Below are 115,343 nucleotides of genomic sequence, written 5' to 3' on the forward strand. Positions count from 1 at the left end.
GCTTTTAGATCAAGGTCAAGCGGGTGATAATATAGGAGCTCTTCTACGTGGTGTTGATCGTGAAGGGATTGAGCGTGGTCAGGTATTGGCGAAGCCAGGATCCGTTACGCCTCATACACGTTTTAAAGCAGAAGCTTACATTTTGACAAAAGATGAAGGTGGACGTCATACGCCATTTTTTACAAATTATCGTCCTCAGTTTTACTTCCGTACGACGGATGTTACAGGTATTGTTACACTTCCAGAAGGAACGGAAATGGTTATGCCAGGTGACAATGTTGCGATGGATGTTTCGTTGATCGTTCCGATAGCGATGGAAGAGAAACTTCGTTTTGCTATTCGTGAAGGTGGTCGTACTGTTGGTGCCGGTATCGTCTCTAAGATCATTGAATAAATAATGCTTGTTGAGTGCTTTAATTATTAATGCACTTTGTATAACAGGGAAATAAAGAGCATGAACAGTCAGAATATTCGCATTCGCTTGAAAGCGTTTGATCATAGAATTCTTGATACGTCGACGCGTGAGATTGTATCGACTGCTAAACGTACCGGTGCAAATGTCCGTGGTCCCATTCCGCTTCCGACGCGGATTGAGAAGTTTACGGTCAATCGTGGACCGCATATCGATAAGAAAAGTCGTGAGCAGTTTGAGATGCGAACACATAAGCGTCTTCTTGACATTGTTGATCCAACGCCGCAAACAGTGGATGCGCTTATGAAGCTCGATCTTTCTGCTGGTGTGGATGTAGAAATTAAGCTCTGAGGTTTGAGGACAGAAGGAACAGACCCGATGCGTTCAGGTGTAATAGCACAGAAGCTGGGCATGACCCGTATTTATAATGATGCTGGTGAGCATGTGCCGGTGACGGTACTTCGTTTGGAGAATTGTCAAGTCGTTGCTCAGCGTACAGTTGAAAAGAATGGTTATACTGCTGTTCAATTAGGTGTAGGCTTTGCTAAGGTTAAGAATACTTCACAAGCTCTTCGTGGACATTTTGCTAAGGCTTCTGTTGAGCCTAAAGCCAAAATAGCAGAGTTTCGTGTGAGTCCCGACAATCTTCTTGATGTTGGTACTGAGATTACAGTGGAACATTTTGTTCCAGGACAAAGAGTTGATGTGACTGGTACCAGTATTGGTAAGGGGTTTGCTGGTGTTATGAAACGACATAACTTTGGTGGGCATCGTGCTTCCCATGGTAATTCGATCACACATCGTGCTCATGGTTCTACGGGGCAGTGCCAAGATCCTGGTAAAGTTTTTAAAGGCAAAAAAATGGCCGGCCATATGGGGCAAGTGCGTGTAACAACACAGAATATTGAAGTTATTTCCACTGATAGTGAGCGTGGTTTAATTTTAGTGCGTGGTGCTGTTTCTGGTTCTAAAGGTTCTTGGATTTTGATACGGGATGCTGTGAAGAAGCGTCTTCCTGATAATGCTCCAAAGCCTGCCGGTATTCGCCGTCTTGTGAAGGAGAAAGCGGAAATGGTTACTCCGGTGACGGAAACCTCTGAAGTTGAGGGAGCCTAATAATGGATCTTGTAATTAAAACTCTTGATGGTAATGAAGCTGGCAAATTAAAGGTTTCTGAAGCTATTTTTGATCTTGTTCCGCGTGAGGATATTTTGCAACGTGTTGTTCGTTGGCAGCTTGCACGTCGTCAGCAGGGAAGTCATCAATCCCAAGGTCGTTCTGATGTGTCACGAACAGGGGCAAAAATGTTTAAACAGAAAGGAACTGGGCGTGCTCGACATTCATCTGCACGTGCACCGCAGTTTAGAGGTGGAGGTAAGGCACATGGACCGGTGGTTCGCAGTCATGCGCATGATCTTCCTAAAAAGATTCGTGCTCTTGGGTTGCGTCTTGCTTTATCTGCAAAATTAAAAGCAAAAGATTTGATTATTGTGGATGAGTTGACTGTTAAGGATGCTAAAACGAAGATGCTTGTTTCTCATTTTTCTAAGCTTGGATTTAATAACGCTCTCTTGATTGGTGGTAAAGAGATTGATATTAACTTTTTTCGTGCAGCCTCTAATATCCCTAATATTGACATTTTGCCTATTCAGGGAATTAATGTTTATGATATTTTGCGTCGCAGCAAACTTGTTTTATCAAAAGCAGCTGTTGAGGCTCTTGAGGAGCGTTTTAAATGACAGATCTTCGCCATTATGATATAATTATTAGTCCAGTTATTACTGAAAAGGCGACTATGATTTCTGAATATAATCAAGTTGCTTTTAATGTCGCGCCGAAAGCGACGAAGCCTGAGATTAAGGCTGCTATTGAAGCGCTTTTTAGCGTAAAGGTTAAAGCAGTTAACACGATAGTCCGTAAGGGTAAAGTGAAGCGTTTCAAAGGTATAGTTGGTCGGCAGAGTGATGTCAAAAAAGCGATCGTAACTCTGGCCAGTGGTCAGACTATCGACGTTTCGACAGGTCTTTAAGAGGCTCGGAGATAGGAATAATGGCACTTAAGCAATTTAATCCAACTACACCTGGGCAGCGTCAGCTTGTTATTGTGGAACGTTCTTGTCTTTATAAGGGAAAACCTATAAAGATGTTAACTGAAGGTTTGTCTTCAAAGGGTGGACGTAATAATCGCGGTCGTGTTACTGCTCGTTTTCAGGGTGGTGGACATAAACGTAGTTATCGGTTTGTCGACTTTAAGCGTCTTAAACGTGATGTTTCAGCAAAGGTTGAGCGTTTAGAATACGATCCTAATCGTACCGCTTTTATTGCTTTAATCCGCTATGAGGATGGGCAATTGAGTTATATTCTTGCGCCACAGCGTCTTGGTGTTGGTGATTCTGTTATGGCTGGTTTAAATGTGGATGTTAAACCAGGTAATGCTATGCCTCTTGGTAATATGCCTGTAGGCACAATTATTCATAATGTTGAGATGAAGCCAGGAAAAGGAGGGCAGATTGCGCGTTCAGCAGGTGCTTATGCGCAGTTGGTTGGACGAGATCATGGTATGGCTATTCTTCGTTTAAATTCTGGTGAACAGCGTTTGGTTCCGAGTAGCTGTTTTGCAACTGTTGGCGCTGTTTCAAATCCTGATCATGGGAATATTAATGATGGTAAGGCGGGTCGGTCACGTTGGCGTGGTAAACGTCCACATGTTCGTGGTGTTGCTATGAACCCCGTTGATCATCCGCACGGTGGTGGTGAAGGTCGTACATCGGGGGGGCGCCATCCAGTATCTCCTTGGGGTAAACCTACGAAAGGTAAGCGTACGCGCTCCAATAAAGCCACTGATAAATTTATTATGCGTACGCGTCATCAACGCAAGAAATGAGAAAGGTAGTCTGAAGTGGTTCGTTCAGTGTGGAAAGGTCCGTTTGTTGACGGCTATCTTCTTGGTAAAGCAGAGAAGGTACGTGCAAGTGGGCGCAATGAAGTTATAAAAATATGGAGTCGTCGCTCTACTATTTTACCGCAATTTGTTGGTTTAACTTTTGGTGTTTACAACGGTAATAAGCATATTCCTGTTTCTGTTTCTGAAGAGATGGTTGGGCATAAGTTTGGTGAGTTCGCTCCTACCCGGACTTATTATGGTCATGGTGCCGATAAAAAAGCGAAGAGGAAGTAGGAATGGGAAAAGCTAAAGTTTCGCGCCAGCTTAAAGATAATGAAGCAAGAGCTGTCACGCGGACAATTCGTGTTAGTCCGCAGAAGCTTAATTTAGTTGCTGCAATGATTCGTGGTAAAAGAGTTAATGTAGCGCTCGCTGATTTGATGTTTTCACGCAAGCGTATTGCTGCTACTGTGAAAAAAACGCTTGAATCAGCAATTGCAAATGCAGAAAATAACCACGATCTTGATATTGATTCGCTTGTTGTGGCGGAAGCTTATGTTGGTAAGTCGATAGTGATGAAGCGCTTTCATGTTCGTGGTCGAGGGCGTGCTAGTAGAATTGAACGTCCATTTTCGCATCTTACTGTTATTGTTCGTGAAGTTACCGAAAAAGTGGAGGCCGCGTAATGGGGCAGAAGATCAATCCAATAGGACTTCGTCTTGGTGTTAATCGGACTTGGGACTCTCGTTGGTATGCTGATAGTGGTGAATATGGGCGCCTTCTTCATGAAGATTTGAAAATTCGTTCATATGTGCTTGAGGAGCTTAAACAGGCGGCTATTTCTAAGGTTGTTATTGAGCGTCCTCATAAGAAGTGTCGTATTACGATTCATTCTGCACGTCCTGGTTTGATTATTGGTAAAAAGGGTGCTGATATCGAAAAGCTTCGTCGTAAGCTTTCAGAAATGACGGATGCTGAAACTTCATTGAATATTGTGGAGATTCGTAAACCGGAGATTGATGCGACAATTATTGCGCAATCAATTGCTCAACAGTTAGAGCGTCGTGTTGCTTTTCGTCGTGCAATGAAGCGTGCTGTTCAGTCTGCTATGCGTCTTGGTGCGGAAGGTATTCGTATCAATTGTTCTGGCCGTCTTGGTGGTGCTGAAATTGCTCGTATGGAATGGTATCGTGAAGGTCGTGTTCCACTTCATACCTTGCGTTCTGATGTTGATTACGGTACAGCAGAAGCTAAGACCGCTTATGGTATTTGTGGTATTAAAGTTTGGGTCTTTAAGGGTGAGATTCTTGAGCATGATCCGATGGCTTCAGAACGTCGTGCTACGGAAGCTGATCAATCTGGTTCTTCATCGAATCGTCGCCGCGAAAATGCTTAGTTTTTGAGATTGAACTAAAATTTGGAGTAGAGAACAATGTTGCAGCCAAAGCGCACAAAGTTCCGTAAACAGTTCAAAGGCCGTATTCACGGTTCTGCGAAGGGTGGTACGGATTTGAATTTCGGTGCCTACGGTTTGAAGGCTGTTGAGCCGGAGCGGGTTACTGCTCGTCAAATTGAAGCGGCGCGTCGTGCGATTACACGTTATATGAAGCGTTCTGGTCGTGTGTGGATTCGCATTTTTCCAGATCTTCCGGTTACATCTAAACCGACTGAAGTTCGTATGGGTAAAGGTAAGGGAAGTGTTGATTATTGGGCTGCACGTGTTGCTCCTGGGCGCGTCATGTTTGAGCTTGATGGAGTTCCGGAAGATGTTGCACGTGAAGCGCTAAGGTTGGGTGCTGCAAAGTTGCCTATAAAAACGCGTTTCATCCAGCGTATTGCTGAATAATGAGGTTAAGCGATGAGAGCCACAGAATTACGGGCGCAAACGCTCGACCAAATGAAAGATGAATTGGCTAAGTTAAAGAAAGAGCAATTTAATTTGCGTTTTCAAAAAGCAACAGGTCAATTAGAAAAGACTGCGCGTGTTAGACAAGTTCGTCGTGATATTGCGCGTATTAAAACTTTTCTTCGTCAAAAGATAAGTGAAACTAAGGTTTAAGGAAATAAGAGATGCCTAAACGCGTTTTGCAGGGTGTTGTTATTAGCGACAAAAGTGATAAGACTGTTGTTGTCAAAGTTGAACGCCGTTATTCTCATCCGCTTCTTAAGAAGACTGTTCGGCAGTCTAAAAATTATAAAGCGCATGACGAAAACAACCAATTCAAGATTGGGGATCAAGTTTCTATTCAAGAATCTAGACCAATTTCGAAAGATAAATGTTGGATTGTTGTAAAAGACAATGTAGCGTAATGGGTTAAGTTTATTGTTTTAGAATTTAACAGTGTTTTTATCATTGATAAATTTGAAGGCGATGAATTTATCGTTATTTGGCAGGCAAATCCGAGTGTATAAAAGGTACAATCGGATATATGTGTTAAGAGAAGGTGGCCAGTCATGATTCAGATGCAAACAAATCTCGACGTTGCTGATAATTCTGGAGCGCGTCGTGTCATGTGCATCAAGGTGTTAGGCGGTTCAAAGCGGAAATATGCTTCGGTCGGTGACATTATTGTTGTTTCGGTTAAGGATGCAATTCCTCGTGGCCGTGTTAAAAAAGGTGATGTTATGAAAGCTGTTGTGGTTCGTACTGCTAAGGATATTCGTCGCGCAGATGGTAGTGTCATTCGTTTTGATAGTAATGCTGCGGTTTTAGTGGATAATAAAAAAGAGCCGATTGGTACTCGTATCTTTGGACCTGTTCCCCGCGAATTGCGTGGTAGGAATCATATGAAGATCATCTCGCTTGCTCCTGAAGTTCTATAAGGAGTAAATGTTATGCAGAAGATTCGAAAAGGTGATAAAGTTGTTGTTTTGTCCGGTAAGGATAAAGGATGTAGTGGTGAAGTAATTAAGGTTAGTCCAAAAGAGAATAAGGCTTTTGTTCGTGGGATTAATATGATTAAACGTCATCAACGTCAAACGCAGAAGCAAGAGGCTGGAATTATTTCTAAAGAAGCTCCGATTCATCTGTCTAATTTGGCGATTGCTGATCCTAAAGATGGTAAGCCTACACGTGTAGGCTTTCGTATGAATGCAGATGGTAATAAGGTGCGTTTTGCCAAGCGTTCGGGAGAGTTGATTAATGGCTGAGGAAAGACAAGTACCGCGTATGAAAGCGCATTATTTTGAAGTGATTCGTAAAGCGCTTCAAGAGAAGTTTAATTACAGAAATGCGATGCAAATTCCGCGGATTGATAAAGTTGTAATAAATATGGGCATAGGTGAAGCAACTGCTGATTCGAAGAAGCCTTCCCTTGCTGCTGAGGATTTAGGGCTAATAACGGGTCAGAAGGCTGTTGTTACGCGTGCGCGTAATTCTATCGCGACCTTTAAGGTTCGTGAAGGAATGCCTCTTGGGGCTAAAGTTACATTGCGTAAAGATCGTATGTTTGAGTTTTTAGATCGTCTTGTTACGATTGCTCTTCCGCGGGTTCGTGACTTTCGTGGTTTAAATCCAAAGAGTTTTGATGGTCGTGGCAATTTTGCTATGGGTATTAAAGAACACATTGTGTTTCCAGAAATCAACTATGATAAAGTTGATCAAATTTGGGGCATGGATATTATCGTTTGTACGACAGCAAAAACGGATGATGAGGCTCGTGAATTATTGCGTGCTTTTAATTTTCCTTTTCGTTCGTAACGGCAAACATAGTGAGGTGAGATTATGGCCAAAGTAAGTGCCGTTGAAAAAAATAAGCGTCGTGAGGTGATGGTAAAGCGTTATGCTGCCCGTCGTGCACGTTTGAAAGCAATAGTTATGGATCAGAAGGTTTCTCTTGAAGAACGTTTTAAAGCTTCTGTTCAGTTGGCAGAGTTACCGCGTAATTCTTCGAAAGTTCGTATTCGTAATCGCTGTGAGGTTTCAGGTCGTCCGCGGGCTTATTATCGTAAATTAAAAATGTCGCGAATTGCGTTGCGTGAGCTTGGCTCTATTGGCTATATTCCTGGTATTGTAAAATCTAGTTGGTAAGAGGAGATTATTTAATGTCTATGTCAGATCCTCTTGGTGATATGTTAACACGTATTCGTAATGCACTTGGTCGTAAAAAAGGTAAAGTAGTTACTCCAGCTTCGAAGCTTCGTGCGCACGTTCTTGATGTTCTTCAGTCGGAAGGTTATATTCGCGGATATAGTCAAATTGATTTAGGTGATGGGAAAGCTGAGATTGAAATCGAATTGAAGTATTTTGAAGGGCTGGCTGCTATTCGTGAGATTGCACGTGTATCAAAGCCAGGGCGTCGTGTGTATGTTTCTGCTAAGTCACTTCCACAGGTGGCTAATGGCCTTGGTATTTCGATTTTATCGACTCCTAAAGGCGTCATGGCAGATCATGAGGCGCGTGAACAGAATGTTGGTGGAGAACTCCTTTGTCGTGTTTTCTAAGTTATGTCAAGAAAACGGAAGAAAAAGTAGGTTAGAACAATGTCTCGTATTGGAAAGAAACCCATTTCAATTCCTTCTGGAGTTACTGCTACTGTTGAAGGTCAGCTGGTTAAGGCAAAAGGTCCAAAAGGTGAGTTGAGTTACGTCGTCAATGATGAAGTCTTAGTCAAACTTGAGGAAAATATCATATCAGTTATGCCGCGGGATCAGTCAAAAGATGCGCGTTCTAAATGGGGAATGTCGCGCTCAATGATTGAGAACATTTTTTGTGGTGTGAAAGATGGTTTTGAAAAGAGGTTGGAGATTAATGGGGTTGGTTATCGTGCTGCTTTGCAGGGTAAGGATGTTCAACTATCTCTGGGCTTTTCGCATGATGTGGTTTATAAAGTTCCGTCGGGTGTTACTGTGACTGTTCCTAAGCCAACAGAAATTGTTGTTTCTGGAATTGATAAACAGCAAGTTGGACAAGTTGCAGCGGAGATTCGGGAGTATCGTAGGCCTGAACCTTATAAAGGTAAGGGTGTTAAGCATGCAGATGAACGTATCTTCCGTAAAGAAGGTAAAAAGAAATAAGGATTTTGTATTATGGTTTCATCTAAGGACATTATCCAACGTCGTGCAAGGCGTGTTCGTCGTAGAATTAAAATGGTTTCTCATGATCGTCCTCGGCTTAGTGTTTATCGTTCAAATCAGAACATTTATGCTCAAGTTATCGATGATTTGCGGGGATGTACACTTGTTTCAGCCTCTACTCTTGAAAGTGATTTAAAAAAGTCGTTAAAGAGTGGTGCTGATAAAAAGGCAGCTTTTGCTGTTGGTAAGTTAATTGCTGAGCGTGCGAAGAAAGCGGGTGTTAATGAGGTGGTTTTTGATCGTGGAGCGTATGTGTACCATGGTCGCGTCAAAGCTTTAGCTGAGGCTGCTCGTGAAGGTGGTTTGAATTTCTAAAATTTCTTATTTATGAATGAGTAAGGAGAGTTTAGAGTTTTTCGTTTAAGTTCTTCCAGTTTGGTGAGGGACTTTGTTATCGTGCTTCCGGAAAAGAAAAAGGAATGAGGAATGGCACAAAAAGAACGTGGTGATAGAGAAGAACGCGATAATGAATTTGTCGATAGGCTCGTTCATATCAATCGTGTTGCTAAAGTTGTAAAGGGTGGTCGGCGTTTTGGTTTTGCTGCTCTTGTTGTCGTTGGAGATCAAAAAGGACGTGTGGGTTTTGGACATGGTAAAGCCCGTGAAGTTCCCGAAGCCGTTCGTAAAGCAACGGAATCTGCAAAGCGTGGGATGATTTATGTTCCGCTTCGGTCTGGGCGTACATTGCATCATGATCTTGAAGGTCGTCACGGAGCTGGGCGTGTTTTGCTACGTTCGGCTTCTGCTGGTACTGGTATTATTGCTGGGGGACCGATGCGTGCTATTTTTGAAGCTCTTGGTATGCAGGATGTCGTTGCAAAATCGCTAGGATCGTCGAATCCTTATAACATGGTTCGTGCAACATTTGATGCATTGAAACATCAAATGCATCCTAGAGATATTGCTGCTCAACGTGGTATAAAATATTCGACTTTGCAGGCGCGTCGTCGCCATTTAGTTGACCTAGAAGGGTAGTTTCTGAGATTATCAGAAAAGGAATTAGGAAATGGTTCAGAAAAAATCTCAGAGTAATAAAACTGTGACGGTGGAGCAAATTGGAAGCCCTATTCGAAACTCACAGATTCAGCGTGCAACCTTAAAGGGGCTTGGACTAAATAAAATGCGTCGTCGGCGCGTTTTAGATGATACACTTTGTGTGCGGGGTATGATTGCTCGGGTTCGGCATCTTGTTCGCGTTATAGATGAAGGTTAAGGGTTGCGGGAGTATTATATATGAAACTCAATGAACTGCGTGATTGCGAAGGCGCAATAAAAAATCGTAAGCGTGTTGGGCGTGGCATTGGTTCCGGTATGGGTAAGACTGGTGGTCGTGGTGTAAAAGGGCAAAAGTCACGTTCTGGTGTTTCCCTTAATGGTTTTGAAGGTGGGCAAATGCCTATCTATCGTCGTTTGCCAAAACGTGGATTTAGAAATTTCTTTGCCAAAACCTACAATGAAGTTTCACTAGGACGTATTCAGTTGGCAGTTGATGCGGGTAAGTTGAATATTGAAAAGCCTGTTGATATGATTGCTTTGAAAGAGTCTGGTATTATTCGTCGTGAAAAAGATGGGGTTCGTCTTCTTTCTGATGGTGATTTGAAGGCTAAGATTACCTTTCATGTTTCTGGTGCTTCACAAGCTGCTCGTGTTAAGATTGAAAAAGTGGGTGGTCAGGTCATTTTTCCTGATATTGCTCGATAATTTTTTTAATATGAATAGAGACCTAAAGAAGAATTATATTTGTTTTGTGGGATCTTTTGTGGAGACTTGTTTAAGTTCTGCATTTATTTGTGTATGCGTATGTGAATTTTAGGATTATACTTCTGTGATTTAAAGAACTGGAGTGTAAAGTGGAGACGTTTTATGGCATCAGCAGCAGAGCAATTTGCTTCCAATATAAACTTCGGTACCTTTTCGCGTGCAACTGAATTAAAGAAACGCATCTGGTTTACTCTGTTGGCGCTTCTTGTATATCGTTTTGGCACTTACATCTCTCTTCCAGGTATCAATATCGATGCTTTGCGGCAAACATTTGAACATCACGCGTCTGGTGTATTAGGACTCTTTAATATGTTTGCTGGAGGTGCCGTTGGGCGTATGGCTATTTTTGCGCTGGGTATCATGCCTTATATATCGGCATCTATTATTGTGCAATTGTTAACATCTATTATTCCTTCTTTGGAGACTCTTAAAAAGGAAGGGGATTTAGGTCGTAAGATTATCAATCAATATACGCGTTATGTAACAGTCGTATTGGCAATTCTACAAGCTTTTGGTATTGCGGTTGCGCTTGAAAGCGGTATAGGGTCGGGGCTTCAAATTGTTTTAGAACCAGGTCTTATGTTTCGTTTTTCTTCTGTTATTACACTTGTTGGCGGAACGATGTTTCTTATGTGGCTTGGCGAGCAAATTACGTCACGTGGTGTTGGTAATGGGGTTTCTCTTATCATTTTTACAGGGATTGTAGCCAACTTTCCTTCTACTTTTGCTCAGCTTTTGACAGCTCATAGTCAGGCTGATTTATCAACTTTTCTTTTAATAGGAATCGTTCTTATTGCTGTTTTGGTTATTGGGCTTATTGTTTTTATAGAGCGTGCACAACGGCGAATTCTTATCCAATATCCGAAACGTCAGGTCGGTAATCAAATGTTTCAAGGAGATATGTCGCATCTTCCTTTAAAGTTGAATACTGCTGGTGTTATTCCACCTATTTTTGCTTCATCTTTATTATTATTGCCTGCCACTATTAATAATTTTTCTGATAAAATGCCACAATGGGTTCAGGAGATTTCTTATGCTCTTGGTCATGGACAGCCACTTTATATGATTGTTTATGCATTTTTAATGGCGTTTTTTTGCTTTTTTTATACAGCTATTGTGTTTAATCCAAGTGATACTGCAGATCAATTGAAAAAGCATTCTGGTTTTATTCCAGGGATTCGTCCAGGTGAGCGTACAGCCGAATATATTGATTACGTTTTGACGCGTATTACTGTTGTGGGCGCTGTTTATATTATCTTGGTTTGTTTGTTACCTGAATTTATGATATCTGCATTACAGGTTCCTTTTTATCTTGGGGGAACATCCTTGTTGATTGTTGTTACTGTTACACTTGATACGGTTGCTCAAATTCAGGGGCATCTTGTTGCCCACCAATATGAAGGGTTGATAAAAAAATCAAAACTTCGTGGAGGTAGAAGGAATCGATGAGAGTTATTCTTTTAGGTCCTCCTGGAGCGGGAAAAGGTACGCAAGCAAAAATGTTGACTGAGGAATATAACATTCCTCATTTATCAACAGGGGATATGTTGCGTGAGGTGATTGCCAAAGAAACGGAGATTGGTAAAAAAGCTAAAGCTATTATAAGTTCTGGTGCTTTGGTTCCTGATAGTATTGTTAACCAAATCGTATCAGATCGGATTGATGAAGCTGATTGTGTAAACGGTTTTGTTTTGGATGGATATCCGCGAACTGTGGGGCAGGCGGAAGCGTTGCAACAGATACTGGATTCAAAAAATACGCGGCTTAATGCTGTTATTGAGTTGTGTGTTGATGAAGACGTGTTGATTGAACGTATGAAGAAGCGTGTTGAGGAAACAATAGCGGCTGGTGGACAGGTTCGTTTAGATGACAATCCTGTTGCTTTTGCAAAAAGATTAGTGGAATATCGTGAAAAAACAGCTCCCTTATCAAAGTTTTATTCAGAGAGGGGAATGTTGAAAGTTGTTGATGGAATGATTGGTGTTGCTGAAGTGACACGTATGATTAGAAGTTTTCTTTCATGAGATTTTTTTTAGAAATAAATGAAAAGAGTTGACTTTTGAGATGAAATCTATCAGAAGTAAATTTAATTTATTTTAGTGAAATAAGAGGATTCGGAAGAATTTTTTTCTGAGTCTATTTTTTTCTGTAAGGTATATCAGGTATTTTATAACAATTTGTCAAAATAACTAAGGAGAGTAGGCGTGGCTCGTATTGCTGGCGTCAATATCCCGACAAATAAGCGTGTAATTATTGCGCTTCAATATATCCACGGGATTGGACCAAAATTTGCTCAAGAAATTATTGAAAGAGTTGGCATTCCTTTGGGGCGTCGTGTGCATGAGCTTTCAGATGCTGAGGTGCTGCAGATTCGTGAGGCTATAGATCAGGGCTATCAAGTTGAAGGTGATCTTCGTCGTGAGGTTGCTATGAATGTTAAGCGTTTGATGGACCTTGGTTGTTATCGAGGATTGCGTCATCGCCGGTCTTTGCCTGTCCGAGGACAGCGTACACATACGAATGCCCGTACGCGTAAAGGTCCGGCTAAGGCAATTGCTGGTAAGAAGAAATAAGGGCCTTTGTGGAAGGTTTTTATATATTATTTTTTCTTGTTTGATTTGTTTGACAAGGAAAAAAAGGTGGAGCTGCTGATGTTACGGCAGTGATGAGATCGTTGAAAGGGAAATTATGGCCAAGGAAGCCACACGTGTTCGTCGTCGCGAACGTAAGAATATTTCATCGGGTGTTGTGCATATTAATTCAACATTTAATAACACAATGATTACTATTACTGATGCTCAGGGTAATGCAATTGCTTGGTCATCTGCTGGGGCTCAGGGGTTTAAAGGTGCGCGTAAATCGACACCTTTTGCTGCTCAAGTTGCTGCGGAGGATTGTGCAAGAAAAGCGCAAGAGCATGGTATGCGTTCTTTGGAAGTCGAAGTTTGTGGGCCTGGATCAGGGCGTGAATCTGCTCTACGTGCATTGCAATCTGTTGGTTTTGTCATTACTTCTATTCGCGATGTAACACCAATTCCTCATAATGGATGTCGTCCACGGAAAAGGCGGCGTGTTTAATTGGGTGTTGTTTTTTGTTGTCGGAGATTTCTCTGATGTTCACATTGGTCGTTACGATTGAATGGTAACGGAACTAAAGAACGGGAATAAAAATATGATCCAGAAAAACTGGCAGGAACTTATTAAACCCAATAAGGTTGAATCATGTGCACATGATAATCCAAATATTATAAGTGTGATTGCTGAGCCTCTTGAGCGTGGTTTTGGTTTAACCTTAGGAAATGCGCTTCGTCGCGTGTTGTTATCTTCGCTTCGTGGTGCTGCTATTACTGCTGTGCAGATTGACGGTGTCTTGCATGAATTTTCATCGATTCCAGGTGTGCGTGAGGATGTTACGGATATTATTCTGAATATAAAAGAAATTGCGCTTCGTATGGAAGAAGAAGGGCCTAAACGTGTCGTCGTTTATAAAGAGGGGCCTGGTGTTGTGAAAGCGGGAGATATCAGTACAGTCGGGGATATGGAAATTCTAAATCCAGATCATGTTATTTGTACTCTTGATGAAGATGCTGAGATTCGTATGGAATTTATTGTCAACACAGGAAAGGGTTATGTTCCATCTGATCGTAATTGTGTTGATGATGCACGTATAGGGCTTATTCCAATTGATAGTCTTTATTCACCAATTCGTAAAGTTTCTTATAAAGTGGAAAATACGCGTGAAGGTCAAGTTTTGGATTATGATAAATTGACCTTAACGATTGAAACGAATGGTGCTGTTAATGGAGAGGATGCTGTTGCTTTTGCAGCACGCATTCTTCAGGATCAATTATCGTTATTTATTAACTTTGAAGAGCCACAGAAGGAGCCTATTGAAGAGGTTGATTCTGAGCTTTCTTTTAATCCTGCACTTCTCAAAAAAGTGGATGAATTAGAACTTTCAGTTCGTTCGGCAAATTGTCTTAAGAATGATAATATTGTCTATATTGGTGATCTGATTCAAAAAACAGAATCTGAAATGCTTCGGACACCGAATTTTGGTCGCAAATCGTTGAATGAGATTAAAGAAGTTTTGGCGTGTATGGGTTTACATCTTGGAATGGAAATTCCTGCGTGGCCGCCTGAGAACATTGATGATCTTGCAAAACGTTATGAAGATCAATATTAAAATTAGAATTTAAGGAGAGGGCTTATGCGCCATAGTAAGTCAGGACGCAAGTTGAATCGTACTGCCAGTCACCGTAAAGCGATGTTTGCAAATATGGCAACTTCGTTGATCGAGCATGAGCAGATTGTGACAACGCTTCCAAAAGCTAAAGAAATTCGTCCTATTGTTGAAAAACTCGTTACTCTTGGTAAGCGTGGTGGTTTGCATGCGCGTCGGCAAGCAATTGCAGCACTTCGTGATGCGGGAAAGGTTGCAAAATTATTTGATACGCTTGCGCCACGTTATGCATCACGCAACGGTGGGTATTTGCGTATTATGAAAGCGGGGTTTCGTACCGGTGATAATGCACCCATGGCTGTTATAGAGTTTGTTGATCGTGATGTTGAAGCGAAGGGTGCTGGGGATCGTGCTCGCATGGAGGCTTCTGAGAATGAAAAGGGAACATCTTCGTAGAGTTTTTTTATTCTGTTGGATTTTTAAAGGCCGCCTTGTTTTGGGCGGTTTTTTTGTGAGTATTTTTAAGTTTATTTTAGTTGAGAAATAGGTGCAGAGAGAAAATTATAGAGTATTGAATTATCTTATTTTTATAATATTTATTGTTCAAATAGGTTGTTTTTATTCTCTATTATGAAATATTAATAGAGATCCTTAATTTGCGGGGATGCGTTTTTTTATTCTATTAATCTTCAACAGAATGTGCTGATTTTATAAGGAGTGGATTATGAGGTATTCTTTTTGGGTGCGGATTTTTTTTGCAATTATGATGCAGATATCATTTGATCATGTATATGCTCATGTTCCTCAAACACAAACAGAAATCACTCTTTCATTTTCTCCTTTAGTTAAAAAGACAGTTCCATCTGTTGTAAATATTTATGCAGCTCGACAAATTAGAGCACGATCACCTTTTGAAGGCGATCCATTTTTTGAGCAATTTTTTGGTCGTTTTCAAAATAAATTTCCTGTTCGTAAGCAATCGTCATTAGGATCAGGGGTGATTGTTGATGCACGTGGTTTGATTGTTACAAATTACCACGTCATTAAAGATGCAAGCGAAATTAAAGTGGCTTTTTCTGATGGGCGGGAGTTTGAGAGTAAGGTTGTGCTCAAAGATGAAGCGACTGATATTGCAATTCTTGAAGTTGAGGAAAAAGATGCTCAATTTCCTGTTCTTTCTTTGGGAAATTCTGATGCTGTTGAAGTTGGTGATCTTGTTCTGGCTATTGGTAATCCTTTTGGTGTTGGTCAAACAGTTACAAGTGGTATTGTTTCAGCGCAAGCGCGTACACGTGTTGGGATTTCTGATTTTGACTTTTTTATTCAAACAGACGCAGCCATTAATCCAGGGAATTCTGGTGGCGCTTTAATTGATATGAAAGGTCAGTTAATCGGAATTAATACGGCTATTTATTCGCGTTCCGGTGGTTCGGTAGGGATTGGTTTTGCTATTCCAGTTAATCTTGTAAAAGTAATGCTTAATACTGTTAAACGCGGTGGAAAATATTTTGTGCCGCCTTATATTGGGGCTTCTTTTCAAAATGTTACACCTGATATTGCTGGTGGTTTAGGTTTAGAACGTCCCTATGGTGCTCTGATTATTGAAGTTATCAAAGATAGTCCTGCTGAAAAAGCTGGATTGAAAGTAGGTGATGTTATTTTGAGTGTGCAGGGGGTACGCGTTGACAGTCCAGATAGTCTTGGTTATCGTTTTATGACAGCTGACGTTGAGCATAGTCTTGCCTTGGAATATTTACGAAGTGGAAAAACTTTAAAAACACAAATAACAGTTTCATCAATATCAGAAACTGCATTTTTAAAATCTGAAAAAATTACGGGTGACAGTCCTCTTGCTGGTGCTGAGGTGTTAGATTTAACACCGCAAAATAGTCGACGTTTTCATCTTCCTATATCTGCAAAAGGGGTTGTGATTACCAATCTTGAGGAAATGAGCAATGCAGCTGGAATTTTTCAGTCAGGAGATATTCTACGTGTTGTAAATGGCCATAAAATTCAAACAGTTCATCAGTTGAAAAAGGTTCTTATGCAAGGTCGCTCAAATATGTGGCAATTGGAATATGAACGTGATGGTATGTATATTCGCCAATTTATTCGTTGAGGTTTTTTTTGAAGAAAGATTTTTTTACTTCGTCGTTTGATTTTCAAGTTAATAAAAATCAGCCACTTGCAGAAAGAATGCGCCCTTGTTCTCTCAATGATGTTGTGGGACAAAAGCATTTGATTGGAGAGGATGGTTTGCTTTCACGTATGGCGGCAACTGGCTCAATTGGATCGATGATTTTTTGGGGACCTCCAGGGACGGGAAAAACGACCGTTGCACGTTTGTTAGCCCTTGAAACAAATTTCGCGTTTGAACAGGTTTCTGCTATTTTTACAGGAGTTTCTGAACTTAAAAAGATTTTTGAAGTTGCGCAGAGGCGTTTTATATCTGGGGATAAAACACTTCTCTTTGTTGATGAAATTCATCGGTTTAATCGTGCTCAGCAGGATAGTTTTCTTTCTGTGATGGAAGAGGGTACTGTGGTACTTATAGGTGCAACAACCGAAAATCCTTCTTTTGAACTGAATGCTGCCCTTCTTTCGCGTGCACGTGTTTTAACATTTCTTTCTCATGATCATGAAAGTTTGGACATGCTTTTGAAGCGTGCTGAAGAAGTGGAGGGAAAAATTCTTCCCTTGGATAATGATGCCAGAGACGTTTTGATAGAGATGTCTGATGGTGATGCGCGGGTAGCGTTAACATTGGCAGAGGAAGTTTGGTCTATTGCTCCATTGGGAGAGATTCTTGATGTTGTTGCTTTGCAAAAAGTTATTCAGCGTCGTGCGCCCATTTATGATAAAGGACGAGATGGGCATTATAATCTCATTTCAGCGTTGCATAAATCCGTTCGTGGATCTGATCCTGATGCTGCGCTTTATTATTTGGCACGTATGTTGGATGCTGGTGAAGATCCTCTCTATATTGGGCGAAGATTGGTTCGTATGGCTGTTGAAGATATTGGTTTGGCGGATCCTCAAGCTCTTGTCATTTGTAATGCAGCAAAAGATGCCTATGATTATTTAGGATCACCAGAAGGAGAGTTGGCTTTGGCGCAAGCATGTCTTTATGTTGCAACTGCGCCAAAGTCAAATGCAGCATATCTCGCGTATAAAGCAGCACTGCGTTGTGCGCGCAAAAATGGCTCTTTATCACCTCCTAAGCATATTCTTAATGCTCCTACGAAATTTATGAAGGAAGAAGGGTATGGAAGTGGTTATTGTTATGACCATGATGAACCAGACGCTTTTTCAGGACAAGAATATTTTCCCGAAAAACTTGGGCGTCAGAGTTATTATAAACCAGTTGAGCGTGGTTTTGAGCGTGAAATTGTGAAACGTCTTGAGTGGTGGCAACAGTTGCGCAAAAAACGTAAAGATCAAAATAAAATTTGAGTTGAAATACGTTTTTTATTGATCTCTTATGTTATTGTATGAGAAATTTAGCTTATATTTTAAACATTTATTGCATTGCTTGTAGAGATTTTTTTTGATATCTTCGAAAGTACATAGTTTTTCAAATTTAAATATATCATTCAACTTTTAAGCTGCTTTATTTTTTTTGGTTTTATTAAATAATATATTGACTTATAATAATAGACTGTTTCGTAAGTTGAATGAAAGTTTCAAATACCGTAAATTTCTCTCATCCCAAGTCTGTTATTTGTTGAATCAATCAAATCATTTACTTGCATGTTACAAGCAGGATTACCGTGTGATAAAAACTGTACAAGAAAGGACTAAAAATCCTTCTTATGAATTGTCTCAAGTGCCGAGAACTGTTGCAACATTGGGGGATGATAAATAGTGTGATGGGTGCCGGCTTTCTCCTTCCATAGAGTAAAGATGGTGGCGCCTAAAGGGTTTTGTAGTATACCACATTCATAGGTGTTGTCACAAAACGAGCTTAGAAGTTTTGAGAGATGTTTCTTAAATCAAGTGTATGAATATGCAACACAATGGCGTTTTGTTCTTCGATGCAATAGGGTATGAGGTTGATTGATGATGCGTTTTTTTGTGATCAATAGCAGGAGAATTCTTAGTCTCTCAAGTATTTAATCAAAGGGATAAGCAGAAGGGCTGTAGAACATTGTGTTTAAAATTAAATTGTTCCTTTTCTAGAGAGATATAAATATGTTAACTATGCTCCCATAGAGATATTACTTTATTAGAGTTTATTATGTGTCATAAGATAAGCAATGCCAATTCTTTATTGTGATGGTCATGAATGTTTATGGGCATAATGTGGAGATAGGAATGGAAATAGTCTGTGAAAATCTAAACTCAAGCCTTTAGTTAAATTAAAAGTACAGTGTACACTAAATTTTTAGGTTATTATGAATTCGGTCAAGGATATAATCGTGGATAAAACAAAAGCTCTCGATGCTGCTCTCTCACAAATTGAACGTTCTTTTGGTAAAGGCTCGATTATGCGTCTTGGGCAAAAAGAGCAGGTTGTTGAAATTGAAACAATTCCAACAGGGTCGTTATCCTTGGATATTGCTTTAGGGATTGGTGGATTACCGAAGGGGCGTATTGTTGAGATTTATGGACCAGAAAGTTCTGGGAAAACAACATTGGCTCTCCATGCTATTGCTGAGGCACAGAAAGGTGGTGGGATTTGTGCTTTTATTGATGCAGAGCATGCGCTTGATCCTATTTATGCGCGTAAGCTTGGTGTTGATTTAGAAAACTTGTTCATTTCTCAGCCAGATACCGGTGAACAGGCATTGGAAATTACAGAAACGTTGGTTCGTTCTGGTGCAGTTGATGTGCTTGTTGTGGATTCTGTCGCAGCTTTAACTCCGCGAGCAGAAATTGACGGTGAAATGGGTGATGCTTTGCCCGGATTGCAAGCTCGGTTAATGAGTAAAGCGTTACGAAAATTAACCGCAGCAATTTTTCGCTCTAACTGTATGGTTGTTTTTATTAATCAAATTCGCATGAAAATTGGTGTGATGTTTGGTTCTCCTGAAACGACAACGGGTGGAAACGCTTTAAAGTTTTATGCTTCTGTTCGTTTAGATATTCGTCGCATTGGATCCATTAAAGATAGGGATTCAATCGTTGGTAATCAGACGCGCGTTAAAGTGGTGAAAAATAAATTGGCACCTCCATTTAAGCAGGTTGAGTTTGATATTATTTATGGTGAAGGTATTTCCAAAGTAGGTGAATTGATTGATTTGGGTGTCAAGGTTGGTGTTGTGGAAAAATCTGGTGCATGGTTTTCTTATAATTCTCAGCGTTTAGGACAGGGGCGTGAGAATGCAAAGCAGTTTTTACGTGAACATGTGGAAATAGCTACAGAGATTGAAGCAGCTTTGCGCCAAAATGCTGGTTTGATTGCGATTGAACTGTTAGAAAATGCAGGGTCAGAAAATATAGAAAGTGATGAAGCCATTTGATGGAGTGTTTTTTTCGTCTATAATTTTTTCCCTTTCAGATTTTTCTGTTTTTTTGTTTGAGTTTTTAAATACGCAGTCATTTTTTTCTCAATTTTTTAAAACAAATATTCCATTTTTGATTAAATTGACTCCATGCGTGGCGAAGAGAATTTAATGAGGGGGATTTTTCTTTTATGGTTTTGTGCTGTATTGAGCAGGTGTCAACATGAATAGTGTTAATAATATTCGGTCAATATTTTTGGATTATTTTCATCGTAATGGGCATAAAGTTCTTTCTTCTAGTCCGCTTGTTCCGCGGAATGATCCTACACTTATGTTTACAAATGCAGGAATGGTGCAGTTTAAAAATGTTTTTACTGGACTTGAACAACCTTCTTATACGCAGGCAACAACGGCACAAAAATGTGTTCGTGCGGGTGGAAAGCATAATGATCTTGATAATGTTGGATATACGGCGCGCCATCATACATTTTTTGAAATGCTGGGTAATTTTTCTTTCGGTGATTATTTCAAAGAAGAAGCCATTTTTTTATCATGGAATCTTTTAACAAAGGAATTTTGCCTGCCAAAAGATAAATTGTTGGTGACAGTTTATCAGAGTGATGATGTTGCTGCTGAACTGTGGCGTAAAATTTCAGGTCTTCCAGATGAAAAAATTGTCCGTATTGCGACAGCTGATAATTTTTGGTCGATGGGAGAAACAGGCCCTTGTGGGCCTTGTTCGGAGATTTTTTATGATCATGGTGATGAAATCTGGGGCGGTCCTCCTGGAAGTATGGAAGAAGATGGTGATCGCTTTATTGAGATTTGGAATCTTGTTTTTATGCAGTATGAGCAAGTTTCCAAGGAAAAACGTGTTAACTTACCTCACCCTTCTATTGATACAGGCATGGGATTAGAGCGTATTGCTGCTGTTTTACAGGGCGTTCATGATAATTATGACATTGATCTTTTTCGTGCATTAATTGCTGCATCAGAAGAAATTACAGGGATTGAGGCAAAGGGTGATTTTATTGCCAGCCATCGTGTCATTGCTGATCATCTTCGCTCATCGGCATTTTTGATTGCTGATGGTGTGCTTCCTTCTAATGAAGGAAGAGGATATGTTTTACGTCGTATTATGCGTCGTGCTATGCGTCATGCGCATCTTCTTGGTGCTAAAGAGCCCTTAATGTGGCGACTTTTGCCTGCTTTAAATCGCGAAATGGGACAAGCTTATCCTGAGTTGGTGCGTGCTGAATCTTTGATTTCAGAAACTTTAAGGTTAGAAGAAATACGTTTTCGTAAAACGCTTGAACGAGGACTTGGTTTGTTGAACGAAGCAAGTACCGATCTTAAAGAAGGAGACTATTTGAATGGTGAAGTTGCTTTCAAACTTTATGATACCTATGGTTTTCCGCTTGATTTGACGCAAGATGTTCTTCGTCGTCGCGGAATATCTGTTGACGTTGGTGCTTTTGATAAAGCGATGGAACGCCAAAAAGAGGAAGCACGTGCCAATTGGTCTGGTTCTGGAGAAGCTGTAACAGAGAAAATCTGGTTTTCTGTTCGTGATCAAGTGGGGGCCACAGAGTTTTTAGGTTATGAAACTGAGACAGCGAAAGGTATTCTTACAGCTCTTGTATGTGATGGTAAAATTGTTGATCATATTTCTTCAGATCAGAAAGCTATGCTTGTTGTTAATCAGACACCTTTTTATGGTGAATCTGGTGGGCAAATTGGTGATACCGGTATCATTTCTGGTGAAAATTTTATTTTTAAGGTGCATGATACCCAAAGAAAGGGTGATGGTGTTTTTATCCATATTGGGGAGATGAAATCTGGTCAGGCATCGAGGTCTGATTGTGTAGAATTAACGGTTGATATTGTTCGTCGTAAGAAAATTCGCGCGAATCACTCTGCTACTCATTTGTTACACGAAGCTTTACGCCAAACATTGGGGGACCATGTTACACAAAAGGGCTCTCTTGTATCGCCAGATCGGTTGCGTTTTGATTTTTCACATCCAAAATCCGTTTCACCAGAAGAGTTGAAAAAAATAGAAGATTTAGCCAATGAGATTATTTTGCAAAATAGTAAAGTAATAACGCGCCTCATGGCTGTAGATGATGCAATTTCTGAAGGTGCCATGGCATTGTTTGGTGAAAAATATGGTGATGAAGTTCGCGTTGTTTCTATGGGGGAGCCATTTGAAAAGGGAGGATTTAAAAAGCGTTGGTCAATTGAGCTTTGTGGTGGCACACATGTGGAGCGAACAGGTGATATCGGTTTGATTCATATTGTTTCTGAAAGTTCTGTTTCAGCTGGAGTGCGGCGTATTGAAGCTTTAACAGGCAAAGAAGCACGTCTTTATCTTAGCCGCCAAGATGAACGTATTCATGAAATTGCTGATCTTTTAAAAACTTCTTCTGCTGGTGTGGAAGAACGGGCGCGAATTTTGCTTGATGATCGTCGTAAACTTGAAAAAGAATTGAATGATGTACGCAAGAAAATGATGTTGAGTGGTGGAATAACAGAAAGGAGCCAAGGTGATATTATCATCATCAATGGGTTTTCTTTTACCGGACGCGTTGTTAAAAATATTTTACCACGGGATCTTAAGGCGCTCGTCGATTCTGAGAAAAAACAAATCGGATCTGGAGTGGTTGCGTTTATTAGTGTCTCGGAGGATGGAAAAGGGAGTGCTGTTGTCGGCGTTACGGATGATTTAACGGATAAGTTAAATGCTGTAGATCTCGTTCGTATTCTTTCAGAGATGCTTGGTGGTAAAGGTGGAGGTGGCCGTCCTGATATGGCGCAGGCTGGTGGTCCTGAGGGGAACAAAGCTGATGAGGCATTTGCGGCACTAAAAGATTTTCTTGAAAAAAATTAAAGAATGAAATCATTCTGCATAGGTATTTTTTACATTGTTATATTGGGTTGGCATCTATGTATCATGAATATCTGTCTGGTGTATTTCTCAAATGCAGATACAGCGTAATTGGGGAAAAATACAATTGTAAAGATAAAAACAGTGTTTGTTTTTATAATGTCCAAGCGTTTCAGGAGTCACCTTTTTAAGATAAGATAGATTATTCAGCACTTCATGCTTTGCTGTGTATTCTTTTACTAGGAAGACTAGTTATTATGTTGCTCTTATAGATTTTTTAAAGAAACATCTCTTTTTATGAAAGGGAAAATCAAGATTTATTGCATACGATTCTCCTTATAAAGTTATAAGCTGTCATTATTCGATTAGTTATTCAAATGAATAAAATCTCTTTCCTTGAAAAGGCTTATAAAAGAGTTGTTATATCTTAGAGCTATTGTTTTCATTTTGCTTGTTATGTACACAGTTTTTTGGTTTATTATTAAAAGGTTTTGAAAAGAATATTCTCCTATCTTTATAAATCTTTATTTAAAGTTATAAAGTAATGAATTATCAATATAAATCAAAGGAATATCACATAAATCTAAAGATTTAGATTAATATTTAATTTATTTATGATAAAATTGCTTTAATACATTGAGTTATAATGATAATTTATCGTTTTATCTTTTGAATAAGAGCTACGAATATTCGTAGGATTTTATTATTTCAAATTCTGGGTATGTTAAATTAATCAAAACCACTCACGAATGTCGTTGTGAAATGGGCTTAAGAGCATTGAGAAATGTTTCTTAAAAAAAGTCATATGAATGTGCAAAACAATGATGTTCTGTTCTTTATGAGAGGACTATAAAGAACGTGATAAACAAAAGTGCAAAGCAATACATAATATTCATTATTTAAAAGATATTTCTTTAGTTCGTTTTGAAATTCGTAAAGCTGAGTAAAAAGAAGACGGTAAAACTGGAAATTGTTTTTACCTTTACATTTTCCCTAAATGAGAATGTATACTCGTCAATATGCACAGATATAGGAAAATATTTTTGTTCTAATCTAGTAAAATTGCAATAGCAGAGAAAATACTAAACTGTTTTAATATTTTTCTTAAATACCTAAAATGAATTGTGGCATTTTTAGAAATCTTTTTACTTGTATCATATATAAGAACTCTTGTTATCTTGAGGAGGATTTTTTTGCTTGAAAAAGAGTATCAATTTTATGATGCTATGGCTTCATGTAAGGGGATAACATTTTCTCCTTCTCTTTCTGGTGGTTTGATTGTTAAACCACTTGCCTTTAAAAAATTAGAGAAACGTCCCCCTTTATCGATCAATTCTTGAAAGTTTCCTTTTTCCATTAAGTGACCATGATCCAGAAAGAGTATCACATCAGCATTGCGTACTGTTGAGAGGCGATGTGCTATAATAAAAGTAGTGCGGTTATGGCTTATGCAATCGAGAGCATCTTTGACACGTGCTTCTGTTTCAACATCAAGAGCGCTTGTTGCTTCATCTAGAATGAGAATAGGGGAATTTTTTAAAACAGCGCGTGCAATTGCTAGTCGCTGTTTTTCTCCACCGGATAATTGAGATCCTCGTTCGCCCACCATTGTGTTATAACAATCAGCTTTTTTTAGAATAAAATCGTGAGCTTCTGCTATTTTTGCTGCTTCATAAAGTTCTTCATTTGTTGCGCTCGCTTTTCCTATTGAAATATTGTCATGAATAGTACGGTTGAAAAGACCCGAGTCTTGAAATACTGTTGCTAGAGATTTGCGTAAAGATTCGCGATTGATTGAGCATATATTTATTCCATCAATGGAGATATGCCCAAGGGTAGGGTCGTATACGCGCTGCAACAGATTGATCAATGTTGTTTTTCCAGCCCCTGTTGGCCCTACAATTGCAACAGTTTGTCCTGCTTTAACCTCAAAGGAAATATCAAAAACACCTTGAGAAGAATTGGGGAATTTATAGGTCACGTGATGAAATTGTATGGCGCCTTTAACATTTTTGAGGGAAGGAAGATTTTGCGGTTCGTTGATATGAAAGGTTGAGTCTTCCATTTCAAAAAATTCTTGCAGTTTTGCTTGTGAGGATATTGCACAATTAATAAAATTGCTCATTTGGTCTAGGCGGCTAATCATGAGTTGTGCAAATCCAACAAAAGCAACGACTTCACCTACTCGTAATTGATCTTTTGCAACAAAAAAAGCTCCAAGGAGGAGAACACAAACGATTGAAATTGTTGAAGCCATTCGATTTAAGCCACTGGCGAGCGCCCACCAATTGAGAACAGGATTTTGTGCTTTAAGCAGAGCATTTGTATGTTGATGCAGTATAGAAGCTTCTTCTTTTATTCGGTTATAACTTTGTACAATGGAAACATTAGAGATTGAATCACTGACATGTTTAAAAAGGTTGTGGTGGTAGCATTCCACAGCGGCTTGTCCGTCTTTTGTTTTTTGCATCACTAAACGTGCAATTAATACGTAGGTGATGGCAAGCACAACCAAGACTATTGAAAGACGCCAATTCATATTAAACGCTATGGGGATGAGAACCAATAAGGCGACAAGCGTTGAGAGGTGTTGGCGCATAAAATCAAGCCATATGGTTGACATGGAATCTATTGCGCGCAAAAGTGTATGGAGTGCGTTGGAAGTTCCACGTTGTTGATGCCAAATTAAAGGCATGGCAATGATACGTTCGAAAGATTCCGTTAAAACCGTTAAGCGGCGTCTATGGGCTAAGCGGTCAGCACCGCGAGCAACAAGGACATAAGCAATAATATGTGAAAGTCCAAAACAAACCCAAATGGTAAGAGTAGGAATGATAGCTGATTTTTCTGAAATAGAATCAATAACACGTCCGAATAAAATAGGTTCTGCAATAGTGATAATAGCTAACATAACATTAGCGGTACAGATTAAAAGGGATGCTTTTTTTTCTCTATTTAGGTAAGTGAGAACACGTGCATAGGTTTTGAATAAGGACACGGTTAATTATCTCCATTCGCTATTAAGCGTAAAGGCTGTTGATTTTTACAACGCTTAGTTTTTAGCTAATAAAATTTGGATGTTAAGAAAAGGCAATTTTGGATACTAACTGTAATATGGTGTGATAAAACCAACTAAAATATGAATTTTTGTGTTTATAAAGGCGCAAAAATAGATCAATAAAATTATCAGGTAAGGGAATTTTCATGGCAGGCATAGAAATAAAAAAAGTTGAGGCAGATGAAAATGGAATGCGCTTAGATCGCTGGTTTAAAGTGCATTATCCAGGACTTGGTTTTGGAGCTTTGCAAAAATTGTTGCGTTCTGGTCAGATACGGGTTGATGGTGGACGTGTTAAAGCCGATACGCGTCTTTGTATAGGACAGGCTGTTCGTATTCCACCTCTCCCTATTAATGACAAGGAAAATCTTTCAATAACGGATAAAACACTTCGTGGGCAGGATGATGGGACCGTTTTGAAAAAAATGCTGCTTTATGAAGATCCAAAGGTATTTGTTTTTAATAAACCAGCTGGATTGGCTGTACAAGGAGGCTCTGGTTTAACACGTCATATGGATAGTATGCTTGAGGTATGGCGCAATAAAAAAGGTGAAAAGCCGCGTTTGGTTCATCGTCTTGATCGTGAGACGTCGGGTGTGCTTATTGTTGCGCGATCAAGGGGAGCTGCTCAGTCCTTAACTGCTGCTTTTAGAGCGCGAGAAACAAAAAAGACTTATTGGGCGTTGGTTCGGGGCGTGCCTAAAAAAAAGCAGGACAAAATTTCAACGTGGATGGTTAAGGAAATGACTGCACAAGGTGACAAAATGCGTGTTTGTGAACATGGGGAGCCAGATTCACATCATGCGGTTTCCTACTATCGCGTTTTAGATACACGAGGGCGGGCTCTTTCGTGGCTTGAAATGGAACCCTATACAGGGAGAACACATCAGCTTCGTGTGCATGCTGCCCATATGGATCATCCTATCATTGGCGATACAAAGTATTTTTTTTCTGATAGTAATTGGACATTACCAGGAGGAATTCAAAATCGTCTTCATCTTCATGCACGTCGTATTCGTATTCCTCATCCTTCAGGAGGAATATTGGACATTGTTGCACCTTTACCACCTCATATGGTTCAAAGTTTTAATCTTTTGTCTTTTAATGAGAGTGATGCTGAAACAGAGTAAAGAAACTTCATTTGTTTTTTTTGATTGATATAAAATTTTGTCTATAAATTTGATAAGATGAATAGGGCATCATTTGAAGGAAGTTTTTGATAAGTCAATCGCTATGAGAAAATTATGTTTTTGAGTGATGAAATTTTCGAATATCATGGCTTTCTTTCTACAGCTCTTTATCCATATTGATTGTATTGTTATTTTTTGGATATGGTGTATCATTTAATAATCTGAGTTTATGAAGCTGCTTCTTTGAATTATCTATAGAGGTCATATATTGGGAAGGCGTGTCTATTGAGCGAGATGAGTTAGATAAAATCTGAAAGATATTTACTAAAATAGAGAAAGCGATTTTAGTTTTTTTATGGGGAATAATGGAGGCATTTTATAGTAATGCTGAGGAAAAGTAGACTCTCAAAAAAATCCTGTTGTCAAGGAAGTTTGTTCTGTTATAAATGTGGTTTGATATGCTTATAGTATAGATTTATGCTTTGTATCTTTACTTACACAATGAAGCCTTCTTAGCAAAGTTCTCCTTTCAATGAGCAATTATTTTTCTACTTACTTAGTTTATCCAAAAGACTATCTTTCATAAAAGAAGAAATAATTTTTCAGTATCTTAATGCTTCATTGAAGTGAACTCATCACATTGAAAAAATATCTAGACAAAAAATTGGAGATAAAACGTCAGACGCGTTTTATTGCTCTAGGGAGGGCTTGAACACTTTTGTTTTTTCTAGTGAACAAAACAGATATTTATTATGGGAACATTCAAAAGGGGGATAAATTGAAATTAGGAGTGACTGATGGGATCATTATTGATTGACGTTAATAACGTCTCAAAAATATATCGCAACATTGACAGAGGAATTGGTTTTAAAAACAAGGTGTTTTCTCTCTTCAAGCCGGTTTATACAAATCATCATGTGTTAAAAGATATGAGTTTCACCCTCTTTTCAGGGCAATCGTTAGCAATTCTTGGCCCTAACGGAGCGGGTAAATCGACACTGATTAAAATACTTTCTGGTATACAATACGCTGATGAGGGATGTGTTAAAGTCCTTGGTGTTGATCCTTATAAAGCGAAGAAAAATCTGTTCAAGTCTTTGGGTGTGGTCTTTGGTCACAAGAATTGTTTATGGTGGGATTTGCCCTTACGCTACAGTCTGGATATGGTTCAACCATTATATGGTCTTGAATGCGCCTCTTTTACCCGTGATCTTAAAGAGATCGCTGAGTTGCTGGGTCTTGAGCATATTATGGATAAGCCAGTGCGGATGCTTAGTCTGGGTGAGAGAGTGAAAAGTGAATTGGCATTTAATCTCTCCTTTAGACCTAAACTGTTGTTTCTCGATGAGCCAAGTATTGGTCTTGATATTACATCTAAGCATGAAATCAGGGAGCTTCTTAAAAAACTGAAAAAGGAGCGTGGCACTGGGTATATCATTACAAGTCATGATATGGGAGATATTGATGGATACGTCGATGATATTATTCTTTTGCATAAAGGAAAGAAACAGTTTCATGGTAATCTTCATGCGCTTAAAAATGTCATTCCTTCTTTGGTGAGAATGACACTTTTTTGTGAACACATGGCTGCACCTTCAGCTGTTGTAGAAAAAATTGATGAGATTGCGTTGAAATTATCTACTCCTTTAAAAGATAAGCACTTTAACGCTGAAGAATGCTCGCTGGAGGTTTCGCTGCCCCGTGAGGATTTTGCGCGTTTTGTACGCGAAATTACAACCGAATTGAACTGTACGTTCTCTGTATCCACTCCCTCGCTTGAAGAGATGCTCCGTGTTAAATTTAAAGAATTTATCTAACCACTGCTTTGGTATGTTTCTTTTTGCCAAGAATGGATTACTCACTGTTCTAAGTGATAGAGCAATGTTTTTTACCGATATTATCATTGGGACACTTTCGCCATTTGTTATTCAACTTCTATTATGGAATGCACTTTTCTCTGATACGGGCAACACCATCAATGGCTTTAGCTTTTATGATATGATGTATTATTATGCTTTTGCTTTAGTCCTAGGTCGCTTAAATAATGGTTATAATGTGATTAAGTTTTTCTCTCATCATGTTAAAGAAGGTCAATTAGAAGTATATCTTACAAAGCCCTTTAGTTATATGACACAAATGCTTTTTACTTTTTTAGGGGAGAGTGTATTATATAGCATCCCGTTATTGGCTCTTTTTGTTGTTAAGCTTGTTTTATCCTATGAAAATATTCTGGGATTGGTCATCGCTTTTCTGTTCTTTTTTCTGGTTGTTATTCTATCACAATTGCTTTGTTTTTTACTCTCTTTTGGAATTGCCTTATTAAGCTTTTGGGTGATTGAGTACAATATATTACTCTCTTTCAGTATTCTCAGTTCAACGCTTCTTGGGGGTGTTCTTTTACCACCATCTTTTTGGCCGGTGTGGCTTATTCCGCTTATGCAATTTAATCCTTATCGTTTCATGATATCAGCTCCTGCCGAGTTTTTCGCGACGCAAAATTTAGCGTTGTTTCAGCAGTTTATTTTCGGAAGTTTTACTTATATTTTGTGTTTTTTATTCTTAATTTATATTGCTTGGAATAAAGGGATGAAAGCATATAATGGAGCGGGTGGTTGAGATGAAAATAATCCTTCATTTTATCAGTTTGAATATCCGCCGACAGATTGTTTATGGTAAGAATTTGGCTGGGGAGTTTATTCTTTCTCTATGCTATTATTTTATTCAATTCATATTTATTAATAGAATATCTTCTTTTTCAGGAAAGATCGGTAACTATAGCAGAGATGAAATCCATTTTATCTTTGTTGTCTTTGTTTTACTTGGAATATTTTTGAATATTTTTACTAATTCTATTGAAACGTTTTTTGAAAAAGTAGCGGATGGTAAAATTGAACCATACTTGATAAAGCCCGTTTCAATCTGGTTGTTGATGTTGTTTGGTTGGTGTAAACCTCTTAATCTGATCAAGCTCTTTGTTCTTTATGTTAGTGCCTATTTATTTGTATCATTACCGAATATATCCGATCTTAAGCTAAGATGGATCTCTTTTATTGTTGCAATATTTTGTGTTTTTATTGTCAATATTTGTTTTTTCATGATGTTTAATTTTGTAACATTTATTATTAGCCGTAAGATGCCTGTCGAATATTTTCATGAAATGATTTACGAGCTTTCATTTGTGCCAATAGGAATTTATCCTTTAAGCATCGTAAAATGGCTTTTGTTTATGCTTCCCATGGCTTTTTCTGCTTCCTTGCCTGTGTCATTGTTGCTTGGTAAAGGCGAATGGAATATTGGATATCTTCTGTTGAGCGCTTTTCTTTCCATGGTCATGACTTTCATAAGTTATAAGAAAACAATGCGTAAATTTAATGGATTAGGGGGATGAGATGAAAGTCAGCATGATTATAAAAATAAAAAAAATTGAGTGAATAATTCTATTGTACCATAAATTATCGTTATTTATTCTGGCGATATAAGGCATGTAGAATTTTCACATGAGGATTTTTTTATTGTTAGATAAGATTGAACAATAATATAGGCCGCATTCCCACAGTTACTGGCAAGGAGCGTGAAATAGAAATCAGAGGTTTAAACTGTTCGATTTTAGATGGCAGCTTGATGACAAAAGCCAATGGTAAGATGGCATACAATTTAGTATCATTCATAATACGAGCCAGATGTGTTCTTTTTCGGTTATAGTGCTAAAAAATTGTCAAAGTGGGTAATTTTTATATGCGTAGAATGTGGTTATTCGTGCGGATTTTGTTGGTGCATTCAATATATTATTACGTGGATGAGTTTTTTGCTTAAACAATAAGAAAATTGATAGAATAAAGCTTTTAAGTTGCCCGATAGAAAGCTAAGAGTTGTGCTAAACAACATGATAGCAATTATCAAGATAACGATCACATAGAGATTTTCAGCATGCTGAGTAGGAAAAATTCCATCAATAATTGCTTGAAAAATAAAAGGATTCACCAAGTCAAGTAGCTGTAAAACGATAGCAATAAGATTAATTTCAATAACGTAATAAATATATTTCTTTGTTGTGCGAGTAAATCAAGAGAAGGTTCTTAATTTTTCTTATGCAAACTCATTTTAAGTTATGATTTTGTTAAGAGAAAGAAAAATATAATGTGTTATATTTTAATAGTATTTGCGAATATTATTGTTTGTACGGTGTTTTTATTTTATTTTAATTTAAAATTAGGTTTGACAATTGTCTAAAACGCGTAATAATCTAATCTAATTGTATCGATATGATGCGTTTTTCTATAAAAGAAAAAGGAGAGTTCAAGCTCATCAAGTGCTTCAGGTAATTCATGCCGTCCTTCGGGTTATTATTGGGATACAATAAAATCTACAGGACAAACAGGAGTAATGATAGTGGCGCCTGTTGGGACAGTTGGAGGTGCTGTGCTTGGAGGAATCGTAAGTATAGCGGGTGCAGTTGCAATAGAAAATAGATGGTATAGTTCCTGTTAATCGTAGCTGCTGCTGTGCGGAGGGGGCTACACTAAGAGAAGGCAGTAGGCAGCACTATAAATGGTGCTCTAGTAGGGAGTTTTTAGAGTTGTGCATCATTTTTATAATTGTGTACGGTAATTTATAGAATATCTGCAATATATCTCTAAAATCATAATAATTTTGTAGATATGTTAATGAAAAATATGTCTAAGAAATATTGTTAGAATATCTTTTAATGGTATATTATTTATAATTCTATATATTTTATTTCATAAATTTTAAGTGTTATAGATACTTTAAGTACTATTAATATTATTAATAAATTTATTTAAATTATATTATGCTTCTAAAGCGCATATTAAAACTGATATTATAAAAAATCATCAATAATATTCATTTTATTTTTTATAGTATTCTTTATTTAAGTATCTTTCTATAGAGATTATGAGATATGTTATTAATAAAGTTATGTTTTTAAATTTGTCCAAAAAAATAAAGAGAAATCCAGACAGCTTCTTTTTCAATAAACAAAAATAATGCTTTAATTTGATGTTGTAAAATAACTGATAACGATCATATGTTTTTGATTATCAGTGATGAAAATAATGTGATTTTTGATATAGAGATTGAAAAGATTGAGAACTTTTTCGCGTATCACTCATATTTTCTTACCAAATTTTTTGAAAAATTATATAAAGCAAAAAAATAAATTCTGTTAAGTTATTAGCATTTATAATGAGTTTTTTATTTTCACAGTTTTGTGATTGTTTTTGCATTTAACAATGCATTAACAACATGTGTGGTCCATTTTAAAGTTTTGTTTAAAATTACATAAGTAAGTTCTATTTTGATTTGTTATTGCATCGCTCGTATTGATGTATAACAAAAGCGTTTGAGACAATATAAGATCACAAGAATAAATTTTTAATTGGGTATATAAACTACCGATTGCTTACAGATAAAAAAAATCTATGCATATCAAAGTTACGTAAGTTTTTTCTCTTCAAAATGTATATTTGAATTAATTTTTGTGATTGATAGCTTTGCTACGATGAAAATACTTGTGAGTTTATTGGTATTCATTAGATAACTATGAATTTTACATATCGATTCAAAAATATAGAATAATATAATTTTACGATTATTGTGGAGTTCATTTTGATAAACTGAAAAACATAATGCTGAGCATTACAAATATTTGCAAAAATGCTTTTATTAGGTGTTGTTTTGTTTCTTTATAGTTTACATTTTTTATCTTTTTAACCTTGATTAGAGAGAGAATTTGTATTCATTATCTATTTCTCTATTTTATTTTGAATGGGTGGAGCACTATTAATATCAAAAAGTAATGATCGTGGAAGATAATGAGCTTAAACTGAAGTTATTCTGCGATTCTGTAGAAACGAATTGTCGTAAAATCGTTGAAATGTTTAATGGCTTTATGGATTAAAGTTGGCGGTTTCATCAATATTATCTCTTATCTTATCTCGTTTAGCTTTTCTAATCAAAGAGCGAAATTTTTGTTTACGCTAAATTTTTACTCGGTTAGCTATTGCCTCTCAACATACAATAAGAAAAAAATTAGCTTACTGTATGCTACCAATATAAAAAAATCCATTATGTGTAATAAAAAAGACAATTTAGTAATATTTTTTTTTATGTTGTGATTTAAAAATGTTGTGATTAAAAAAATCAATCGTTTTGAAGAAAAAAATACAATTTAAACAATAATATAATCATATTATTGTAATAAAATTTTATCATCTAATCAGTCAGCTTAAAAACAAAAATAGAATAATTGACAAAACAAATTAAATATGGGAAGAATAAAAATATAATACAAAATGATAATTATTTTTGTGTTATATTATCATTCTCTTCTCAGTAGGAAAATATGAATCATCGGTAGATGATGTGATGTTTTCTGTTTAGAGAGTAAGGTTTTATTAAATATTGTAATAGGTTATTATAATGAGAATATTTAAGCATTGTATATCATGTGTTGTTGCAGTCGCTATTTTCTTTTCACAAGTTTTAGGAGCCAATGCCGATTCTTTAAATGGTAGATCTCAAAACGCTGATTTTATTTCTGTAATGAAACAAGAGAATAGAGTTATTAAATCTGTTAAGGAGATTATTAGTCAATTTTCAGAACAAAGCAGAGAAAAAGATGTCCAAAAGGTGGCTGGTTTGATAGGAATGGAGCCAGCGATTTTTGGTTTAATCGCATTTCTTGTATATTTCTTTACTAGAAAGCCACCGGATCCTAGAAAAAGCGCAGGTGAAAAAGCATTCACTGCTTTTACTCGAAGTGCATGGGCTCTTAATTAAAAATGTTGATTTGATGAATTTTAAATTATTCTGTTTTTGAATCTTTTATAATTAATAAACCGTGATTTCTAATCACGGTTTAGCTATTTTTATATTTATTAATATGCCCATTAAGCTTTAAGTTTTTAGGCTGTACTCTTTTTTTAATATTATTACAGAAATACTTTATTGTACATAATATAGTCTTTTTGAGGTTTAAAATTTTTAATCATTTTATCTTGGTTAGAAAGAATGTGTATTTATTTCTATTTCTCTAAGTCGTAGAATTATATTAATGTTAGAAAGTTAGAATCTTGAAAGACAATGAACTTTATTAAAATTATTCCACGTTCTTGTAGAAACGAATGGCTGTGAAATCTTTGAAATGTGTAATGGCCTTATGGCATTAGATTTGGCGCGTTCACCAAAGTTATCCCTTATCTTACTTAATTTAGCTTTTTCAATCAAAGAGCTAAGTTGATACTTACGCTAATTTTTGCTGGGAAAACTATTTCTTCTCAATCTATACTAAGAAAAAATTATTTTAACAGAATATTTCAATAAAATATTTTTTTGTTTTTTGTAAATTTTAAAAATATTTATCTTACTATATTATACAAAAAATAAAAAACATTACGTGTAACTAAAAAACAATATATTGATATTTTTATGTTATAATATCATAATAATATTTATGATAATAAAGATAAAATTATAATAAAAACAATAAAATAATTTTATTTTAATACATTTTTTCCATTAAATTATACATTATTAAAACACGAATAAAATAATTGACAATATTAAAATAAACATGTAACGGATATATTGTAAATGTAATATAATATAAAATTAACAATTAAAATAAAACTGTTAATTAAATTTTGTATTATATTTTTTGTTATTAGAAGATAAATATACTTTATCGATAGATGATGTAATGTTTTCTATTTAGAGGGGGCGGTAAAGAAAATTTATTTTATTAAATATTGTAATAGGTGTTTATGATGAAAATATTCAAGCATTGTATAGTATGTTTTGTTGCAGTAGCTATTTTCTTTTCACAGGTTTTAGGAGCCAATGCTGATTCTTTAAATGATAGATTTCAAAATGCTGGTTTCATTTCTGTAATGACACAGGAAAATAGAGTTATTAAAGCTGTTGATATGATTATTAGCCAGTTTGGAGGACAAGGGGCTGAGAAAAATGTCCAAAAAGTCGCGGGTTTAATGGGGATGGAGGCAGCGATTTTTGGTTTAATCGCATATCTTGTATATTTCTTTACTAGAAAACCGCCGAGTCCTAACAGAGAGACAGGTGGAAGAGCATTCGATGCTTTTGCTTATAGTGCATGGGCTTTGAATTAAAAGATAATTCCTTGATGAACTTTGAATTATTCTGTTGTTGAATATTTTATATTAAATAAACCGTGATGTTTAATCACGGTTTATTTATTTTTTACTTTTAATAATATGGTAAATTTATCCTTTAATATCATTAAGATATTGTTGGGGGATGGCAGTATAGGGGACATTAAATTTAAATAATCAGCTGCTTTTTAAAGTTAATTAAATTTTTTCTCTTCAAAATACGCATTTGAGCTAAGTTTGTATTTGATATTTTTTCTATGATGAAAATGCATATGCTGGAATTGAGATATTCATAAACGGTGCGTATTCACTCAAAAATATAGGGTAATACAATACTTATGGTTATTGTGGATTTTATACTGATGAACTGAATAAGTATAGCGATGCGTCTTACAAATATTTGTAAAAAATGCTTTTATTGGAATCTTTTAATCTCTTTGTGGTTTACAATTCATTTTATCATTTTATCTTAAGCAAAGAGAATGTGGATTCATTTCTATTTCTCTATTTTATTTGAGAAGGGTGGAGTTATACGAATGTCAAAAAAAGTCATGATCGTGGAAGATAATGAGCTTAATATGAAGTTATTCCGTGATCTTGTAGAAGCGAGTGGTTATGAAACTGTTGAAACGCGTAATGGTCTTATGGCATTAGATTTGGCGCGTTCATCAATGCCATCTCTTATCCTTGTGGATATCCAGTTGCCAGAGGTCTCTGGAATAGATGTTATTAAACAATTAAAAGAAGATGAAGAACTTCGATCAATCCCTGTTGTTGCTGTAACAGCTTTTGCTATGAAAGGCGATGAGGAGCGAATTCGTGCCAGTGGATGTGAAGAATATATGTCAAAGCCTATTTCTGTTCCTCATTTTATCACAATGGTAAAACATTTTGTGGACTAAAACTTGTTAAGTGATGATAGAAAAAAATATTGAAAAGCTTATAAAATTGCTAAAGTTTTCGTGCAAATATTTTTCTGCTTTAGCACGTGGATATATTCAAGTTAGTAAAACAGATTTTAAAAATTGAAACTGAAGTTTCGAGATTTTTCGGTTTATTTTCTTGCCTTTTATCTTAAGAGAGGAGGTTGTTTTGCATTTTTGTTTTTTCTAATCGGTATAGATTTGTTTCTACATTCATCTAAAAGTCTGTTTTAGTAGGGGAAAAAGCCTCGGTTTTGTCCGAGGCTTTATGCATTGTACAAAAATTGAAATTAACGCTTTGAGAATTGGAAAGAACGACGTGCTTTTGCTTTACCGTATTTTTTACGTTCAACAACGCGGCTATCACGGGTAAGAAAACCACCTTTTTTCAAGATTGAGCGAAGTTCTGGTTCATAATAGGTTAAAGCTTTGGAAATGCCATGGCGCACTGCACCGGCTTGTCCGGAAAGACCACCGCCTGCAACGGTTGCAATAATATCAAACTGGGTATCCCTATTTGTTGCAACAATTGGTTGACGAAGAATCATTCTAAGAACAGGACGAGCGAAATATTTGTCAAATTCCTTATTGTTGATTGTGATTTTTCCAGAACCTGGTTTAATCCATACGCGTGCAACAGCGTCTTTACGCTTTCCTGTTGCATAAGCACGTCCTTGTGAATCAAGCTTTTGCACGTGGACAGGAACAACATTTTCATGTGTTTCTGTAATACTTGTTACTATGCTAAGCTCAGAAAGAGAATTAATTTCAGCCATAATCAAGCAATCCTTTTGTTTTTGCGGTTTAAAGCACCAACGTCAAGAGATTCAGGCTGTTGTGCTTCATGTGGATGTTGGCTTCCAGCGTAAACACGTAGATTCTTCAATTGACGGCGACCAAGAGGCCCTCGAGGAATCATGCGCTCTACTGCTTTTTCAATAACGCGTTCGGGAAAACGTCCCTCAAGAAGTTGACGTGCTGTACGTTGTTTGATTCCACCAATATAGCCGGTATGCCAATAATATTTTTTATCCGTATATTTTTTGCCAGTGAGAGCTATTTTATCTGCATTAATGACAATAACGTTGTCACCATCATCAACATGTGGAGTAAATGTAGCTTTATGTTTGCCACGTAAGCGGTTAGCAACAAATGTGGCAAGACGACCCAAAACAAGGTTTTCTGCGTCAATAATAACCCATTTTTTCACCACTTCAGTTGGCTTTTGTGAAAAAGTTGCCATAGAAGTATCCTTTATTAGAACCCTTTTAATATAAGGGAATTTTTACTGTTTTGCGTTGAAAATTGTTACCATAGCGAAATATTTAACGCATACTACTTGCTCTGATATAATGTCTTTTGATTGACGTCAAGAGAAAATAAAAACTTTATAAAACAACATGTTACGAGAAAGGTATTATAATACCCCATTAAAAGAAGTTTGTAGACCATTTAAACTTAAAATGAATGTTGCAAAAAACTATTTTATCTTTAACGCATGATTGTATTTTATTGTTCTTCATTATAAAATAAGAAATAATGCAGTGGTCTCGTTATTTTCTCAATGTTGAATCTTCTGCTTGTGGTCAAGCTTGGTTAGATGCCCTTGATGTTCAAGGGATAAATAATGCGCGCGCTATTTCTCAAAAATTTGGCTTTCCAGATCAGTTAGCTCGAGTACTTTCAGCAAGAGATGTGGATGAAGCTGAGGCTGTTGCTTTTATTAATCCAACATTACGTACGCTTATGCCTGATCCAGAAAGTTTTAGGGATATGCAATGCGCTGCAGAGCGTATTGTTAAGGCTCTTCTCAATCAAGAACAGGTTGCTGTTTTTGGTGATTATGATGTTGATGGTGCTTGTTCATCGGCACTCATAGCGCGTTTTTTTCGTTATTTTGGTATTGAAGTCAAAATTTATATTCCTGATCGTATTGTTGAAGGCTATGGTCCGAATGAACAAGCAATGAGGATGCTTGTGCAAGAAGGCGCTCGGTTAATTATCACTGTTGATTGTGGCGCAAACAGTCCTGATGCCGTAAAAGCAGCGAGGCTTGCTGGTGCTGATGTTGTGATTTTAGATCATCATCAAATGTCAGAGATTCATCAAGAAGCCGTTGCTCTTGTCAATCCTAATCGCCCTGATGATTTTTCTAAACAGGGGCATTTATGTGCAGCTGGCGTTGTTTTTGTTACGTTAGCTTGGGTTCATCATTTGCTGCGGAAAAAACAATTCCAAGGGCAGCTGCCTGATCTTTTAAGTATGCTTGATCTTGTTGCATTGGCAACCATATGTGATGTCGTTCCATTACAGGGGGTTAACCGTGCTTTTGTGATAAAAGGGCTTCAAGTTGCTCGTTCTATGCATAATCTAGGAATAACAGCTTTAACAAAGGTTGCACGAATAGGGGAGCCGCTTAATAGTTTTCACTTAGGTTTTTTGTTAGGTCCTAGAATTAATGCAGGAGGGCGCATTGGTGATCAAGCTTTGGGAGCACGTTTACTTAGCTGTGAGAATAAAGATGAAGCGGACAGAATAGCAGAACAATTAGATCGGCTTAATCAAGAACGCCAAGAAATGGAGAACATTCAATTAGCACAAGCGGAATCTTACATTACTTCTCTTTATCAAGATCAAGAAATACCATTATCGCTTGTAATTTCACATAAAGAATGGCATCCGGGAATTATTGGTATTCTTGCTTCCCGTCTCAAAGAGCGTTTTTTTTGTCCTGTTTTTGCTATTGCTTTGAAAGAAGATGGAAATGGCGTAGGGTCGGGACGCTCAATTAATGGTATAGATTTAGGAGCACTCGTTCGTGAAGCTGTTACATTAAATTTATTAGAAAAAGGAGGGGGACATAGTATGGCAGCAGGAATTACAATTCAATCAACAAAAATTGAAATTTTTCGAAAATGGCTAGAAGAAAAAGTTTCTTTAATGGTTTCACAGTTGCGTGCAAAAAAATCTCTTAGTATAGATGGTTCTCTTTCTGCTTCTGGTGTTAATGAAGCGCTGTTTGAATTGCTTGAAAAAGCAGGGCCATTTGGGGCAGGGAATGCAACACCTGTTTTTGTTCTTCCCTCTCATCGACTGGTGAATCTATCTGAAGTTGGTAAAGGACATCTTCGCCTCATTGTATCTAATGTTGAAGGAAAAAAACTGCAAGGAATTGCTTTTCGTGCTGTAGGGACATCGCTTGGTGATTTTCTTTTTGAAAATATTGGTGAAATGATTCATTTAGCTGGTCATCTTAGTTTGAATTATTGGAATGGAACGATCAATCCGCAGCTGCGCGTGATTGACGCAGCTGCAGTGGTTTGAAAGGGATATTTTTTACATTAGATGTCTAGATTAGAAGCAAAAGTAGAATTTTCTTGTATGAAACGAAATCGTGCTTCTGGTTTTGTTCCCATGAGACTTTCTACAGTCTTTTTCGTTTCTTGCATTTCCACGGCATCAATAGAAACACGAAGCAATGTACGTTTTTGAGGATGCATAGTCGTTTCTTTAAGTTGTTCTGCGCGCATTTCACCCAGCCCTTTAAAACGCCCGATTTCTATTTTAGCTTTTCCAGTAAATTCAGTTTTGAGCAATTCATCCTTATGAATGTCGTCACGAGCATAAGCAACTTTTCCTCCTTGCGATATTCTATAAAGGGGAGGGACGGCGAGATATAAATGTCCCTGATGAATAAGGTCAGGCATTTCTTGAAAGAAGAAGGTAATGAGCAGTGACGCAATATGAGCACCATCAACATCAGCATCTGTCATGATGATAATACGTTCATATCTGAGATCTTTTTCACGATACTTGGAGCGTGTTCCACATCCAAGAGCAAGGATAAGATCGCTAATTGTTTGGCTTGAGTTCATTTTTTCATGTGCAGCACTGGCGACATTTAAGATTTTACCACGAAGAGGTAAAATTGCTTGGTTTGCTCTATTTCTTGCTTGTTTAGCAGATCCTCCTGCAGAATCCCCTTCAACAATGAATAGTTCAGCACCCACAGCATGGTTCTGGCTACAATCTGCAAGTTTACCGGGCAGACGTAATTTGCGGACAGCAGTTTTTCGACTTATTTCTCTATCTTGGCGTCGTCTAACACGTTCTTCAGCACGTTCAATAACCCAATCGAGAAGTTTTGTTGCTTCTTGCGGGGAATTTGCTAACCAATGATCAAAAGGATCGCGGATTGCATTCTCAACGATACGCTGTGCTTCAATGGTTGCTAATCGATCTTTTGTTTGTCCAACAAATTCAGGGTTACTGATAAAGACTGAAAGTATTGCGGCTGTTGAAATCATAATATCGTCAGACGTAATAATCGCTGCGCGCTTGTTTCCTATTAACTCAGCGTAGGATTTTAATCCACGCAAAAGAGCTTGACGTAATCCTATTTCGTGCGTTCCGCCTTCTCCTGTAGGAATCGTATTGCAGTAAGATTGCACACAAGAATCACCACCATGCCAAGCGATAGCCCATTCAACGGAGCCATGGCCATTATTGTGTTGTGTTTTGCCAGAAAAAATTTCTGACGTTACTCGATATTCATCTTTTAGTGACGCAAGTAAATAGTCTTTAAGCCCATTGGGAAAATGAAAAACAGCTTTTTCAGGAATATTTTTTGCGCCTTCAAGTATGACGGGATCACAAGTCCAGCGAATTTTTACGCCACCAAAAAGATAGGCTTTGGAGCATGTCATCTTATAGATTTTTTCTGGATCAAAAGCTACTTTTTCACCAAAAATTTCATGATCAGGATGAAAACGAACGCGCGTACCACGACGATTATAAACATCTCCCAGATCTTCCAATCCAGATTGAGGAATACCGCGTGAGAAACGTTGGCGGTACAGTTTTCGTTCTCGTGCAACTTCAACTTCCATATCATCAGAAAGAGCATTGACGACAGAAATTCCTACTCCATGAAGTCCACCTGCAGTTTGATAAGCCTTTCCATCAAATTTTCCCCCGGAGTGGAGTTGTGTCATAATAACTTCAAGAGTAGATTTCTCAGGCATTTGAGGATGATTTTCGACAGGAATACCGCGTCCATTATCTGTAACGGTTATATAACCGTTCCTATCTAATGAGACCTCAATAGAATCTGCATAACCCGCAACAGCTTCATCCATCGCGTTATCAATAATTTCGGCAAATAAATGATGAAGCGCTTTACTGTCTGTTCCACCAATATACATGCCAGGGCGTAAACGCACGGGCTCTAAACCCTCAAGAACTCGAATAGAGAGGGCATTATAGTCATCTTCTTGCGTATCTTTTGCACTTTTTCTTGAAATCATCGCTTTTGATTTCATTGGAGGCTGCAGAGTGTTTTCTTTTGTATTTACCCGAGATTGGGCTTTATTTAAAACACTAAAAAGATCCTTTTTGTTATCGCTCATAGCGTTTAACTATCTACCTCATAAAATAAAATGTTTATTAAAATAATTTTATGCCTGTTTTTTATTTAAAAATCAATGCACTTAGAAAACATCAATTGTTGGACCAAAAATTTGTTCAAAAGCGTGTTTGAGAGCAATATCAATATCATGCATTGCTACAGGGCAACCTAGATCAAGAAAGCTTGTTACACCGTGGTTTGTAATTCCACAAGGAACAATTCCTGAATAATGGGCTAAATTAGGATTAACATTGATAGAAACTCCATGAAAACTTATCCATTTTCGCACTCGAATGCCAATAGCTGCAATTTTATCTTCGGAATAAATATCATTTTGTTTTGATGGGAAATGAGATTGTTTAACCCAGACACCAACGCGATCTTCTCTGCGTTCGCCTTTAATATTAAAGTTTGCAAGCATCTGTATGATCCATTCTTCTAATGCACTAATGAAAGCACGAATGTCTTGTTTTCGGCGTTTAAGATCAAGCATGATATAAGCAATACGCTGTCCTGGACCGTGATATGTAAATTCACCTCCACGTCCTGCTTCATAAACAGGGAATAAATTAGGCGCCAAAAGATCTTTTTTATTTGCACTCGTCCCCGCTGTATAAAGGGAAGGGTGTTCAAGAAGCCAAACTTGTTCATGCGCGGTTTTTGCAAGAATTTTTTCTACACGTTCTTGCATATAACGCAGAGCTTCAGGATACTCAACTAGATGATCACTTATCTTCCATTCAACGGGTGGATTTCCTAGAATTGCATTAAAATGATGTGATAAGTGATTACGATCCGTATGTTTCAATTCAAATGTCATTGGTAATACTTATCTTGATGTTTGAGTTTTATATTGTAATCAATAAAAGTGATTACAGAGTAAGGTATAGAATTGTTGAATAAAAGAGAATACGTTCATAAATTTTATCTTAAGAAGATTTACTACGCTTAAAAATCCACGCTCCTTTTACCATCTTCCTGTTGCACCGCCTCCACCTGATGATCCACCACCACCCCTAAAGCCCCCTCCACCTCGAGGACCACCGAACCTTCCACCAGGATATCTGCCACCGGCACTTAAGTTAAGAAACCAAGGTGTGAAGATGATCCCCAGCCAGAGATACTTTTGTGGACCCACTTTTTTACCAAAAATCATTGCAAGAATAGGGAGACCAAACATTATAAAAAAGGCTAAAAACATAATTGCATTGATTACCATTTCTTCTTTTTCAGCTTGTTTACGTTGTTCTTCAACGATTTTAGCTTTTTCTTTGATACGAAAAGTAAAATCAGAATTACTTTCTGTAATAACTTTGATAATTGCATCAACTGCTTCAGCAATTCCTTTTTGATAATTTCCTTCGCGAAAATTAGGAATCATGAAGCTATTAATAATGACAGAGGAAAGAGCGTCTGTTAGCTCTCCTTCCAAACCATATCCTACTTCGATACGTGCTGTGCGTTCATTCGGTGCAATGACCAGTAATACACCATTATTGATCTTCTTTTGGCCTAATCCCCATGTACGAAAAAGAGAATTGCTGTATGTTTCTATATCATTGCCCGAAAGAGTAGGGAGTGTCACAAGAACAATTTGATCTCCCGTTTTCTCTTCGAGTGCTGCCAGTTTTTTTGTCAAGTTTTCCTTGGTTGCATTATCGAGCAAATGAGCCACATCATTAACATAACCTGTTAAATGAGGAAATTTTATTTGCGAACAAGCGATACTTCCCAATGCAGCAACTAAATACAGAGAGCAGATAAAAGCCCATAATTGTGGAAATACAATACGTTGCAAAGAGTATCGAAATGATTTCATTAATTAAAATTAACCTTTGGTGTTTGTTGGCTATCAGTATCGATGGTAAAAGTTGGCATAGGTTTAGCATCACGAAACCATAATTTTGCCCAAATCATCGTCGGCATTGTTTTGAGTGCAGTATTGTAGGCACGTACTGTTTCAATATAATCGCGGCGCGCAACGGAAATACGGTTTTCTGTTCCTTCTAATTGTGATTGAAGAGCAAGAAAGTTCTGGTTTGCTTTAAGATCCGGATAGTTTTCAACAACAGCCATAAGTCGCGAAAGTGCACTTGATAAATTTGCTTGATTTTTGAGATATTGCTGCATAACTTCTGGATTATTCAACATATCTGCATTAATGTTGACTTGCGTTGCTTTAGCACGTGCTTCAATTACATTTGTGAAAACGCTTTGTTCATGAGCTGCGTAAGCTTTAACTGTTTCTACAAGATTGGGGATGAGATCTGTACGACGTTGATATTGATTGAGCACTTCACTCCATGCTGCATGTGCTTTTTCTTCATTTGTTGGTATCGTATTAAATCCGCACCCACTTAAAAATGGCACTAACCATGCCAAAAAAATCACGATTGAAAATTGTTTTAATATTTTAAACATTGAAATTGAAGAAGTTTGTACATTTAACATAAAGATGTCTCCACAGATATTTTATGTATTATATAGGGTTTATCTTCTTGGTGGAAAGTATTTTGAATTTTATAAACAGGCATATTTATCAATAAATCGACATCTCTATGCGTTTTAGGCACGCTTAAGTGACTCGTTGATATTAAAATAATAAGGGTAATATAGATGTCATATTATAAAAGTTCAATAATATTTATATCAATTATTATTACAGAAAAAGATATTATTTTCGTATTTCACAACCTGCAGATCACAATTGGAAAAGGGAAAAATGTAAGTATCAATCTTATGGAAAGATAGAAGGTAAGGGCAGTTCTTATTTTCACTCCTTTAGAAGTTATGTTTAATAGATTGGACAAAAAAGGCTTTTTAACTATGTATGGTAGTAATTGTGAAGGAGGCGGAAAATCCTGTGATAGAAGGTGTTCAACGGCAAAGTGAAAAGTTTGATGGATTGGCTAATGATTATGATCGTTATCGTCCTCGCTACCCCCTCACTTTATTTAAAACCATGCTCCATTCTTTTAAGAACAAAAAGCATTTGTCCATTGTGGATGTGGGTGCTGGGACAGGCATCGCATTAGAGGGAATTGTTAAATTTTTAGGAAATGAGCACCAATATCATGCTATCGATGTATCGGCAGATATGATTAAGCAGGGGCAAAAAAAATTTCCTACGGTGCAGTGGTATCAGGGCCGTGCCGAAGACCTATTGCCTCAAATTGGCGAGGTTGATCTTGTCATTGCAGCGCAAGCGTTTCAGTGGATATGGATCGTCCCAAGTTGCTTTGTTCTGTTTCAGATCAACTTCGAGTCAATGGTGTCATGGCGGTTATTCAAAATAATTGCGATTTCAAGCATAGCGAATTTCTAGAGGCTTATGAGACATTGTTAGAAAAAATGAGTCCGAACTATTCCCGTTATTATCGTAATTTTGATTTTTTACAGGAAATGAGTGATGGCTTTGGGGTAGATCCAGAAAAGATTTTTTTTCATACGCATAATTGGACGATGATGATCCCATCTGAAGCTTTTATTGGAATGAGCCGCTCTTCAACGCAAGCGCAACGCGCTATTGCTTGCTATGGGAAAGAATATTTGCGGCAATTGGTCGCATTGATAAAGAAATATGAAGTGCAAGGCAATTTGGAGCTTTTGTATCGAAGTGAGCTCTATATGTATGCGGGATAATCTGATATCGATGATTATTTTTGCTCTTTTAGCACATCAGAGTAGGCGGTATTCAGGAAATTAACGCCTTATTAAGGCAGATTTTGAGGGGGACGGTTTTTTTCTTCAGCATTCACGTTGACATCTTATTACGTCTGATTTTCATTGTTCACTTGATATGAGAGAGTTTAAATAGAAAATTTATGCACTGCATTATAGTATTGAAGCGCTTTCTTTACTGCAGTTTAACAACAGATTATTTTATAAAATAAGAAGAGGTAGATTGAATAGAAATATTTGATAATTCTTTGTTTTTATGATTGTTTTTTATTATTAAATGAGAGTGTTTTTAATAAATTTTGACAAAAACAACTGAAAAAGTATAAAAATTATCATAATCAGAAATTTGTAGTAAAAAAGGTAATGGCTTGGAAGCACCTTTAAAAAACAACTCATTTTGAAATTATCTCTAAATTCAGATTCAATATAACAAAAAAGTAAAATATAAATATGTTATATGGAGCATTTCTCTTTTTTAAAGATATAATATAAAAACAATATGTTAATTAAATTTTTTGATATAAGAAAACTTCTTTTATTTTTATTTTAAATAACGGGTTAGGGCGAGTCTTGTGTGGTTTTATTGAAGATGTGCTTTTTAGGTTTAAATCTGGCGCTTTAAATACAATTTTAGAAGTAGCAAAAAAGCTCAATTTCTTCTCTGTTGTGATGTGTTGAATAAGTTTTTTAATTTTCTATAGAGTTTAATTTTTGCAATCATGATAGATTGTGACAGCTGTCTGTCTAAGATTTTTATAAGTTTAGTAGGAATAGCTTAATGATAAATCCATTGAGTTCTTCATCTTTACGCGTCATAAAAGAATAAGCCTGCACTATCACACACTTTGTCATCTCCCAATGTTGCGACAGCTCTTGACACGGCTCATAAGAGGAGTAGTCCTTTTTTTTACAGTTTTATCTATACGCCAATTTCGCTTATGACGTGCAAGCGAATGGTGTTGATTGATTCAACATACACAGATTTGGAATGAGAGAGTCTTAAGATATTCCGCTCTCTCATTTAATATGAATCATGCTAGATTATAATTATAAATTAATGCGTTATCTATTTTTGAAATCCATGACCTTAGTTGTGTTTGTCAATATTTCATTTTCATTTATCGTCAACTATTCTACTTTTGAATAATAACTCCATTATAAGGAATACCTTTAAAAAAGTATTCTCGCTTTAAAGAGTCGTTATAGTTTTTTTGTTTTATAGAAGCATCAATAATGCTAAACATTATACTTTGATAAAAAAGAAAGTAAATTATGACTATTATACTGAAACCGAGCGAGGTGACGCTTAGTGAACTTGCGGCTATTTATTTTAATGGTGAAGTGAGTAAACTTCATAATGACACGCATTTAGCTATCGAGAAAGGGGCACTGCGCATTGCTGAAATTGCTGCTGGAAGTGAGCCTGTGTACGGTATTAATACTGGTTTTGGGAAGTTGGCTTCCATTAAAATTGATGCGGACGATGTTACTGTTTTACAGAGAAATCTTATTTTGTCCCATTGTTGTGGGGTAGGAGAACCTTTAGCTGAAAATATTGTGCGTTTGATAATGAGCTTAAAGCTTATCTCTTTAGGAAGAGGAGCTTCAGGAGTTCGTCTAGAATTGGTAAATTTGCTGGAAAATATGCTTGCAAAGGGCGTCATTCCTGTCATCCCTGAAAAAGGGTCTGTTGGTGCTTCAGGTGATCTAGCTCCACTTGCTCACATGGCGGCTGTTATGATGGGAGAAGGGGAAGCATTTTTTCAAAATATTCGTATGAGTGGAGCTGTTGCATTAGAGAAAGCGGGATTGTCCCCTATTATTTTAGAGGCAAAGGAAGGTCTAGCTCTTATTAATGGGACTCAAACATCAACAGCCCTTGCACTTGCCGGTCTTTTTCGAGGTTATCGGGCATTGTGTGGTGGATTGTTGGCAGGGGCCTTGACGACAGATGCCATCATGGGATCAACGGCGCCATTTCATCCTGATATTCATATTTTACGAGGACATTATGGGCAGATTGCCGTATCGAAAACATTAGAAAAGCTTGTAGAGGATTCAGAAATTCGTGCAGCACATTTACGGGGTGATGAGCGTGTACAAGATCCTTATTGTATACGTTGCCAGCCACAGGTCATGGGGGCATGTTTTGATATTTTGCTGGCAGCAGCAAAAACACTGATTATTGAAGCAAATGCTGTTACAGATAATCCATTGATTTTAAGGAATGGTGAAGTTGTATCAGGTGGGAATTTTCATGCTGAACCTGTAGCGTTTGCTGCTGATCAGATTGCTCTTGCTTTATGTGAAATAGGATCTATTTCTCAACGGCGTATTGCTCTTATGGTTGATCCAGCAGTTTCTTATGGACTTCCAGCTTTTTTAGCGCATAATGCGGGTCTTAATTCAGGTTTTATGATTGCTGAAGTAACAGCGGCAGCTTTAATGTCTGAAAATAAGCAAATGGCCCATCCTGCTTCCGTTGATTCAACCCCAACTTCAGCCAATCAAGAAGATCATGTTTCAATGGCTTGTCATGGAGCTCGTCGGTTATTGGTAATGAGCGAAAATCTTTTTACACTTATTGGCATTGAAACGCTTGTTGCAGCACAAGGAATTGAATATCGTGCACCTTTAAAAACAAGTACTTTTTTGCAATCTGTTATGGAATGTTTACGCAAAAATGTTGCTTCTCTTAAGGAAGATCGCTATCTGGCTCCAGATCTTCATCAAGCACATATACTTGTGCGTGAAGGGCACTTATTATCTGTTTTACCAGAAACAATTTTTCCTTCATTAAGTTTTCAATAATATTTGTTTTAAGGACAATGATGAAGGGCGGATATTGAATTTTGAAACTTCCTCATATGAAAATATAGAAGATCAATACTATATTTGAATTATTTAATGAATTATGTATATATATGTTATTTATAGTCAACTAGATATTTTATTATTTTATAGGGATCTGATTTAGCATCATAATTTTATAGAAACTATAAATTTAAAGTACCTATACTTTCTTATTTCTATCAGAAATTTTAATCTAAGTTAAATAATATTCACAAATTATATGTTGTAATATTATATTTTTATAAGTACAAATTATAATATATGTATTATATTAAGTAAAAATAAAAAATTTATTGTAGATTCTTCTTATTTGTTAATACTTTATGAATTTTATATTTCATTTTTGATATTTTAAATAAAAAAGGAGAAAGAAATGTTTAAAAGTGCTAGATTATGTGTATCAATAACAGTTATTTTTTTCTCTCAAATTCTTGAGATTCATGCAAATTGTAGGAGAGGTGGCTTTCCAGAGGAAGTTTTCATTACAATAGTGGCCCAAGAGAAGGAGCCTCTGATTTTAGCGAAAAACAAAGATTTTATTGCTATCTCAGGGCAAAATCCCGAAGATAAGGAGAATGCTATCATTAGGCCAACAGTCAAAGATTCTATTTTTAGCGCATATTTTTTTTCTATTGGAAAGTTTATCTTTAAGACAGTTGGAGTCCTTAAAAGATGGGTTGTAAATACAATTTCTCATACTTTTGAAGGCTTGCGAGATTCGTATTATCATTGATTGAGCTATTCAATTGGCGTAAAAAGTTTGCTTTGTGGGCTCAAAGAGAGTTTTCTTAAAGTAACAAAAAATTAATTGTACGCATAGTTAATGCGTTTGTTATGAAGTTTTAGGCTTCTATTTTCGTGCACGGAAATAGAAGCCTAAAAGTTTAGATTACATTAAGATTCATTTTCTCTGTAAAAAACTAGAGAATACGAAATGAATTAAATGACAATTATAAAAAAATTCATTATCACTTTATTTGAATAAAATAATACGAAATTGCAGGCTATAAAAGCTGAGTAATTCGCAATAAAAGTATTTTTTCATTGTTTAGAGCAAAGTGTTTGACGGGCTGGTCTTCAATGTTTTTTGAAATATATTTGTGAAAGAAACATGAGGCTTTATTTATCATAAAGCTGTTATCGTGGTGTGGAGTGTCAGCATTTCAAAAAGTAAGGAAAGAAATGGCAATAAATAAACTGAAAAGAGGGATGAGTAAGCGCCAAGTTATTTTTTTAGCTCTTGGCTCTGCTATTGGAACAGGTCTTTTTTATGGGTCTGCACAGGCAATTAAGCTTGCGGGTCCCAGTGTTTTGATTGCCTATTGTATTGCTGGTTTAGCTATTTTTATGGTTATGCGGGCTCTAGGAGAGATGATACTTCATAATCCCTTACCTGGTTCTTTTGCTCGTTATGCGGCAAATTACATATCACCATTAGCAGGTTTTTTAACGGGATGGACATACGTATTTGAGATGATTCTTGTTGGTTTGGCTGATATTACAGCTTTTGCGACTTATATGGGGTTTTGGTATCCTGATGTTGCTCCTTGGGTATGGGCACTGAGTATTACATTAATCATCACAGGTATTAATTTAGCTGCTGTAGAAGTCTATGGTGAACTAGAGTTTTGGCTATCTTCTATTAAAGTTATCGCTATCATTGCGATGATTATTTTAGGAATAGCAATTATTTTTTGGGGGTGGGGTGAAGGTGCAAATTTTTCTACCGTTACTGTTCATAATTTATGGAAAAATGGTGGACTTTTTCCCAATGGTTGGTTTGGTTTTTTAGCTTGCTTTAGTGTTGTTGTTTTTGCTTTTGGTGGCATAGAAATTATTGGCATGGCAGTCATGGAAGTTCAAAACCCTCATCAAACGATTTCAAAGGCAATTAATTCTACTCCAGTTCGTATTTTGCTTTTTTACGTCATGACGTTAGCTATTTTAATGTCTCTTTATCCTTGGAATGAGATTGGTCTTATGGATAGCCCTTTTGTATCTATTTTTGAAAATCTTGGGATTTCGTATGCAGCAAATATTTTAAATATTGTTGTTGTTACAGCGGCTATTTCAGCAATGAATAGTGGAATGTATGGTGCTTGTCGTATGATCCATGGTTTATCGCAGGAAGGTTATGCTTTAAAAAAGTTTCAATATTTATCAAAAAATGGTATACCAGTTTTTGTTATTTTGATGATCTTCGGTATCTTTCTTCTTGGTGCTGTCCTTAATTATTTTTACCATGAAAAGCTTTTTTTTCTTATTGCCGCAATGGCAACATTTGCGACAGTTTTTGTTTGGATGATGATTCTACTTTCACAATTTTTTATGCGAATTAAGATGCCTAAAGAAGCACAGAATGGTTTAAAATTTCCCATTCCATTTTGGCCAATAGGATCGATTTTTTCTATTTTATTTATGGTTTTTATTTTTATTCTGTTATGGTATTTTGATGAGACACGACCGGTTTTAATTATAGGTTTTAGTTGGATTGCTTGGCTTATTATTTGTTTCTATGCACTTAAACTTTATAATTTTAAGCAAAAGAAACAGCAATAAAATGTGAATAGAGATAAAGCTCAAAACAAATAGCTGATGTCATCAGGAAAACAGGTGTTTGATTGTTATTCTCTAAAGGTTAGAACAATCTAGATTGAAAAAATCTGCTCGTTATTATTTTGCTTTGGAAGTTTTGTGAGCCATTGCTTACGGTAACGACCAAATCATATAAATATTAGGCATTTTTTGATGGTGAGCCCTGCAATCAATATAAGTCTTTCAGGTAAAAATGCCTAATAGTGCAAATAGATTTTACCAGATACAAGATTATAGGCAGATATCTTTTTCTAAACGTATTAATGAAGTTCTGTTCCACAAGAGAAGTTATTGTAAGAATTGTTCTTTAAGCTCTTTAAAAAATTGGTTGTTTAAATTTTATTGTTTAGAAAACTACTATTGCTTTTAGAATCGAAGATAAAGTTCTTTATGTATTTTTTTCTCAAAGAGGATTGGCGTTAGTAGAAAATAGTGGATAACAAAGTCATTAGAGGCATTGTATGATTGTATTTGCAAAAACTTTAATAAAGAGCAGCAAGGTATCACAATAAAATCTCATAGAAGAGTAAATTAAAGAGAACAATGAACGTGTGACAGTGTTACGACTCTTATTGTTATTGCGCTCACAATAGCAAGGATCAAACTTATTTTTTATAATATTGATACGAGAGTAATTTTTATCACAAGTGGAGGCGGACAAAATGCACTCCGCAACTGTATTGCGGTGCAAAATTATTCAATACTACCATAAAAGGTGCTCAAGAACACTACGATCAGCAAAAACAGTCGTCATCAAGTGGCTTTTTGCATGAGAAATCGTCCGATAGTTCTTAATCGCATACCACAACGGTCTCCTCTATCCTTGGGGCGACGGGCAACATCGTGTTAGACGCACAAGGAGAAGCCAAGATTTCTGCTTCTCATCTGATTTCCGGTCAAGATATCAATGTAATGGGAGAAAGTATGACGATTGTTGGCATGACAGACCATCATAGCAGCCATTCACAGACGCATGAAACAGGTTTTTTGATGGGCATAGATATGACTTTGTAAGCCGATGGATTGGCGGTAATGGCTATACCTACGGGACACTCCCTGCTGGCAGTAACGTTTTGATAGAATGGTTGAGAGTGGCTACAAATCCCATAAGCTCCCATACCTGTCTTGGAGATGTGGGTTATAAATGCCAAAAGTTTTTATGGCACATCTCATCTAGAACAAAAGCCTTGAATTAAATCATGGAGTAAAAAATGAAACAAACTCTAAAATTATTAAGTGCGATAACTCTATTGAGTATAGCCGGATGTCAGTTTAATAAAACTCCTGGAGGGTATTTGAGTGCGTGGGAAAAGCCAAGAGCAGATTTTACTGAGATAGGAAAAGCCCTGTTAGAATGTGGCATGCCAACACCTTATGATGTCGATCCAGAAAATAGAAAGCAGAGCATCAATGCAAAAGCAACAATTTATGCTTGCATGCTTCAATTAGGTTTTCGCTATAAAGATGAAGAAGTAGCAAGAGCGGGTGGGCCATGTTATACTTTTAGAGCCGAAAACCTTCCCATTTGTCGTCCAGGCGCTGTGATCCCTAAGCCCAGTGTCAAGAAGCGCTTGAACAGCCCTTATTGTAAACAGTATAAAAATGCACCTGAATGCAAACCTTAAGTTTTGCTGTTTGTGATGATCAACAATCCCTACCTTCATGCTTCTCATGCCCGTACGGGGATGGCTTAATTCAGCATGTCAATGCTAATTATTTATGAGGACAACAACTGTTGGCGCAATGATATAAAATATCTATTTTGGTTGTAATCAAAATATTGATAATAATTATAAGCATATCGTTGATAGAATATGGTTTTAGTAATAATTTTACCGTATTTTTGCTATAATAATTATGGCATAATCTTCGGAAAGATAAAAATAATATAGGCTGATAATGTTCATCATTGTTTTGGAAATAAAAAACAGCATGTATAATAATTTATAGATTGTTTCGTAATATCAAAATTACTCAAGGATAGGAAAATGAAGCAGATTTTAAAATTATTAAGCGGGATAACCTTATTTGTTATGGCAGGATGTTACCCAGAGCAGCCTTCTCGAACAGCTGTAGATGCATGGGAAAAATCCGGTGCAGATCAGCTTGAGATAAAAAAAGCCCTGTTAGAATGTGGAATACAGCATCTTGATGGTCGTCTTGATACAGAAATAAGTATGGATGAAAAATTCAATGCAGAGGAGTCTGTGAATGCATGTATGATCCAAGCAGGTTTTCAAGATAAATTGGGAAGAATGAAGTGGTGTGAGAAATATGAAAATCTTCCAATTTGTCAGCCTGATGCAGTTATTCCTCAGCGAAGTGTAGAGAGGCGTTTGAATAGTCCTCATTGTAAAGAGCATAAAGAACAACCTGAATGTCAACCTTAAGTATTGAGGCTGCTGTAATCAAAAATCCTTACATTCTTGTTTTTGCATGGGGTGGGTGGGATTGTTTCTTCAATATCTATATGCTAACAAGGGTCATCTTGCGTGTGAGCAAATATTAGAAGACTTATCAGTCTTTCTATCGTAAATATTGAAGGAGGGGGAATGAAAAAAACATTGAAATTATTGAGTGCTATAATTTTATTAAGCACTGCTGGGTGTATTAGCAAACCTCCCCCATCGACATTAGAATTATGGGAAAAGCCCGGTGTCAATAAGTCTATGGTCCAACAAGCACTGTCAAAATGTGGTTGGAAACCAATCTACGCTTCTTCTGAAAATATGGATTCGCGTGCAAGTGATTTTGCAGCAGTTTATGAGTGCATGACTAAAGCAGGTTATCGGTACAAATTACAAGATTCAAAGGGAATCTATTTTTCATCAGCGCCGCGAAGTGATTCATTTTTAGTCAATTTAATGGTAGCAGGGTATCAGCAGGTTATGGACAATGATACTTTTGGTGTAACCAATTCGACAAAACAAGAGCGAGATTTGATGTTACGTTTTGAAAATGATAAAAAGCGCCAGAAAATAAAAAAAGCTTTGCACAAGTGATCGCCAACAGTAGAACGTTGATTTTTAAAGCAATAATTGAATAAAAATATTAAACGGGAGAAGAGAGAAATATCGGTCTTTTGTCTCCAATGTAGTTATATTCATCAGCTACGAGATTAGCAATAATGTCGTTGTCAGATGATGCTAGCGGGGGATAGTGAGTTGTTGTTTAGAGAAATTTATTCAATATAAAGAATGGAAAATAATAGCTTTGCTAAAATATTTGCTTTAACGATAATAAACAGATAGCTTTCATAGAGCTGATTTTGATGAAATTTCATTTTGGTGTTTTTAAATTTCAAAATGGTGAGTATTTTACTGTATTTTAGATTTTATAAAAAGATCTAAAATATTACATTTATTAATTCAAATTTTTTTGTTAGATGTCTAGCATTTCTAATATAGAAATTATGTAGATTAGCTTATACATTAGTGTGCAATTTCTTGTTTTTTGTTCTGGTTGAAGAGATAATGCGGTTATAGTTTTCGTATACTGTATCTTATTTGTGCTGTGTTTTATTAAAACGTTTTAATCGTTTAATCTTAAAAGTTATTCTCATTTTGTTGTATTTTAATTTTTCGGTGGTGAGATAAATTGAATATTGTATCTCTTCAAAGTTCGCATTTTTTCACGTTTTTTAAAAGATTGGTTTTTCGGCACTTTGTAATTGCAGTTTTCAGCGGTTTTTGAGATGCCTTCTTTAAAGGGATTGTCATCCTAAATGGTATTTTTAAATTTTTTGTTCTTTCTTTACATAAGACACAAAACATATTATTTAGTGCTGTAATTTATCATAAAAAATAAAATAATTTTGTTTGTTTCATTCTTGTTGTGTTTAATTTGTGGTTTATTTTTTTTGCCAGCATTTTTTGTTTTTGTTGAAAAAAGAAAGTTTTGAAAAACAATGATAGTCAAGGTATCTAACAATCACTTGTATTCGTGCGTTTTTACAGCAGCTATTTTTTCTTTTTTGTTAAATATAAATGAGGCACATTCTCATTCATATACATCACTGTCATGTGACAAAAACAAATTACCTTATGAATGCAGTGATGGTTCAAAGCATACAATTAGTGATAAAGTATATAAATTCACGGCACCTGTTAAAGAAAAGAATGGGGAGGGGCGGTCTCTCATGTTACCTGCTGCTATAGTAGTGCAGGAGCCAAATACAGTTATTCAGGCAATGCGTGTAGAGGTTGAAGCTACTGCAGGTATAGAAGATATTTATGGTGTTTTTGTATCACGAGGAGGAAGAATTGTTTTGAGCGATTCAGCTTTTAAAAATGTATCAATAGGTCTTAAAGCTGATAGTGGAATGATTGAGGTTAATCGTGGAACAATTGAGGCTTCTCAGATTGCTGCTTATGCAGAGAATCTAGGAGCATCTGTTACGTTAACGGATACAGAAATTAAAGTGGAAGGTTTGGGTATCGGTCAAGAGAGTGCTCTTTTCGTTAGGGCTGATGCGAGTATTCAGATGAAAAGTGGATTTATTGATGTGAATGATGCTGCTGCGCTTTATGTGGGGAGAGGGGGTAGTGCGACTTTAGATGGTGTTACCATTGCTTCAAAATATCAAAAAACAGAAGACAAAGAAAATACAAATGAAAAAATTACACATACAGTTTTCAATGTAAAACATCATGGTTCTGTTTATGTAAAAAATACGAATATTATTTCTACGGATGTTCATGTTTTAACAGTTGGACAAGATTCTAACACACCATCCAATAATGGCAGGGAAGGAAATATTTTAATTTCACGGGTTAATATTGAAGATTCAACAATTAAAGCAATCGGTAACAAACATGGTATGTATTTTGAGAGGGATGGGGAAAATGATGCGTATGAACAGGGACTTGTCTTTTTGAAAAGGACAATTTTTGAGGTTCCAGACGGAACAGCTATTCATAGTAATAAAAGTCGTAGTTATATTGGAGTAACAGAAGGTACAAAAATTTTTGGTGATTTATTATTAACAGCTGAAAAGGGGGGGACTGTAGCGATTTTGGCTGATTCCTCTTCATTGATAGGAGGGACTCGTGTTGCCGATGATTCTATTGCTGAACTTTATTTAACAGGGGGATCAAAATGGTTTTTGACAAAAAGAAAAGGGATAGATTTGCAAGTTGCAAACCGTACAAGTTCGTCTATTTCATTTGTGAAAGTTTCTGATAGTTTTATTGCTTTTGAGATTCCAATGTTTCAGGAGTATCAGACACTTTATATTGGGAAGGGAGAAAAAGAAGTTTATAGTGCGCAAGATAGGGCAGATATTTATCTCAATACACATCTCAGTAGTGATGGTTTGCTCGATAATAAAAAAACTGATCGGCTTTTGATACATGGTGATGTTTCTGGAAAAACGACAGTTTATGTGCAATTTGTTTCAGGAAATCAGGGTGAGATAGCAACCGGTGAAAATGCTCATAGTATTTCACTTATTCAGGTTTCTGGAAAAGCGGCAGAGGATTCTTTTCAGTTAAATCGTGCTTATATCGCATTAGAGGGTTTGCCTTACCAATATTATCTTTATGCTTATGGTCCAGCTTCTGCTCTTGGAAATGCACAAACTTCTCAAAGATTGGTTGAAGGAGATGGAGATTTTTGGGATTTCCGCCTTGAAAGTAAATATATTCAGCCTGCTTTAGAGGTGTCTGCTATTCCCCCTTCTGAGTTAAAGATCAGGGAGGTTGTTCCACAGGTTCCCACTTACCTTCTGGTACCAAATGCTTTGTTTCATGTTGGGCTCATGGATATTAGTCATCAACAAAAGCAGTTGCACGTTAGGCGGTCTATTCCTCGTAAATTATTAAAAGTTGAAGGGAATTTTGCTTTATCTGTTCAGAGTTATGGTGGACGTTATCGTTATGTCTCAGATCTTTCTACACTTAAATATGGGTACGATGGACATGTTGATTATAACGCTATAGAAACAGATCTTTTGCTTAAAACGGTAGAGAGTGCACATAATACGACATCTTTTGGGATTATGGGAACCTATGGAAAACTTTCCTTACAACCTCATAATGTGGAACAAAGTCAAAAGAGTACATTTAATAAATGGTCATTTACGGCATATGCTAGTGTGAAACATTACACTGATTTTTACGTAGACGGTCTTTTATCTTATGGCTTGTTTAAAGGGGATGTGCTTACCCATGCTTGGGGTAAGACGGCGACATTAAAAGCAAAACCTTTGAACGTTTCGTTTTCTGCTGGTAAAGCGTTTATGACAGGAGGTGAAGGTCTTATTTTTGATCCGCAATTTCAGCTTATTTATCAACATCTTCAATTTGATAAGTTTCGTGATATTGACGGATTTGATGTTGAGATGAAAAAAATAGATCAATGGTTTATGCGTGTTGGTGGGCGTTTAAGTAAAACATTTACAGCCTCTGAAAAGGATCGTATCATTTCTTTTTATGGCACTATTCATCTTGCTCATTGTTTTGATAAAGAACAATTTGTTCATTTTAAAGATGTTTTCCAGTTGGGTTCTTTCGGGTCTTCTTTAGAAACAGGTTTGGGTATCAATGCGCAGTTTTCTTCTAAAGTTACACTTCACAGTGATCTTAGCTATCAGCATAGGTTAACCAAGGCTGGTTTTTCTGGAGTTCATTTTTCTGGTGGTTTGCGCTATCATTTTTAATAAATCTTTTTAAAAATAATAAATGTAATTTTTAAAGTTTTATTTTATTGCCGGGATTTAAACCATTGATGGTGCAGAATTTTAATTGCTTCTTTTAATAATGCTATTATGTGTTTTAATAAGTATGGAAGGATCACGTTGATTTATTTTTTTATCTGGTTGATAGGGGAGCTTAAATGCTTCAAAAAAAATGATAATGAGACTGTGAATCTATTTGTGTTATTTTGGCTATAAATATTGGGGATGTGTTTGTCATCAGCTTTTTAAAATAGTAGCCTTATTATCCTGTTATGCTGTAAAGACTGGCGTTTGAGGTCGCTGATATCAATCATGAAAGGCAGGGAGATATTGACTGTTGATTAAAAGCTTTTGCTGTTAAGCAAAGGAGGAGATATGTACAATATACAGCTCGATCGTTTCGTGGATGATGCGTATTTTTATGCTTTAAAATTTTGCAAAAAGCGTTTTTGAAGCTGTTCGTATCGATCGCATTATTGTAGGTGGATAATGAGAAAAGTGGTAAAGCTTGAACACTTTTAACATCAAATTCAATATTTTCAGTTCTTAATAAAGATAAATCCTTTAAAAAAATTGTTCTAATGGCTGTATTGAATATATGAACAAGATCATGTCTTCTTTGTTAAATAGATATGAAATATAAGTTTTAAATCAAAGTGGGGGAGGTAAGATCTTTTTTTCTTCTTTTAAGACGTGGGGAGAAGAGGTTGATCGTATCAAAAAAGTCGTTTAGAAGTTTTTATTATTGTTTCAAATATAGAAACATTGAAGAGCTTTTATTAAAATGGGGTGTAAAAGTAGATTATATCTTCCTCAATTCCTGTTTTTTGAAATATGTACCTTTAATGGAAGATGTTTGCAAAGTTTTAGGCAATCGCATTCGCATTGTGAGTTCGTTTGTATCGATAAGATTTATATTAAAGTTCAGGGGCAGTAAAAATATCTTTATCGGACTATTGATAAACATGGTGTTTCCATATGATGCTTAAGGTGTCATCGAGCCATTTGTGGTAATTGCGTGCTTCTTCGTTTGAGTTATGAACAGAGAAAATAAAACCAGGATATCCACCAAATGCTGGTGGAGGTGGTGAAAGATGATTGGTTTCAAAGAAAATGATAGTTCTGGCGGTTTGAGGATGCTGTGCAACCTTATCTAGACCTAAAAATCCAGAAAACCGTCCATGACCACGAAGAGGAATAATATAATTTGCCGCCACTTTTTCAGCTGGGAGTATATCGGGAAGGTCTGGGGTTTGTTCAGCTAAAGCGGCATTCATACATAGTTTTGCAAATGAAATCCCTGTACCTTGCTCAACAATAAAATGGGAGACACCCGATCCACCTATACGAGCGCCAATCTCAATGATATAAGGTAAATTATGAGCATCTAGGCGTAGCTCTACATGGGCAGCACCTATATTTATACCAAGAGCTTTAACTCCAGAGCATGCAGCCTCACATAAAGCAATAATTAAAGGATCATCTATATCACAGCGTTGACGATAAATTGTTTCTTCAAACCATGGTCCCTCAGGCTGTCCCTTGTCTCCAACGGCCAGAACGTGTACACCTGCTGTATCAACAAAGCATTCTACGACAAACTCTTTTCCTGGCAAATACTGTTCTACGACTAAACCTACAGGTTTACTTTTATCATTAAAACGTGCCATGTCTTTATGCTGAACATTCCATACGGCTTTAATGAGATCAGGAATTTCGGCGGGATTTTTAGCTAACATTACGCCTGTACTTGCCCATCCAGAGACGGGTTTAATAACGAGCGGATAATCCAAGGCTTGTGTTTTTGATAGGTCTTCTGGATGATCTATATAAAAGAATCCTGGTGTTCTTAAGCCTGCTTTAGCGAAAGCTTGACGCATGAGATATTTATTTCTGGTTAATGCTGCTATTTCTGGTTCAATACTTGGAGTATTGATTTTTTTTGCAGCCAAAGCTGTCCATAGGATGGCTTCTTCGCGAAGGGTTATAACCCCAGAAATATTGCGTTCTTTTGCTCCTGTTGCAAAAGTGTCTAAAGCTGCCTCTGGGTTATCAAAAACAGGAAGTTGCCAAGTTGAAGTTACTGCTGCGGGGTGTTGAGAGGGAGCGCTTTCAGCGGTATCATAGATCATTATTAATTCGATATTAGCTGCTTGTGCTGCTTCAAATATAAATGGTAATTTTGCATTGCGCTGGCAAATTAACGCGAGTTTTTTCATTTTGTTTCCTCATTAAATTTGGAGTTTTGAGAATGGCGTTTATGTTGCCATGTAGATACCTTTGATGCATCTATAAATAAGAGTGTCATCCCTATAACAACTACAATCATAGCAATTATTTTGATCATATTGAGAGAAGGGCTCGAGCCGATTATCCATTCACATGCAATCACTGCAAAAGGGGATAATACGCCGATAGTGTTGGCGTATAATACGCCTCCTTCGGCTAAAACTTTTTGATATAATACGTAAACTGGTGCCGAACAAACAGTTCCTAAAATCAATATTTTCAATATATCTTCTAACTTAAGATAGAAGAGTGGAGTGGGATCAAAAATAAATAATGGCATAAATGATGCTGCAGAAATTGTCGTGATCCAAGCCAATGAGGTGAGCAAAGGTAGATTTTTAAGATAACGTTTAGACAATAAGCCATAAGCAGAATAAGAAAGTGCTGCTGTTAAGGCAAGCACTACTCCTATCAGGTTATAATATCCACCTTCTCCACTATTTATATTGAATACTACAGCTGCTACACTGACAATTATCACTCCACTAAGCTTCAGCCATGAGAATTTAAGGACATTTGTCAATGCACCTAATATATAAGTAATTCCTGGAATAGTAGCGAGCACCATGGTTAAATCACTGGCTTTGAGTGATTTTAATGCGCCAAAACTGCATACAAAATACAGCGAAAATCCTAACACTGAGAGAATTAAAAAAGAAGGTATCATGGAAAGCAATGGTAGGGATCTGAAAACAGCTTTCTCACGAAATATTGCAATCAGCCATAAGGTGGCAGCGGTGGCAAACAACCTAAGTCCAACCGCATGCATGACGGGTATATTGCTAACCAAATTCTTAGATAATAACCAACTTATGGAAAACAATGCTAGAATGGCAAAAGTAAATAATAATAATCGTCCTTTTATAAAACTCAATGATTTAATCCTCTAATCACTCGCTGTGCATAAGATGATGTTGAAAAATTAAATCGTGACTTTGAGGTCTGTGGTTTTCCAAGATTATTTTGGATATAATCTTTAGCTCCTGCCAAATAAGCGTCATCATCTAATGCTTCAAGTGCTTCTATATCTGCTATCATCAATATTATTACTTTTTCAAGACGCTCCAAATCAAATTGAAGATAACCTTGATTTGTTTCAATCAATGCTTTGTTCCGCATCAATATTTCAAAAAGCAAGATCCCTGTACCAGCATCGAATGTCATATGCTGATCAGAATCTTTTGGATAACGAAATATGCGTTCTAATAGGATAAATTTAGTTATTTCTTTCCAAAATTTTGGATGATTTTGTAGCATAATACGCACTGTAATTAAATCAACTTTAGTTTCTTCTAGAAGACCTGTAAACCAATTTAATTTTATATACAGATTTTTATCCAATGGCCGCGGTCCGGTATGATGTGCATAGTCATGATAATAGCCCCACAAACAGCAAGCATCGAAAATGTCTTCTTTAGATAAGTTACGACTATGCAATTGACCGAACAGGAATTTACTATCTCGACCGAGTAAACGTTCAGCTTCCACAATTGTTTGCTTGTTGTAAATATCAAAGAATTTACTGAAAAAAAACAAAGCAAATGCTTGCTTTGTTTTTTTTTGAGCAGCCGCTACAGATTCTGGGAATAGAACAATGCAATTGCCTTCTAAAAAACCTCTTGATGCTATTCCCATTTTTATACATTGAAAAGGTGATACATAATTATTTGTATATTTTGAGGCGTCAGCAAGATAGGCCGTTTCATGACGATATCCTGTAACTAATTCCAGCCGGAATCCTTCTGGATCAGGTCCATTTGTTGCACGCATTGGAGCCAAGAAAAACAAGGGAGCATCTGGTAATGGGGCTTTGAAAGCAGCCAAAGTGTTATCAAATTTAGGAGGGGTCGTTAAACCGCTGATTATCCACTGATGAAGATCATCAGAAATGGTCGCTAAAAGTTTTGGAGATAATCCGTCAAGAATATTGGCATGGTGGTTCAGCAGAGTGATCAATTCATTGATCATATTATTATCTGCTGAAGTTGGTTCTTTAATGCTCCCATCTCGTTCTTGGCGCATACGGAATTTGTCAACCAAGTTAACAATGGAAAGAAGCGCTTCAGATTTTTTCATGATTAGTTGACTTTAGTGAGTGGGGCAAAAAGGCCATTGGCACTTGTCCAAAATTGTCGACAATATTCAGCCTATAGCGATTTGCCGCAACCGATGTTGTGATACAAGAATCTTGCTTTTTCAGCCTTACAAAGAACGGCTGCATCAGCATTGCTGTTGGCAAATACTTTGTCATATTGATGAGCTACCAGAGATTGTGGGGCAGGATGAGTCGCTACGGTTTTAATTTCATCAGCGTTATTGCGTTTAGCTAAAACCATAGAGTGAGTAGGCATGATAAAGCTGTCAAATAATTGCATATCACCTAAACGGGTAAATATGAGTGTATGCAAATCAGGGTAAGTAGCACGGCTTAGGAGATACCTATCTTTTTTTTGAGCAAGTTCATTAAATGCTTCTTCAAGAGTTGCGTATAAGATAATACGGGATCTCGAGTCAGTGGACAAAATATTTTTATTGTGATTGTTAAGCCACCATTATTCTGCAGTTGCACAGTTAGTATCTGCAGGGACAAGTGTAAAAGCATTATTTTCAGATTACATGATCTCTATTCTTTTAATTATGCGACTAAATTTAAATTAGTGTAATATGATAGAGTATATAAAGAACAATGCGTTAAGTAATTTAGTGCTTTATAAAATCATGTATATGTGAAAGAAAATTTACGATAAATTTTGTCTTGTCATTATTCTATCATGCCGTAAAACATCGTCGTTTAGGGGAGTGATTGAGCAGGAAAAATTCTATGCAGGGTATTTATTGGATATGTTAGAGAATTATTGGAATGGTTAAGCGAAGGTGAATGACACGTAAACCGTACTGCTCTATCATTTTTTGGATGAGCAGCGTTTTTGAATCTATTCATATTGATAATACTATTGTAGATGAATAATAAGCAAATTGGTAAGGCGTGAACATCTTTGCCATAAAACTCAATATATTTAATTTCTTAATTAAGATCATACTTTTAAAAATTGTTTTACTATTATGATTGTATTGAATATATAAAAGGCAATCATCATTGTCTTGTTTGTAAAAGAAACATGAAATATAACTCTTAAATTAGAGTGGGATTGGCTAGATTTTTTCTTCTTTGGAATCGTTAAGAAGGTCAGATTAAACCTTATTGAAGCTACAGAACCTAAAAAAACAGTCGTTTTTTTTGTGAAAAGATCAGAGGTAAACAATATGCGTGAGATTTTGGATCGTTTTGATATACCATTGAATAAGAAGAGTTCTGTTCAAAAGATTCAAAATCTTTCATGCCAATCACACCCAAAACGGTTTTATAAGCAAGTGAAGATCGCTTGTGAGGAGGTCGGCTTTACGATTTTGTTGGATGAACGTCCCGTAAAAACGCCCGCAAGGCGTCATTTTCATGTGCCAACAGAAGTGTTTGCTGAATATGTTGCTCAGGAATTTGAGAACCAAAAGCACGTTGTTGATCCTGCAAAAATGCCGATGACGCGTTTGGTTAATACTGTTATTGATGGTATCGCTGATGATATGCAGGTGGTTTTTGAAGATTTATTGCGTTTCGTTGCATGTGATATGATCTTTTATCGTGCACAGACACCTAAAGAGTTGGTGCAAAAACAATCTGAGCAATGGGATCCTTTATTAGATTGGGCAGAAAAAAAACTGGGTGCAAGGTTTTATTTGACAGAAGGGCTGATGCATGTGGAACAATCACCAGAAGCACTTCAAGCTGTGAGTCATTATTTACGTAGCGTTGAGTCTCCTTATATGCTTGCTGCACTTCATATGATGACAACCTTAACGGGATCTGCTCTCATTGCTCTTGCTGTTGCTGCGGGAAACATTGATGCTGATCATGCTTGGTCTATTGCCCATTTAGATGAAGATTGGATGATGGAACAATGGGGAATAGATAAAGAAACAATGGTACGTCGTGCTCATAAAAAAGTTGAATTTAAGGCTGCTGCTACAATTGTTACAACTTGTTTATAGGGGAAAATCTTTTATTTACGTGCATTCTTTTCGCTCAGAGTATTTTTGTGACTTTTTGAGGATTGGTTTTTACTTTATCAAGTCCAGGAAATAGTTCATTGGTTATGGTTAAGAGCGCTTCGTCATTGCCACGGATAAAATACCATTGGTTATCGTGAAGTAGGGCAATAATTTCAGTTTGAATAGAGCATTTTTTTCCAGCATTTGTTGTGGTTACAAGCTCCACGGGTATAACAAAATAAGGGGTACCATTATCAAGGGTACCTTCACGTTTTTGTTTTTGATCAATGTTGATCGTTTCAATCTTGTAACTTTCTGCCAACCGTTCTATTTGGCTTTTCATGATTTGTAGAAATTGTGATTGATTAAGATTTTTTTTGGCGGTTAAGCGGTTGATGACTTGGGGAGGAAGAGCATTTAAGATGGCATTTGCATCGGCATTTTTAAGTGCTTTACTATAAGCAGATGTTGCTTTCTCAAGAGTTGTAAGTTTTTGGTTGGTTATTGTATGTGCTTTAGTTGTTGATGTGATAAAGACAATGCATAAAAGAACGGGAACGAGAAAACAAATTCGCGGCATTAGAAACCTTTGTTAATTCATTTGAAGAGATTCAACACATTATAAAGGAAAAGCGGACGAGCAAAAAGCCTCTTGCGCTTTTGCATGAGAAGAATATCCACAAAAATGGAGGCTTTTGCCTCCATTTTAAAAATCAAAAGAATGCGTATTGATTGTTTAAACAGAATAGTACATATCAAATTCAACAGGATGGGGTGTTGTTTCGTAACGCAAGACTTCTTGCATCTTTACTTGAATGAAGGAATTAATCTGATCATCATCAAAAACGTCGCCAGCTTTAAGAAAGCCACGATCTTTGTCAAGTGCTTCAAGCGCTTCACGCAGGCTTCCTGAAACAGTAGGGATTTCTTTAAGTTCCTTTAAGGGAAGATCATAAAGATCTTTATCCATAGCATGTCCGGGATGAATTTTGTTTTTGATGCCATCAAGACCAGCCATTAAAAGGGCTGCAAATGCCAAATAGGGATTTGCTGTTGGGTCTGGAAAACGCACTTCTACGCGTTTTGAATTTGGTGAGGAGCTCATAGGAATACGGCAAGATGCAGAACGATTACGTGCTGAATAGGCAAGAAGAACAGGAGCTTCATAACCAGGAACCAAACGTTTATAGGAGTTTGTGGATGGGTTTGTAAAAGCATTGATTGCTTTTGCGTGCTTAATAACACCACCGATAAAAAACAGACAGGTTTCTGATAGTCCGGCATATTCATTTCCTGCAAAAATGGGTTTGCCATCTTTCCAAATGGAAATGTGGACATGCATTCCAGAGCCGTTATCACCAAAAACTGGTTTTGGCATGAAGGTTGCTGTTTTCCCATAACTATTTGCTATTTGATGTACAACATATTTAAAAATTTGCATCTTGTCAGCCTCGCGAACAAGTGTATCAAAACGAATACCCAATTCATGTTGGCCTGCTGCTACTTCGTGATGGTGTTTTTCGACCTGTACGCCCATATCCTTGAGTGCTGTGAGCATTTCAGAACGCATATCTTGGCAGGAATCAATTGGCGGAACAGGAAGGTAGCCTCCCTTTATTCGTGGGCGATGCCCTAGATTTCCTGTTTCATATTCCGTATCATCATTGGAGGGAAGTTCACTTGAATCGAGTTTAAACCCTGTGTTGTAAGGGTCCGTTTTATAGCGCACATCATCAAAGATAAAAAACTCTGCTTCTGGACCTACATTGATTGTATCTCCAATGCCTAAAGATTTCATATAAACCTCAGCCCTTTTGGCGATAGAACGAGGATCTCTACGATAAAATTCACCAGAGACAGGATCAAGTACATCACAAAATATGACCAAAGTAGATTGAGCAAAAAAAGGATCAATGTGTGCTGTTTCTGGATCTGGCATTAAAACCATGTCAGATTCATTAATTGTTTTCCAACCAGCAATTGAAGAACCATCAAACATGACACCATCACTAAAAGTATCTTCGCTGATCTCTGCGATATCCATTGTAATGTGATGCAATTTTCCTCGTGGATCAGTAAAACGTAAATCAACAAAACGGATTTCGTTGTCTGTAATCTGTTTGATAATATCTGATGCGGTTGTCATATTCAATTTCCTTAATGTGGCGTTGAGGTGGATAAAAAAGTGAATTTTCTCGTTATTTATTAAAGGGCATCGATACCGGTTTCGTCCGTGCCTATACGAATTGCATCATCAATGGAAAAGACAAATATTTTTCCATCTCCTATATGTTTGGTTTGAGCTGCTTTACGTATTGCATCAACAGTTTGTTCCAGTTTTTCATCGGACACAACAATTTCAATCTTTACTTTAGGTAGAAAGTCAACAACATATTTCGTACCACGATAAAGTTCTGTATGTTCCCTTTGACGACCAAAACCTTTCGCTTCTGTTACTGTAATACCATGTAACCCAATTTTTTGAAGCGCTTCTTTCACTTCATCAAGTTTGAAAGGTTTTATAATGGCTTCAATTTTTTTCATGCTGAAATTATCTCCAACGTTATTTTGTCTTTTTAGACTGCATCACATTATATTGACAACTGTAAGATGTCCAACAGATACTTTGTGCACAAAAAGTCGCAAATAATGATACTCTAAGCTCTTTTAGGAGAGTTTCTTTTGTAGAATACAGTCAAACACTGTTTTTTGGGAAAAAACCTTACAATTCTTTTACAAGAATTCAAATTATACAATAAAAGAGTTTTGTTTCTTTTTTTTAGATAACACATTTACTTATAAGGATAATTAGACATTTTCCACATTAAATGAGAAACTCTAATAGCGTAGGATTTTCTCATTTTAGATCTTTTTGTCGTCAATCAATCAAAACAATACCTTTATATATCATAAATAGTACGAGTGTGTGGGTAACAACATTTGAAAAAAAATAAAATGTTTTTTATGAAAGCTTTCTATCACTAAAGGCTTTACAATATTAGGGAGTAGGGGAGATAAATATTGGAAAAGAGTGTGATGTTGCTGATTATGCTTCTTCATAAACGTAAAAATGGTGGTGTACAATAAATGAGTTTATCATTATAGCATTCATAGCTGCTGTTGTGAAATGGGCTTGGGAGCATTGAGAAATGTTTCTTTAAAACAGATGTGTGAATTGGCAATGCAAATATATTCCGTTTGGGGCGTTTTGTCCCTTCGTGAGGAATATGATCCCATTAAGGAACGCGATGAATAAAAGCGTGAAGCAATGGCAATCTTCATTATAAGATATTGCCGCGGATTCCTTTGAAATCATAAAGATAAATTAAGAAGTGATGTAAAGATAGGAACTTATTTATACCCTTAAAACTTCGTATTTTTCCCAGTTTAGGCTGTCTGGTCGTTTCAGGTATAAACAAAACAGAGAATAAATATGCAATTATGCGCGCATTCTTATTTGGCAATACGACAACTGAAACAGCTTATAAAGCGCTAAATTGTTTTTAGTCTTTGCTTCAAACGTGTTGCACTACTGGAATTAGGTGTTGGTTTACAGGTAATAATAAAAGTACAGGCTTTGTTAGTATGCTGTATTTTACAATAAAAAGCGTTTCTAAGAATTGGAATTATAGAGAGATGGGCGTAGTAAAACATCTTTTAGAAATTTTCCCGTATAGGAAGCGGGAACCTTAATGATGTCTTCAGGGCGTCCAATTGCAACAATTTCACCACCGCGATCTCCACCTTCTGGTCCTAAATCAATAATCCAGTCGGCTGTCTTTATAACATCAAGGTTATGTTCAATGACTATAACTGTGTTGCCCTGCTCGACTAGTTCGTGAAGCACTTCAAGAAGTTTGGAAATATCATGAAAATGTAAACCTGTTGTCGGTTCATCCAAAATATAGAGTGTACGTCCCGTTGTTTTACGAGAAAGTTCTTTCGCAAGTTTTACACGTTGTGCTTCCCCACCAGAAAGTGTGGTTGCTTGCTGTCCTACTTTTATGTAACCCAATCCTACTTTAATGAGAGTTTCCATTTTATTATGAATAGCGGGAATAGCTTGGAAAAATTCTTCTGCCTTTTCAATTGTCATATCCAAAATATCGGCTATAGACTGTCCTTTGAATTTTATTTCTAGTGTTTCTCGGTTATAGCGTTTTCCTTTACAGACATCGCAAGTAACATAGACATCAGGTAAAAAGTGCATTTCAATTTTGATGACTCCGTCGCCTTGACATGCTTCGCACCGTCCTCCTTTAACATTAAATGAAAAACGCCCAGCTTTGTAACCGCGGGCTTTTGATTCTGGAAGATCAGCAAACCACTCACGAATCGGTGTAAAAGCACCTGTATAGGTTGCGGGATTAGAGCGTGGGGTGCGTCCAATAGGGGACTGGTTGATATCAATGACTTTATCAAGAAATTCTAATCCTTCAATTTTGTCATAGCTGGCAGGGCTGTGATGAGAGCCCATGATATGATGTGATGCTGCTTTGAAAAGCGTTTCAATAAGAAATGTTGATTTTCCTCCTCCAGAAACACCAGTTATGCATGTGAAGGTTCCAAGAGGAATATTCGCATTGATATTTTTGAGGTTATTGCCTTTGGCGCCAATGACTTTAAGTGTTTTCGTTTTTGATATTTTGCGTCGCTTTGTCGGCATTTTAACAGCCATTTTTCCTGAAAGGTATTGGCCTGTGAGAGAGGCTGAATTTTCTATAATTTCCTGCGGTGTCCCTTGCGCTATGATTTCTCCACCATGAACGCCCGCGGCAGGCCCCATATCGACAACATAGTCTGCTGTGAGAATAGCATCTTCATCATGTTCAACAACAATAACTGTATTGCCAAGATTGCGCAAATGACGCAGCATTTCCAAAAGGCGTTCATTATCGCGTTGGTGTAAACCGATAGATGGTTCATCTAAAATATAAAGAACGCCTGTAAGACCAGAACCAATTTGGGATGCCAACCGAATGCGTTGGCTTTCTCCCCCTGAAAGCGTTCCTGAATTTCGAGACAAGGTAAGATATTCCAATCCTACATGATTTAAAAAAGCCAAGCGTTCACGAATTTCTTTTAAAATACGTACGGAGATATTACGTTGTTTTTCTGTGAGATATTGATGAACATTGGCAAACCAATCATCTGCCTTTAGAATAGAAAGATCTGATATTTGCCCAATATGCATTCCGTTTATTTTTACAGCAAGTGCCTCTGGTTTTAAACGATAACCGTGACAAGCTGGGCAGGGCGAAGAAGACATATAACGTTCGATTTCTTCTCGAGACCAAGCAGAATCGGTTTCTTTCCAGCGTCTCTCCATATTAGGGATGATTCCTTCAAAGGGTTGGGTCATTTTATGCGAACCAGAATTATTTTTATAGATAAAAGAAATTTCATCTCTTTTTGTACCGTAGAGAATAGCCTGTTGTGCTTCACTAGAGAGTTCACACCATTGATCTGTGAGTTTGAAACCGTAAGCTTTTCCTAATGCTTCTAAGGTTTGACTATAATAAAGTGAATCCGATTTAGCCCAAGGAGCAATGGCTCCATTCTTTAGGGTAAGGTTTTTATTTGGCACAATTTTTAGTGGATCCATTGCCTTTTTGATACCCAATCCATCGCAGAGAGGACAGGCCCCAAAAGGATTATTGAACGAAAAAAGGCGTGGTTCAATTTCAGGAATAGAGAAACCCGATACTGGGCAGGAAAACTTTTCTGAAAAAATGAGCCGTTTGTGTGTATCATTTTTTGATTTATGAGCAGATTCCTTTGTCGTTTCTTTTTGTGCTAAGGGTTGGTCTGCCATTTCAGCTATGGCAAGTCCATTTGCTAGCTGTAAACAGGCTTCTATACTATCAGCCAAGCGAGAGGTGATATCCTTCTGTACAACAATGCGGTCTACCACGACATCGATGTCGTGTTTATATTTTTTATCAAGAGGTGGAATATCAGCGATTTCATAGAATTTTCCATCAACTTTAGCGCGTTGAAATCCTCTTTTTAAAAGTTCTGTTAGCTCTTTTTTATATTCTCCCTTTCGTCCTCGCACTAAGGGTGCCATAATAAAAATTCGTGTTCCTTCTGGTAAGGACATAATTTGATCCACCATTTGACTTACTGTCTGGCTTTCAATAGGAAGTCCTGTTGCAGGAGAATGAGGAATACCAATACGTGCAAAGAGAAGACGCATGTAATCGTGGATTTCAGTAACGGTACCTACCGTTGAACGAGGGTTGCGACTGGTTGTTTTTTGTTCAATGGAGATAGCTGGAGAGAGACCGTCTATGCGGTCGACATCGGGTTTTTGCATGACTTCCAAAAATTGGCGTGCATAGGCTGAAAGGCTTTCGACATAGCGACGTTGTCCTTCAGCGTAAATTGTATCAAACGCTAAAGATGATTTCCCTGATCCAGAAAGTCCTGTTATAACAATGAGTTTGTCACGAGGCAGATCAAGATCAATATTTTTAAGGTTATGCTCACGTGCACCGCGAATGGAGATATATTTTTGATGAGTCATACTTTATCCTTGGCATATGTGGCAAAAATTGAGCACCTAAAATGGAATAAAACTGTTTTTTTAGAATTACAATGTGTTTAACTGCTTTAATGCAAAAGGAAGGTATAAGTTTTGTGAAAAAAATACAAATGAGCAGCTTTTTATTCTCTCGTGGTGGAATAAACTATGTGTTTTTATCATCTTTTGGTATAATTACACTCAATACAGTATTGAGAAAGGATAGCATACCCATATTGATGGTCAATTGCGACATGTAAATTGAAGGTCAAGATGGTTATAACTGTTATAGAACAGAGTACTTTACGAATTAAAATTTTGGAGTTTATACGATGGCTGGTAGCCTTAATAAAGTTATTTTGATTGGTAATCTTGGTGCCGATCCTGAAATCCGCCGTTTGAATTCTGGTGATCAAGTGGCAAATCTGCGTATTGCTACTTCAGAAAGTTGGCGCGATCGGAATACAAATGAGCGAAAAGAACGCACTGAGTGGCATAGTATTGTTATTTTTAATGAAAACCTTGTCAAAGTTGCAGAGCAATATTTAAAAAAAGGCAGCAAAATTTATATTGAGGGGCAGTTACAGACACGAAAATGGCAAGATCAAAATGGAAATGACCGTTATACAACAGAGATTGTTTTGCAAAAGTACCGTGGCGAATTACAAATGCTTGATGGGCGGGGAGCTGCGAGCGGGGAGCAAGGAGCAAGTCAAGGGGGGAGTTATAGTGGTGGCTTTGCCGATAGTCACTCAAATCAGAGAAATACTTTTGGTCAAAATAATAATCAATTGGGAGAAAGTTTTTCACACAAATTAGATGATGATGTCCCTTTTTAAGAGTCTTTAAATTGCAGTGTTATGATCATTTTATGGTTTGCTTGTTTCAGATTTTTGAAGTTTAGCGAAGTGAAAATTGTTAATTATTATTGGTAATTTAAAATATAAATTAATAACATCTTGAAAAATATTGTTAAATTTCTTTTTTATCATGGGAGAGAAATTAGCATTTTGGTGTATTTTTCGCTATAAATAAAGTGAAATGATTCTTTTTTGAAAGTTTTGAAATTGTGACCGATCTTACTCCACACCCAGAACGTGATGTGCTAACCGGTATTGAACCAATCAGTATTATTGATGAAATGCAACGCTCCTATCTCGATTATGCGATGAGCGTGATTGTTTCACGTGCACTCCCCGATGTCCGTGATGGTCTTAAGCCTGTTCATCGACGTATCCTTCATGCTATGAATGAGATGGGGCTTTCTTTCAATAAGTCGTATCGTAAATCTGCTGGTGTTGTTGGTGAGGTTATGGGGAAATTTCATCCCCATGGTGATGCTTCAATTTACGATGCATTAGTGCGTATGGCGCAGGACTTTTCTTTAAGAAATCCATTAATTGATGGTCAGGGAAATTTTGGTTCCGTTGATGGTGATCCACCTGCGGCCATGCGCTATACTGAGTGTCGTTTAGAAAAAGTTTCAGAAGAACTTTTAGCTGATATTGATAAAGATACTGTTGATTTTCAGGATAATTACGATGGGCGTGAGCGTGAACCGGTTGTCTTGCCAGCGCGTTTTCCCAATCTTTTGGTTAATGGGTCAGGGGGGATTGCTGTGGGAATGGCAACCAATATTCCTCCCCATAATCTTGGTGAAGTCGTTGATGGTTGTATCGCTTTGATTGATAATCCCGATATCACACTCGATAAAATAATTGAAATTATTCCTGGTCCGGATTTTCCTACAGGGGGCATTATCCTCGGACATTCTGGTGTTCGTGCAGCTTATGAAACAGGGCGTGGCTCAATCATTATGCGTGCTAAAGTTGAGATCGAAGAGATTCGCAGTGGTCGACAAGCAATTATTGTGAGTGAGATCCCTTATCAAGTTAATAAGGCAACGATGATTGAGAAAATGGCCGAATTGGTGCGCGATAAACGCATTGAAGGAATCTCTGATTTGCGTGACGAATCTGATCGTGATGGATATCGGGTCGTTATTGAGCTGAAGAAAGATGTTGTTGCGGAAGTTGTTTTAAACCAATTATATCGGTATACGCCGCTGCAAACTTCCTTTGGTTGTAATATGGTTGCTTTGAATGGGGGAAAACCCGAACAGATGACGTTGCTTGATATGCTTCGTGCATTTGTTTCTTTTCGGGAAGAAGTTGTCAGTCGGCGAACAAAATATCTTTTGCGTAAAGCGCGTGAGCGAGCACATGTTTTGGTTGGTCTTGCCCTTGCTGTTGCCAATATTGATGAAATTATAGCGCTTATTCGCAAAGCTCCTGATCCGCAGACAGCACGTGCACAGTTAATGGAGCGACGCTGGCCAGCGATGGATGTTGCGCCTTTGATTAAACTTATTGATGATCCTCGTCATATTATTCATGAGGATGGTACTTATAATCTCTCTGAAGAACAGGCGCGTGCTATTTTAGAATTGCGTTTGCAACGATTGACAGCCCTTGGGCGTGATGAAATTGCTGATGAATTGAATAAAATTGGCGTGGATATCGCTGACTATCTTGAGATCTTGGCATCACGCGTGCGGATTATGTGTATTGTTAAGGATGAGTTGAGTGCTCTTCGTGAGGAGTTTGCAACGCCGCGACGTACCGTATTTGGTTTTGGTAGCGCTGAGATGGAGAGTGAAGATCTGATCGCGCCAGAGGATATGGTGGTAACGGTAAGCCATAGTGGTTATATTAAGCGTGTGCCTCTTAATACCTATCGTGCACAGCGACGTGGTGGTAAGGGGCGTTCTGGTATGTCCACGAAGGATGAGGATTTTGTAACGCGGTTGTTTGTTGCCAATACGCATACTCCGGTTCTTTTCTTTTCATCACGTGGGATTGTTTATAAGGAAAAAGTTTGGCGACTGCCGCTGGGGACACCCCAATCGCGTGGGCGGGCTTTGATCAATATGCTTCCCTTACAACAAGGTGAGCGTATTACAACGATTATGCCTTTGCCTGAAGATGAAGCGAGCTGGAGTGCATTAGATATTATGTTTGCGACAACACGTGGAACTGTGCGTCGTAATAAATTATCAGATTTCGTTCAGGTTAATCGTAATGGTAAAATTGCGATGAAACTTGATGAAGAAGATGAAATTCTTTCTGTTGAAACCTGTACAGAACATGATGATGTTGTTCTAACAACAGCCAATGGACAATGTATCCGTTTTCCAGTTGTTGATGTTCGGGTCTTTGCTGGGCGTAATTCTGTGGGAGTTCGTGGTATCAATTTAGCTAAAGGCGATAAAGTCATTTCGATGACAATTTTAGAGCATGTCGAGGCGACGTCCATTGAGCGTTCTGCTTATATTAAACGTGTAATGAATGAACGGCGTGCTTCTGGTGCAGATGCTGATGTTGAAGATGTTATAACTCTTGATGAAGAAGATGGGGGTGCTGAAACAGAGTTAACAGATGAACGTTATGCAGAACTTCATGCACGTGAACAAATGCTTTTGACAGTGAGTGAGTTTGGTTATGGTAAACGTTCTTCTTCCTATGAGTTCCGGATTTCGGGACGTGGCGGAAAGGGGATTCGCGCAACAGATCCATCTAAAACAGCTGAAATTGGTAAATTAGTAGCGGCTTTTCCGGTGAAGGCGCAAGATCAAATTATGTTGGTATCAGATGGGGGGCAGCTTATTCGTGTCCCTGTTGAGGGAATTCGTACTGCTGGGCGCTCAACTAAGGGAGTCACAATTTTTAATACAGCCAAAGGTGAAAGAGTCGTATCGGTTGAACGTATTTCTGAACCTGAAGATGATACGAGTTCATTAGATGATGAAGGTGAGAAGCATTCTGATACAGTTGATATGAGCGAAGAAAAATAATTTTTAAGAGGAAGGAGTAAAGTCATGAAAATTGCTCTTTACGCGGGTTCTTTTGATCCTCTTACAAATGGTCATCTTGATGTTTTGAAAGGGTGTTTTGTGTTAGCTGATAAGGTGGTCGTCGCTATAGGGATACAGGCTGACAAAAAAACACTTTTTAGCTTCGAAGAGCGTGTTGATTTCATTACGCAGGTCGGGAAAGACTTGTTTGGTGCAGATTCTAATCGATTGCAGGTTCTTTCATTTAGCAACCTTCTCATTGAGAAGGCGCGTGAAGTTGGTGCTTCATTTCTCATTCGTGGATTGCGTGATGGTACTGATCTTGATTATGAAATGCAAATGGCCGGGATGAATGGCGTTATGGCTCCTGAATTGCAAACTGTTTTTTTGCCGGCAAGTGTTTCTGGGCGTGCGATAACTTCTACATTGGTACGCCAAATTGCCTCTATGGGAGGTGATGTAACACCATTTGTACCGCCCAATGTTGCACAAGCTTTGAGCTCGAAATTCCAATCTTTTAGGGGAGAATAATTGTGTCTCGTAGAATTTTTGCTGTTTTGATATGTGTGTTTTGTTTTTTTTCATTGTCCGCTGTCGCTGGTAATCCTAGACCAGCAAGCGATGCAAGCCTTCTTGTTTTATCTCTCAAAGATGGTGATGTCATTATTCGTCTGCGTCCTGATTTGGCGCCAAAACATGTTGCGCAAATCAAAAGATTAACAGAGGAGGGGGCCTATAATAATGTTGTGTTTCATCGCGTTATTCCTAATTTCATGGCACAAACTGGTGATGTAGAATTTGGAAAAAAAGGCAGTAGAGATTTTGATCTGAAACGCGTTGGTATGGGTGGCTCAAATTATCCCAATATACCGGCAGAGTTTTCAAAACAGCCGTTTAAGCGTGGTACAGTTGGGATGGCACGGTCACAAGATCCGGATTCCGCGAATTCTCAATTCTTCATTTGTTTTGATGATGCTGCTTTTTTAAACGGTCAGTATACGGTTGTTGGAGAGGTTATAAAGGGGATGGATGTTGTTGATAAAATAAAAAAAGGTACGACAAATAATAATGGATCTGTAAAAAATCCTGATGTTATTAATGCTGCTACTTTACAAGTTGAGAAATGAATCAAGGGAGCTTTCCATATGGCTGAGAATAAAAATCCAGAAAATACTTTAATTCTTGAAACAACAAAGGGCAGAGTTGTTATTGAGCTTTTTGCTGATTTAGCACCTTGTCATGTTGCACGTATTAAAGAATTGGTACGTGAAGGTGCTTATGATAATGTTATTTTCCATCGCGTTATTGATGGTTTTATGGCGCAAACAGGGGATGTGCAATTTGGAAAGAAGGATAGTGAAAAATTCAATTTATCACGTGCGGGTATGGGGGGGGCAGAAAAACCAAATTTAACAGCAGAGTTTTCAAATCTTTCTCATAAGCGTGGTACAGTTTCTATGGCACGGAGTCAGAATCCAAATTCTGCTAACTCTCAGTTTTTTATTTGTTTTGCAGATGCTCCGTGGCTTGATCGTCAATATTCCATATGGGGGCAGGTTGTTGAAGGTATGGAAAATGTTGATAAAATTAAACGTGGTGAACCTGTTTCAGATCCAGATTCAATTACCAAAGCCATTATTGCTGCGGATGCAAAATAGTATAAACTATACTGATTTTAATTGTAAGTTTCTAAGAAAAAAATACTCTTTTCTGATCAATAAAGGCACACAAAACTCTTTTGTAGTATCACGCTTACCTTTTATAATTTCGAGCTAACTAAGCATTGTCCTTATATTTCCTTCAATCGGATCTTCCTTAAGAATATAACGCAAAGGATTTGTACAAACACTTGTCAGAATAAGAAAACGCAAAGTCTGTCGTATTATGGTTGTTGTTTGGCAAAGTGTTTTATAAAAAATTTGGCAGTTCTCTTCCATCCATTGTCGGTCTTAATAGTTTTATGATGTTACTTTCCTGAGAGAGCGTGTGCTTTTGTTTCTGCTTGTAAATCAACATCCAATCCTAATGCAGAAGCATGTTTGAAACACATATTAAGACGGATAAGAGCTTTACTCGCTCATCCAGTTTTCTTAGCAAGGTGGAAAACCAGCATTTATATATATATTGGCGTAATATTTAAATAAGAAGACAGTTTAATCTTAGAAGAATATAATAAAGGCGCAGAAGTGAAATAAATGGCTAGTCTTGCCATCTCCTTTTTAATTCAACTTTACTTTTTTAAGTATCTAACGCAATATCTTTTAAATAATGAAGATTATGCATGGACTTACGCTTTTATTTTTCTCGTTTTTTTATAGAGGAACGCTCCAAACAGAATACACTTGTGTTGCATATTTACGTGTTTTTTTAAGAAGCATTTCTCAGTACATATCAACATTCACTTCCACGATGACATTCATGGCATGTATAGTTTTAAAGCTATAAATAGTATAAAATATTATGCACCACCATCTTTAAAGCTTGTGAAGGAGCAAACGGGTACCATCATACGCTTTTTCAGCCTCCAATGTTACGATAGAGCTTTGGTATTTGAGTATCTTTACAAAAAGCATTTTTAGTTTTTTAAAGTATTTTTATTTACACGTTAATTTCTTTTGTGAATTATCTCCAATGCCAAGAGCTATCTCAATATTGTGAGTGGATAAATGATTATGTTCATTTGCACTTTTATTAAGCGTGAGGATCGCTGTGCCCAGTAGATGAAAAATTTTTATCTGTAAAAGTTAAAGAATATTGTGAGCTGTACAATGCGTTCAAAATTTTCTTTTATGGGTACAAAGTTACTGCTTATGGAAGTATGTGAAGATGAAATTATTGTGATAATAATTTTGCAGTTCTGTTAAGGATAAGCGTAGGTATTTTGAGGTATGATATTATAAGGATTTTACTATTTTTCTAGAGTTAGATTATCACTTTTATTATGGTGATTTCTTAACAAGAAATGTTCTTTTATCTCGTTTAATTTTTGATGCTGGTTACAATATTGAGCGAATCAAAAATTAATTCATAAAGCTTATGACAATGCGCGTAAGGGGATATCTTTTTTCTTTCTATAGAGATATGCATTGATGGAATCAAAAAGACGAGAGTTATGATAAAGACATTTCATTATAGAAAAATTGCTCAAGATGGGTATGCACGTCGAGGAGAAATTATAACGGGGCGAGGATGTGTTCGTACACCCGCATTTATGCCTGTTGGGACGGCAGGAACTGTTAAGGCTATGTATATGGATCAAATTCGTGATCTTGGTGCAGATATCATTTTGGGGAATACTTATCATTTAATGTTACGTCCAGGAGCTGAACGTGTTGCGCGTTTGGGAGGATTACATGAATTTTCACGCTGGAGCGGACCTATTTTAACCGATTCTGGTGGCTTTCAGGTTATGTCATTGGCGGGAATCCGTAAAATTACTGAACAAGGTGTGATTTTTCGCTCTTACATTAATGGAGCTTACTATGAAATGAGTCCAGAGCGTTCTATTGAAATTCAAGGACTTCTTGGTGCGGATATCCAGATGCAGTTGGATCAATGTATTGCATTACCAGCAACTGAAAAAGAAATGGAAGAAGCTATGGAACTTTCATTGCGGTGGGCGCTGCGTTGTAAAACAGCTTTTGGAGATCAGCCAGATAAAGCATTGTTTGGGATTGTTCAAGGTGGTGATAATATGAAACTGCGTGAACGTTCTGCTCAAGCATTAAAAGAAATGGATTTAAAAGGTTACGCTATTGGAGGGCTTGCTGTTGGTGAGCCGCAGAGTGTTATGACAGCAGTATTGGATACTACTTGTCCGATTTTACCAGAGGATAAACCACGCTATCTTATGGGAGTAGGGACACCTGATGATATTTTACAAAGTGTTGCACGTGGTGTTGATATGTTTGATTGTGTTATGCCAACGCGTGCAGGACGTCATGGTTTAGCTTTTACCCGCTTTGGTAGAATTAATTTGCGTAATGCGCGTTATGCAGAAGATCCACATCCTCTTGATCCACAGTCACTTTGTCCAGCAGCACATGATTATAGTTGTGCTTATTTGCATCATTTGATCAAATCTGGTGAATCTCTTGGGGGGATGTTGTTGACTTGGAATAATCTTTTTTATTATCAACAACTTATGCAGGGAATTCGTGATGCCATTGAGGAAGGCTGTTATGCTGATTTTTGCGCTGAAACGCGTGCTCTATGGGCACAAGGACGCTAAAATATTAATCGTAATATAACGCCTCATTTTTTTATTGAATTTATTCTCGCACTTACAAATTTAGTTAAAAATATGAAATTAGAAACATCTTCCAAAATTATAAAATTTCACTATCTTAAAATATAACAGTGCGGTTTTATAAGGGCACATATTCTGTTTCTAATTACTATATAAAAACAGAAACTGTTACTCCGGTACGCGCTACCTGATCCGGAGAAAAACAGTTTTTCTGTTTCTGATGACTGTTTACAGCAACAATGTTAATGAGGCGTTAGCGAACTCTTAAAGAAGTATGAAAATTGTATTTTTATGAGATATTTTGTGTTTTTTATTATTAAAGGTAAAGAATGGATTATATACAATCGAACAGATAAATTTTTAGAAAATTAAAATAAAACTAAAATAAGATTACATATTTAAAATGTTATAATTTTATATTGTTATTATTTTTATATATTAATTATATATTAATATAAATATTATTTACAGAGATTTATATAATATTATTAATATTGTAAAACTAAAAAGCTATAGTTTTAATGTAATAAAAATTACATATTAATCACAATAATTATCATATATTATAAAATATAAATAGATATATTTAAACAAAACTTATTATATTTGTTTTGTACTTTGTTTATATAATTTATATGAAAATAATCATAATATATTTACGTGAATATTTTAATTTACAGATAGTGAGTTAGATATCTGATGCGATTCCTCTGTGAGGGAGGGGGAAAGATGCCTAAAAGAGGATATTTAATAAATCTAGAAACCAAGCACTATTATCATGAGAATTTTTTAAAGACTCTATAATAATTTATAAGAATGGCCTAAAGTTGAAATTATAGCTTATCGATTTGGGGGATCTGCATTTAGGTAGCAAAAATAAAGCAACAATAATTGGGGGAGAAGTTTTATCTTTGTATCAAGATAATGATGAGATATTGTTCACTTGTTTGAAATGCATTATTCAGCAAATTTTAGAATTATTTATAGGGTATAGTATATCGTTGTAAAATAAAGTTTTCACTGTAAAATTTCAACGGCTGAAAAGAGGAGACAAAGTTTATTATCTGGTATATCTGATAGAAATAGGTGAATGTGAATACGTCTATGACCTTGAGGTTTTCAAAGATTTTCCATTAAAGAATCTTACTTAAAACTCCATAAAATGCTTTATATATAAAAATATTTCTAAAACTTTATTGGGGACTATTGGGCATGCGTATAACAATGTTTTGAATTTTTGTTTGTGTGTATTACAGATATTTACAGTTAAAACTCCTATCCAGAAGTGATGATATGAGGGATTCTTATCAACAAAAGGTTCTTGCATTGGGAATTGATTCGAGAATACGACGTTTAATAATTTTAGCTCTTGCCGTGGGCAGTTTTGCTATTGGTACTGCAGAGTTTGTTGCAATGGGGCTACTGCCAGAGATGGCACGAAGTTCCTATGTTGATATTCCTACCGCTGGTCAATATATTTCTGCTTATGCATTAGGAGTTGTGATTGGAGCACCTCTTTTAGCTGTGGCAACAGCTCAGGTATCACGCAAAACTGTTTTGATAGGCTTGATGCTTTTTTATGCCTTAGCAAATATTGCTAGTGCCTTTGTTTCTGATTTTAGCATATTAGTAGTATTACGCTTTCTCAGTGGACTTCCCCATGGAATCTATTTTGGACTTGCGGCTATGGTTGCCTCTTCAATGGTAGAAATGAAAGAACGTTCTAAAGCTGTTGGATATGTTATGCTTGGCTTAACAATTGCAACCGTTTTGGGAGCACCCAGTGCTACTTGGATTGGTCAACTTATTGGTTGGCAGATTGCTTTTGTCCTTGTGGGGATGATCGCTTTATTATGTTGTTTGCTTATTTGGAATTTTTTTCCTTGTGATTCAAGTTTTCCAAAAACGAATCCTTTGCAAGAAATGGGTGCATTAAAGCAAAAGCAGGTGTGGCTTCTTTTGTTGATGGTGTCGGTGGGAGCGTCAGGATTATTTTCTGTTTTCACTTATATCAAGCCAACATTAATGCATATTTCTGGTGTTTCACTTGAGTTGGTACCATTTATTATGCCGTTAGTTGGATTGGGAATGGTGATAGGAAATCTCTTGGGGCCTAAATTAGCTGTTAAAATTGGTATTTCGCCGATGATATTTTTTTCTATGCTTTGGAGCGTATTTGTTTTTTTTATTTTTTTCTTTTTATCCTATGCTCCGTTAACAGCGGCAATAGGATGCTTTTTTGTTGGAACTTCTTTTGCTGCTATGCCTTCTATACAAACAAAAATTATGGATGTTGCACTACAGGGACAGATTTTGGCAGGAGCATTAATGCAGTCTGCTTTTAATATTGCCAACGCTCTTGGTGCAGAATCTGGAGCATTAGTTTTAAAATTGGGTTATAGTTATGAATATACAGCTGTTTTAGGAAGTGTTCTAACTTTGTGTGGATTAATGGTTTTTTGCGTCTCATGGTATATGGAGAAGCATGTTTAATGTTTTTCATTTTTAAAATGAAGAAGGTATTTTTATGTTTATTTAATTATTGGAATGTCCTGTTGGATTTTTTAACATGCAGTAAGAAATGCGCAGCGCTAATGGAATAGCAAAACAAAATAAAAAACCAATGAGCACTACAAGAAGAGTTTTTGCTGCTAAGATCATTCCTATTGTTCCTCCAGGATTAAAGAGTCCGGCAAGATTGGTGATAACTCCGGCTAGAGTTGCACTCAATGCAGCTGAAAATAGTTGTACGGAGGTAAGGGATTCACTGGCACGGAGAGCATCTTCATCATTTGTACATTGTAAAATTCGTGTGAGCAAATGTGGCCATGCTATGCCCGCACTGATTCCAATAGAAAATAGTGCTAAGCAAATAATAAAAATATATTCAAGCGTGGAAACTTCTGTTGGTATGAGCCATAAAAGAATCGCTATGCCTAACAGTTTTAATAGGGGCGAGTATATAATGATGTTGCGAATTTTTTTTGTGGAGACAGCAGCACTTGAGAGGGCTCCACACGTCCACCCTAGGCTCATAAGTGTTGCTATATAACCGGCTATAAGTGGAGCTTGTCCATGAAGTTCTTGAAGAAAAAGTGGTAAATAAAGTTCTATACTGTACACGACTGTTGTCATAACGAGTATTAATGCGTAAACAGGAAAAATTTCAGAAGAGAAAGAAAAGGATTTGCGCGGCAACATAGGATGAAAGCTATATGATTCGATTTTTGCTAAAACAAAGAGAAGACTAAGTCCAATAACTAATCCGCAAATTTTTGCCATTGTTGTGTCCATAGCTCCTCCAACAGAGATGATAAAAATCAATAAGGTGAGTGTGAGAAGCTGGAGAAGAGGGAGGGGGGATGTTGGAACATAGTTTTCATTCTTTTTGGGTAAAATTTTAAAGGCTATGAGTGAGAAGAATATAGCTAATGCGCCAATGATCCAAAAGGATGCTCTCCATAGGCCATAATATACAGAAATTCCTCCGATTGCTGGTCCTAACAAGGTTGATATTCCCCACATTCCAGAGATAACACTTAATGCGTGTGACCATAAAGATGGGCTGAAAACAATACGTACCATGGAATAGGATAGAGATAACAAAGAACCACTTCCCAATCCTTGAATAAAGCGTCCTATTAAAAATAATGGCATAGATGAAGAAATGCTGCACAGGAAAGTGCCTAGGGTAAAGATAAGACCAGAGATAACATAAGCGTTGCGAGGACCTAATTTCCCTAATATTTTTGTTGCAAGTGAAGTACCAAGGAGTGAAGCTGTAATAAAGACAGTCGCCACCCAAGAATAATATTCATTGCCAATATGATTTATAAGGGAAGGTAAAATAGTAATGACAATATAAACATTGGTAGCGTGTAATATAACACCACCTGTAAACGTTAAAAAGCAAAGACCATTTTTACCCAATAAAAGCTCAGACCAGCTCTGTTGTTTCACTGCTTTTTGCTATTTAATAAAAATTTATCCTCTTTTTACTTATAAGGTACTTCTTTGAATTTGCCAAGAGAAATTCAAAGCTCTGTTTAGAGCTTTGAATTTTAATTTAATTAATAACTTAATTGCCCATTGCTTTTTTGAGATTCTCATCAATTTTATCGAGGAAACCTGTTGTAGAAAGCCATTTTTGTTTAGGCCCAATCAAAAGTGCGAGATCTTTAGTCATAAAACCTTCTTCGACGGTTTTAATACAAACTTCTTCCAATGTCGTGGAAAAGTTTTTTAATTTCTCATTGTTATCTAGTTTAGCACGGTGCGCCAGTCCACGTGTCCATGCGAAAATAGATGCAATAGAATTTGTTGATGTTTCTTCGCCTCTTTGATGCTGACGGTAATGGCGTGTTACGGTGCCGTGTGCCGCCTCTGCTTCAACAATTTTACCATCAGGTGTCATGAGAACAGAAGTCATGAGACCAAGAGAACCAAAGCCTTGGGCAACAATATCAGATTGGACATCACCATCATAGTTTTTACATGCCCATACGTATCCACCTGACCACTTTAATGCAGAAGCAACCATATCATCAATAAGACGGTGTTCGTAATATAATTTACGGTTTTCAAATTCAGTTTTAAATTCCATATCGAATATTTCTTGAAAGATATCTTTAAAACGACCATCGTAAGCTTTTAGAATGGTATTTTTTGTTGAAAGATAAACTGGAACATTCCGTTGTAGTCCATAATTAAAGGATGCGCGGGCAAAATCACGAATTGACTCATCAAGGTTATACATAGCCATGGCAACCCCTGCGCTTGGAGCATCAAAAACATCATGTTCAATAACTTGATTGTCATCACCTACAAATTTAATACTTAATTTCCCTTTTCCTGGAAATTTAAAATCTGTTGCCTTGTATTGATCGCCAAAAGCGTGACGTCCTATAATAATTGGCTTTGTCCAGTTAGGAATAAGGCGAGGGACATTTTTACAGATAATGGGTTCGCGAAAAATGACTCCTCCTAAAATATTGCGGATTGTACCATTAGGTGATTTCCACATTTTTTTTAGGTTAAATTCTTTAACGCGTGCCTCATCAGGTGTGATGGTTGCGCATTTTATACCAACCCCATATTCTTTTATAGCATTGGCAGAATCGATTGTTACTTGATCATTGGTTGCATCACGATTTTCGACGGAAAGATCATAATACTTTAGATCAATGTCGAGGTAGGGATGGATTAATTTATCTTTGATATATTTCCAGATGATGCGGGTCATCTCATCCCCATCAAGTTCAACAACGGGGTTTTCTACTTTGATCTTTACCATTAGAAATCCTTTTTCTTTTAAGCGATACTACTTGTATAACACTTTCAAGTTTATAATGAAAAGTAAAAACAAGGGAAAAAAGCATTCAAATATGAACTTTTAGAATATATTATCATAGAGTGTAAAATTTTGTTTGAGGGTTTAATCTTTGAAAAGAAGTGATGTGTTTATAAATCTATAAGTATTCTATGATTGATGAAGAATCTGTTTAATAGATAAGGTAGTTAGATCACCGAGAGACGGGGATTATGCGTTTTTATTATCAGAGATTCCATTTAATAAATTGATCGTATTCTGAATTATAGTTTCTTGATTTGTTGTGTGAGGTGAATAAGCATCTATTTTTTATATTGCTATTTCAACTCTAAGATTACGGTTTGTTTATTTATAAAAAGTTTAATGTGATAACAAAGGCACTGTAATTAGAAATGCTTCATATAAAATGCGTTTGGGATAAACTTCAGTTTTGAAGGTTGGAAAAAACGTATAAATGATGTGGCTGGTTTAATTTAAAAATTAACAGCATACGCAAGAATATGACTTATAAAATTACCGTATCGCGAGCTAGAATACTCTAATTCTTATATTTTATAGATTCTTATTGTTATAACTGTGCGCAGTAAAGCACTATCCTCGAAATGCAACAAAGAAATTAATCACCTAATGATTCTTGTATCCTTTTTACAAAGAGATTCCTTTTAAAATCTTGTTCTCTCGTCTTTATTTATGCATCCCTCATTTTTAAAAACACAAATAAAATGAATATATTACACATAGAAAAAAGGAGGATGGTACGCCCAAGGGGAATCGAACCCCTGTTTCCGCCGTGAAAGGGCGATGTCCTAACCGCTAGACGATGGGCGCAAACCAATGATGAGGCTTATAGAGAGGATCTTTTTACTTCGCAAGCCCTCTGTGTCATTTTTTTTTGAAAAAAGTGTGTTTTATTGAATAATTTTTGAGAAACTCTTGTTTGAATCATCTTATTTTCTAAGATTTTTTGTAGAAAAAATGTAAAGTTATCATCATTGATAGAAAGTTTTGATGTGGGTATCATCTCAGCAAATGATATTTGCATTTATTTTCAGTTTGAAAAGTAGGCAAAAATGATCAAAACAGCATTTTAAATGTATTTATTTTTTACATATTTTATCGTTTGTTATCTTTGTTGTCACATGAGAATATTATTTAACTTGCTTGAAAGAGCCTTTATACGGAAGATTTCTCATTTGAGCTTATCATAAAGCAAAAACTGTATAATTTATAAAGTAGAAATACAATATTTATTACCAAATTAACAAATGATACTAATCATACAAAAGTTTTTTTATGAATAATCCATAGATTACTTACAATTTAACAAAATATAAATAGATATCTGTATAATAAAAATGAAAATATTAAATCAATTTTTATAGAATATATTAAAAATATTTTTTATATTTACTTTTACATGTCTGTAAGAAATTTAAGATTAAAAAACCTTCATTTGCTCTTTTATATATTGAGAAGGTTCTTGATTTGAAAATGAATTAGCGTGGATAAAGGGTAGATTGAGTTTTTTCTCATTTCAATTCGCTAGTTTTTTAAAGAGGTGGCAATAAGTTGAGATAAAATATTCAAATTTTGAAACTTTATTCTCTATATTTATAATATTTCAGAATTATGGTGTGCGCATATTAAGTTTTGTTTTTTACTTTAATGTAAGGTTCTATTTTGATATATGAGTGCGTTAAGATTTTGCATTAAAGATTTATATTTAAAGCTATGGAATGGTAGGAAGAAATGTGTTATTATGTACTGATCTACTTTATTTTATCCATTCTCTTAATTTATCATATAAAAGAATGTTTTTTGTTCCATACTTGTTGATTTAGAAGAGATGTTTTATTCTTTCTTACTAAGTCTTCAATATTCTTTAACTTGTTATTGATTATTTTTTAGAACTTTTCTTTATGGAAACTTGCATTTATCAGTTTTACAGATTTTCATTCTGAATTAAATATTTTATAAAGATTCTGAAATCTTTGAAGACAATAAATATTATATTTTTAGGAATGTTGATTGAACAAGCGGGGATAATTCTATTGGAAAAAATGAAGTGAATAGAGCGGGGTATTTCTTTTGTTCTTATGGATGTAAATATTCTTTGTGTTGATTGGCACATCATTTAAACGATTTTTCAATGAAGATAGGGATCAGTGGTTAATAATGGCAGAAGCTTTAAAAGTTGGTGTTGCGGGACTTGGTACGGTTGGTACTTCAGTTGTTCGAGCTCTATGTGAAAAAGCGAATAGTTTAGCTTGTCAATGTGGGCGATTCATCAAAGTTGTTGCTGTTAGTGCGCGCGATAAAGGCCGCAATCGTGGACTTGATCTCAGTGATATAAAATGGTTTGATTCACCTGTGGAGTTGGCTGCTTCTGATGAGATTGATGTTTTTGTAGAGTTAATTGGTGGTGAATTGGATGTGGTGTATACCGCTGTTAAGAGAGCGCTTGAGGCGGGACATCATGTTGTAACAGCCAATAAAGCTCTTCTTGCTCGACATGGAGTAGAGCTGGCTATAATTGCAGAAAAAAAAGGTGTTTTTCTTCATTTTGAAGCAGCTGTTGCAGGGGGGATTCCTGTCATCAAAGCGATGAGAGAATCACTTGTTAGTAATCGCATATCGCGAATTTATGGTATTCTCAATGGAACCTGTAATTATATATTAACACGCATGTTTACGGAAGGTCTTTCATTTAAAGATTGTTTAGCAGATGCACAGAGACTTGGGTATGCTGAAGCAGATCCAACTTTTGATATTGAGGGAAATGATACTGCTCATAAATTAGCTTTGTTGACAAGCTTGGCATTTGGAACAGCTATTTCGTTAGATGATGTTTATGTTGAAGGAATTCATAATATTTCGCAAATTGATATTCGAGCAGCTGATGAATTGGGGTATCGGATTAAGCTTTTAGGGGTTGCATTAAAAACGGATTCTGGAATAGAGCAACGCGTTCATCCAACAATGGTACCAGCATCCTCAATGATTGCACAGATAAATGGTGTAACCAATGCTCTTTCTATTCAAAGTGATTTATTAGGTGAATTACTGTTTTCTGGTCCTGGCGCTGGAGGAAAGGCAACAGCATCAGCCGTTATTGGTGATTTGGCTGATATAGCAAAAGCGCGTTCTGGTTTTCAGTATGCACCTGTTTTAAGACGCCCAGCATTAGAACTTGCTCCTCATAAAAAAGCACGTATTTCGCATCATGCAGGTGGTTATTTTATTCGTTTAAATGTTCATGATCGTACTGGTGTTTTTGCCGCGGTCGCAAGGCATATGGCTGATAATCACATCTCATTGGAGTCGATTGTTCAAAGATCTTTTGTAGAAGATCAAATTGAAAAAACAATTATTTTAATTACGCATGAAACAACAGAGGTGAATGTACGACAGGCACTTGCAGAAATTGAAAAAGATGGACATCTTGTTGCAAAATCTCAATTTATTCGTATTGAACCTATGGCAAAGAATTGATAACTTTCTTGATAATAAAAACGCACGCTTGAGTTCTTTTATCTCTTGTGAAAAATTTTCATCTTTGCCAAAAAACTTTATTCTTAGTATTTAATAAGGACTCATATTTTTCTGGTATTCATTCGGTAGGATTTTTTCATATGCCCACAACTCAGAAGATTTTAAATGGACTTGATCGTATTTTGACGCTTGAATTGGTACGTGTTACTGAACGTGCTGCTGTTGCTGCTGCACGCTGGCGCGGACGTGGCGATGAAAAGGCAGCGGATCAGGCTGCTGTAGATGCAATGCGGCAAGAACTTAATCGATTGCCTATTGATGGTACAGTGGTGATTGGTGAAGGTGAGCGGGATGAAGCGCCTATGCTTTATATTGGAGAAAAAGTGGGTCTTCAAAGTGGATTGGCGATCGATATTGCACTTGATCCACTAGAGGGTACAACACTTTGTGCTAAAAATATTGCTAATTCTTTGGCAGTAGTTGCAATTGCTGAAAAGGGTAATCTCCTTTACGCTCCTGATGTTTATATGAACAAAATTGCTATTGGTCCTGGTTATCCAAAGGGAATAGTCGATATAGATGCTTCTCCTACCGATAATATACATGCTCTTGCGAAGGCTAAAGGAGTGGCTGTTAATCAGATTGTTGTTTGTATTATGGATAGACCTCGTCATGAAAAATTGGTTGATGAAGTACGAGCGACAGGGGCGTCGATTCGCTTGATTGGGGATGGAGATGTGGCTGCTGTTATTGATACAACTGATCCAGAAGAAACAGGTATTGATATCTATATGGGGATTGGTGGAGCACCTGAAGGTGTTTTAGCTTCTGCTGCTTTGCGCTGCATTGGAGGACAGATGCAAGGTCGTTTGCTGCTTGATACAGAAGAGAAAATTGCTCGTGCAGCTAAAATGGGGATTAGTGATCCCAATAAGGTTTATACAATGGAAGAAATGGCAAAGGGTGATGTTTTGTTTTCAGCAACAGGGGTGACAGATGGTAATATGCTTTCTGGTGTTAAATTTACACCTCACTACATTCAAACGGAAACTCTCGTAATGCGCTCCCATACGGGTACAGTTCGTAATATTAAAGCACAGCATAGAGATCATTCAAAATTTGATTAATGTTTTCTTTTTTATCACTAAAAATAAAAGGAGTTTTTTTAGGAAATACGCTCCCATGGAGCTACTTTCATGGAAGCGTTTATAGATATGGGAATACCCTTAATATTATGAGAGCTGCACAGAATGCACCCAGCCATTTTTATCTTCTATGTTCCCTTTTTGAATGCCAACCAATTGTGTACGAAGCTGCTTTGTGACTTCTCCAACTGTTTCATTTCCAATAATAAATTCTCCTCCTTTATATCTAAAACGACCAATTGATGTGACAACGGCAGCTGTACCACAAGCAAAGGATTCTTTAAGGTGTCCACTCTTTGCATCTTCTTGAAGCGCTGCAAAAGAATAAGGACGCTCTTCTATTTTTAATCCCATTTGTTTTGCCAACTCTAAGAGTGAATGACGTGTTATTCCTGGAAGGATAGTTCCATTAAGTGGGGGGGTTACAAGTGTATTATTGTCCATAATAAAGCAGACATTCATACCACCAAGTTCTTCAATCCATTTATGTTCAATCATATCAAGAAAGAGTACTTGGCTACAATTGTTTTCAGTTGCACTTTTTTGTGCAAGTAAGCTTGCTGCATAGTTTCCACCACATTTGGCAGCCCCTGTTCCTCTTGGACCGGCACGACTATAATCTGTTTCAATCCAGACGCTGACAGATTTTTCTTCTCCTTTGAAATAGGATTCAACTGGAGAGGCTATGATACAAAAAAGATATTCTTGAGAAGGGCGGACTCCCAAAAAGTTTTCATTGCCAAACATAAATGGACGGATATAGAGGCTAGCGTTGGGCTGATCAGAAACCCATTTTTGATCAATCTTTACTAATTGATGAACGGCATCCAGAAAAATATCTTTTGGCAATTCTGGCATAGCTAAACGCCTCGCTGATTCTATAAAGCGTTGTGCATTGGCATCAGGACGGAAGAGCAAGATGCGCCCATCTTTTGCACGATATGCTTTTAAACCCTCAAAAATTTCCTGTCCGTAATGTAAAACGGTACTTGCAGGGTTAATTTCTAAAGCTTTGTATTGAGAGATGATAGCATTGTGCCAGCCTTTGTCTTCAGTCCATTGAATAGTACACATGTGGTCTGTAAAAAATTGCCCAAAACCGGGACTTTTTAAAATTTCTTCATATTTTTCTTCTGACAGAGGAGATGGGTGTTTTTCTATTTTAAAGGGAAGCGATGATATGGGAGATTTCATAAAAAACCTTTTGAGTATGTTTCATTTTTATTAATAAAAATAATGAAATATTTTGGTTATAACTCTATTATTAACAAAACCTTTGTGTCAATGTTTTATTATAGAATAAAAATGGGTTTATTATAGAATTCAAAGGCTAAGGTAGGGTAGATATTTTAATTCTATCCTCGCCTCTTTTTCTCAACTTTATGAAGTAAGCTGGAACTTTTGTCTATAATTATCGTTTTCTCATAATAAGTATCTGAATAATTTCATATATGCATATTTTCTAGAAATTTAAAGGTAAGGGAATTGAGAAAAGGAATCCACTATGATTGATAAAAATTATCACACATATGAAGAACGTATGGCCGCAGAAAGAAAAGGTCGTGAACAACGTGTTTCAATCGCTAAGGGTATTTTTGCTATTCTTCTTGCGATGGTTATTATTTGGTTTATTTTTGGTTTTTTAGGATCTTTTTTTGCAAAATCTCCTGAACATAGTTCGCGTTATAATACTCCAGAAACAAGCCAAAGTGTAACAACGCCCAAAAAAGATTTAAATTCGCTTCCTCCTGTACCTTATACCTATAAGGGTACGGAGTGATTTTTTCATAAATATAATCTTTTAGATAGGGCGAAAATCGACGTAGATTAAGGAATAAAGTCAGCACAAAGACATAAAAAGATTGGAACGATTTTAATTTCTGAAGTTTTTGATAAGTAATTAAATGGTATGAAAATAAATCATGCAACGGTTTTAACAACCGTTGCATGTTTGGTTTAGCGTGTGATGAAGCAGCTTCCACCAGAACTTTTAATGGATTCACAAAGGATTATGGCTTCATTACGGTCTTGCGCTTGAATCCGAACACGGTAATAAGTACCTTTTCCTGGTATAAAAGCGGATTGAATATTTAAAGAACGGGCGCCAATAAGGAATCCAAATTTAGATTTCATATTTTTTAAAGAATTTCTAGCGAGCTCATGCGTTGGTTGAGATGCAAGTTGTACGTAATAACTTTCTGAATTTTGTGCTGCGACTCTGTTTGGTGATGTGGAGCGAGACGCGGCTGGTGTTTCAACTTGTGTATTTCTTTCTGCATGAGAAGGAATAGGGATAAATTTTTCTTCAATATTTGAGCTAGAATTATTTTCTGCAATTATTTTATCAATATTATTTTTGAGATCATGATCTCTTTCTTGGTCGTTTATATCAGAATCATGCGACGAAACAAGGGACGAATCTTGAAGTTCATTAGAAGCTTGATCAATGCTTTCTTCAGATTGAGCAGCAGTTTTGCTGTTTGTTTGATGCGCGGGGGCTAGTGTAACTGTACCATCTTGATTGACAATAACAGTTTGTACTTCTCGCATTGGAATAGTATGGTTTATAGCTTCTGTGACTGCATCTTCAACATCAGATTCATTTAAAGACGATGAGGAAACGTTTGAAGATTCTTCAGGGTTTAATTCTTTTAAATTTTCAGGTTGTTCAGAGTTATCAATAAGAAATTGTTGTGTATTTTCTTGTTTCTCATTTTGTTCAGTTGTTTGTTTATAGATATCTAAATTATGTGCAACATCATTTTTCGTTTCAGTTGTTTCTGGTTTGAATTTAAAAGGCGTATTATCAGCGTGGATAATGACCGTTTCTTCATTTTTTTGTGATGGCATAAAAAAGTGAGAATAACCTGCAAATCCAATTCCTATTAAAATAAGTATAAAAAAACCTTTAATGAAAGTTTTACCAAAAATAAAACTTTTTAAGGGAGGAGGAGCTGATGGATGCGTGGGAACCTCATCTGAGCTTGTGTATGATGAATTCTCGCTAAAAGAGGGGAAATTATATTCCATATTGGCAGAAGAAGAATAGTCGGAATTTTGTTCTTTAGAGTTTATATAAACACCTTCTTTTGAATTTTGCATAGACTGATGAAAAACTTCACTAAAAACTTCATTCTTCTGTTGTTTTTGAGAAAAATTATCTGTTGGAACATTTCCTACATTGAGTACATCAGCAAATTCTTCTTCTAAACCACCATTAGTTGGCACATCATATTCTGGCGCTTCATACGGGACTTCTGGAACCATAATAGGACCAGTTTTTTCTACGATTTCCTCTGAAAATTTATAAGTATCAACATTGGGAGGGGGAGTATCTCTGTGCGTATAGTTATGGGCAAAAAAGCCATCCGTTTGTTTTATATTTAAAGAGGGTGATGAGGAAAGAAACTCATCTAAATTATTTTCATTATATGAAATTTCTCTATTTGGGTTAGAGGCACCTTCGGCATTATTGATGTATTGGGCTCGAGCCTCATCATATATCGGAACTTTTTCGCTATAAGTTTCTTGTTGTGAGGGGGGGGCTTCAAAAAAATGGGGATAATTGGTTGTATGATCTTCTTGTGAAGCCCCCTTTAAATAAGATTGTCTATCAACTGGTGGAGAATCTAAAGGTGAGGAGAAGGCACTTGTTGTTTGATTTATTGCAGTGTTTTGTCTTTCTGACACAAGATTAGAAGATGAGAAAAACTCATTTTCCTCTGTAGAAGAGGAGGCATCAGGATAATCTTTTTTAATCCAATTTTCTTGATCAGCTGAAATTTTATAGGGATGGTTTATAGGAGTGTCATAGAGGTTTGGATTGTCATCATAAGTTTTTTGTATATTCGTAGTCTCAGGTTGTTGTGAATTTATTTGTGAAAAACGATTGGTTTGTTCAACATCTTCTGGCATCTCTCTCTTATTTTCACGCCTTTCAGATTTATCAAAAAAGAAATTTTCTGATTCTGATTGTGACATAAGATTACTTTTTTCAAGAAAAGGATCAGCACTGGTTGCTGTTGTTTTCTGTTGATGTGATTGATTCTTTGGGATTGGTAATGGAGAAAGCTCATCTAAAATTTGTTCTTCATCATGACTGCTAGGTGAAGAATATTTCTCTTCAGATAAATTATTTTGTTTTGAATGGTTGAAAGAAGCAGAGTGTGCAATATTTGAGGCTGTTGCGTTGCTGGTTGCATGCAAGTCCCATTGTTTTTTTTGATCATCAAACGGTAAGTCATGTGCTAAATTATTTTCAAGTTCCTCTTCTAGAAAGGACAAATCAAAATCATCATCATGGGATGATATTTCGGGGTGAGATGTTGATCGATCTGTTTTTAAAGAAGATTGCTCATTTTGGTTTCCGCTTTGTTTGTGCGGATTAAAAATGCGCGTAAGCCTTTCTAAAGGATCATGGTGTTCATGATCGTGTTTTGTTTCGTGTAGATTTTTGCGATCGTTATCGCTCATAGCTTTTCTCACATGGTGGTTTGCACTTACGTGCAATCAATGGTTGATTTTGATTTGTTATATTAAAATTATAAATTTTCCCCCTCTCATGCAATGATACATGAAAAAGTTTATCAATAGAGTACCTATTGTATGTATTTATAGAACTTTTTCAACGCATTTCTATGGGTGCTTCGACTCCTATGATGGTAAGCCCTGATGATAAAATATTGATAACAGCTTGTATCAATCCTAATCTTGCAAAGGATAACTCTTTATCATCAGGTTGAATAAAGCGTAAATTGAGATTTTCACTCCCTTTATTCCAATGTGTGTGAAAATTGGAGGCAAGGTCATAAAGATAAAACGCTAATCGATGCGGTTCCTTATGAACTACGGCCTGTTCAATGATACGTGGATATTCAGAAAGTTTGCGTATTAACAATATTTCATGGTCATCTGTTAATCGATGAAGATGGGCAATCAATGTATCATTTGAAAAGCTTTTAATATGAAGCGCTTCTTGTGCTTGACGAAAGACTGAGTGACAACGTGCACTTGCATATTGTACGTAAAAGATGGGGTTATCTTTTGATTGTTCTGTTACTTTTGCAAAATCAAAATCAAGAGGTGCTTCACACTTACGGTATAGCATCATAAAACGCACAGGATCACGCCCAACCTCTTCGACAACATCCCGTAGAGTGACAAAAGATCCTGCTCTTTTTGACATGCGTACAGGATGACCGTTGCGAAAAAGTTTTACCAATTGACACAAGAAGACACTTAATTTAGCCTTATCCCCAGAAATTGCTTTTGCCATTGCCTCCAGCCGCTTTACATAGCCAGCATGGTCTGCGCCTAGAATATAAATCATTTCATCAAAATGACGATTAAATTTATCCCGAAAATAAGCAACATCAGCAGCAAAATAAGTGTAAGAACCGTCAGATTTGACTAAAACACGGTCTTGGTCATCACCGACATTTGTTGAACGGAACAAAGTTTGTTCGCTTGGTTCCCAGTCTTCTGTATTTTGTCCCTTGGGAGGGGGGAGTTTTCCTTTGTAGATATAACCATTTAAAGTGAGGTCGTTGATGGTGTTACGAATGGCGCGTGCATTATCAGCATAAAGCATTCGCTCAGAGAAAAAGATATCATGATAAATATTAAGAGCAGCCAAATCTTCGCGAATCATGGACATCATTGCATGAATTGCACGTTCTTTCACAAGAGATAAGGCTTCATCTTTATCCATCGTGAGGAGTTGGTCACCAAACTCTTGAGCAAGCGATTGACCCAATGGTATCAAGTATTCTCCAGGATAGAGTCCTTCTGGAATTTCATTAATTTTTTGCCCAAGAGCCTCACGATAGCGCAATAGTACAGAATGGGCGAGGACTTCGATTTGTTGACCAGCATCATTGATATAATATTCTTTTGTAATGTTATAGCCCGTAAATTGCAGCAAATTGGAGAGAACATCCCCAACAACCGCTCCGCGGCAGTGTCCTACATGCATTGGTCCTGTCGGATTTGCTGAGACATATTCAACATTGATGCGTTTTCCTTGTCCCATTGGAATACGACCATAAGAAGTGCCTAATTCAAGCATGGATTTTATAGCATCTTGCCAAAATAATTTTGTAAGCTTTATGTTTATAAAACCAGGACCGGCAACATCTATATTTTCGATAGAGGGATCATTTTTAAGAAGTTCTATGATTTTATCTGCAAGTGCACGTGGATTGATTCCAATAGATTTTGCAAGCACCATAGCAGCATTGGTTGATAAATGACCATGGGAGGAATCACGTGGAGGATCAACAGTGATTTTTGATAAATCTAGATCTCCTCCATTTTTTCCTTTTAGATCAGATAATTCAATTGATCTCTTAATTTTTTTTTCGAAGTTTTTAAAGATATTCATATTTAGCTTCCATGATGATGCCAAAAGCCATTAAACGAAATTATCTGTATGGTCAAATAAACGGTGATATTCACGTAGAGCGTAGTGATCTGTCATGCCTGAAAGAAAGTCAGCAATCAAACGTGCTAACTCTTGATTTTTTAAGTGCACTGTTTTGCTCTGCCAACTTTCAGGCATTGTATTTGGATTTTCATAATAACAATTGAATAATTTTTGTACAATGCATTTTGCTGCATTGCGACGACTAAGAACTTGTTCATGATAGTAAAGATTTTTAAATAAAAAGTTTTTTAGTTCTTTTTCATAAACGGTCATTATTGGTGAAAAGGTGACAATAGTTTGTTTTGCTTGGTGAATATCGTTTATGCTTGTTGGTTTGATGCGTGCTAAATTTTTTTGTGACTGTTTGATAACATCTTCAACCATGGTTGTTATTTGTCTTCGTACAAGTGTGTAACCGCGACGCGTTTGGTCGAGATGGGGATGCTCATCTGTTATATCTTTTAATATTGCTGCTGTTAGTGAAACATGTTCAAATTGATCGAGTGTTAAAAATTGCGAACGTAGACCATCATCAATATCATGCGCATTGTATGCGATATCATCTGCAATAGCAGCACATTGCGCTTCTAGTCCTGCAAAACAATCGAGTGCAAGGTCTTGCTTTGCATTGTATTGTAAAATATCGATAGGAACCTCCTTATTCTTCGCGTGGGGACCTAAAAGGGGGCCATTGTGCTTTACAAGTCCTTCGAGGGTTTCCCATGTAAGGTTAAGTCCATCAAAATTTGCATAGCGCTGTTCTAGTTTTGTTACAATGCGTAATGCTTGTGCATTATGATCAAAGCCGCCATAATGTACCATGGCTTCATTAAGAGCATCTTCTCCAGCATGGCCAAAGGGTGTGTGTCCAAAGTCGTGAACAAGGGCAATGGCTTCGGCAAGGTCTTCATCAAGACACAGGGCACGGGCTAATGTTCTTGCAATTTGAGAAACCTCTATGGAATGGGTTAGGCGAGTACGGTAATGATCGCTTTCATCAGCAATAAACACTTGCGTTTTATGTTTAAGACGTCGAAATGCATTAGAATGGATAATACGATCTCTATCTCGTTGAAAAGGTGAGCGTGTGGTGCTCATCGTTTCATGGTATAACCGACCACGGCTTGTTTGTGGATGAGCACTGTACACTGCTCGAGATTGGTAATTGAAGTTGATATTGCCTATATCCATTGCAAGCTGCCCATTATCATCTTAAAATTGAGAGTGGTTTATGACAAATAAACTGATCTTTGAGTGTGGGATACTCTTTCTTGATGGTTTAATGCAAGGATATATAAAATGAATGTGAAAATTTCAGATGTTGCTGCTAAAAAAATTGCACAGATACTTTTGCGTGAACCCGATAAAATAGCATTACGTATTTCTGTTGAAGGTGGTGGGTGTTCTGGTTTTTCTTATAAATATGACTTGGTTTCTGAAATGTGTGAAGATGACCTCGTTCTCAAAAAAGACGGGGCAGTTGTGTTTATTGATTTACTATCACTTCCTTTCATGGAAGGAGCTGAGATTGATTTTGTTGATGATCTTATGGGGCAGTCTTTTCAAATCCACAATCCCAATGCTGTTTCATCATGTGGTTGTGGTGTAAGTTTCTCAATTTAAAATGATGGCTGTGTGATATTGTTTCTTGAAAAAAAGATCATGTTGGTCAACAATGCAAAAATGGGTATTCTTATAAAAATAGTGCACCGATGTATATGGTTGTGCGTGGTGCTTGCTTTATTGACTTGGAGCCACTGTGCTTTTTCTGAAGCAGGAGAAGGGCAAGATCAGCAGCAGGGACAATCAAGGAGTTTTATTGTAAAGACTCAAGAGCAGGAAAACGAAAATTTAGCATCTCAAACACAACTCATTTTGAATGCTCGATTAACAAATAGTCATCCGGATATTGAAAAAGGGCTTGTCTGGCGGGTTTATGCCCCTATTCTAGGGATTGATAATAAATTACCATTAGTGGCAACCTATAAGGGGGGAAGTGCACGTTTTGATCTCGAACCAGGAAGTTATCTTGTTCATGTCTCATTTGGTCATATGAGTGCTGTGCGCCATATTCGTTTAGAAAATGGGCAGAGTCTTGTAAAAAACTTTAATCTTGAGGCTGGTGGTGTCATTTTAAATGCAACACTGCTCAATGGCGTAATGAATGAAAAGGAACTCCGTTTTACCATTTATGAGGATGAAAAAGAAAATGATGATACGGGAGTGATTATATCAAATGTTAAACCCCAATCAGTTGTGCGTTTAAAAGCTGGCCGCTACCATGTTGCTTCCCATTATGGTTCCATTAATGCGACGGCTCGTTCGGATATTCAAGTGGATGCTGGTAAAATAACAGAAGTTACTCTTGAACATCAGGCCGCTCAGATTGTCTTAAAACTGGTACGGCAAGAAGGAGGGGAAGCGCTTGCAGATACAAGTTGGTCTCTTGCCAATGATTCTGGTGATATCGTTTATGAAACAGTTGGTGCGTATGTTTCACTCGTGTTAGCGGAGGGAGAGTATATTGCAATTGCTAAAAATAAAGATAAAATCTATCAGAAAGTTTTTTCAGTCGTTTCTGGTCATGATGAAGATATAAGTGTGGTGGCGAATGAACAAAATATGCAACAAATTGATGAAGATGTGGATTGATTGTTGTTCATGGGGGTAAGCTATGATGAAAGACGGGGTATGAATTTTGATTGAAATTTCAACAGTTGGTGTGTTTTTTGCTGGGGCACTCTCTTTTTTGTCACCATGCGTTTTGCCATTAGTTCCTCCTTATTTGTGCTATATGGCAGGGGTTGGTATTGATGATTTTCGTTCAGAAAAGCCTGATGAGAAAGTCTTTATACGGTGGGCTTTACTGTCTTCTGTTATTGCTTTTGTTCTTGGGTTTACGACTGTTTTTGTTGCTTTAGGTGCCAGTGCTAGCACAATTGGGAAATTCATCGGTTATTATCGTGATTGGTTTGCTCTTGCTGCTGGAATTGTCATTATTATTTTTGGTTTAAATTTTTTGGGGATTTTCAAAATCGCTTTTTTATTTCGTGAAGCGCGTTTTCAGACCAAAAAAACACCTGCTGGTCCTTTAGGCGCGTATATTATCGGTTTAGCTTTTGCTTTTGGTTGGACACCGTGTATTGGCCCTATTTTAGGTCCTATTATAACGCTTGCTGGAACAAAAGAAACTGTGGGAGAGGGAGCTGTTCTCTTAGCGGTTTATGCATTAGGTCTTGCTATTCCTTTTATGTTAGCAGCTTTATTTTCGAGCAGTTTTATGCGATTTTTAGGAGCTTTTCGTATTCATTTAGGAAAAGTTGAAAAAATTATTGGTGTTTTTCTTATTCTTACAGGGATTTTGTTTTTAACAGGTTCTATGCAGGATCTTTCATTTTGGCTTTTAGAACATTATCCTTCGTTGAGTTATATTGAAGATATTCGTTGGCACAATATTATGAATTTTTTTGGATTTTCTCGTTAGTCTTATGTGTTTTTATGGTTAGAAGTTGTCTTTCTATTGTTCTTGCCGCAGGTGAGGGGACGCGCATGAAATCGTCTCTGCCTAAGGTACTTCATAAAATTGCTGGATTGCCTCTTATATGCCATGTTCTAAAACAAATAGAATTGGCAGGCTCTTCACAATTAGCAGTTGTTGTGGGATTTGGTGCTAAGGAGGTTACGCACGTTGTTCAGTCATTTGTAAAAGATGTAATGATTTTTGAACAAAAAGAGCGTTTAGGAACAGCTCATGCTGTTTTGTCTGCTCGTTCAGCTTTGCAAAAGGAAGTGGATGATGTTCTCATTGTTTTTGGGGATACTCCTCTCATTCAGCAAGATTCATTGCACCAAATGCGTGCACAGCTTGCTGATGGAGCAGATGTTGTTTTTGCAGGTTTTCATACCAAAAATCCAACAGGTTATGGGCGTCTTCTCGAGAAAAATGGTCAATTGATTGCAATTGTAGAAGAAAAAGACGCTAGCGATGAAGAAAAAAAGATTTCTTTTTGTAACGGTGGAATACTCGCTATGCGTGGAAAACATGCACTTTCTCTTTTAGAGAAAGTTGGTAATAACAATGTGAAAAAAGAATATTACTTAACAGATATTGCTTCTCTTGCAACACGCAAAGGATTAGATGTGCGTGTTGTTGAAGTTCCTTTTGAAGATATTGTAGGAATTAACAATGGTCTTGAGCTTTCTGAGGCTGATTCTTTGTGGCAAAAACGTAAAGCGCGCGATTTAATGTTATCGGGTGTTACACTCTTAAAGCCAGAAACACTCTATTTTTCTTATGATACAGAAATTGAACCAGGAGTGGTGATAGAACCAAATGTTTATTTTGGGTTAAGCGTAAAAGTACAATCTGGTGCGGTTATTCATGCATTTAGTTATCTCGAAGGTGCTGTGGTTGGTAGAGATGCACAGATTGGTCCCTATGCACGTTTGCGTCCTGGAACAGAGTTGGCGAAGTCCGTAAAGATTGGAAATTTTTGTGAAGTCAAACAAGCTAAGGTAGGAGAATCTTCTAAAATCAATCATTTAAGTTATATTGGTGATGCTGAAATTGGTGCACATACCAATATTGGAGCCGGTACAATTACTTGCAATTATGATGGATTTAACAAATATAAAACCGTGATTGGTGATCATGCTTTTGTTGGGTCTAATACGGCACTTGTTTCCCCATTGATAATAGGGGATGGCTCTTATGTTGCTTCAGGAAGTGTTATTACTGAAAATATTCCTATGAACAGTATGGCTTTTGGGCGTGCACGACAGGTTATAAAAGAGGGCTATGCGACAAAATTTCGAGAGCGCTTGTTAGAAAACAAACAGAAAAAATGATTATTTTCAGCTTATTCTTTTGTTTCGTGTTAATCTAACGATGGATGGGAGGTTTATTCTTAAAGATTGCCGTACTCCATGTTTGAATTATTTTTATTATTTATAGTTTTAAATAAAGGCTGTTGGATTGTTTTATAAGATTTAAATCTTAAGATGTGGGTTGGAGCTTTTTAATGTGTGGAATTATTGGAATTCTTGGAAAGAGGTGTGTTTCGTCCTCTTTGGTTGAGGGGTTAAAACGTCTTGAATATAGAGGGTATGATTCATCTGGGGTGGCAACGGTCCATAATGGGCATCTTTATCGTGTACGTGCTGAGGGGAAGCTTGTTCATTTAGAAGAAAAATTAAAAAAAACACCTCTGGAGGGAAATTTAGGGATTGGTCATACCCGTTGGGCTACGCATGGAATTGCTGTTGAACGCAATGCGCATCCCCATGTGACTGAAAAGCTTGCGATTGTTCATAATGGTATTATTGAAAATTTTGTAGAACTGCAAAAGGAACTCATAGAGGATGGTTGTATCTTTGAAACAGAGACGGATACGGAAGTTATTGCACATTTAATAACGCGTGCATTAAAAGATGGTCTTTCTCCGCAAGAAGCCATACGCACCAGTTGGAAAAGGCTGCAGGGGGCTTTTGCTATTGCTCTTATTTTCGAAGGTGAAGATAACCTTATGATTGCGGCGTGTTCTGGTCCACCTCTGGCAATTGGTTATGGAAAAGATGAATTTTTTGTGGGGTCAGATGCGATTGCTTTGGCACCATTCGTTGATTATATTAGCTATATGGAAGATGGGGATTGGGCTGTTCTCACACGGGAAGGCGTCACAATTTATGATGCTAATAATCAACCGGTAAAACGTCCTGTGACGACATTACTTGAAGGGGCTTTATTGATTTCTAAGGGTAATCATCGTCATTTTATGCACAAGGAAATGTTTGAACAACCTGAAGTGATTTCTCATAATTTGGCGCATTATCTTGATCTTGGAAATTATGTCGTTCGACCCCTTGAGAATTTGATTGATTGGAAAAATATTCATCGTCTCCTTTTTGCGAGTTGTGGAACGGCGTATTATTCAACCTTAGTTGCGCGCTATTGGTTTGAGAAATTTGCCGCTTTAAGTGTTGATAATGATGTTGCTTCGGAGTTTCGTTATCGTGAACCTCCTATAACGTCTGATGTGTTATCGCTGTTTGTTTCTCAATCTGGTGAGACAGCTGATACATTGGCTTCTTTGCGTTATTGTCGTGAGCGGGGTGTAAAAACAGCAACAATTGTGAATGTAGAGCAATCAACAATGGCAAGGGAGGCTGATTTTATTCTCCCAACACTTGCCGGACCGGAAATAGGTGTTGCTTCAACAAAAGCTTTTACCTGTCAATTGGCAACGCTTGCTTCACTAGCACTTAGTGCTGCTAAACAACGTGGCTATCTTTCGGCTCAAATGGAAAAGAAACTGGTTCAACAGTTGGCAGAAGTTCCACGTATTTTAAATGAGGTCTTAAAACTAGAGAGCAAAATTGAATGTATTTGTCGTGATTTGGTAAATGCAAAAAGTGTTCTTTATCTAGGACGTGGAACTTCTTATCCGATTGCTTTGGAGGGAGCCCTTAAACTGAAAGAGCTTTCTTATATTCATGCTGAAGGTTATGCGGCAGGTGAATTAAAGCATGGACCAATTGCTCTGGTGGATGAGACAATACCCGTTATTGTTGTTGCACCGTATGATCGGTGGTTTGAAAAAACTTTTTCTAATATGCAAGAAGTGGTAGCGCGTAATGGTCGTATTATTTTAATAACCGATAAAAAAGGAGCAGAAGTAGCTTGTCTTAAGACTTTATCAACGATCACTTTGCCAGATGTTCCAGAATTTATTTCTCCTATTATTTATGCACTCCCTGTTCAGTTAATCGCTTATCATACGGCTGTTTTATTAGGAACAGATGTTGATCAACCCCGTAATTTAGCAAAATCAGTCACGGTTGAATAAAAGTATATTTCTGAATCTTTTGGAGAATAATCAAGTGTAAGAAATTGATTTATAATGAAACTTATTTTTTCATTTTTCTCTGTTGAACGAGAATACTGAAGAAAAGTTTTTTCTTTCTAAATCCTTTACGATAAAACGAAAAATATTTTCTTACCTGTCAAAAAATAGATCAGTTATGTGAATATAATGGTAAAAAAGACGCAATATTGCTTCTACTGTTTCAATGCAAGAATAATTCAGATTGAGAGAGAAGATAGTGCTGTTGATTTGTTATTCGTTCATGAAGCATAAAGATGCTAAGAGACTGCGTAGATCATTTATGGGTAATTCTAAGAGAGAAAACCATATTTGAACAGAGAGGTATTTAAGTTTTTTATTAGAGGGGCTTTGTTATCCTGCTCGTAAGAGGCGTGCAGCATCGTTGTGTCCGAAAAGATAAAGGAGCAACCGTAAAGCTTGTCCTTGCTCAGAAGAAAGATGAGGATCGCGTTGTAAAAATAAACGAGCATCTTTTCTTGCCATTGACAAAAGATCGCTATGAACTGCAAGGTTTGCTATATGAAATTCAGGGACTCCGGATTGTTTTGTACCTAAAAGTTCTCCTTCGCCTCGTAGGCGCCAATCTTCTTCAGCAATTTCAAAACCATCTTCTGTATTGCGGATAATATTAAGGCGTGTTGCTGCTGTTTTAGTCAGTGGATCTTTATAGAGCAAAATGCAGGAAGATTTTTTATCGCCTCGTCCTACACGTCCACGTAATTGGTGCAATTGTGAAAGGCCAAAATGTTCCGCGTGTTCGATGATAATGATCGAAGCATCTGGAATATCTACTCCCACTTCAATGACGGTGGTTGCAACTAAAATACGTGTATTTCCACATTTAAAAGATGCCATAGCGGCTTCTTTTTCTGCTGTAGACATTTTTCCATGGATCATACCAACGTGTGCTCCAAAGCGCTCATGGAGAAATGCAAAGCGGTTTTCAATTGAAGTGAGATCAAGAGCTGTCGATTCTTCTACTAAAGGACAAATCCAATAGAGCTTTTCTCCTTTTTCTAATGCAATTGCGATTCTCTCTATAAGCTCATGAAGACGTTTCAAAGAAAGCGTTGCTGTTGTAATGGGTTGTCGTCCCATTGGTTTTTCGGTAATTTTAGAGACATCCATATCACCAAAAGCTGTTAAGACGAGTGTGCGCGGAATGGGTGTGGCGGTCATAACCAGCATATCAGCTTTATTGCCTTTTTCTGTAAGAGCGATACGTTGATGGACACCAAAACGGTGTTGTTCATCGATAATGGTTAAAGCGAGATTATTATAAGTAACGCTGTTTTGTATGAGAGCATGGGTTCCGATGACAATAGAAACTTGACCTGACAGAATATCATTCACGATATTTGTCCTCAACTTCCCTTTTTCTCGTCCTGTTAAAAGGGTTGTTTGTAATCCGACCTTTTCGGCAAGAGGAGCGATGGTGGCAAAATGTTGCCTAGCAAGCACTTCGGTTGGTGCCATTAAAGCTGATTGTCCTGAATTTTCAGCAATTTGTGCCATTGCCATCAATGCAACAACAGTTTTTCCTGCGCCTACATCACCTTGAAGTAGTCTTAGCATCGGTTCTGGTGAAGCAAGATCATTTGCGATATCTTCTACTGCTTTTTTTTGTCCGGTTGTGAGTTGAAAGGGGAGGATATTGAGCAATTTTTTAGTATAAATTCCTGTTGATGGTCGAGAAGTGCCAACAAGAGATTTAGTTTTCAAACGCACGAGTCCTAGTGCCAATTGACAAGCGAGCAATTCATCATAGGCAAGACGTTTGCGTGCAGTACTTTCTAAGGATAGATCGTCGGGGTTAATGGGCGCATGGATACGGCGTAAAGCAACAGAAAAAGAAGAAAAATTTTGCTGCTTTTTCACATTTTCATCTATCCATTCTGGGAGGAGTGGAATAAAATCAAGAGCGTTTTGTATGGCGCGTCTTAGTGTCTTTGCAGCTAGTCCTGCAGTAGAGGGATAGACAGGTTCGATGAGAGGTATCTGATTTGATTGTTCGCTCGGGGCAATATAGTCTGGATGCGCCATTGAAAGCTGTCCATTAAACCATTCAACTTTTCCTGATATAATGACTTTTTTTCCTTCGGGGAGTTGTTTTTTTAGCCAAAGAGGTTGAGCATGAAAAAAGACTAAATTTATTTTTCCTGTGTGATCATGGGCAATAACTCGATAGGGAATTCGGTTGTGACCACGGGGTGGTGATTGATGTTGATCGATGATAATTTCGAGCGTAACAGTATCTCCTTCTTTTGCACAAGCAATGTTGGGACGCATTCTGCGGTCTATAACGGAATGGGGCATTAATTGAAGAAGGTCAATAAGGGTTGCTTCTCGTTGTGTAGGATTAACATCTAAGAGTTTGGTCAATAAACCATAGACTTTAGGTGTAATACCAGAAAGAGTTCGAATAGAATTAAAAAGAGGGGTAAGAAGACTTGGAGGCATGAGCAAACTTAACCTGCCCTTTTTGTTTTTTCTAGACCTTTAGAAGAGCTTTTTGGGGATAACGTCATAAAGAGGAGGTTGCTTTATTTACACATTGAACTTTAGGAAGAAAAATACAATTAAAGGGTCAAAAATTAAAGTGCTTAGATGAGGTATATTGTTTTTCTTTTTATTTTAGGTGTTTATTTGCTGTGAATAGAAGCATTTTCTTGATAGAACTCTCTTATAAATATTAATAAAATTGGGATATTTCTCCTATGTATGATGATGAATTTATAGCTTTAAAGTTATGATAAACAGAAGTTTTTTCTTTTATAAGGGGTGCTGTTTAGCATTGATTTTGTAGTGGGAAATTGTGAGAGTGGTAAAAAATAAAATGCAAGAGAACAAAAATTCTCTTCCTCGCTTTATTCATTTGAGAGTGCATTCAGCTTATTCCTTGCTCGAGGGGGCTTTAAAAATCCCCCAAATTATTCAACAGGCGATTTCAGATCATGCACCAGCGGTTGCTATTACCGATACCAATAATTTATTTGGTGCTTTGGAATTTTCACAGCATTGTCTTTCTCATGGGGTCCAACCTATTATTGGTTGTCAGCTTACTGTTGACTTTCGTGATGAAAATGATCATTCACGTTTGGCTAAATGGCGTAATTCTTCTGATTTCTGCTCTATTGTTCTTTTGGCTGCTAGCAAAACCGGTTATGCTCATTTGGTTCGTCTTGTTAGCCGTGCTTATCTTGATAAATGTGATACTGATCCTCCTCATATTAAAGCTGATTGGTTGTCAGAACACAGTGAAGGAATAATCGCTTTAACGGGAGGAAAGGGAGGACCTATTAATCTTTCTTTGGCAGAAGAGAAAAAAGAACATGCTGTTGAGCGCTTAATTTATTTGAAAAAATCTTTTGCTGATCGTCTTTATGTGGAGTTACAACGGCATGGCTCTTATGATCAGAGAGTAGAAGCTGATCTTATTGAATTGGCTTATGCGCATGAAATTCCTCTTGTTGCAACAAATGAAGCTTTTTTTCTGAAGAGAGAAGGATATGAAGCCCATGATGCGCTGATGGCTGTTTCAGAAGGACAAATCGTCTCTAATCCAGATCGCAAACGTGTGACGCCAGATCATTATTTGAAGTCACAAGATGAAATGGTTACACTGTTTTCTGATCTTCCAGAAGCTTTGGAAAATAGTGTTGAAATTGCATTGCGTTGTCATATTGCCACGCCTCTTCGAAAACCGATATTGCCTCGTTTTATAGAACAATCTGCTAATTCAGAAAATACTTTAGAAATAGAAGATAGTGAGTTGTTAAATCAAGCTAAAGCTGGTTTGAAGATGCGGCTTGAAACAATAGGGTTGGCTGAAGGGTATACGATTGCAGATTATGAACAGCGGCTTGATTATGAAATTTCAGTTATTACGCGTATGCAATTTTCTGGATATTTTCTTATCGTTTCAGATTTCATAAAATGGGCAAAGGTTCATGATATTCCCGTTGGACCAGGACGGGGTTCTGGTGCTGGTTCACTTGTTGCTTATGCATTGACGATTACTGATGTTGATCCCTTACGGTTTTCTCTTCTCTTTGAACGTTTTCTCAACCCAGATCGTGTTTCGATGCCAGATTTTGATATCGACTTTTGTCAAGAGCGGCGCGAAGAAGTTATTCAATATGTTCAAAAAAAATATGGACGTGATCAAGTTGCTCAAATTATTACCTTTGGTAAGTTACAGGCGCGTGCAGTTTTGCGTGATGTGGGGCGTGTTTTAGAAGTTCCTTATCGTCAGGTGGATTATCTTACAAAATTAATTCCTGCCACGCCAGGAAGTCAGGTAGAATTGGCTGATGCTATTAAGGATGAACCTAAATTTGAAGAGGAAAAGAAAAAAGATCCCGTTGTTGTCCGCGCATTAGATATAGCACTTCAGTTGGAGGGACTTTATCGTCATGCTTCAACTCATGCTGCTGGGATTGTTATCGGAGATCGTCCACTTTGGGAGCTTGTCCCGATGTATCGTGATCCTCGTTCTGATATGCCTGTTACACAATTTAACATGAAATATGTGGAACAGGCGGGGCTGGTAAAATTTGATTTTCTTGGATTAAAAACGCTTACTGTTTTGAAAATGGCAGTCGATTTTGTTGCCAGAAAGGGGATTAAAATAGATTTATCAAATATTCCTCTGAATGATGAAGCAACCTACGCTATGATGGCACGTGGTGAAACGGTTGGTGTGTTTCAGGTGGAAAGTTCTGGTATGCGCAAGGCGTTGATTGGAATGAAGCCAGACCGTATTGAAGATATTATTGCGCTGGTCGCACTTTATCGTCCAGGTCCAATGGAGAATATTCCAACCTATAATGCACGCAAACATGGGGAAGAGGAAATTGCTTCTATTCATCCTAAAATAGATCATCTGATCAAAGAAACACAAGGTGTGATTGTTTATCAAGAACAGGTGATGCAGATTGCTCAGGTTCTTTCTGGTTATTCGCTTGGAGAAGCTGATTTATTACGTCGTGCTATGGGGAAAAAAATTCATGCTGAAATGCAAAAACAGCGTACGCGTTTTGTCAATGGAGCTGTTGCAGGTGGCGTGGATAAAGATCAAGCTGATATTATCTTTGATCTTTTAGCAAAATTTGCCGATTATGGTTTTAATAAATCGCATGCTGCTGCTTATGCAATTGTTTCTTACCAAACGGCTTATATGAAAGCAAACTATCCCGTTGAGTTTTTAGCTGCTTCAATGACATATGATATGACGAATACAGATAAGCTCAATGATTTTCGGCGTGAAGCATTAAGGTTGGGTATTGAAGTTATTGCACCTTCTATACAAACATCTCATCGTGTTTTTGAGGTTGGTGATAACTGTATTTATTATTCTCTTGCTGCCATTAAAGGTGTGGGAGAAACTGTTGTAGATCATATTGTTTCTTGTCGTGGAAATAAGATTTTTAAGGATTTGGAAGATTTTTGTGCGCGTGTTGATCCTCGTATTGTTAATAAGCGTGCGATGGAAAGTTTAGTTTGTGCTGGTGCTTTTGATTGTTTTAACATTGCACGTGAGGTTTTATTAGCCAATCTTGGAACCCTTCATGCGCGTGCACTTCGTATTCTCGATGACAATTCTAGCGGGCAGGTTGATATATTTGGAATGGCAGGCGGATTAAAAGAACCATTGATTTTATCGCAAACACCCCCTTGGTTGCCGGCTGAGAAACTTTATCGAGAATTTCAAGCTATAGGTTTTTACTTTTCTGCGCATCCTTTGGAGGAGTATCAAGCTATTCTGAACAAAAAACGCATTCAGACTTGGGGTAATTTTGCCAATGCCGTTAAAGGGGGAGCAACGGCTGCACGGCTTGCTGGAACTGTTGTGGCAAAAAACGTGCGCAAAACAAAATCTGGTAAAAAAATGGGAATTATTCATTTTTCTGATACAAGTGGACAATATGAAGCAGTTCTCTTTTCTGAGGCACTCTCGGATTATGAAGAGATGCTAGAACCCGGAAAATCTTTTATTATTACGGTGAGCGCAGAAAATCGTTCTGAAGGAGTTAGTTTGCGAATTGAAACAATTCAGTCTTTGGAAAATGAATCATTACAACAGCATAAAATGATGCGTCTCTTTATAAAAACAGTTGATATGCTTCCACAAATTGAACAAAACTTAAATCTTGGGGGGAATGGAGAGGTGGGGCTTATTTTAATTCAAGAGGATGGATTGCGAGAAGTCGAAATTGCGCTTCCTAAGCGATATAAGGTAAATTCACATGTCGCAAATGCTATGAAATTAATTCAGGGTGTTGTTGATGTAGAATTGAGTTAAAGAAAGATTAAAGATGGGAGCTGATTTTGAGTGGTGTTTTTGCTTTTAGGAGAGCTAAAAATTGAGCTTTTAAAATCGGATTGTAGGTTTCGAAAAATATTGCTTTTATTTGAGTAAATTATGATATTTTTTTAGTGTCATAAAATTAAAAAAAATCTCGTTCTTTCGTAATATTCAAAGTGTCGGAAGGATTTTATAAGTTTTTATCATTATTTTTTATAGAATTCATCGCATCATACATGTAAAGCCAATTGAGATCTGACATAATGCTCTCTGGTGTACGAATTTTCATCATGAGATTGCGTGCAATTGCTATGGGACCGGTTGCATGATAGGCTAATCTATTGAAATCTCCGCGTTTTTTTACTGCTGCAATACGGGGTGTGCGTGTTGTTTCGTAAAGCGAAAGTGCTTTCGTTAATGAAAAATCTTTCAATGAAAGTGCTTTTGCTAATGTGGCAGCATCTTCGATTGCCATAGCGGCACCCTGTGCTGCAAAAGGTAAGGTAGCATGTGCGCAATCGCCAACAAATACTTGTCTCTCTAAACCGATAAAACGATTTTGTTTCATTTGAAAGAGTGGCCAATAACTCCATTCATCAATATGATCGAAAATTTGTAAGATTTTTGAATTCCAATCTTTAAAAAGAGATTTGAGTTTTTCTTTATTTCCTTTATGGGCCCATCCTTCTTTTGAATTTTTTCCATGCGTAATGGCGACAAAATTAAAAATTTTTTCTGATGATTGAATGGGGTAGACAACAAGATGATTTTTTGGTCCCATCCAAGCCGTAATTGTCTTCATATTTTGCAATGAAGAACGAAAGTTTTGAGGAAGATTATCAAATGTTGTTGTTGCACGCCAAGCAATAAAGCCACTAAAATTTGCTTTTTCATGAAAAGGAGATTGTTGCCGTAATGTTGACCAAACGCCATCACATCCGATCAGGAGGGGCGTTGAATGAAGCTGTTCTGTTGCCGTATCTGTTTTTATTGTCGTGATTTTAATGTTGGTTGCAGATTGGGTAGAAGATACAATCGTTTCGCCTGCTTTGTATTTGATCAAAGGATTTTCAATCACTGCATTATATAAAATTTTTTGTAAAGCCGCACGGTGAATCGTCATATAAGGGGCTTTCCAATATTTTTCTGTTAGATTAATAAGATGAGCCCGTAGATGTATTTTTAAAGATAATCCATCTTTTAACTCAAGAAAATATGGGATTGTCGCGACTTCAGTGAGTTTGTTAAGAAGTTTCCAGCGAGCAAGAATAGATGTTGCATTTGGTGTCAGTTGAATACCAGCGCCTATCGTTTCAAGTTGCTTACACTTTTCGATAATGGTGCTTGCAATTCCTTTATGAGCGAGTGCTAAAGCAGTGCTTAAACCAGCAATTCCTCCTCCAACGATGATGGGTGACTGTTCCACAAATGATTTCATATTAAACAAGCAGAATGAAAAGAGGGGTTATTAAGAAAGCCAAAAAACGCAATTATAATAGCTTTTCTGGATGATATAAGCATCCTGTTGGGTTTGTTTGATCGTATGATAGCGAGGGAACATAACGATAAAGGGTTGAGCAGTAAGGGCAAATTTTCTCATCTGCTGTTCCCATATCGATAAAGATATGAGGATGATCGAATGGGTGTGTAGCGCCTACACACATAAATTCTTTCACACCAATTTCGATTGTTTTATATCCAAGGTCATTTTGGAAATGAGGAATATTGTGATCAGCCATGGCATACAAACTCCAGAATAAATTTTCTCATCAGCTATGATTGGGCTCTTCTATTTTATAGGCGTGAGTTTGTAATAAAGCGTATAATAATGCAAGATGCTTTTTAAGACAAATTTCTCTTCTTTTATGCTATATTAGAATAGTTGTCTTACTTTTAGTGCTTTGCGCATAGCAATAATTCCAAGTATTTTTAAATATTAAATGGAAAAATGATGAGGGAAGTTAGGCATTGATATATTATTATGATGATAACATATTATCAAATATTATGTGAGATATTTTGTCAAGGATTTTAGAAAATATAAAAGAAAATTATTTAGGATATATGGAACAGAGGGTGGTAAATAAAATTTCTATATCGAATATAACAATGAAAAATCCGGTACGGTTTATTAATCGAGAGTTTTCATGGCTACAATTTAATAATCGTGTTTTGATGGAAGCGGCTAATTCGAAACATCCTTTATTAGAACGTCTACAATTTCTTTCTATTTCAGCTGCAAATCTTGATGAGTTTTTTATGGTTCGTGTTGCAGGACTGGCAGCTCAAATTCGTGCTCGCGTTACAGCGTGCAGTGCAGATGGGCACACTCCACAGGAACAACTTGATATTGTATTAGCTGAGATTTTAAAGCTGCAGGCTCACCAACTACGAGAATTGAATGTTTTACGTGATGAATTAAAAAAGAATGATATTGAAATTATTTGTTCTGATGATCTTTCAGAAATTGAAAAATTATGGCTTGAAAAATATTTTCTTGAGACAATTTTTCCTGTTTTAAAACCTTTGCCTGTTGATTCTACTCATCCTTTTCCATTTATTCCTAATTTAGGGCTTTCTATTGCGCTTCAATTGTCTGGAGAAACTGATCAGAACTCACACATAGTGTTGTTGTCTATTTCAATGCTTTTAAGGCGTTTTATTCTTCTTCCTCAAGAAGGCAATCATTTTCGTTTTATTGCATCTGAAGATGTTATTTGCCTTTTTATTAAACATGTATTTCCTAACTATGAGGTTAAAGGAATTGGTACATTTAGAGTAATCCGAGATAGCGATATTGAAGTAGAAGAAGAAGCTGAGGATCTTGTTCACTTTTTTGAAATTGCTCTTAAAAGGCGGCGCCGTGGGCAGGTTATTCGAGTTGAGTTTGACGCAAAAATGCCAGAGAGTTTACGTCAATTTATAGCGAATAGTCTCGCTGTTCCTGATAATTGTATTAATGTTCTTGATGGATTTTTAGCGCTTAATACGGTATCAGAAATTGTTTCTATTCCTCGTGATGATCTCAAATTTATTCCTTATATTTCTCGTGTTCCAGAATGTATTCGTAAACATAAAGGGGATTGTTTTGCGGCTATTCGTGAAAATGATATTGTGATTCATCACCCCTATGAGACATTTGATGTTGTTGTCCAATTTTTACGTCAAGCTGCTTGCGATCCTGATGTTGTGGAAATCAAACAAACACTTTATCGTACATCAAATGATAGTCCAATTGTTGGCGCTTTGATTGAAGCAGCTGAACAGGGAAAGTCTGTGACTGCTTTGGTAGAACTTAAAGCACGTTTTGATGAGGAAGCAAATATTCGTTGGGCCCGAGATCTTGAATGTGCTGGGGTTCAAGTTATTTTTGGTTTTATTGCATTAAAAACGCATGCTAAGATGTCATTGGTTGTGAGACGTGAGGGAAAACGTCTTTGCTCTTATGTTCATCTTGGGACAGGAAATTATCATCCCATTAACGCTAAAACTTATACCGATCTTTCTTTTTTTTCCACAGATGATGATATCGCTCATGATGTTGCGTTATTGTTCAATTATATTGCGCAATATGAGCGTCCAAATGAAACAATGAAGATTGCTTTTTCACCCTTAACATTGCGTGGTCGTATCTTAGAGCATATTGAGGAAGAAATTGTTTACGCACAACAGGGAAGGTTTGCTGCTATTTGGATGAAAGTTAATGCATTGGTAGATCCTGAAATTATTGATGCTTTATATCGTGCTAGTCAAGCAGGGGTGCAAATTGATTTGGTTGTGCGGGGGATATGTTGTTTACGTCCTGGTATTCTAGGAATTTCGGATAATATTCGTGTAAAATCAATTGTCGGGCGTTTTCTTGAACATAGTCGCATTTTTTGTTTTGGGAATGGTCAAGATTTGCCTAATGAAAATGCAATCGTTTACTTAGGCTCTGCTGATATGATGCCTCGTAATCTGGACTATCGTATTGAAATATTGGTTCCAGTTTTTAATAAAATAGTCCGTCAAAAAATTCTTTTACAGATTATGTTAGCTAATATCATTGATAATCAACAAAGCTTTGATATACTTAAGGATGGAACATCAAAACGTATTACACCGCAGATAGGTGAAAGTCTATTTAATGCGCAGGAGTATTTTATGGCCAATACAAGTTTTGCGGGGGAAAATGAGTCTTTTGAGTCTTCTGTTTCGCGCTTGGTTGCGTTGCATCGGCAACAAGCCTAAATACATAAAGACTGAAATCCAATGACATATAGAGATGCTCAAGGTCGGTTAAAAGGGTGTAAGCCTGTTGCTGTTATTGACATTGGCTCAAATTCTGTTCGGTTGGTTATTTATGAGGGGCTTGTTCGATCACCAACAGTTTTGTTTAATGAAAAGATTCTTTGTGGTCTCGGTCATGGTGTGGCAAAAACGGGATTTTTAGAAGAAAAATCGATGAAAATGGCGTTGCAAACACTGAAACGGTTTCGTACGCTTTGTCGACAGATTGGGGCAGATGAGGTCTATACTTTAGCAACAGCAGCAGCACGAGATGCACAGAATGGCGTAGCATTTATTCAGCATGCTGAAGATATTTTGCAAAATAAAATATATCTTCTTTCAGGAAGTGAAGAAGCTATGTATTCAGCATATGGAGTTGTGTCTACTTTTTATCAACCAAAAGGTATTTCTGGGGATCTTGGTGGTGGAAGTCTTGAGCTGATTGATATTGATCATTCTGATGTTGGTGAAGGGATAACTCTTCCATTGGGTGGTTTAAGGCTACAGTATATGTCAAATAATGATAGTGCTGTAGCTACAAAAATTGTACATGAGCAATTTTATAAATCGTCTGTTGTTCGTACTCGTAAAGGTATAGCACGTTATTTTTATGCAGTAGGGGGGACATGGCGTAATTTGGCAAAACTCCATATGGCAATGAAACACTATCGGCTCCCTGTTATGCATGGCTATGAAGTTGATGCCGTTGAAATGGAGAACTTTTTACGTCTTGTAGCACGTGGCAATATTGATAATATGAGAGGGATTGCAGCGGTTTCTCAGAATCGTCGAAAACTTTTATCTTATGGGGCAATAGTTCTTATTGAACTCATTCAGTGTATGGAGTTTGAAAAGATAATCTTTTCTGGTGCTGGCGTTCGTGAAGGTTTTCTTTATTCACGTTTGCCGCAGGCGATTCGGCTTTCAGATCCTCTCATTGCAGCATGCACAGAAATGGCTATTTTACGGGCACGTTCACCAAAACAAGCAGAAGAACTCATTGATTTTACGACGAATGCTTTTGAAGTTTTTGGAATTTCAGAAACTGAAAATGAATGCCGTTATCGTCAAGCCGCTTGTCTTCTTGCAGATATTGGTTGGCGTATACATCCAGATTATCGAGGCAATGAAGCAGCAAATCAAATAGCTTTAGGATCTTATCCAGGAATTTCTCATGAAGGGCGCCTTTATGCAGCGCTTGCTGTTTTTTTTCGCAATACGAGTTTATTGGTTGATAAAGAATCTCTTCCCATTTTTCAATTAGCAACTCAAAATATAATTGAAAAAGCACGTATTCTTGGCGAAACTATGCGTATTGCTCATCTTTTTAGTGCTTCTGTTGCAGGAATTTTACCTCATTTATTGTGGCATAAAAAAGCAGATCATATTATCCTGCAGATCCCAAAGAATTACGCTGGGTTATTAGGAGAACGTCCTCTTGGACGATTACAGAAGTTATCAAAAATAATAAAACAACCTCTCGCTTTTGAAATTTTTTGATTTTTTTCTAATTTATTCGTGTTTTATGTCTTATAATAGGGCCATTGACAAGGGATAAACTAGGCAATCTATCATCACGAGCTGGACAATAGGACTTGTTCCATAACGCCCAAGCCAGACTCCATGCAAGGCATTTGTAATGCCCTGAGCATTCATAAAAGAAAACATAATTTTTTATTCTGTTATTTGCGTCACAGGATGGATTTTTCACTTCATAAGCTTCATGTGAAAATGAAAAGCCTTGTCCATTTTTACGTGAAAAGGTTTTCTTTTATGCTGCGTCGTTATAACGTTTCTGTTTAGCTTGCTCGATTATCTTGATAAGATTCGATTGTAACCAACGCGATAAAAAACAAAACTTTAAAGGTTTTGGAAGAGATCCATTGGTTACATGACGGCGGAATGTTGAAATACCCATATGAAACAGTTTTGCACTTTCACGGTCTGGCAAAAGAATATCATTTCAGTCATTATAAAATCCTTCCACTATAAAAAATAAAAATAAATCATAACTATTTATTAACCATGATTTTTGAATCCTTTGAAATGTGTTTAATCTATAAAAAAAACAGCGCTTTATAATATAATTTCTTATGTAAAACTTTATGAGTCTTATTGAGATGGAATGAGAGAAACTTACGATATTCGGGGGCTAATTTAAATATAAATAACGCTAGATTATCTTTATAAATAAATATATTGCCTTTGTTAGGTATTTTAGTTGTTATGCTGGATCGTTTTTGATTGTTAGATTGCAATCTCGGTAGTTTTTTTTAATACGATATGGTGACGTGAGGCATTATATCTTTGTTTGTTCCGATTGCTAGGCTACTATTTTTGTAATGAATACGCTTTTATTATCAGAGCTTTTTCTTTTTAAAACTTTTAAATGAGGAGCTGTCTGTTTTTTTAGATTTTCTTAATAAGATTGCTATTTGATTGATCTAATAAAGATTTATCTGTCATTTTTAATAAGAGTTTACTATTCAAGTTTTTAACTTTGTCAGAAGTAGGTTTTATTTATCCTATTTGCGTTGGCCTATAGGGCATACCAATTGATGTAGATTATATGTATCATAATGGATTTTTAAAATGAAAATGTAAATTAAAGCTGTTTTGTGCTTATTTTTCCATCGTTAAAGTAAAATCCTATCTGGCCCTTTAGCAGTTGTTCGGCTTTTTGACCAAATATTTCATAGCGCCAGCCATTCATAGCGGGAATATTTTTCTTTATTCCTCCATTGGCAATTTTTTCTAAATCATTAGATGTTGCAATAATTTTAGGGGCAATGCTGTTTTCATTTGCAACAATTTTTAATAACACTTTGAGTAGATCGATAACAGCGGCCGTCGTATCATTGAGTGGATTATGTTTAGGAATGGGGGGTAAAGCAGAAAGATCCACCTCTAATCCTTCGTGGACAGCTTTGATTAATGATTGAGAAATTGAGAGTTTATCCCAGTTCTTATTAAGACTGCGCAACCGCTTTAATGCAGATTCATCTTTTGGTTGTTGGGTTGCTATTTCTATAAGACATTCATCTTTTATGATATGACGGCGTGGCATATTGTATTTTCGTGCTTCACGTTCCCGCCAAGCTGCTATCTTTTGTAATACAGCAAGTTCACGTGGCTTTTTAATTTTTCCTTTCACTTTTTTCCATGCTTCATCTTCTGGCATATCATAGGTTTTAGGATTTAAAAGGATTGTTATTTCATCGTCCATCCAGTGAGCACGTTGATTTTTTTCTAACCTTTTTTTCAATAACAGGTAAACATCTCTTAAGTAAGTTACATCGGCAAGTGCATAGAGCAGTTGTTTTTCAGACAAAGGGCGGTAACTCCAGTCTGTAAAGCGGGAGGATTTATCAAGATGATGCCCCGTGCAGCGTTGTACAATTTGATCATAG

90 protein-coding genes, 1 tRNA gene and 4 pseudogenes (1 of these 95 running past the window's edge) are annotated in these 115,343 nt (G+C 36.9%); 68 read left to right on the forward strand and 27 right to left on the reverse strand.

The window, feature by feature from the left end; genetic code table 11:
* From tuf to alaS, 32 genes and pseudogenes are all read left to right on the forward strand, one after another.
* Positions 1-394, forward strand: a pseudogene (gene tuf, locus ACFIKN_RS02365) (elongation factor Tu); the annotation flags it as partial.
* A gap of 60 nt (positions 395-454) precedes the next feature.
* Complete coding sequence (rpsJ, locus tag ACFIKN_RS02370) at positions 455-763, forward strand: 30S ribosomal protein S10 (protein ID WP_005773267.1); 309 nt, start codon at positions 455-457, stop codon at positions 761-763.
* A 27-nt stretch (positions 764-790) separates the two neighbouring features.
* The gene (gene rplC / locus ACFIKN_RS02375) at positions 791-1,528 is read left to right on the forward strand and encodes a 50S ribosomal protein L3 (RefSeq protein WP_273791404.1); all 738 of its coding nucleotides are present in this window, start codon (positions 791-793) and stop codon (positions 1,526-1,528) included.
* Between the two features lie 2 nt (positions 1,529-1,530).
* A complete protein-coding gene (gene rplD, locus ACFIKN_RS02380) occupies positions 1,531-2,151 on the forward strand; it encodes a 50S ribosomal protein L4 (protein ID WP_273791405.1) in 621 nt (206 codons plus the stop codon).
* The gene (locus ACFIKN_RS02385; RefSeq protein WP_273723987.1) at positions 2,148-2,441 is read left to right on the forward strand and encodes a 50S ribosomal protein L23; all 294 of its coding nucleotides are present in this window, start codon (positions 2,148-2,150) and stop codon (positions 2,439-2,441) included. Before rplD ends, ACFIKN_RS02385 begins: the two co-directional genes overlap by 4 nt.
* Positions 2,442-2,461: 20 nt before the next feature.
* Positions 2,462-3,295 (forward strand): 50S ribosomal protein L2, encoded by an 834-nt coding sequence (rplB, locus tag ACFIKN_RS02390; protein WP_273791406.1) that lies wholly within the window; start codon positions 2,462-2,464, stop codon positions 3,293-3,295.
* A 15-nt stretch (positions 3,296-3,310) separates the two neighbouring features.
* A complete protein-coding gene (gene rpsS, locus ACFIKN_RS02395; RefSeq protein ID WP_004855734.1) occupies positions 3,311-3,589 on the forward strand; it encodes a 30S ribosomal protein S19 in 279 nt (92 codons plus the stop codon).
* A gap of 2 nt (positions 3,590-3,591) precedes the next feature.
* Positions 3,592-3,981 (forward strand): 50S ribosomal protein L22, encoded by a 390-nt coding sequence (gene rplV, locus ACFIKN_RS02400; RefSeq protein WP_273791407.1) that lies wholly within the window; start codon positions 3,592-3,594, stop codon positions 3,979-3,981.
* Complete coding sequence (gene rpsC, locus ACFIKN_RS02405; RefSeq protein WP_273791408.1) at positions 3,981-4,691, forward strand: 30S ribosomal protein S3; 711 nt, start codon at positions 3,981-3,983, stop codon at positions 4,689-4,691. The genes rplV and rpsC overlap by 1 nt, the downstream gene beginning before the upstream one ends.
* A gap of 36 nt (positions 4,692-4,727) precedes the next feature.
* Positions 4,728-5,141 carry a 50S ribosomal protein L16 gene (gene rplP / locus ACFIKN_RS02410; RefSeq protein WP_273791409.1) on the forward strand — a complete coding sequence of 138 codons (414 nt, stop codon included), beginning with the start codon at positions 4,728-4,730 and terminating at the stop codon, positions 5,139-5,141.
* Between the two features lie 12 nt (positions 5,142-5,153).
* A complete protein-coding gene (gene rpmC, locus ACFIKN_RS02415) occupies positions 5,154-5,354 on the forward strand; it encodes a 50S ribosomal protein L29 (protein WP_273791410.1) in 201 nt (66 codons plus the stop codon).
* An 11-nt stretch (positions 5,355-5,365) separates the two neighbouring features.
* The gene (gene rpsQ, locus ACFIKN_RS02420; RefSeq protein ID WP_012231991.1) at positions 5,366-5,605 is read left to right on the forward strand and encodes a 30S ribosomal protein S17; all 240 of its coding nucleotides are present in this window, start codon (positions 5,366-5,368) and stop codon (positions 5,603-5,605) included.
* A 144-nt stretch (positions 5,606-5,749) separates the two neighbouring features.
* Positions 5,750-6,118 carry a 50S ribosomal protein L14 gene (rplN, locus tag ACFIKN_RS02425; protein ID WP_004855715.1) on the forward strand — a complete coding sequence of 123 codons (369 nt, stop codon included), beginning with the start codon at positions 5,750-5,752 and terminating at the stop codon, positions 6,116-6,118.
* Between the two features lie 12 nt (positions 6,119-6,130).
* A complete protein-coding gene (rplX, locus tag ACFIKN_RS02430) occupies positions 6,131-6,445 on the forward strand; it encodes a 50S ribosomal protein L24 (protein ID WP_015856579.1) in 315 nt (104 codons plus the stop codon).
* On the forward strand, positions 6,438-6,995 hold the full coding sequence (gene rplE, locus ACFIKN_RS02435) for a 50S ribosomal protein L5 (protein WP_273791411.1): 558 nt from the start codon (positions 6,438-6,440) through the stop codon (positions 6,993-6,995). The genes rplX and rplE overlap by 8 nt, the downstream gene beginning before the upstream one ends.
* Positions 6,996-7,019: 24 nt before the next feature.
* Complete coding sequence (gene rpsN / locus ACFIKN_RS02440) at positions 7,020-7,325, forward strand: 30S ribosomal protein S14 (RefSeq protein ID WP_273791412.1); 306 nt, start codon at positions 7,020-7,022, stop codon at positions 7,323-7,325.
* Positions 7,326-7,339: 14 nt separating this feature from the next.
* Complete coding sequence (rpsH, locus tag ACFIKN_RS02445) at positions 7,340-7,738, forward strand: 30S ribosomal protein S8 (protein WP_375657861.1); 399 nt, start codon at positions 7,340-7,342, stop codon at positions 7,736-7,738.
* A 39-nt stretch (positions 7,739-7,777) separates the two neighbouring features.
* Positions 7,778-8,311 carry a 50S ribosomal protein L6 gene (gene rplF / locus ACFIKN_RS02450; RefSeq protein ID WP_273791413.1) on the forward strand — a complete coding sequence of 178 codons (534 nt, stop codon included), beginning with the start codon at positions 7,778-7,780 and terminating at the stop codon, positions 8,309-8,311.
* A 12-nt stretch (positions 8,312-8,323) separates the two neighbouring features.
* Positions 8,324-8,686, forward strand: a complete 363-nt coding sequence (gene rplR, locus ACFIKN_RS02455) for a 50S ribosomal protein L18 (protein WP_273791414.1) — start codon at positions 8,324-8,326, stop codon at positions 8,684-8,686.
* A gap of 111 nt (positions 8,687-8,797) precedes the next feature.
* Positions 8,798-9,346: a 30S ribosomal protein S5 gene (gene rpsE / locus ACFIKN_RS02460; RefSeq protein WP_273791415.1), complete on the forward strand. Its 549-nt coding sequence runs from the start codon at positions 8,798-8,800 to the stop codon at positions 9,344-9,346.
* Positions 9,347-9,377: 31 nt separating this feature from the next.
* Positions 9,378-9,584 carry a 50S ribosomal protein L30 gene (rpmD, locus tag ACFIKN_RS02465; RefSeq protein WP_375631283.1) on the forward strand — a complete coding sequence of 69 codons (207 nt, stop codon included), beginning with the start codon at positions 9,378-9,380 and terminating at the stop codon, positions 9,582-9,584.
* Positions 9,585-9,604: 20 nt separating this feature from the next.
* Positions 9,605-10,072, forward strand: a complete 468-nt coding sequence (rplO, locus tag ACFIKN_RS02470; protein WP_273791417.1) for a 50S ribosomal protein L15 — start codon at positions 9,605-9,607, stop codon at positions 10,070-10,072.
* Positions 10,073-10,234: 162 nt separating this feature from the next.
* Positions 10,235-11,581: a preprotein translocase subunit SecY gene (secY, locus tag ACFIKN_RS02475; protein ID WP_273791418.1), complete on the forward strand. Its 1,347-nt coding sequence runs from the start codon at positions 10,235-10,237 to the stop codon at positions 11,579-11,581.
* Positions 11,578-12,156, forward strand: a complete 579-nt coding sequence (locus ACFIKN_RS02480; RefSeq protein WP_375631284.1) for an adenylate kinase — start codon at positions 11,578-11,580, stop codon at positions 12,154-12,156. Before secY ends, ACFIKN_RS02480 begins: the two co-directional genes overlap by 4 nt.
* Positions 12,157-12,336: 180 nt before the next feature.
* Positions 12,337-12,705, forward strand: coding sequence for a 30S ribosomal protein S13 (rpsM, locus tag ACFIKN_RS02485; protein ID WP_026500557.1), 369 nt, complete (start codon positions 12,337-12,339; stop codon positions 12,703-12,705).
* Between the two features lie 115 nt (positions 12,706-12,820).
* Positions 12,821-13,210 (forward strand): 30S ribosomal protein S11, encoded by a 390-nt coding sequence (gene rpsK, locus ACFIKN_RS02490; RefSeq protein WP_007347762.1) that lies wholly within the window; start codon positions 12,821-12,823, stop codon positions 13,208-13,210.
* Positions 13,211-13,304: 94 nt separating this feature from the next.
* Entirely contained in the window at positions 13,305-14,318 is a 1,014-nt protein-coding gene (locus ACFIKN_RS02495) for a DNA-directed RNA polymerase subunit alpha (protein WP_273791420.1), read from the forward strand.
* A 24-nt stretch (positions 14,319-14,342) separates the two neighbouring features.
* Positions 14,343-14,771 (forward strand): 50S ribosomal protein L17, encoded by a 429-nt coding sequence (gene rplQ, locus ACFIKN_RS02500; RefSeq protein WP_273791421.1) that lies wholly within the window; start codon positions 14,343-14,345, stop codon positions 14,769-14,771.
* 268 nt (positions 14,772-15,039) lie between these two features.
* Positions 15,040-16,434, forward strand: coding sequence for a DegQ family serine endoprotease (locus ACFIKN_RS02505; protein WP_375631285.1), 1,395 nt, complete (start codon positions 15,040-15,042; stop codon positions 16,432-16,434).
* Positions 16,435-16,442: 8 nt separating this feature from the next.
* Positions 16,443-17,768, forward strand: coding sequence for a replication-associated recombination protein A (locus tag ACFIKN_RS02510; RefSeq protein WP_375654493.1), 1,326 nt, complete (start codon positions 16,443-16,445; stop codon positions 17,766-17,768).
* A gap of 965 nt (positions 17,769-18,733) precedes the next feature.
* A complete protein-coding gene (recA, locus tag ACFIKN_RS02515) occupies positions 18,734-19,777 on the forward strand; it encodes a recombinase RecA (RefSeq protein WP_273791424.1) in 1,044 nt (347 codons plus the stop codon).
* 205 nt (positions 19,778-19,982) lie between these two features.
* Entirely contained in the window at positions 19,983-22,649 is a 2,667-nt protein-coding gene (alaS, locus tag ACFIKN_RS02520) for an alanine--tRNA ligase (RefSeq protein ID WP_375657862.1), read from the forward strand.
* Positions 22,650-23,862: 1,213 nt separating this feature from the next.
* Here the strand turns inward: alaS and ACFIKN_RS02525 are convergent.
* Positions 23,863-25,644: a glucan ABC transporter ATP-binding protein/ permease gene (locus ACFIKN_RS02525; RefSeq protein ID WP_375657863.1), complete on the reverse strand. Its 1,782-nt coding sequence runs from the start codon at positions 25,642-25,644 to the stop codon at positions 23,863-23,865.
* A 206-nt stretch (positions 25,645-25,850) separates the two neighbouring features.
* Here ACFIKN_RS02525 and ACFIKN_RS02530 point away from each other — a divergent pair, with 206 nt between their 5' ends.
* The 7 genes from ACFIKN_RS02530 (at position 25,851) to ACFIKN_RS02560 (ending at position 35,886) form a co-directional block, all read left to right on the forward strand.
* On the forward strand, positions 25,851-26,834 hold the full coding sequence (locus ACFIKN_RS02530) for an RluA family pseudouridine synthase (RefSeq protein WP_375643218.1): 984 nt from the start codon (positions 25,851-25,853) through the stop codon (positions 26,832-26,834).
* Positions 26,835-27,631: 797 nt separating this feature from the next.
* A complete protein-coding gene (locus ACFIKN_RS02535; protein ID WP_375631290.1) occupies positions 27,632-28,651 on the forward strand; it encodes an ATP-binding cassette domain-containing protein in 1,020 nt (339 codons plus the stop codon).
* On the forward strand, positions 28,626-29,450 hold the full coding sequence (locus ACFIKN_RS02540) for an ABC-2 family transporter protein (protein ID WP_375631291.1): 825 nt from the start codon (positions 28,626-28,628) through the stop codon (positions 29,448-29,450). Before ACFIKN_RS02535 ends, ACFIKN_RS02540 begins: the two co-directional genes overlap by 26 nt.
* The gene (locus ACFIKN_RS02545; RefSeq protein ID WP_375657864.1) at positions 29,434-30,222 is read left to right on the forward strand and encodes an ABC-2 family transporter protein; all 789 of its coding nucleotides are present in this window, start codon (positions 29,434-29,436) and stop codon (positions 30,220-30,222) included. The genes ACFIKN_RS02540 and ACFIKN_RS02545 overlap by 17 nt, the downstream gene beginning before the upstream one ends.
* A gap of 3,053 nt (positions 30,223-33,275) precedes the next feature.
* Complete coding sequence (locus ACFIKN_RS02550; protein ID WP_375631292.1) at positions 33,276-33,635, forward strand: hypothetical protein; 360 nt, start codon at positions 33,276-33,278, stop codon at positions 33,633-33,635.
* 986 nt (positions 33,636-34,621) lie between these two features.
* On the forward strand, positions 34,622-34,981 hold the full coding sequence (locus ACFIKN_RS02555) for a hypothetical protein (RefSeq protein ID WP_273791584.1): 360 nt from the start codon (positions 34,622-34,624) through the stop codon (positions 34,979-34,981).
* Between the two features lie 539 nt (positions 34,982-35,520).
* Positions 35,521-35,886 (forward strand): response regulator, encoded by a 366-nt coding sequence (locus ACFIKN_RS02560; protein ID WP_005773308.1) that lies wholly within the window; start codon positions 35,521-35,523, stop codon positions 35,884-35,886.
* Positions 35,887-36,197: 311 nt separating this feature from the next.
* Here ACFIKN_RS02560 and rpsI read toward each other — a convergent pair whose 3' ends face one another.
* Together rpsI and rplM are read right to left on the reverse strand one after the other, a co-directional pair.
* Complete coding sequence (gene rpsI / locus ACFIKN_RS02565; protein WP_015856545.1) at positions 36,198-36,683, reverse strand: 30S ribosomal protein S9; 486 nt, start codon at positions 36,681-36,683, stop codon at positions 36,198-36,200.
* A 2-nt stretch (positions 36,684-36,685) separates the two neighbouring features.
* Positions 36,686-37,150 carry a 50S ribosomal protein L13 gene (gene rplM / locus ACFIKN_RS02570; RefSeq protein ID WP_015856544.1) on the reverse strand — a complete coding sequence of 155 codons (465 nt, stop codon included), beginning with the start codon at positions 37,148-37,150 and terminating at the stop codon, positions 36,686-36,688.
* 296 nt (positions 37,151-37,446) lie between these two features.
* On the opposite strand from rplM, the gene recJ reads away from it, so the two are divergent.
* Positions 37,447-39,231 (forward strand): single-stranded-DNA-specific exonuclease RecJ, encoded by a 1,785-nt coding sequence (gene recJ / locus ACFIKN_RS02575; protein ID WP_375631293.1) that lies wholly within the window; start codon positions 37,447-37,449, stop codon positions 39,229-39,231.
* Between the two features lie 17 nt (positions 39,232-39,248).
* Here the strand turns inward: recJ and parE are convergent, their stop codons facing one another.
* The 4 genes from parE to ACFIKN_RS02595 all read right to left on the reverse strand — a co-directional run bounded on the left by parE (position 39,249) and on the right by ACFIKN_RS02595 (position 43,765).
* The gene (parE, locus tag ACFIKN_RS02580) at positions 39,249-41,315 is read right to left on the reverse strand and encodes a DNA topoisomerase IV subunit B (RefSeq protein ID WP_375643216.1); all 2,067 of its coding nucleotides are present in this window, start codon (positions 41,313-41,315) and stop codon (positions 39,249-39,251) included.
* 81 nt (positions 41,316-41,396) lie between these two features.
* Positions 41,397-42,134: a lipoyl(octanoyl) transferase LipB gene (gene lipB / locus ACFIKN_RS02585; protein ID WP_375631295.1), complete on the reverse strand. Its 738-nt coding sequence runs from the start codon at positions 42,132-42,134 to the stop codon at positions 41,397-41,399.
* A 147-nt stretch (positions 42,135-42,281) separates the two neighbouring features.
* The gene (locus ACFIKN_RS02590) at positions 42,282-43,133 is read right to left on the reverse strand and encodes a YgcG family protein (RefSeq protein ID WP_273791580.1); all 852 of its coding nucleotides are present in this window, start codon (positions 43,131-43,133) and stop codon (positions 42,282-42,284) included.
* Positions 43,133-43,765: a LemA family protein gene (locus ACFIKN_RS02595; protein WP_273724085.1), complete on the reverse strand. Its 633-nt coding sequence runs from the start codon at positions 43,763-43,765 to the stop codon at positions 43,133-43,135. Before ACFIKN_RS02595 ends, ACFIKN_RS02590 begins: the two co-directional genes overlap by 1 nt.
* 379 nt (positions 43,766-44,144) lie before the next feature.
* Here ACFIKN_RS02595 and ACFIKN_RS02600 point away from each other — a divergent pair.
* The 9 genes and pseudogenes from ACFIKN_RS02600 (at position 44,145) to ACFIKN_RS02640 (ending at position 57,101) form a co-directional block, all read left to right on the forward strand.
* Positions 44,145-44,956: pseudogene (locus ACFIKN_RS02600) on the forward strand (class I SAM-dependent methyltransferase).
* Between the two features lie 1,311 nt (positions 44,957-46,267).
* A complete protein-coding gene (gene hutH / locus ACFIKN_RS02605) occupies positions 46,268-47,806 on the forward strand; it encodes a histidine ammonia-lyase (RefSeq protein WP_273791578.1) in 1,539 nt (512 codons plus the stop codon).
* 415 nt (positions 47,807-48,221) lie between these two features.
* On the forward strand, positions 48,222-48,581 hold the full coding sequence (locus tag ACFIKN_RS02610) for a hypothetical protein (protein ID WP_375637448.1): 360 nt from the start codon (positions 48,222-48,224) through the stop codon (positions 48,579-48,581).
* A 449-nt stretch (positions 48,582-49,030) separates the two neighbouring features.
* A complete protein-coding gene (locus ACFIKN_RS02615) occupies positions 49,031-50,407 on the forward strand; it encodes an amino acid permease (RefSeq protein WP_273791505.1) in 1,377 nt (458 codons plus the stop codon).
* 741 nt (positions 50,408-51,148) lie between these two features.
* A pseudogene (locus tag ACFIKN_RS02620) lies at positions 51,149-51,439 on the forward strand (hypothetical protein); the annotation flags it as partial.
* A 215-nt stretch (positions 51,440-51,654) separates the two neighbouring features.
* Positions 51,655-52,068, forward strand: a complete 414-nt coding sequence (locus ACFIKN_RS02625; protein WP_375657865.1) for a hypothetical protein — start codon at positions 51,655-51,657, stop codon at positions 52,066-52,068.
* 363 nt (positions 52,069-52,431) lie between these two features.
* Positions 52,432-52,833 carry a hypothetical protein gene (locus ACFIKN_RS02630; RefSeq protein WP_375631301.1) on the forward strand — a complete coding sequence of 134 codons (402 nt, stop codon included), beginning with the start codon at positions 52,432-52,434 and terminating at the stop codon, positions 52,831-52,833.
* Positions 52,834-52,995: 162 nt separating this feature from the next.
* Entirely contained in the window at positions 52,996-53,445 is a 450-nt protein-coding gene (locus ACFIKN_RS02635) for a hypothetical protein (protein ID WP_273791501.1), read from the forward strand.
* A 905-nt stretch (positions 53,446-54,350) separates the two neighbouring features.
* Positions 54,351-57,101 carry an autotransporter outer membrane beta-barrel domain-containing protein gene (locus tag ACFIKN_RS02640; protein ID WP_375657866.1) on the forward strand — a complete coding sequence of 917 codons (2,751 nt, stop codon included), beginning with the start codon at positions 54,351-54,353 and terminating at the stop codon, positions 57,099-57,101.
* Between the two features lie 971 nt (positions 57,102-58,072).
* Here the strand turns inward: ACFIKN_RS02640 and ACFIKN_RS02645 are convergent.
* From ACFIKN_RS02645 to ACFIKN_RS02660, 4 genes are all read right to left on the reverse strand, one after another.
* A complete protein-coding gene (locus tag ACFIKN_RS02645; RefSeq protein ID WP_375657867.1) occupies positions 58,073-59,338 on the reverse strand; it encodes an acetyl-CoA carboxylase biotin carboxylase subunit family protein in 1,266 nt (421 codons plus the stop codon).
* Positions 59,335-60,282, reverse strand: coding sequence for a DMT family transporter (locus ACFIKN_RS02650; RefSeq protein WP_375657868.1), 948 nt, complete (start codon positions 60,280-60,282; stop codon positions 59,335-59,337). Before ACFIKN_RS02650 ends, ACFIKN_RS02645 begins: the two co-directional genes overlap by 4 nt.
* The gene (locus ACFIKN_RS02655; protein ID WP_375657869.1) at positions 60,279-61,484 is read right to left on the reverse strand and encodes a DUF6421 family protein; all 1,206 of its coding nucleotides are present in this window, start codon (positions 61,482-61,484) and stop codon (positions 60,279-60,281) included. The genes ACFIKN_RS02650 and ACFIKN_RS02655 overlap by 4 nt, the downstream gene beginning before the upstream one ends.
* A 71-nt stretch (positions 61,485-61,555) precedes the next feature.
* A complete protein-coding gene (locus tag ACFIKN_RS02660; RefSeq protein ID WP_375657870.1) occupies positions 61,556-61,930 on the reverse strand; it encodes a hypothetical protein in 375 nt (124 codons plus the stop codon).
* A gap of 742 nt (positions 61,931-62,672) precedes the next feature.
* On the opposite strand from ACFIKN_RS02660, the gene ACFIKN_RS02665 reads away from it, so the two are divergent.
* A complete protein-coding gene (locus ACFIKN_RS02665; protein ID WP_375657871.1) occupies positions 62,673-63,455 on the forward strand; it encodes an ATP12 family chaperone protein in 783 nt (260 codons plus the stop codon).
* A 34-nt stretch (positions 63,456-63,489) separates the two neighbouring features.
* Here ACFIKN_RS02665 and ACFIKN_RS02670 read toward each other — a convergent pair whose 3' ends face one another.
* The 4 genes from ACFIKN_RS02670 to uvrA form a co-directional block, all read right to left on the reverse strand.
* Complete coding sequence (locus ACFIKN_RS02670; protein WP_375657872.1) at positions 63,490-64,035, reverse strand: hypothetical protein; 546 nt, start codon at positions 64,033-64,035, stop codon at positions 63,490-63,492.
* Between the two features lie 156 nt (positions 64,036-64,191).
* A complete protein-coding gene (gene glnA, locus ACFIKN_RS02675; protein WP_273791493.1) occupies positions 64,192-65,601 on the reverse strand; it encodes a type I glutamate--ammonia ligase in 1,410 nt (469 codons plus the stop codon).
* Between the two features lie 59 nt (positions 65,602-65,660).
* A complete protein-coding gene (locus ACFIKN_RS02680; RefSeq protein ID WP_015856528.1) occupies positions 65,661-65,999 on the reverse strand; it encodes a P-II family nitrogen regulator in 339 nt (112 codons plus the stop codon).
* A gap of 1,069 nt (positions 66,000-67,068) precedes the next feature.
* Complete coding sequence (gene uvrA / locus ACFIKN_RS02685; RefSeq protein WP_375657873.1) at positions 67,069-69,984, reverse strand: excinuclease ABC subunit UvrA; 2,916 nt, start codon at positions 69,982-69,984, stop codon at positions 67,069-67,071.
* Between the two features lie 329 nt (positions 69,985-70,313).
* Here uvrA and ssb point away from each other — a divergent pair, with 329 nt between their 5' ends.
* The 7 genes and pseudogenes from ssb (at position 70,314) to ACFIKN_RS02720 (ending at position 80,576) form a co-directional block, all read left to right on the forward strand.
* A complete protein-coding gene (gene ssb, locus ACFIKN_RS02690) occupies positions 70,314-70,820 on the forward strand; it encodes a single-stranded DNA-binding protein (RefSeq protein WP_273791491.1) in 507 nt (168 codons plus the stop codon).
* Between the two features lie 230 nt (positions 70,821-71,050).
* The gene (gene gyrA, locus ACFIKN_RS02695) at positions 71,051-73,834 is read left to right on the forward strand and encodes a DNA gyrase subunit A (RefSeq protein WP_273791490.1); all 2,784 of its coding nucleotides are present in this window, start codon (positions 71,051-71,053) and stop codon (positions 73,832-73,834) included.
* Positions 73,835-73,858: 24 nt separating this feature from the next.
* Positions 73,859-74,378, forward strand: a pseudogene (gene coaD, locus ACFIKN_RS02700) (pantetheine-phosphate adenylyltransferase).
* Positions 74,368-74,961 (forward strand): peptidylprolyl isomerase, encoded by a 594-nt coding sequence (locus ACFIKN_RS02705; protein WP_375654505.1) that lies wholly within the window; start codon positions 74,368-74,370, stop codon positions 74,959-74,961. The pseudogene coaD and the gene ACFIKN_RS02705 overlap by 11 nt, the downstream one beginning before the upstream one ends.
* 18 nt (positions 74,962-74,979) lie before the next feature.
* On the forward strand, positions 74,980-75,492 hold the full coding sequence (locus ACFIKN_RS02710) for a peptidylprolyl isomerase (RefSeq protein WP_273791487.1): 513 nt from the start codon (positions 74,980-74,982) through the stop codon (positions 75,490-75,492).
* Between the two features lie 1,454 nt (positions 75,493-76,946).
* Positions 76,947-78,065, forward strand: coding sequence for a tRNA guanosine(34) transglycosylase Tgt (tgt, locus tag ACFIKN_RS02715; protein WP_273791486.1), 1,119 nt, complete (start codon positions 76,947-76,949; stop codon positions 78,063-78,065).
* A gap of 1,311 nt (positions 78,066-79,376) precedes the next feature.
* Complete coding sequence (locus ACFIKN_RS02720) at positions 79,377-80,576, forward strand: MFS transporter (RefSeq protein WP_375657874.1); 1,200 nt, start codon at positions 79,377-79,379, stop codon at positions 80,574-80,576.
* Positions 80,577-80,618: 42 nt separating this feature from the next.
* Here the strand turns inward: ACFIKN_RS02720 and ACFIKN_RS02725 are convergent, their stop codons facing one another.
* The 3 genes from ACFIKN_RS02725 to ACFIKN_RS02735 all read right to left on the reverse strand — a co-directional run bounded on the left by ACFIKN_RS02725 (position 80,619) and on the right by ACFIKN_RS02735 (position 84,240).
* Entirely contained in the window at positions 80,619-82,043 is a 1,425-nt protein-coding gene (locus ACFIKN_RS02725) for an MFS transporter (RefSeq protein ID WP_375631314.1), read from the reverse strand.
* A gap of 118 nt (positions 82,044-82,161) precedes the next feature.
* Complete coding sequence (locus ACFIKN_RS02730; protein ID WP_375631315.1) at positions 82,162-83,376, reverse strand: NADP-dependent isocitrate dehydrogenase; 1,215 nt, start codon at positions 83,374-83,376, stop codon at positions 82,162-82,164.
* A gap of 789 nt (positions 83,377-84,165) precedes the next feature.
* Positions 84,166-84,240, reverse strand: a tRNA-Glu gene (locus ACFIKN_RS02735).
* A gap of 1,347 nt (positions 84,241-85,587) precedes the next feature.
* Between ACFIKN_RS02735 and ACFIKN_RS02740 the strand changes: the two genes are divergently transcribed.
* Together ACFIKN_RS02740 and glpX are read left to right on the forward strand one after the other, a co-directional pair.
* Positions 85,588-86,904 carry a homoserine dehydrogenase gene (locus ACFIKN_RS02740; RefSeq protein WP_273791204.1) on the forward strand — a complete coding sequence of 439 codons (1,317 nt, stop codon included), beginning with the start codon at positions 85,588-85,590 and terminating at the stop codon, positions 86,902-86,904.
* A gap of 140 nt (positions 86,905-87,044) precedes the next feature.
* A complete protein-coding gene (glpX, locus tag ACFIKN_RS02745) occupies positions 87,045-88,031 on the forward strand; it encodes a class II fructose-bisphosphatase (protein ID WP_375657875.1) in 987 nt (328 codons plus the stop codon).
* A 105-nt stretch (positions 88,032-88,136) separates the two neighbouring features.
* Here the strand turns inward: glpX and ACFIKN_RS02750 are convergent, their stop codons facing one another.
* The gene (locus ACFIKN_RS02750) at positions 88,137-89,243 is read right to left on the reverse strand and encodes a branched-chain amino acid aminotransferase (protein ID WP_375637461.1); all 1,107 of its coding nucleotides are present in this window, start codon (positions 89,241-89,243) and stop codon (positions 88,137-88,139) included.
* A 310-nt stretch (positions 89,244-89,553) separates the two neighbouring features.
* Here ACFIKN_RS02750 and ACFIKN_RS02755 point away from each other — a divergent pair, with 310 nt between their 5' ends.
* Positions 89,554-89,829 carry a hypothetical protein gene (locus tag ACFIKN_RS02755; RefSeq protein ID WP_273791201.1) on the forward strand — a complete coding sequence of 92 codons (276 nt, stop codon included), beginning with the start codon at positions 89,554-89,556 and terminating at the stop codon, positions 89,827-89,829.
* 176 nt (positions 89,830-90,005) lie between these two features.
* Here the strand turns inward: ACFIKN_RS02755 and ACFIKN_RS02760 are convergent, their stop codons facing one another.
* The 3 genes from ACFIKN_RS02760 to ACFIKN_RS02770 all read right to left on the reverse strand — a co-directional run bounded on the left by ACFIKN_RS02760 (position 90,006) and on the right by ACFIKN_RS02770 (position 95,664).
* Positions 90,006-92,522 (reverse strand): SPOR domain-containing protein, encoded by a 2,517-nt coding sequence (locus ACFIKN_RS02760; RefSeq protein WP_375657876.1) that lies wholly within the window; start codon positions 92,520-92,522, stop codon positions 90,006-90,008.
* Positions 92,523-92,673: 151 nt separating this feature from the next.
* Positions 92,674-94,431 (reverse strand): arginine--tRNA ligase, encoded by a 1,758-nt coding sequence (gene argS / locus ACFIKN_RS02765; protein WP_375657877.1) that lies wholly within the window; start codon positions 94,429-94,431, stop codon positions 92,674-92,676.
* A 30-nt stretch (positions 94,432-94,461) separates the two neighbouring features.
* Entirely contained in the window at positions 94,462-95,664 is a 1,203-nt protein-coding gene (locus tag ACFIKN_RS02770) for a deoxyguanosinetriphosphate triphosphohydrolase (RefSeq protein WP_375657878.1), read from the reverse strand.
* 108 nt (positions 95,665-95,772) lie between these two features.
* Between ACFIKN_RS02770 and ACFIKN_RS02775 the strand changes: the two genes are divergently transcribed.
* The 5 genes from ACFIKN_RS02775 (at position 95,773) to glmS (ending at position 101,318) form a co-directional block, all read left to right on the forward strand.
* Positions 95,773-96,096: an iron-sulfur cluster assembly accessory protein gene (locus ACFIKN_RS02775; RefSeq protein ID WP_273791197.1), complete on the forward strand. Its 324-nt coding sequence runs from the start codon at positions 95,773-95,775 to the stop codon at positions 96,094-96,096.
* Positions 96,097-96,135: 39 nt separating this feature from the next.
* Positions 96,136-97,125: a carboxypeptidase regulatory-like domain-containing protein gene (locus ACFIKN_RS02780; RefSeq protein ID WP_375631277.1), complete on the forward strand. Its 990-nt coding sequence runs from the start codon at positions 96,136-96,138 to the stop codon at positions 97,123-97,125.
* 43 nt (positions 97,126-97,168) lie between these two features.
* Positions 97,169-97,957, forward strand: a complete 789-nt coding sequence (locus ACFIKN_RS02785; RefSeq protein ID WP_375631278.1) for a cytochrome c biogenesis CcdA family protein — start codon at positions 97,169-97,171, stop codon at positions 97,955-97,957.
* Positions 97,958-97,971: 14 nt separating this feature from the next.
* Positions 97,972-99,321, forward strand: a complete 1,350-nt coding sequence (gene glmU, locus ACFIKN_RS02790) for a bifunctional UDP-N-acetylglucosamine diphosphorylase/glucosamine-1-phosphate N-acetyltransferase GlmU (RefSeq protein ID WP_375657879.1) — start codon at positions 97,972-97,974, stop codon at positions 99,319-99,321.
* 173 nt (positions 99,322-99,494) lie between these two features.
* Positions 99,495-101,318, forward strand: a complete 1,824-nt coding sequence (gene glmS, locus ACFIKN_RS02795) for a glutamine--fructose-6-phosphate transaminase (isomerizing) (protein WP_375643195.1) — start codon at positions 99,495-99,497, stop codon at positions 101,316-101,318.
* Between the two features lie 390 nt (positions 101,319-101,708).
* On the opposite strand, the gene recG is transcribed toward glmS, so the two are convergent.
* A complete protein-coding gene (recG, locus tag ACFIKN_RS02800) occupies positions 101,709-103,817 on the reverse strand; it encodes an ATP-dependent DNA helicase RecG (protein ID WP_375657880.1) in 2,109 nt (702 codons plus the stop codon).
* Between the two features lie 376 nt (positions 103,818-104,193).
* Between recG and dnaE the strand changes: the two genes are divergently transcribed.
* Positions 104,194-107,661 (forward strand): DNA polymerase III subunit alpha, encoded by a 3,468-nt coding sequence (gene dnaE / locus ACFIKN_RS02805; RefSeq protein ID WP_375657898.1) that lies wholly within the window; start codon positions 104,194-104,196, stop codon positions 107,659-107,661.
* 193 nt (positions 107,662-107,854) lie between these two features.
* On the opposite strand, the gene ACFIKN_RS02810 is transcribed toward dnaE, so the two are convergent.
* Together ACFIKN_RS02810 and ACFIKN_RS02815 are read right to left on the reverse strand one after the other, a co-directional pair.
* Positions 107,855-109,102, reverse strand: a complete 1,248-nt coding sequence (locus ACFIKN_RS02810) for an FAD-binding protein (RefSeq protein ID WP_375657881.1) — start codon at positions 109,100-109,102, stop codon at positions 107,855-107,857.
* 52 nt (positions 109,103-109,154) lie between these two features.
* Positions 109,155-109,403, reverse strand: coding sequence for a zinc-finger domain-containing protein (locus ACFIKN_RS02815; protein WP_375657882.1), 249 nt, complete (start codon positions 109,401-109,403; stop codon positions 109,155-109,157).
* Between the two features lie 325 nt (positions 109,404-109,728).
* Between ACFIKN_RS02815 and ACFIKN_RS02820 the strand changes: the two genes are divergently transcribed.
* Together ACFIKN_RS02820 and ppx are read left to right on the forward strand one after the other, a co-directional pair.
* Complete coding sequence (locus ACFIKN_RS02820; protein ID WP_375657899.1) at positions 109,729-111,894, forward strand: RNA degradosome polyphosphate kinase; 2,166 nt, start codon at positions 109,729-109,731, stop codon at positions 111,892-111,894.
* 21 nt (positions 111,895-111,915) lie between these two features.
* Positions 111,916-113,433, forward strand: coding sequence for an exopolyphosphatase (gene ppx, locus ACFIKN_RS02825; protein ID WP_273791189.1), 1,518 nt, complete (start codon positions 111,916-111,918; stop codon positions 113,431-113,433).
* Between the two features lie 271 nt (positions 113,434-113,704).
* Here the strand turns inward: ppx and ACFIKN_RS02830 are convergent, their stop codons facing one another.
* Together ACFIKN_RS02830 and rnd are read right to left on the reverse strand one after the other, a co-directional pair.
* Entirely contained in the window at positions 113,705-113,890 is a 186-nt protein-coding gene (locus ACFIKN_RS02830) for a DNA-binding protein (RefSeq protein ID WP_375657900.1), read from the reverse strand.
* A 648-nt stretch (positions 113,891-114,538) separates the two neighbouring features.
* Positions 114,539-115,343 carry the 3' portion of a ribonuclease D gene (gene rnd, locus ACFIKN_RS02835; RefSeq protein WP_375657883.1) on the reverse strand. It continues 350 nt past the right edge of the window, so only the last 805 of its 1,155 coding nucleotides appear in the window; its start codon lies beyond the right edge, outside the window; its stop codon occupies positions 114,539-114,541.

This window comes from Bartonella sp. CL436QHHD (assembly GCF_042195105.1).
Classification (GTDB): Bacteria; Pseudomonadota; Alphaproteobacteria; order Rhizobiales; family Rhizobiaceae; genus Bartonella.

Coding starts and splice junctions, on each gene's coding strand:
- rpsJ (WP_005773267.1), top strand. CDS start 455: ATGAACAGTCAGAATATTCGCATTCGCTTGAAAGCGTTTGATCATAGA.
- rplC (WP_273791404.1), top strand. CDS start 791: ATGCGTTCAGGTGTAATAGCACAGAAGCTGGGCATGACCCGTATTTAT.
- rplD (WP_273791405.1), top strand. CDS start 1,531: ATGGATCTTGTAATTAAAACTCTTGATGGTAATGAAGCTGGCAAATTA.
- ACFIKN_RS02385 (WP_273723987.1), top strand. CDS start 2,148: ATGACAGATCTTCGCCATTATGATATAATTATTAGTCCAGTTATTACT.
- rplB (WP_273791406.1), top strand. CDS start 2,462: ATGGCACTTAAGCAATTTAATCCAACTACACCTGGGCAGCGTCAGCTT.
- rplV (WP_273791407.1), top strand. CDS start 3,592: ATGGGAAAAGCTAAAGTTTCGCGCCAGCTTAAAGATAATGAAGCAAGA.
- rpsC (WP_273791408.1), top strand. CDS start 3,981: ATGGGGCAGAAGATCAATCCAATAGGACTTCGTCTTGGTGTTAATCGG.
- rplP (WP_273791409.1), top strand. CDS start 4,728: ATGTTGCAGCCAAAGCGCACAAAGTTCCGTAAACAGTTCAAAGGCCGT.
- rpmC (WP_273791410.1), top strand. CDS start 5,154: ATGAGAGCCACAGAATTACGGGCGCAAACGCTCGACCAAATGAAAGAT.
- rpsQ (WP_012231991.1), top strand. CDS start 5,366: ATGCCTAAACGCGTTTTGCAGGGTGTTGTTATTAGCGACAAAAGTGAT.
- rplN (WP_004855715.1), top strand. CDS start 5,750: ATGATTCAGATGCAAACAAATCTCGACGTTGCTGATAATTCTGGAGCG.
- rplX (WP_015856579.1), top strand. CDS start 6,131: ATGCAGAAGATTCGAAAAGGTGATAAAGTTGTTGTTTTGTCCGGTAAG.
- rplE (WP_273791411.1), top strand. CDS start 6,438: ATGGCTGAGGAAAGACAAGTACCGCGTATGAAAGCGCATTATTTTGAA.
- rpsN (WP_273791412.1), top strand. CDS start 7,020: ATGGCCAAAGTAAGTGCCGTTGAAAAAAATAAGCGTCGTGAGGTGATG.
- rpsH (WP_375657861.1), top strand. CDS start 7,340: ATGTCTATGTCAGATCCTCTTGGTGATATGTTAACACGTATTCGTAAT.
- rplF (WP_273791413.1), top strand. CDS start 7,778: ATGTCTCGTATTGGAAAGAAACCCATTTCAATTCCTTCTGGAGTTACT.
- rplR (WP_273791414.1), top strand. CDS start 8,324: ATGGTTTCATCTAAGGACATTATCCAACGTCGTGCAAGGCGTGTTCGT.
- rpsE (WP_273791415.1), top strand. CDS start 8,798: ATGGCACAAAAAGAACGTGGTGATAGAGAAGAACGCGATAATGAATTT.
- rpmD (WP_375631283.1), top strand. CDS start 9,378: ATGGTTCAGAAAAAATCTCAGAGTAATAAAACTGTGACGGTGGAGCAA.
- rplO (WP_273791417.1), top strand. CDS start 9,605: ATGAAACTCAATGAACTGCGTGATTGCGAAGGCGCAATAAAAAATCGT.
- secY (WP_273791418.1), top strand. CDS start 10,235: ATGGCATCAGCAGCAGAGCAATTTGCTTCCAATATAAACTTCGGTACC.
- ACFIKN_RS02480 (WP_375631284.1), top strand. CDS start 11,578: ATGAGAGTTATTCTTTTAGGTCCTCCTGGAGCGGGAAAAGGTACGCAA.
- rpsK (WP_007347762.1), top strand. CDS start 12,821: ATGGCCAAGGAAGCCACACGTGTTCGTCGTCGCGAACGTAAGAATATT.
- ACFIKN_RS02495 (WP_273791420.1), top strand. CDS start 13,305: ATGATCCAGAAAAACTGGCAGGAACTTATTAAACCCAATAAGGTTGAA.
- rplQ (WP_273791421.1), top strand. CDS start 14,343: ATGCGCCATAGTAAGTCAGGACGCAAGTTGAATCGTACTGCCAGTCAC.
- ACFIKN_RS02505 (WP_375631285.1), top strand. CDS start 15,040: ATGAGGTATTCTTTTTGGGTGCGGATTTTTTTTGCAATTATGATGCAG.
- alaS (WP_375657862.1), top strand. CDS start 19,983: ATGAATAGTGTTAATAATATTCGGTCAATATTTTTGGATTATTTTCAT.
- ACFIKN_RS02530 (WP_375643218.1), top strand. CDS start 25,851: ATGGCAGGCATAGAAATAAAAAAAGTTGAGGCAGATGAAAATGGAATG.
- ACFIKN_RS02535 (WP_375631290.1), top strand. CDS start 27,632: ATGGGATCATTATTGATTGACGTTAATAACGTCTCAAAAATATATCGC.
- ACFIKN_RS02545 (WP_375657864.1), top strand. CDS start 29,434: ATGGAGCGGGTGGTTGAGATGAAAATAATCCTTCATTTTATCAGTTTG.
- ACFIKN_RS02550 (WP_375631292.1), top strand. CDS start 33,276: ATGAGAATATTTAAGCATTGTATATCATGTGTTGTTGCAGTCGCTATT.
- ACFIKN_RS02555 (WP_273791584.1), top strand. CDS start 34,622: ATGAAAATATTCAAGCATTGTATAGTATGTTTTGTTGCAGTAGCTATT.
- ACFIKN_RS02560 (WP_005773308.1), top strand. CDS start 35,521: ATGTCAAAAAAAGTCATGATCGTGGAAGATAATGAGCTTAATATGAAG.
- rpsI (WP_015856545.1), bottom strand. CDS start 36,683: ATGGCTGAAATTAATTCTCTTTCTGAGCTTAGCATAGTAACAAGTATT.
- rplM (WP_015856544.1), bottom strand. CDS start 37,150: ATGGCAACTTTTTCACAAAAGCCAACTGAAGTGGTGAAAAAATGGGTT.
- recJ (WP_375631293.1), top strand. CDS start 37,447: ATGCAGTGGTCTCGTTATTTTCTCAATGTTGAATCTTCTGCTTGTGGT.
- parE (WP_375643216.1), bottom strand. CDS start 41,315: ATGAGCGATAACAAAAAGGATCTTTTTAGTGTTTTAAATAAAGCCCAA.
- lipB (WP_375631295.1), bottom strand. CDS start 42,134: ATGACATTTGAATTGAAACATACGGATCGTAATCACTTATCACATCAT.
- ACFIKN_RS02590 (WP_273791580.1), bottom strand. CDS start 43,133: ATGAAATCATTTCGATACTCTTTGCAACGTATTGTATTTCCACAATTA.
- ACFIKN_RS02595 (WP_273724085.1), bottom strand. CDS start 43,765: ATGTTAAATGTACAAACTTCTTCAATTTCAATGTTTAAAATATTAAAA.
- hutH (WP_273791578.1), top strand. CDS start 46,268: ATGACTATTATACTGAAACCGAGCGAGGTGACGCTTAGTGAACTTGCG.
- ACFIKN_RS02610 (WP_375637448.1), top strand. CDS start 48,222: ATGTTTAAAAGTGCTAGATTATGTGTATCAATAACAGTTATTTTTTTC.
- ACFIKN_RS02615 (WP_273791505.1), top strand. CDS start 49,031: ATGGCAATAAATAAACTGAAAAGAGGGATGAGTAAGCGCCAAGTTATT.
- ACFIKN_RS02625 (WP_375657865.1), top strand. CDS start 51,655: ATGAAACAAACTCTAAAATTATTAAGTGCGATAACTCTATTGAGTATA.
- ACFIKN_RS02630 (WP_375631301.1), top strand. CDS start 52,432: ATGAAGCAGATTTTAAAATTATTAAGCGGGATAACCTTATTTGTTATG.
- ACFIKN_RS02635 (WP_273791501.1), top strand. CDS start 52,996: ATGAAAAAAACATTGAAATTATTGAGTGCTATAATTTTATTAAGCACT.
- ACFIKN_RS02640 (WP_375657866.1), top strand. CDS start 54,351: ATGATAGTCAAGGTATCTAACAATCACTTGTATTCGTGCGTTTTTACA.
- ACFIKN_RS02645 (WP_375657867.1), bottom strand. CDS start 59,338: ATGAAAAAACTCGCGTTAATTTGCCAGCGCAATGCAAAATTACCATTT.
- ACFIKN_RS02655 (WP_375657869.1), bottom strand. CDS start 61,484: ATGAAAAAATCTGAAGCGCTTCTTTCCATTGTTAACTTGGTTGACAAA.
- ACFIKN_RS02665 (WP_375657871.1), top strand. CDS start 62,673: ATGCGTGAGATTTTGGATCGTTTTGATATACCATTGAATAAGAAGAGT.
- ACFIKN_RS02670 (WP_375657872.1), bottom strand. CDS start 64,035: ATGCCGCGAATTTGTTTTCTCGTTCCCGTTCTTTTATGCATTGTCTTT.
- glnA (WP_273791493.1), bottom strand. CDS start 65,601: ATGACAACCGCATCAGATATTATCAAACAGATTACAGACAACGAAATC.
- ACFIKN_RS02680 (WP_015856528.1), bottom strand. CDS start 65,999: ATGAAAAAAATTGAAGCCATTATAAAACCTTTCAAACTTGATGAAGTG.
- uvrA (WP_375657873.1), bottom strand. CDS start 69,984: ATGACTCATCAAAAATATATCTCCATTCGCGGTGCACGTGAGCATAAC.
- ssb (WP_273791491.1), top strand. CDS start 70,314: ATGGCTGGTAGCCTTAATAAAGTTATTTTGATTGGTAATCTTGGTGCC.
- ACFIKN_RS02710 (WP_273791487.1), top strand. CDS start 74,980: ATGGCTGAGAATAAAAATCCAGAAAATACTTTAATTCTTGAAACAACA.
- tgt (WP_273791486.1), top strand. CDS start 76,947: ATGATAAAGACATTTCATTATAGAAAAATTGCTCAAGATGGGTATGCA.
- ACFIKN_RS02720 (WP_375657874.1), top strand. CDS start 79,377: ATGAGGGATTCTTATCAACAAAAGGTTCTTGCATTGGGAATTGATTCG.
- ACFIKN_RS02730 (WP_375631315.1), bottom strand. CDS start 83,376: ATGGTAAAGATCAAAGTAGAAAACCCCGTTGTTGAACTTGATGGGGAT.
- ACFIKN_RS02740 (WP_273791204.1), top strand. CDS start 85,588: ATGGCAGAAGCTTTAAAAGTTGGTGTTGCGGGACTTGGTACGGTTGGT.
- glpX (WP_375657875.1), top strand. CDS start 87,045: ATGCCCACAACTCAGAAGATTTTAAATGGACTTGATCGTATTTTGACG.
- ACFIKN_RS02750 (WP_375637461.1), bottom strand. CDS start 89,243: ATGAAATCTCCCATATCATCGCTTCCCTTTAAAATAGAAAAACACCCA.
- ACFIKN_RS02755 (WP_273791201.1), top strand. CDS start 89,554: ATGATTGATAAAAATTATCACACATATGAAGAACGTATGGCCGCAGAA.
- ACFIKN_RS02760 (WP_375657876.1), bottom strand. CDS start 92,522: ATGAGCGATAACGATCGCAAAAATCTACACGAAACAAAACACGATCAT.
- argS (WP_375657877.1), bottom strand. CDS start 94,431: ATGAATATCTTTAAAAACTTCGAAAAAAAAATTAAGAGATCAATTGAA.
- ACFIKN_RS02770 (WP_375657878.1), bottom strand. CDS start 95,664: ATGGATATAGGCAATATCAACTTCAATTACCAATCTCGAGCAGTGTAC.
- ACFIKN_RS02775 (WP_273791197.1), top strand. CDS start 95,773: ATGAATGTGAAAATTTCAGATGTTGCTGCTAAAAAAATTGCACAGATA.
- ACFIKN_RS02780 (WP_375631277.1), top strand. CDS start 96,136: ATGTTGGTCAACAATGCAAAAATGGGTATTCTTATAAAAATAGTGCAC.
- glmU (WP_375657879.1), top strand. CDS start 97,972: ATGGTTAGAAGTTGTCTTTCTATTGTTCTTGCCGCAGGTGAGGGGACG.
- glmS (WP_375643195.1), top strand. CDS start 99,495: ATGTGTGGAATTATTGGAATTCTTGGAAAGAGGTGTGTTTCGTCCTCT.
- recG (WP_375657880.1), bottom strand. CDS start 103,817: ATGCCTCCAAGTCTTCTTACCCCTCTTTTTAATTCTATTCGAACTCTT.
- dnaE (WP_375657898.1), top strand. CDS start 104,194: ATGCAAGAGAACAAAAATTCTCTTCCTCGCTTTATTCATTTGAGAGTG.
- ACFIKN_RS02810 (WP_375657881.1), bottom strand. CDS start 109,102: ATGAAATCATTTGTGGAACAGTCACCCATCATCGTTGGAGGAGGAATT.
- ACFIKN_RS02815 (WP_375657882.1), bottom strand. CDS start 109,403: ATGGCTGATCACAATATTCCTCATTTCCAAAATGACCTTGGATATAAA.
- ACFIKN_RS02820 (WP_375657899.1), top strand. CDS start 109,729: ATGGAACAGAGGGTGGTAAATAAAATTTCTATATCGAATATAACAATG.
- ppx (WP_273791189.1), top strand. CDS start 111,916: ATGACATATAGAGATGCTCAAGGTCGGTTAAAAGGGTGTAAGCCTGTT.